93 protein-coding genes are annotated in these 92,693 nt (G+C 27.5%); 28 read left to right on the plus strand and 65 right to left on the minus strand.

What is annotated here, in order from left to right:
• Window positions 1–408 precede the first annotated feature (408 nt).
• From B0174_RS08015 to B0174_RS08025, 3 genes are all read right to left on the minus strand, one after another.
• Complete coding sequence (locus B0174_RS08015) at window positions 409–951, minus strand: c-type cytochrome (protein ID WP_108559475.1); 543 nt, start codon at window positions 949–951, stop codon at window positions 409–411.
• Between the two features lie 94 nt (window positions 952–1,045).
• Window positions 1,046–3,265, minus strand: a complete 2,220-nt coding sequence (gene clpA, locus B0174_RS08020) for an ATP-dependent Clp protease ATP-binding subunit ClpA (protein WP_108559477.1) — start codon at window positions 3,263–3,265, stop codon at window positions 1,046–1,048.
• 4 nt (window positions 3,266–3,269) lie between these two features.
• Window positions 3,270–3,569, minus strand: coding sequence for an ATP-dependent Clp protease adaptor ClpS (locus B0174_RS08025; RefSeq protein ID WP_108559479.1), 300 nt, complete (start codon window positions 3,567–3,569; stop codon window positions 3,270–3,272).
• Between the two features lie 192 nt (window positions 3,570–3,761).
• On the opposite strand from B0174_RS08025, the gene B0174_RS08030 reads away from it, so the two are divergent.
• From B0174_RS08030 to B0174_RS08100, 15 genes are all read left to right on the plus strand, one after another.
• On the plus strand, window positions 3,762–4,709 hold the full coding sequence (locus tag B0174_RS08030) for an AAA family ATPase (RefSeq protein ID WP_108559481.1): 948 nt from the start codon (window positions 3,762–3,764) through the stop codon (window positions 4,707–4,709).
• Window positions 4,710–4,726: 17 nt separating this feature from the next.
• Window positions 4,727–5,557, plus strand: a complete 831-nt coding sequence (locus B0174_RS08035) for a DUF58 domain-containing protein (protein ID WP_108559483.1) — start codon at window positions 4,727–4,729, stop codon at window positions 5,555–5,557.
• Window positions 5,558–5,559: 2 nt separating this feature from the next.
• A complete protein-coding gene (locus tag B0174_RS08040) occupies window positions 5,560–5,937 on the plus strand; it encodes a hypothetical protein (protein WP_108559485.1) in 378 nt (125 codons plus the stop codon).
• A complete protein-coding gene (locus tag B0174_RS08045) occupies window positions 5,934–6,827 on the plus strand; it encodes a vWA domain-containing protein (RefSeq protein ID WP_108559487.1) in 894 nt (297 codons plus the stop codon). Before B0174_RS08040 ends, B0174_RS08045 begins: the two co-directional genes overlap by 4 nt.
• Window positions 6,828–6,829: 2 nt before the next feature.
• On the plus strand, window positions 6,830–7,774 hold the full coding sequence (locus B0174_RS08050; RefSeq protein WP_108559489.1) for a vWA domain-containing protein: 945 nt from the start codon (window positions 6,830–6,832) through the stop codon (window positions 7,772–7,774).
• Window positions 7,771–8,496 carry a tetratricopeptide repeat protein gene (locus tag B0174_RS08055; protein ID WP_108559491.1) on the plus strand — a complete coding sequence of 242 codons (726 nt, stop codon included), beginning with the start codon at window positions 7,771–7,773 and terminating at the stop codon, window positions 8,494–8,496. The genes B0174_RS08050 and B0174_RS08055 overlap by 4 nt, the downstream gene beginning before the upstream one ends.
• Window positions 8,477–9,985 carry a BatD family protein gene (locus tag B0174_RS08060; RefSeq protein WP_108559493.1) on the plus strand — a complete coding sequence of 503 codons (1,509 nt, stop codon included), beginning with the start codon at window positions 8,477–8,479 and terminating at the stop codon, window positions 9,983–9,985. Before B0174_RS08055 ends, B0174_RS08060 begins: the two co-directional genes overlap by 20 nt.
• Before the next feature lie 63 nt (window positions 9,986–10,048).
• Complete coding sequence (locus B0174_RS08065) at window positions 10,049–11,125, plus strand: amidohydrolase family protein (protein ID WP_108559495.1); 1,077 nt, start codon at window positions 10,049–10,051, stop codon at window positions 11,123–11,125.
• A gap of 38 nt (window positions 11,126–11,163) precedes the next feature.
• Window positions 11,164–11,781, plus strand: coding sequence for a dethiobiotin synthase (gene bioD / locus B0174_RS08070; protein ID WP_108559497.1), 618 nt, complete (start codon window positions 11,164–11,166; stop codon window positions 11,779–11,781).
• Window positions 11,782–12,078: 297 nt separating this feature from the next.
• Window positions 12,079–13,209 (plus strand): HpcH/HpaI aldolase/citrate lyase family protein, encoded by a 1,131-nt coding sequence (locus B0174_RS08075; RefSeq protein WP_108559499.1) that lies wholly within the window; start codon window positions 12,079–12,081, stop codon window positions 13,207–13,209.
• A gap of 16 nt (window positions 13,210–13,225) precedes the next feature.
• On the plus strand, window positions 13,226–15,745 hold the full coding sequence (locus tag B0174_RS08080; protein WP_108559501.1) for an aldolase/citrate lyase family protein: 2,520 nt from the start codon (window positions 13,226–13,228) through the stop codon (window positions 15,743–15,745).
• 10 nt (window positions 15,746–15,755) lie between these two features.
• Entirely contained in the window at window positions 15,756–16,829 is a 1,074-nt protein-coding gene (locus tag B0174_RS08085; protein WP_205663512.1) for a MaoC family dehydratase, read from the plus strand.
• 30 nt (window positions 16,830–16,859) lie between these two features.
• Window positions 16,860–17,843, plus strand: a complete 984-nt coding sequence (locus tag B0174_RS08090; protein WP_108559504.1) for an HpcH/HpaI aldolase/citrate lyase family protein — start codon at window positions 16,860–16,862, stop codon at window positions 17,841–17,843.
• Window positions 17,844–18,015: 172 nt separating this feature from the next.
• Entirely contained in the window at window positions 18,016–19,509 is a 1,494-nt protein-coding gene (locus B0174_RS08095; RefSeq protein ID WP_108559506.1) for a fumarate hydratase, read from the plus strand.
• Window positions 19,510–19,681: 172 nt separating this feature from the next.
• Window positions 19,682–20,515: a DUF5718 family protein gene (locus B0174_RS08100; RefSeq protein ID WP_108559508.1), complete on the plus strand. Its 834-nt coding sequence runs from the start codon at window positions 19,682–19,684 to the stop codon at window positions 20,513–20,515.
• Between the two features lie 75 nt (window positions 20,516–20,590).
• On the opposite strand, the gene B0174_RS08105 is transcribed toward B0174_RS08100, so the two are convergent.
• On the minus strand, window positions 20,591–23,506 hold the full coding sequence (locus B0174_RS08105) for a methyl-accepting chemotaxis protein (protein WP_108559510.1): 2,916 nt from the start codon (window positions 23,504–23,506) through the stop codon (window positions 20,591–20,593).
• Window positions 23,507–23,629: 123 nt separating this feature from the next.
• Between B0174_RS08105 and mscL the strand changes: the two genes are divergently transcribed.
• A complete protein-coding gene (gene mscL, locus B0174_RS08110; RefSeq protein WP_108559513.1) occupies window positions 23,630–24,058 on the plus strand; it encodes a large conductance mechanosensitive channel protein MscL in 429 nt (142 codons plus the stop codon).
• Window positions 24,059–24,095: 37 nt separating this feature from the next.
• Here mscL and B0174_RS08115 read toward each other — a convergent pair whose 3' ends face one another.
• The 36 genes from B0174_RS08115 to B0174_RS08290 form a co-directional block, all read right to left on the minus strand.
• Window positions 24,096–24,659 carry a flavin reductase family protein gene (locus tag B0174_RS08115; RefSeq protein ID WP_108559515.1) on the minus strand — a complete coding sequence of 188 codons (564 nt, stop codon included), beginning with the start codon at window positions 24,657–24,659 and terminating at the stop codon, window positions 24,096–24,098.
• A 12-nt stretch (window positions 24,660–24,671) separates the two neighbouring features.
• A complete protein-coding gene (locus tag B0174_RS08120; protein WP_108559516.1) occupies window positions 24,672–24,896 on the minus strand; it encodes a hypothetical protein in 225 nt (74 codons plus the stop codon).
• Window positions 24,887–26,113 (minus strand): MFS transporter, encoded by a 1,227-nt coding sequence (locus tag B0174_RS08125; RefSeq protein WP_108559518.1) that lies wholly within the window; start codon window positions 26,111–26,113, stop codon window positions 24,887–24,889. Before B0174_RS08125 ends, B0174_RS08120 begins: the two co-directional genes overlap by 10 nt.
• Window positions 26,055–27,761: a molybdopterin-dependent oxidoreductase gene (locus B0174_RS08130; protein WP_108559520.1), complete on the minus strand. Its 1,707-nt coding sequence runs from the start codon at window positions 27,759–27,761 to the stop codon at window positions 26,055–26,057. The genes B0174_RS08125 and B0174_RS08130 overlap by 59 nt, the downstream gene beginning before the upstream one ends.
• 48 nt (window positions 27,762–27,809) lie before the next feature.
• Window positions 27,810–29,921, minus strand: coding sequence for a flagellar biosynthesis protein FlhA (flhA, locus tag B0174_RS08135; protein ID WP_108559522.1), 2,112 nt, complete (start codon window positions 29,919–29,921; stop codon window positions 27,810–27,812).
• Between the two features lie 22 nt (window positions 29,922–29,943).
• Complete coding sequence (gene flgL / locus B0174_RS08140; protein WP_108559525.1) at window positions 29,944–31,086, minus strand: flagellar hook-associated protein FlgL; 1,143 nt, start codon at window positions 31,084–31,086, stop codon at window positions 29,944–29,946.
• Complete coding sequence (gene fliI, locus B0174_RS08145; RefSeq protein WP_108559527.1) at window positions 31,083–32,387, minus strand: flagellar protein export ATPase FliI; 1,305 nt, start codon at window positions 32,385–32,387, stop codon at window positions 31,083–31,085. The genes flgL and fliI overlap by 4 nt, the downstream gene beginning before the upstream one ends.
• Window positions 32,387–34,381, minus strand: a complete 1,995-nt coding sequence (locus tag B0174_RS08150; protein WP_108559529.1) for a tetratricopeptide repeat protein — start codon at window positions 34,379–34,381, stop codon at window positions 32,387–32,389. Before B0174_RS08150 ends, fliI begins: the two co-directional genes overlap by 1 nt.
• Window positions 34,382–34,384: 3 nt before the next feature.
• The gene (gene flhB / locus B0174_RS08155; protein ID WP_108559531.1) at window positions 34,385–35,431 is read right to left on the minus strand and encodes a flagellar biosynthesis protein FlhB; all 1,047 of its coding nucleotides are present in this window, start codon (window positions 35,429–35,431) and stop codon (window positions 34,385–34,387) included.
• A 14-nt stretch (window positions 35,432–35,445) separates the two neighbouring features.
• A complete protein-coding gene (locus B0174_RS08160; protein ID WP_108559534.1) occupies window positions 35,446–36,195 on the minus strand; it encodes a flagellar biosynthetic protein FliR in 750 nt (249 codons plus the stop codon).
• Window positions 36,195–38,105 (minus strand): flagellar hook-length control protein FliK, encoded by a 1,911-nt coding sequence (fliK, locus tag B0174_RS08165; RefSeq protein ID WP_108559536.1) that lies wholly within the window; start codon window positions 38,103–38,105, stop codon window positions 36,195–36,197. The genes B0174_RS08160 and fliK overlap by 1 nt, the downstream gene beginning before the upstream one ends.
• 5 nt (window positions 38,106–38,110) lie before the next feature.
• Complete coding sequence (gene flgC, locus B0174_RS08170; protein WP_108559538.1) at window positions 38,111–38,572, minus strand: flagellar basal body rod protein FlgC; 462 nt, start codon at window positions 38,570–38,572, stop codon at window positions 38,111–38,113.
• Between the two features lie 14 nt (window positions 38,573–38,586).
• Entirely contained in the window at window positions 38,587–38,883 is a 297-nt protein-coding gene (fliE, locus tag B0174_RS08175) for a flagellar hook-basal body complex protein FliE (RefSeq protein ID WP_108559540.1), read from the minus strand.
• A 10-nt stretch (window positions 38,884–38,893) separates the two neighbouring features.
• On the minus strand, window positions 38,894–39,229 hold the full coding sequence (locus B0174_RS08180) for a hypothetical protein (protein ID WP_108559542.1): 336 nt from the start codon (window positions 39,227–39,229) through the stop codon (window positions 38,894–38,896).
• A gap of 68 nt (window positions 39,230–39,297) precedes the next feature.
• Window positions 39,298–40,116 carry a P-loop NTPase gene (locus tag B0174_RS08185; RefSeq protein ID WP_108559544.1) on the minus strand — a complete coding sequence of 273 codons (819 nt, stop codon included), beginning with the start codon at window positions 40,114–40,116 and terminating at the stop codon, window positions 39,298–39,300.
• A gap of 3 nt (window positions 40,117–40,119) precedes the next feature.
• Window positions 40,120–41,268 carry a flagellar biosynthesis protein FlhF gene (gene flhF / locus B0174_RS08190; protein ID WP_108559546.1) on the minus strand — a complete coding sequence of 383 codons (1,149 nt, stop codon included), beginning with the start codon at window positions 41,266–41,268 and terminating at the stop codon, window positions 40,120–40,122.
• The gene (locus B0174_RS08195) at window positions 41,265–41,660 is read right to left on the minus strand and encodes a hypothetical protein (protein ID WP_108559548.1); all 396 of its coding nucleotides are present in this window, start codon (window positions 41,658–41,660) and stop codon (window positions 41,265–41,267) included. Before B0174_RS08195 ends, flhF begins: the two co-directional genes overlap by 4 nt.
• Window positions 41,644–42,021 carry a hypothetical protein gene (locus B0174_RS08200; RefSeq protein ID WP_108559550.1) on the minus strand — a complete coding sequence of 126 codons (378 nt, stop codon included), beginning with the start codon at window positions 42,019–42,021 and terminating at the stop codon, window positions 41,644–41,646. Before B0174_RS08200 ends, B0174_RS08195 begins: the two co-directional genes overlap by 17 nt.
• A gap of 8 nt (window positions 42,022–42,029) precedes the next feature.
• On the minus strand, window positions 42,030–42,335 hold the full coding sequence (locus tag B0174_RS08205; protein WP_108559552.1) for a rod-binding protein: 306 nt from the start codon (window positions 42,333–42,335) through the stop codon (window positions 42,030–42,032).
• A complete protein-coding gene (locus B0174_RS08210) occupies window positions 42,335–43,114 on the minus strand; it encodes an OmpA/MotB family protein (RefSeq protein ID WP_108559554.1) in 780 nt (259 codons plus the stop codon). Before B0174_RS08210 ends, B0174_RS08205 begins: the two co-directional genes overlap by 1 nt.
• Before the next feature lie 3 nt (window positions 43,115–43,117).
• Window positions 43,118–43,873 carry a motility protein A gene (locus B0174_RS08215; RefSeq protein ID WP_108559556.1) on the minus strand — a complete coding sequence of 252 codons (756 nt, stop codon included), beginning with the start codon at window positions 43,871–43,873 and terminating at the stop codon, window positions 43,118–43,120.
• 3 nt (window positions 43,874–43,876) lie between these two features.
• Window positions 43,877–44,752, minus strand: a complete 876-nt coding sequence (locus B0174_RS08220; protein ID WP_108559558.1) for a FliM/FliN family flagellar motor switch protein — start codon at window positions 44,750–44,752, stop codon at window positions 43,877–43,879.
• 12 nt (window positions 44,753–44,764) lie between these two features.
• Window positions 44,765–45,076, minus strand: a complete 312-nt coding sequence (locus B0174_RS08225) for a flagellin (RefSeq protein ID WP_108559560.1) — start codon at window positions 45,074–45,076, stop codon at window positions 44,765–44,767.
• A gap of 78 nt (window positions 45,077–45,154) precedes the next feature.
• A complete protein-coding gene (locus tag B0174_RS08230; RefSeq protein WP_108559562.1) occupies window positions 45,155–47,149 on the minus strand; it encodes a tetratricopeptide repeat protein in 1,995 nt (664 codons plus the stop codon).
• A 14-nt stretch (window positions 47,150–47,163) separates the two neighbouring features.
• On the minus strand, window positions 47,164–47,493 hold the full coding sequence (locus B0174_RS08235; protein ID WP_108559564.1) for a hypothetical protein: 330 nt from the start codon (window positions 47,491–47,493) through the stop codon (window positions 47,164–47,166).
• Window positions 47,494–47,545: 52 nt separating this feature from the next.
• Window positions 47,546–49,639 carry a flagellar hook-basal body complex protein gene (locus B0174_RS08240; protein ID WP_108559566.1) on the minus strand — a complete coding sequence of 698 codons (2,094 nt, stop codon included), beginning with the start codon at window positions 49,637–49,639 and terminating at the stop codon, window positions 47,546–47,548.
• Between the two features lie 77 nt (window positions 49,640–49,716).
• The gene (locus tag B0174_RS08245) at window positions 49,717–51,177 is read right to left on the minus strand and encodes a flagellar hook-basal body complex protein (RefSeq protein ID WP_108559568.1); all 1,461 of its coding nucleotides are present in this window, start codon (window positions 51,175–51,177) and stop codon (window positions 49,717–49,719) included.
• A gap of 9 nt (window positions 51,178–51,186) precedes the next feature.
• Window positions 51,187–51,870 (minus strand): flagellar hook assembly protein FlgD, encoded by a 684-nt coding sequence (locus B0174_RS08250; protein ID WP_108559570.1) that lies wholly within the window; start codon window positions 51,868–51,870, stop codon window positions 51,187–51,189.
• A gap of 9 nt (window positions 51,871–51,879) precedes the next feature.
• On the minus strand, window positions 51,880–52,167 hold the full coding sequence (locus B0174_RS08255) for a FliM/FliN family flagellar motor switch protein (RefSeq protein WP_108559573.1): 288 nt from the start codon (window positions 52,165–52,167) through the stop codon (window positions 51,880–51,882).
• 72 nt (window positions 52,168–52,239) lie between these two features.
• Complete coding sequence (locus B0174_RS08260) at window positions 52,240–52,899, minus strand: FliH/SctL family protein (RefSeq protein ID WP_108559575.1); 660 nt, start codon at window positions 52,897–52,899, stop codon at window positions 52,240–52,242.
• Window positions 52,899–53,906, minus strand: coding sequence for a flagellar motor switch protein FliG (fliG, locus tag B0174_RS08265; RefSeq protein ID WP_108559577.1), 1,008 nt, complete (start codon window positions 53,904–53,906; stop codon window positions 52,899–52,901). Before fliG ends, B0174_RS08260 begins: the two co-directional genes overlap by 1 nt.
• 15 nt (window positions 53,907–53,921) lie before the next feature.
• Window positions 53,922–55,640 (minus strand): flagellar basal-body MS-ring/collar protein FliF, encoded by a 1,719-nt coding sequence (gene fliF, locus B0174_RS08270; protein ID WP_108559579.1) that lies wholly within the window; start codon window positions 55,638–55,640, stop codon window positions 53,922–53,924.
• Window positions 55,641–55,656: 16 nt separating this feature from the next.
• A complete protein-coding gene (gene flgB / locus B0174_RS08275; RefSeq protein WP_108559581.1) occupies window positions 55,657–56,061 on the minus strand; it encodes a flagellar basal body rod protein FlgB in 405 nt (134 codons plus the stop codon).
• Complete coding sequence (locus B0174_RS08280) at window positions 56,061–56,780, minus strand: flagellar hook-basal body protein (protein WP_108559583.1); 720 nt, start codon at window positions 56,778–56,780, stop codon at window positions 56,061–56,063. The genes flgB and B0174_RS08280 overlap by 1 nt, the downstream gene beginning before the upstream one ends.
• A 19-nt stretch (window positions 56,781–56,799) precedes the next feature.
• A complete protein-coding gene (locus tag B0174_RS08285; RefSeq protein WP_108559585.1) occupies window positions 56,800–57,771 on the minus strand; it encodes a hypothetical protein in 972 nt (323 codons plus the stop codon).
• A 14-nt stretch (window positions 57,772–57,785) separates the two neighbouring features.
• Window positions 57,786–58,157 carry a response regulator gene (locus B0174_RS08290; RefSeq protein WP_108559587.1) on the minus strand — a complete coding sequence of 124 codons (372 nt, stop codon included), beginning with the start codon at window positions 58,155–58,157 and terminating at the stop codon, window positions 57,786–57,788.
• A 160-nt stretch (window positions 58,158–58,317) separates the two neighbouring features.
• On the opposite strand from B0174_RS08290, the gene flgG reads away from it, so the two are divergent.
• From flgG to B0174_RS08305, 3 genes are read left to right on the plus strand one after another with little or no spacing between them, the layout of a single operon-like run.
• Entirely contained in the window at window positions 58,318–59,106 is a 789-nt protein-coding gene (gene flgG / locus B0174_RS08295; protein WP_108559589.1) for a flagellar basal-body rod protein FlgG, read from the plus strand.
• A gap of 18 nt (window positions 59,107–59,124) precedes the next feature.
• Complete coding sequence (locus B0174_RS08300) at window positions 59,125–59,490, plus strand: hypothetical protein (RefSeq protein ID WP_108559591.1); 366 nt, start codon at window positions 59,125–59,127, stop codon at window positions 59,488–59,490.
• Between the two features lie 12 nt (window positions 59,491–59,502).
• A complete protein-coding gene (locus B0174_RS08305) occupies window positions 59,503–60,537 on the plus strand; it encodes a hypothetical protein (protein ID WP_108559593.1) in 1,035 nt (344 codons plus the stop codon).
• A gap of 1 nt (window position 60,538) precedes the next feature.
• On the opposite strand, the gene rimM is transcribed toward B0174_RS08305, so the two are convergent.
• From rimM to rpsL, 19 genes are all read right to left on the minus strand, one after another.
• Window positions 60,539–61,072, minus strand: coding sequence for a ribosome maturation factor RimM (gene rimM / locus B0174_RS08310; protein ID WP_205663513.1), 534 nt, complete (start codon window positions 61,070–61,072; stop codon window positions 60,539–60,541).
• A gap of 6 nt (window positions 61,073–61,078) precedes the next feature.
• Window positions 61,079–61,318, minus strand: coding sequence for a KH domain-containing protein (locus tag B0174_RS08315; RefSeq protein WP_108559597.1), 240 nt, complete (start codon window positions 61,316–61,318; stop codon window positions 61,079–61,081).
• A gap of 17 nt (window positions 61,319–61,335) precedes the next feature.
• Window positions 61,336–61,563 carry a 30S ribosomal protein S16 gene (rpsP, locus tag B0174_RS08320; RefSeq protein WP_004511333.1) on the minus strand — a complete coding sequence of 76 codons (228 nt, stop codon included), beginning with the start codon at window positions 61,561–61,563 and terminating at the stop codon, window positions 61,336–61,338.
• 87 nt (window positions 61,564–61,650) lie between these two features.
• Window positions 61,651–63,003, minus strand: a complete 1,353-nt coding sequence (gene ffh / locus B0174_RS08325; protein WP_108559599.1) for a signal recognition particle protein — start codon at window positions 63,001–63,003, stop codon at window positions 61,651–61,653.
• Between the two features lie 149 nt (window positions 63,004–63,152).
• Window positions 63,153–63,911, minus strand: coding sequence for a pseudouridine synthase family protein (locus B0174_RS08330; protein WP_108559601.1), 759 nt, complete (start codon window positions 63,909–63,911; stop codon window positions 63,153–63,155).
• Window positions 63,902–65,053, minus strand: coding sequence for a lipid IV(A) 3-deoxy-D-manno-octulosonic acid transferase (waaA, locus tag B0174_RS08335; RefSeq protein ID WP_108559603.1), 1,152 nt, complete (start codon window positions 65,051–65,053; stop codon window positions 63,902–63,904). Before waaA ends, B0174_RS08330 begins: the two co-directional genes overlap by 10 nt.
• Window positions 65,053–65,772, minus strand: coding sequence for a zinc ribbon domain-containing protein (locus tag B0174_RS08340; protein ID WP_108559605.1), 720 nt, complete (start codon window positions 65,770–65,772; stop codon window positions 65,053–65,055). Before B0174_RS08340 ends, waaA begins: the two co-directional genes overlap by 1 nt.
• Window positions 65,765–66,520, minus strand: a complete 756-nt coding sequence (locus B0174_RS08345) for a Nif3-like dinuclear metal center hexameric protein (RefSeq protein ID WP_108559607.1) — start codon at window positions 66,518–66,520, stop codon at window positions 65,765–65,767. The genes B0174_RS08340 and B0174_RS08345 overlap by 8 nt, the downstream gene beginning before the upstream one ends.
• 2 nt (window positions 66,521–66,522) lie before the next feature.
• Entirely contained in the window at window positions 66,523–67,404 is an 882-nt protein-coding gene (glyQ, locus tag B0174_RS08350) for a glycine--tRNA ligase subunit alpha (protein WP_108559609.1), read from the minus strand.
• The gene (locus B0174_RS08355; RefSeq protein WP_108559611.1) at window positions 67,405–67,638 is read right to left on the minus strand and encodes a glutaredoxin family protein; all 234 of its coding nucleotides are present in this window, start codon (window positions 67,636–67,638) and stop codon (window positions 67,405–67,407) included. It abuts the gene before it with no gap.
• Window positions 67,638–68,132 carry a 5-(carboxyamino)imidazole ribonucleotide mutase gene (gene purE / locus B0174_RS08360; RefSeq protein ID WP_108559613.1) on the minus strand — a complete coding sequence of 165 codons (495 nt, stop codon included), beginning with the start codon at window positions 68,130–68,132 and terminating at the stop codon, window positions 67,638–67,640. Before purE ends, B0174_RS08355 begins: the two co-directional genes overlap by 1 nt.
• A gap of 39 nt (window positions 68,133–68,171) precedes the next feature.
• Complete coding sequence (locus tag B0174_RS08365) at window positions 68,172–69,434, minus strand: glycosyltransferase family protein (RefSeq protein ID WP_108559615.1); 1,263 nt, start codon at window positions 69,432–69,434, stop codon at window positions 68,172–68,174.
• 15 nt (window positions 69,435–69,449) lie between these two features.
• Window positions 69,450–70,739: a peptidase U32 family protein gene (locus B0174_RS08370; RefSeq protein WP_108559617.1), complete on the minus strand. Its 1,290-nt coding sequence runs from the start codon at window positions 70,737–70,739 to the stop codon at window positions 69,450–69,452.
• Window positions 70,740–70,861: 122 nt separating this feature from the next.
• The gene (locus B0174_RS08375) at window positions 70,862–73,762 is read right to left on the minus strand and encodes a cache domain-containing protein (protein ID WP_108559619.1); all 2,901 of its coding nucleotides are present in this window, start codon (window positions 73,760–73,762) and stop codon (window positions 70,862–70,864) included.
• A gap of 67 nt (window positions 73,763–73,829) precedes the next feature.
• Window positions 73,830–75,362 carry an AAA family ATPase gene (locus B0174_RS08380; RefSeq protein ID WP_108559621.1) on the minus strand — a complete coding sequence of 511 codons (1,533 nt, stop codon included), beginning with the start codon at window positions 75,360–75,362 and terminating at the stop codon, window positions 73,830–73,832.
• 2 nt (window positions 75,363–75,364) lie between these two features.
• Window positions 75,365–76,231, minus strand: a complete 867-nt coding sequence (locus B0174_RS08385; protein ID WP_108559623.1) for an NAD(+)/NADH kinase — start codon at window positions 76,229–76,231, stop codon at window positions 75,365–75,367.
• Window positions 76,232–76,353: 122 nt separating this feature from the next.
• On the minus strand, window positions 76,354–78,462 hold the full coding sequence (gene fusA, locus B0174_RS08390) for an elongation factor G (protein WP_108559625.1): 2,109 nt from the start codon (window positions 78,460–78,462) through the stop codon (window positions 76,354–76,356).
• A 9-nt stretch (window positions 78,463–78,471) separates the two neighbouring features.
• On the minus strand, window positions 78,472–78,939 hold the full coding sequence (rpsG, locus tag B0174_RS08395) for a 30S ribosomal protein S7 (RefSeq protein ID WP_108559627.1): 468 nt from the start codon (window positions 78,937–78,939) through the stop codon (window positions 78,472–78,474).
• A gap of 11 nt (window positions 78,940–78,950) precedes the next feature.
• Window positions 78,951–79,334, minus strand: a complete 384-nt coding sequence (gene rpsL, locus B0174_RS08400) for a 30S ribosomal protein S12 (RefSeq protein ID WP_108559629.1) — start codon at window positions 79,332–79,334, stop codon at window positions 78,951–78,953.
• Between the two features lie 247 nt (window positions 79,335–79,581).
• Between rpsL and B0174_RS08405 the strand changes: the two genes are divergently transcribed.
• On the plus strand, window positions 79,582–80,727 hold the full coding sequence (locus tag B0174_RS08405; protein ID WP_108559631.1) for an MFS transporter: 1,146 nt from the start codon (window positions 79,582–79,584) through the stop codon (window positions 80,725–80,727).
• An 18-nt stretch (window positions 80,728–80,745) separates the two neighbouring features.
• Here the strand turns inward: B0174_RS08405 and B0174_RS08410 are convergent, their stop codons facing one another.
• Genes B0174_RS08410 through motA form a run of 6 tightly spaced genes read right to left on the minus strand, consistent with a single transcriptional unit; the run spans window position 80,746 to window position 83,891 of the window.
• Window positions 80,746–80,937 carry a YwbE family protein gene (locus B0174_RS08410; RefSeq protein WP_108559633.1) on the minus strand — a complete coding sequence of 64 codons (192 nt, stop codon included), beginning with the start codon at window positions 80,935–80,937 and terminating at the stop codon, window positions 80,746–80,748.
• Window positions 80,937–81,434, minus strand: coding sequence for a hypothetical protein (locus B0174_RS08415; protein ID WP_108559635.1), 498 nt, complete (start codon window positions 81,432–81,434; stop codon window positions 80,937–80,939). The genes B0174_RS08410 and B0174_RS08415 overlap by 1 nt, the downstream gene beginning before the upstream one ends.
• A 57-nt stretch (window positions 81,435–81,491) precedes the next feature.
• A complete protein-coding gene (locus B0174_RS08420) occupies window positions 81,492–81,935 on the minus strand; it encodes a cache domain-containing protein (RefSeq protein ID WP_108559637.1) in 444 nt (147 codons plus the stop codon).
• 10 nt (window positions 81,936–81,945) lie between these two features.
• Window positions 81,946–82,344 (minus strand): hypothetical protein, encoded by a 399-nt coding sequence (locus tag B0174_RS08425; RefSeq protein ID WP_108559639.1) that lies wholly within the window; start codon window positions 82,342–82,344, stop codon window positions 81,946–81,948.
• Window positions 82,341–83,129 (minus strand): flagellar motor protein MotB, encoded by a 789-nt coding sequence (gene motB, locus B0174_RS08430; RefSeq protein ID WP_108559641.1) that lies wholly within the window; start codon window positions 83,127–83,129, stop codon window positions 82,341–82,343. Before motB ends, B0174_RS08425 begins: the two co-directional genes overlap by 4 nt.
• 3 nt (window positions 83,130–83,132) lie before the next feature.
• On the minus strand, window positions 83,133–83,891 hold the full coding sequence (gene motA / locus B0174_RS08435; protein WP_108559643.1) for a flagellar motor stator protein MotA: 759 nt from the start codon (window positions 83,889–83,891) through the stop codon (window positions 83,133–83,135).
• A 183-nt stretch (window positions 83,892–84,074) separates the two neighbouring features.
• Here motA and B0174_RS08440 point away from each other — a divergent pair, with 183 nt between their 5' ends.
• The 8 genes from B0174_RS08440 to B0174_RS08475 all read left to right on the plus strand — a co-directional run bounded on the left by B0174_RS08440 (window position 84,075) and on the right by B0174_RS08475 (window position 92,536).
• Complete coding sequence (locus B0174_RS08440) at window positions 84,075–85,388, plus strand: ammonium transporter (protein ID WP_108559645.1); 1,314 nt, start codon at window positions 84,075–84,077, stop codon at window positions 85,386–85,388.
• A 19-nt stretch (window positions 85,389–85,407) separates the two neighbouring features.
• Window positions 85,408–85,746: a P-II family nitrogen regulator gene (locus B0174_RS08445; protein WP_108559647.1), complete on the plus strand. Its 339-nt coding sequence runs from the start codon at window positions 85,408–85,410 to the stop codon at window positions 85,744–85,746.
• Window positions 85,747–85,915: 169 nt separating this feature from the next.
• Complete coding sequence (locus tag B0174_RS08450; protein ID WP_108559649.1) at window positions 85,916–86,530, plus strand: TetR/AcrR family transcriptional regulator; 615 nt, start codon at window positions 85,916–85,918, stop codon at window positions 86,528–86,530.
• Window positions 86,527–87,750: a TolC family protein gene (locus B0174_RS08455; protein ID WP_165790403.1), complete on the plus strand. Its 1,224-nt coding sequence runs from the start codon at window positions 86,527–86,529 to the stop codon at window positions 87,748–87,750. Before B0174_RS08450 ends, B0174_RS08455 begins: the two co-directional genes overlap by 4 nt.
• A complete protein-coding gene (locus B0174_RS08460; protein WP_108559653.1) occupies window positions 87,747–88,445 on the plus strand; it encodes an efflux RND transporter periplasmic adaptor subunit in 699 nt (232 codons plus the stop codon). Before B0174_RS08455 ends, B0174_RS08460 begins: the two co-directional genes overlap by 4 nt.
• Window positions 88,446–88,448: 3 nt before the next feature.
• Complete coding sequence (locus tag B0174_RS08465; protein WP_108559655.1) at window positions 88,449–91,481, plus strand: efflux RND transporter permease subunit; 3,033 nt, start codon at window positions 88,449–88,451, stop codon at window positions 91,479–91,481.
• Window positions 91,482–91,654: 173 nt separating this feature from the next.
• Window positions 91,655–92,251: a nucleotide-binding protein gene (locus B0174_RS08470; RefSeq protein WP_108559657.1), complete on the plus strand. Its 597-nt coding sequence runs from the start codon at window positions 91,655–91,657 to the stop codon at window positions 92,249–92,251.
• A complete protein-coding gene (locus B0174_RS08475; RefSeq protein WP_108559659.1) occupies window positions 92,252–92,536 on the plus strand; it encodes a hypothetical protein in 285 nt (94 codons plus the stop codon).
• The last annotated feature ends 157 nt before the right edge of the window (window positions 92,537–92,693 follow it).

Below are 92,693 nucleotides of genomic sequence, written 5' to 3' on the forward strand. Positions count from 1 at the left end.
TAACATTTATTCTTATTTTACATCTGTAATAAACAACAGATTATTCTACAAGAATTCTATATTCGGTTTATAAAGATTACTTTATAAATTGTTTATAATTATTTTTAAAGATCATCCAGCTTCAATTGCAACGCTTCTTATCATTCTTTCGTTTGATGCGCTTCAGTCAATTTGGACGGGAATTATAATAGGTTTCCTTCCCTTTGTCAATAGCTTTTGGCTTAAATTTGGCTTAAATTTTTGGATTTGTCTCCTGTTTGTCTTTCTATGGGGTTTTGAGTTTGCTTTTGAGATTTATTTGAGTTTACTTTTGAGAGATTTCTAAGTATTTTTTAAATTTAGGATACATTTGAATGTTTAAAAAATATTTTTATATTAAAAATGGAGAATAACTCCATTTCTGATATTTTACATTTTAGAAATTAAATCTGCTAGTGCTTCTATTTCTGATTCTGTTTTAGTATTTACTTGTCCTGTCATAATGTTTTTCATAACTCCACCATAACTTCCATCTTTATATCCATTTAGTGAATCAATTATTCTTTGCTTATCCCAACCTGCAATAACTTGAGATTTTCCTAAAGCTGATTTTTCACCTTTTTGTCCATGACATGAACCACAATTTGTATATAAAGCAGTTGCATCAATCACTGTTGACTCTTGTGCTGTTTGTTCTGTTATTGCTGCTTCAATTTTTTCAGGAGCAATAACTTTATTTTCTTTATTCTCTTCTACTATTGTTGAAACTGTTTCTTTTGCTTCTTCGATTTTTCTTTCTTCAACTTTACTATTTTCTTTAACTTCTACAGAACTTTTCTCTACAGCAGCTACGGTTTCATCTTTCTTGATTTCTTGTGTTGTTCCAGCAGTTTGCGTAGATTCTTTTTTCTCATCTCCACAACCTGTCAATAATGCAACCGCTACAGCTGAACCTAATAAAAGTTTTCTCATGATTCTTTGTTCCTTTGTTAAATAAAATAATAACTTGTTTGTTTTATAAAAAACAATTTTCGAATTGTATCTAAAGAATTGTATAAAAATTGTGTTACAAAGCTTTAAATTCAAAAATAAATTCTTTTTCGAAATCTATTTTCACAAATCCACCTTTTTTTAGCTTACCAAATAAAATTTCATCTGTTAAAACATTTTTAATTTTATCTGATATTACTCTATTAAGTGGTCTTGCTCCCATAGCTTTATCGTAACCTAATCTTGCAAGTTCATTTTTTGCTTTTGTACTTATTTCAATTTTTATTTTTTTGTCTACTAATTGAGTTTCTAAATCTTCCATAAATTTACCAGCAACTTTTGCAACAACATCCATACTTAATGAATCAAAAGGAACAACAGCATCAAGTCTATTTCTAAACTCTGGTGCAAAGAATTTATTTATTGCTTTATTTTCATTTAGTTTTTCATTTTTTGCAAATCCCATTACATTTGCTTCAGTTGCACCTAAGTTTGAAGTCATTATTAAAACTACATTTTGAAAATCTGCTTTGTTTCCACTATTATCAGTTAATTCTGCATTATCCATAACTTGAAGTAAAATTGACATTAAATCGGGATGTGCTTTTTCTATTTCATCTAGTAATAAAACAGTATGTGGATGCTTTCGGATAGCTTCTGTTAAAAGTCCACCTTGTTCAAATCCTACATAACCAGCAGGTGCGCCAATAAGTCTTGAAATTGTATGAGCTTCCATATATTCACTCATATCAAATCTTTCAAAATGAATTCCTAGTTGAGATGATAACTCTTTGGCTACTTCTGTTTTTCCAACTCCTGTGGGTCCTGTGAATAAAAAACTTCCAATTGGTTTTTTATCAAGTCCAAGTCCAGCTTTGTTTCTTTTTATTGATTGAACAATTACTTTTATTGCGCTATCTTGCCCAAAAACTCTTTTTTGCATATTCTTTTCTAAAGATTTTAAAAGAGTTAAATCAGATTTTGTCGCACTTCGTTCTGGGATATGTGCCATTTTAGCAATAATACTTTCCACATCTTTTGTTGTAATTGTTATATTACTTGTTGTTTTTGTTTTTAGTTCACTTGCTAATAATATTTTTTTAGAAGCTCCAACCTCATCAATTACATCAATTGCACAATCAGGTAAAAATCTATCTGTAATATATTTTTTACTTAATTCAACGGCACTTGTTATTGCACCTTTTGAATATTTTACACCGTGATACTCTTCATATTTTGATTTTAAACCCTCTAAAATAGTAATAGAATCCTCAATTGATGGCTCATTTACATCAACTTTTGCAAATCTTCTGCTAAGCGCTTTGTCTTTTGAAAAATCATTTCTAAATTCACTAAATGTTGTAGCACCTATACATCTTAGTTTTCCATTTGCTAACATTGGTTTTAAGATATTTGAAGCATCCATAGCACTTCCACCAACACTTCCAGCGCCTACAATTGTATGAATTTCATCAATAAATAAAATTGCGTTTGGTATTTTTGCTACTTCTTTTAAAAGAGATTTTAATTTTTTCTCAAAATCTCCTCTGTATTTTGTTCCTGCAATCATTGAACCCATATCAAGTGAAAAAACTTTTGCTTTTAGTAAAAACTCTGGAACTTTTTCTTGTGCTATTTGTAAAGCTAATCCCTCAGCAATTGCCGTTTTACCAACTCCTGGTTCTCCTACTAAAATTGGATTATTCTTTTTTCTTCTACTTAATATTTCTATTACTCTTGAAATTTCGTTTTCTCTTCCAATTACAGGATCTATTTCGCCTTTTTTTGCAACAGCTACTAATTCAGTTGAATTTTTATCTAAAACTTTATTGTCTATATCATTATCATTTTCTAAAGTATTATCTTCATCGTTGTCTTTATGGGCAATCTCTTCTAAAATATCAACTCTTTGAATTCCTAACTTTCTTAATATATATGTAGCATAAGATTTTTCATCTCTTAAAATAGCTACAAACATATCTTCCACATTTGCATTTGCTTTTCCACTTGTTTGTACATGAGAAACCATATATTCTATTGTAGAGGTTAAAGAAATTGTTTCCATTGGTTCATCTATTATATTAACTGGTAATTTTGGTGTATTTTCATCTATATATTGTTTTATATCATTAAATAATTGATTTGTATCTACACCTAAATCTATAAATAAATTTTCTATTGTTTCATCATGAATTAACATTAAAAAAATATGTTCTAATGTTAGATACTCATGTTTACTACTTTTTGCATATCCTACAGCTTGTGTAAAAATGCTTCTTAATTCTTTACTTATCATTTTATTATTCTTCTTCCATTATTGCTTTTAAGGGGAAACCTTGTTCTCTTGCCATACTTTTAACTTGGGCAACTTTTGTTGCTGCAATTTCATAAGTATAAGTTCCACACAACTCTTTTCCTTTATTATGAATATTCAACATTATAGTTGATGCTTCATCAACTGATTTCCTAAATACTCTTACTAAAACATCTATTACAAAATCCATAGTTGAAAAATCATCATTCAGTAAAAAAACTTTATATTTTTTTGGCTCTTGTAAATCTAAATCGTCTTCTAATTCTATTTCTATTTCATTACTCACTTCAAACCTTTGTTATAATAAATTATTAATTATCTTATATTATAATAAAAAAGCAATAATTAAAATAAAATATTTTCTCATATTTATATTAATAAATTGTTAATACAAGATTATCATCTTATTAATGCTTTATTTACTCATCTAAATTATACTTCTAAATATAAAGATAAAATCTAAGTAAAAAGGTATTAAATGAATAATCTAATAAACAATATCAAAAATGAAATGAGAAAAGTTATTGTTGGGCAAGAAGAGTTAATCGACTCTTTAATTATTGGACTTATTGCAAATGGACATATATTAGTAGAAGGGGTTCCAGGACTTGCAAAAACAACTGCTATTAATGCATTAGCACAGGCTTTAGGGATTGATTTTAAAAGGATTCAGTTTACTCCTGATTTATTACCAAGTGATATAACTGGAACTGAAATTTATAATCCTAAAACTGGCGAATTTTCTATCAAAAAAGGACCTGCATTTACAAATCTACTTTTAGTAGATGAGATAAATAGAGCACCAGCAAAAGTTCAAGCTGCACTTTTAGAAGTTATGCAAGAGAGACAAATCACTATTTCTGATACAACTTTTAAATCTCCAAGCCCTTTTTTAGTAATGGCAACAGAAAATCCAGTTGAACAAGAAGGAGCTTATAGACTTCCAGAAGCTCAACTTGATAGATTTATGATGAAAGTTTTAGTTGGATACAACACTTTTGATGAAGAAATGGAAATCGTAAATCGAGTTGCTATAAAAGGATTTGATGCGATTCAAGTCGTTGCAAGTGCTGATGATATTATAAATATGAAAGAATCTTTAAAAGAAATTCATGTTGATACTGCTGTAAAAAATTATATGACAAAACTTATTTTTGCAACAAGAAATCCAAAAGATTATGATTTAGAGGAAATTGCTGAATATATAGAATTTGGTGCAAGTCCTAGAGCTTCTATTGATTTATATAAAGCAAGTGTTGCAACTGCCTTAATTAGAGGAAAAGATTATGTAACTCCTTTAGATATTTCTTATGTTTTAAAAGGTGTGTTAAGACATAGATTAATTCTTAATTTCAAAGCCAGAGCAAATGGAATAACAACAGATTATATAATCGAAAAAATCCTTCAAAAAATAAAAACTCCTTAAGTAAAAGGAGCATTAAAATGTATGATAAAGCAAAAGAGATAATAATAAAAGCTAAAACAAATATTTTTAATTCAAATCTTGGTGGACAATTAACTTCACTAAAAGGTGAAGGTTTAGATTTTAAAGAGATTAAAGAGTATAGCTATGGTGATAATATTAAAAATATTAACTGGAAAGCCACAGCAAAAAGTAACTCTTTAAAAGTAAATGTATTTGATGAGAGTAGACAATTAAATATTATTGTGGCTTTTTTAATAAATGGGAGTTTAGAATTTGGTTCTGTTAATATGAAACAAGATATTGCAGCTGAGATTATCGCCCTACTTGGCTTTTCGTCTATTTATAATCATGATTTACTTTTTCCTATATTTTTTAGTAATAAAAGTGAAATATTTTATGAACCAACTTATGATGAAACTATTATTTATAAATTAATACAAGATGCTTTGGAAATTAAGTGTATTAAAAAAGAAGTAAATTATAAAAATTTTTGTGATTATGTAAATAATACAATGAAACAGCGTTCTGTCATTTTTGTAGTTGGAGATTTTTATGGAGATGTGGATTTAAGCCAAATTGCTTATAAAAATGATGTTTATGCGTTAATAGTTCGAGATAGATTAGAAGAGTATCCTTTATTAAATGGGGAATTTGAACTTGTAAATGCTATAAATCTTAAAAGTAGTGAATTTAATATTACTAAAGATGTGGCAAAAAAATATAAAGAGCTTTTAGATTTACAAGATGAGCAACTCGAAGAGCATTTTCTTAAACACAGAATAAAGCATGGAAAAATATACACAGATGATGATATTTTTCTACGATTATCACAAATCATAAAAGGATAAATGTGGAAGAATTAAAAGATATAAAAGGAATTATTGAAGTTCCTGATTATTCTCTTTGGATTTTACTAAGCATAATTGCTTGTGTAGTATTTTGTTTAATAATTCTAATTTATTTTTTCAAAAACAGAAGGAAAAAAAGAAAAAAACCAACATTAAAACAAATTGCCATGAAAAATTTAAAAGAGATAAATTTTGATGATACAAAAAGTGCAGTTTATACTTTTTGTGAAAATTTCCAATATTTTATAGATGAAAAAAATAAAGAATCTTTTGAAAAGTTACAAAAAGAGTTGGAAATATTTAAATATAAAAAAGAGATAGAAAAACTCTCAGATAAGCAAAGAAATAGAATAAAAAGCATGATAAAGGAGATTAAATGAATTTTTTAAATTATACATTTGAATATCCTTATGCTTTTTTAATTTTAATACTCTTTTTTGTATGTTTAAAATTTTGCAAAACAAAGGGTGTCTCTTTTTATTTTCCAAATATCGCTTTGTTAGAAAAAGCCTCAAAAAATTCTATGCTTTTGATAAATAGTTTGAAGTTTTTAACTGTTTTATTTTTAGTTATAGCTTTGAGTTCTCCTATAAAAGAAGATACTGTAATCATAAAAGATGACAAAGGTTATGAAATTTCACTTATTTTAGATGCCAGTGGTTCAATGATAGAAGCAAATAAGTTTGGTATTGTAAAAGATATAGTGACAGATTTTGTAAATGAAAGAGAACATGACAGATTAGGTTTAAGTATTTTTGCAGATTTTGCTTATGTTGCTATTCCTTTAACTTATGATAAAAATAGTATAAAAAGATTGTTAAGTAAAATCGAAGTGGGAATTGCAGGGCGACAAAGAACAGCTTTAAATGAAGCTTTGTTTTTAAGCTCAAACTTATTTAAAACAAGTAAATCAAAAAATAAAATTGCAATTTTATTAACAGATGGAATGGATAACACAGATACGATTCCTTTGGATGTTGCCATTAAAACTGCAAAAAAATATGGAATAAAAGTTTATACAATTGGTGTTGGAACTCCTGGAGATTTTAATCCAGCTGTGTTACAAGAAATAGCTAATCAAACCGATGCAAAATATTTTTATGCTGACACAATTCAAGGTTTAAAAGATATTTATTCAACAATTAATAAACTAGAAAAAAGTGAAATAAAAGCTGATAAATATGTGAAAAAAACATACTTTTTTCAATACTTTTTAGCTTTTGCAATGCTATTTTTTATGGCATATTTTTATATGTTAAATAAGGAGTAAAAATGTTTTATTTTAAAAATATAGAGTTTTTATATGTACTTCTTTTAATTATTCCTTTAATTTATTTAATAAAACAAAAAAAAGAGTTTATTTTAGGGCAGTTTTCAAGTGAAGTATTTAAAAGAATAGAGTTTAAAAACAATAAATTCTCAAAAAAAACAAGAGCTGTATTACTAATATTCTCTTTTATTTTTATGATTTTTGCATTTGCAAGACCTATAATTGAAAATGGTGAGATAAAAATAAAATCAAGTTTTGTGGATATGTTAGTAGCTGTTGATATTTCAAAATCTATGATGGCAGATGATATTTATCCAAGTAGATTTGAATTTGAAAAAAATAAACTTTTTTCATTTTTAGATGATTTAAAAAATATTAGAGTAGCCCTTGTAGGCTTTAGTTCTCAAACTTTCTTGATTTCACCTTTGACTGAGGATTTTAACTCTTTAAAATTTTTGGTAAAAAATCTAAGATTTGATTATCTGAATCTAAAAGGCACAAATATACAATCTGTTTTAGAAGTCTCAAATGAGCTTTTAAAAGATGAAAAAAATAAAATTCTTCTTCTTTTTACAGATGGTGGAAATGAAGATAATTATGAAAATGAAATATCTTATGCAAAAACCCACAATATTAGTGTTTATGTTTACAATATAGGAACTTCAAAAGGTGGAATTATCAAAGATGATAATGGAAATGCAGTTTTAGTAAAATTAAATGAAAATATCAAGAAATTGGCTTTAAATAGTAATGGTGCATATATGGAACAATCTTTAAATCAAAATGATATTAAACAATTAAGTGAATTAATCAACAATAATTACAAAGCAAATGCTGAAAAAGAAGAAGTAATCAAAGATGAAAAAGAGTTGTTTTATTATCCTTTGATATTAGCAATTATCCTATTTTTTATGGGAATTTTTTCACTTCCAAGGAGACAAAAATGAGAATATTTATAAGTTTATTCTTTATTGGAATATGTTTTTCTTGGGCTTCGGTTTTTGATTTTAAACATTTAGATGATGCAAAAAAAGCTTATGATAGCAAAGATTATGAAAAAGCAGCAGATTCATACTCAAAAGTAAATAGTGACGAATCAAAATTTAATGAAGCAGACTCTTTATATAAAGCAAAAAAATATGATGAAGCTTTAAAAGCTTATTCATCAATTTCAAATAAAGATTTGGAGTTTGACAAACTTTATAATATGGGAAATTCTTATGCAAATTTAAAAGATGATGACAAAGCAATAAAAAGTTATGAAGATGCTTTGAAAATAAAAGATGATGAAGATGCTAAGTATAATTTGGAACTTTTGAAAAAAAAGAAAGAAGATAAAAAAGAAGATAAAAATAAGAACGAACAAAACAAAGAAGATAAAAAACAAGAAAACAATCAAGAAAATAGTCCAAAAGAAGAAAATAAAAACACTCCTGATGATAAAAATAAAGAGGATAAAAATGCACAAGAAAAGCAACAAAATACTCAAGATGAACAAAAAGAGTCTAAATCGCAAGATTTAAAACAAGATGAAAATAGTGATAAAAAAGAACAAGAAATAAGTAATATGGAAGAAAGAAAATGGCAAAAAATGCTAAATGATAGAGAAATAAATACTCTGTTACTTCCATTAACAAAAGGAGATAACAATGAAAAACAACCTTGGTAAAATATTTATAATTTATATTTTTTTTCTAACAGGATTATTTGCAGATGTTAAATTAACAGTTACAAGTCCTACAATTTATGAGGGTGAATTAGCTAGTTTTACAATTACTTCAAATAGTGATGGTGATATTGAATTTCCAAAAATTAATACTATTGATACTTATAATATAGTTGATAGATATTCTTCACAATCAACAACAATTATAAATGGTCATTATTCAAAAGAAATATCAAAAACATACAGTTTTGCTCCAAAAGAAGATGTAGTAATTCCAGCTTTTGAAATAAAACTTGATGGAAAAGTTTATACAACAACTCCTCAAAAAATCTCTGTTATAAAACCAAGTGCCAGTAAAGAAGGTGAGAATTTTATAATCCAAATTAAAGCGGATAAAAGCGAAGTTAAAGTTGGAGAATCAGTTAATTTAACTATTTTATTTAAATATAAACTTGATTCTAAAATTGACCAAATCAGAATGAATGAACCAAAACTTGATAATTTCTGGATAAAAAAAGTTGGTGACGATGAAAAAAGTAGTGAAAAAGATTATATTATTTATACACAAAAATATCTTTTATTTCCACAAAAATCAGGAGAGTATGACTTAAAATCTTTAGAGGCATTAATTGGAAAAGCTGTTAAACAAAAAGTTGCAAATGATTTTTTTAATGACCCATTTTTTGATTCAGTAACAAATAAAATAACTTGGCAAAAAATTTATTCAAATAATTTGCATATTTCAGTAAAACCACTGCCAAATAATCTTGAACTTTTTGGAGATTATACTTTACAAACAAGTGTTGATAAAATGCAAGTGGAAGCAAATCAGCCTGTAAATCTAAGTATAAATATCAATGGTGTTGGAAATATTGATGATATTCAAAAATTTAATTTAAATATAGATAATGTAGTGAGTTATGCAGATGAGCCAAAAATTGATTCTTCTTTTGAAGAAAAAGAGTATAAAGGTAATTTTTCACAAAAAATAGCTTTTGTTGCCCTTGAAGATTATACAATTCCAAAAATCTCTTTAACTTATTTTGATAAAAAAACAAATCAAGTTAAAACAATTTATTCAAATCCAATAGATATAAAAGTTCAAAACAATAATCAAAATGGTAATGCTGTTAAAATTGAAACCGCAAATACTCCAACAAAAGTTTCAAATGAAGAAAAAGTTTCTGAGCTAAAAGAAGATAAAAACATAAATTATATGGTTTTAGCTCTTGTTCTTTTCCTTGTTATTTTAGTGTTACTTTTACTTTTTAGAAATAAAAAAACAGACAAAAAAGCTAAAAAAGATATTGTTTTATTAATCAAAAAAGCCAAAAATGACAAAGATTTATTTGAGCTACTTTTACCTTATAATAAAAAAAATGAACTTATTAAAAATACTCTTATAAAACTTGAAGAGAATCTTTATAAAAAAACAAATCATAAAATTGACAAAAAAGAGTTAATGAACTTCTTCGAAGATGAAATAGTGTGAATTCAAGTCACACTATTTTTATTTCGTTATAATTTTTGTAAATAAATTACAAAAGGAATAACAATGAAATATCTACTATTTTTTGCCTTAATTATGAGTCTTAAAGCTGAAACCTTTACGCCAATACCCTTAAATAATGAACTTTCATCTTATGAAAAAGTTGCTATTCCTTTTGATAACATTACACTTAAGAAAAACTGGAAAACACGAATTGAAGCCATAAAAAATGTAGGAATCATACCTTTGATTGATGTGGAATCTTCTTTTAATCCTAAAGATTTTAATCTTATCAATTATGCTAAGACCATGGATGATGAGGGAATTGCAATGATTGCTTTTTCTGCACAAATTGGAGAAAAAGCTTATGAAAAAGAGTCTAAGTTATGGCATGATTCACCAAGAAATCTTATGAGTGCTGATCCTTCTCGTTATGTGCCAACTTCAACTGCTGGAACATATCCTGCGTGGACTAAAGAGCCAGAAAATTTTATTAAAGAAAGCATCAAACAAGCTACACTTCAACACTATTTGCTCTTGGGTGAATTTGAATTTAGACATTATCTTTCTCCAAGACAATACAAACGAAATGAGTATTATAGAGATGTAAATATTCCCATAGACTCACCAGCATCTCATCTTTTGTTTAAATTTGCCAATGAATTTGGTATTCCTTTTCAAATACACTATGAAATAGAAGATGAATTATTCGAACCTTTAGAAAAAATGCTTCAACTTTACCCAAAAGCAAAAGTTATTTGGTGTCATCTAGCACAAATAAGATATAGCGAAAAAGCAAAAAAATATGACCCAAAACTTGTAAGAGGATTAATTGAGCGTCATCCTAATCTTTATTTTGATTTAGCTTTTGGAGATAAAGACTCAATTTATAAACCAAGTAATGAATTTCAATCAAGAATTTGGGATAGAAACACTGGAAAACTCAAACCTGAATGGGCGAAACTTATAGAAGATTATCCTTATCACTTTTTAACTGCCTTTGATATTGGTGGAGATAGAGAAGATGAATTAAAAAATAAAGCAATATCTTCTCGTGAAGTTTTAAAAAGTTTATCATCTAAAACACAAGAAATTGTGGCATATAAAGCATTTTGGAAACTTATTTTTAATGAAGACTATTAAATGATTCGTTATAATTTTACAAAAAATAAAGAGAAAATATGAAAAAGATTTTATTTGTAAGTGCTACAAATACAGATGTAGGTAAAACTTACGCTTGTGAAAAACTACTTAAACATTATGCAAAAAAAGGCTTCAAAGTAGGATATTTTAAACCTTTTGAAACTGGTGTTATTGATTTTCCCCTTGATGGCACTAAAATGTTAAATTTAGTAAAAACTTTAAATCCCTCTTTTGATGTTTCAATAAATGATTGTGTTCCTTATCAATTTAAACTTCCAGCAGCTCCTTATGTGGCAAAAGAAAACACTATTATAGATATAGAGTTTTTAAAAGAGAAAAAGAAGTATTTATTACAATTTTGTGATGTTCTTATTATTGAGGGTGCTGGTGGATTAATGGTTCCAATTGAAAAAGATTTATTTATTATTGATTTAATAAAAATATTTGAGGCTAATGCAATTTTAATAGCACCATCAAAACTTGGATGTATTAATGACACCCTCCTTTCTGTAAATGCTTTAAAAGCAAAAAACATAGATTTTGAATTATTTATAAATTTATATGAAGATATAAATAGCTTTGAAAAAGTATCAAAACCATTTTTACTTGACTACTTTGGAAAGCTAAATTTCTTAGAAGATTTGGAAAAATCGTAAGATTTTCTAAATTTTCTCAAATTTTTCTTAACTTTTCCATTTTGTAACACTCATTTTTATGTGGTTTTTGTAGATTTTAGTACAATTTTTACTATGAATTTAAGTTTCATCTCCCTTGTTTCTGGGCTTTATTGACCTTTCCTGATTTTAAACTTAAATTTATTTGCTATTTCAAAACACATTAAAACAATTCATTTTAAATGGTGTATAACTTTCTTGTTAGTTTTCAAGTATAATAATTATGATGAAAATAAAGAAACACGAATAAAAATTAATATAAAAGAAAGGTAGATAAGAATGACTTCTGCAATAGATTTATCTAAATTAACAGCAAATGATGATTTAACACCAGTTCTTGGTGGATATTGGCCTGGTATTCAAATATACTACCCACCAATCAAATTTAATCCACTTGATGGAACATATGAAAGTATGGAACAAGCAAAACTTAGACTACAAAAACATGCTTATAAAACAAAAGCACATACAGTGTTATTTGACTTAGAAGATGGTTGTAGACAAAAAGCTATGTCAAGAGAGTTATTAATTCAAGAATTACCAAAATTTCCTGAAAGAACTTTTCAAATAGCAGTAAGACTTAATCCTTTTAGAACTGATGAATATGAAGAAGATTTAAAAATGTTAAAACAAATTCATCAATATATTGATGTTATTGTTCTTGCAAAAGCTGGAGAAGTTTATGGATCTGCAGAAATTAGAGATTTATCTTCTTGGTTAATTTCAATCGGAAGTAAGTTAACAATTCAACCAATTATTGAACATCCAAAATCACTGCAAATTGCGGATAGATTAATGGAACATTCAACTGTTAAACATGTTGTTTTTGGAATTCACGATTTTTCTAAAGCAATGGCTTATAAAATCACTCCTCAAGGATGGATTAATGAGTTAGAAACTTTCTTTAATATGCTTACAATGGAAGCTAGAATTAAAGGTAAAGGTGTTATTGGTGGAGTTGAAGTTATGTTAACACCACATTCATTACCTGATTCTTGTGTGGAGAAAAAAGATATTAGAAGATGGTTAGATTTACATGGTGATGATGCTAGTAGACATGTTTATGCTCATGCAATTAGAGAAAATGCAATGGGATTAACAGGAAAACAAATCATTACTCCAAACCATATTAATATTTGTAAAGTTGCGTTTACGCCATCTCCAAATGAAATTGCAAAAGATGTTGCTATTTTAAAAGAAGCTATCAAAACTGATGCATTATTATCTGGTGCAATTAGATATGAGGGTGAAATGTTAGATCCACCAATGTTTGGTAAATCTTTACAAAATATTTTAAGAGCTTACGCATTAAGATCTTTAGCAAAAGAAGATGAAATATTCGCATTATCTGTATTAAACAGAATGCCAATTCACACATTTAAAGAAAACTGGCCATACGGTCAAATTTAGTAAGGAGATTATAATTATGAGTTCAAATATTAAAATAGAAATACCTGAATTTTTAAACATCGGGTTTGCTTGTACATCTGCTCATGTGGGAACACCTAAAGAGAATAGTGTTGCCATGATTATCGAAGATGATAAATTAGGTACAGATGAAATAACTTATAAAGATTTAGCAACTAAATCTGATCAAGTTTGTAATTTCTTTACTGGAATTGGATTAGAGCCAAGAGATAGAGTTTTAGTTTGTTTAAAAAACTCTCTTGCTTACCCTATTTCGTTTTTTGGAACTATGAAAGCTGGAATCATTGCCGTTCCAACTTCTACACTTTTAAGTGGTAGCGAAGTTAAATATCTTGCAGAAGATTCACAAGCAAGAGCTATTGTATTATCAGCATCTATGTATGAAAATTTACTTCCATACTTAGAAAATCTTGATAACTTAAAAACAATTGTTATTGCTGGAATTGACAGCGTTGAAAATATCAAAAAGCCAAAAGATATTAATGTTTATTCATTAAATGAAATTTTTGCATCTACTGACAAAACTCCAAATCATTATAATTCTAAATCAGGTGAACCTGCATATTTAGTTTATACATCAGGAACAACTGGTTATCCAAAAGGTGTTTTACACTCTCATAGATCACTAGTTGGAAGAACACCTGCAACTAAATTTTGGTTTGATTTTAAAGAAAATGACAGAATCATGCATTCTGGTAAATTTAACTGGACTTATGTTTTAGGATCTGCATTAATGGATCCATTATTTAATGGTCATACTGTTATTGCTTATGAGGGTTCAAATGATGCCTCAACTTGGATTAATTTAATTAAAAAGCACCAATGTACTATATTTATTGGAGTTCCAACAATTTATAGACAAATTATTCAAAAAACAGATTTTACTTTAGCTGATTGCCCAAGCTTAAGATATTGTATGAGTGCTGGGGAGCATTTATCTGATGAAATGCTTGGACTTTGGAGAGAAAAATTCAAACAAGATATTTATGAAGCAATTGGAATGAGTGAATGTTCTTATTATATTTCTCACTCAAAGAATAATCCAATTAGACCAGGAAGTGCGGGATTCGTACAACCAGGACATACTGTAAAACTTTTAGATCCAGATACTTTGGAAGAAGTAGTTGATGGTGAAGAAGGAATGATTTGTATTGGTGAAGATGATCCAGGATTATTCTTAGAGTATTGGCAATTAGAAGAAGAAACTGCAAAATCAAGACATGATGGATATTTTTTCACAGGTGATTATGCTAAAAAAGATGAAGATGGATATATCTGGTTCATTGGTAGAAAAGATGATATTATCAATACTTTTGGATTTAGAGTATCTCCACATGAAATCGAAAGAGTTGTAAAAACTCATGATGCAGTTGCAGATTGTGTTGCTTTTGGTTTAGATATTGGTAAAGATAAAACAATAGTAGCAATTGCAGTTATTGGACATGAAGAATTATCAAAAGAAAAACAAGCAGAAATTTTAGCTTTTGCTCAAGCTAACTTAGCAAAATATAAAGCTCCAAAAGAGATTTTTGCAATGCTTGATTATCCAAGAACTAAAAATGGAAAAGTTTTAAGAAAACAACTTGTTAAACAATTACATGAGCAATATCATGCAATTGAAACAGGAACAAAAGTAGTTGAATATAAAGCAAGAAGATCAATGTTATTTGTACCTGCATATAATAAACATAATGTTGAAAAAGCTCGAACAGTACTTGCAGATGCTGTAATTTTTGACCTTGAAGCAATTTTACAAGAACAAAGAGAAGCTGGAAGAGCTGTAATTAGAGAAGTTTATAAAGAGAGTGGTTCTAAATTTGGTGAATCAGAAAGAGTTCTTAGAATCAATAACTTAGGTTCTGAAGATTTAAGAAAAGATTTAGAACTTGCAAAAGAGATTGAAATTGATGGTTTATTATTTTCTAAAATTCAATCAAAAGAAGATGTTTTAGAAGCAGTTAAATTAACAGAAGAAGTAAATCCTAATATATCTTTAATGATTATGATTGAAACTCCTTTATCTGTTTTAAATATTCATGAAATTTGTGCAGCATCTCCTAAAGTTGAAGTTGTGGTTGTTGGTTCTAATAAACTTGCAAATAGACTTCATATTGATGTTAAAAAAGGTTCAAAAGCGATGTTTAATTACTTATCGCAAATTGCATTAGCATCAAAAGCTTATGGAAAAACTGTAATTGATGGACCACATTTTGATGTTAATGATGAGTTCGCTTGTGAAGATTCAACAAAAGATGCCTTTAATCTAGGATTTGATGGGAAATCACTGATTCATCCTGTTCAAATTGAATATATTAATGATATTTTTACTCCTAAACAATCAGAAGTTGAAGATTATGAGAATATGATTGCAAAATATGAAGAAGCTGTAAAAGAAGGTAAAGAAGTTATTTTACATAATGATAAATTAGTAGATTCTTCAAGAATTAAATGGGCTAAAAAAATGATCACTTTATATGAAACATATAAAGCTTTAGGTCAAAACCTATTTAATAAATAAGGGAGTAAATTTGTCAAAAATAAGCAATAAAATTAATTTTGGTAACTTTTTTGAAGATTTTTCAATCGGACAAAAAATAGTTCATCCACTTCCTAGAACAATAAGTGATGGTGATGTATCTTTATACATCGCTTTTACTGGTTCAAGATTTGCTCTGCACTCTTCTGATACAGTTGCAATTGAAATGGGATATTCTAAAAAACCAATTGATGATATGTTAATGTTTCACCTAACATTTGGAAAATCTGTTCAAGATGTATCTTTAAATGCAATTGCAAACTTAGGTTATGCAGAGATGTCTTTTCCTAATCCAGTTTACGTTGGTGACACAGTTTCTATGACATCAACTGTAATTGGATTAAAAGAGAATTCAAATGGTAAAAGTGGAGTTGTTTATGTTCACTCTATTGGTGTAAATCAAAATTGTGAAGAAGTTTTAAATTTCAAAAGATGGGTTATGGTTCATAAAAAAGATAAAGAGACTTTATCAAATATTAACGAAGTTCCAACTTTTGCAAAAACAACACCAATTGCAGATGTAATAAATATTCCAACAATCAAAACTATAGATACAGATGCAAGTGGTGGAAAATATTTCTTTGAAGATTATGAAGCTGGTGAGAGATTAAATCACCCTGAGGGAATTACTATTGATAATAGTGATCATACATTAGCAACAAAGTTATATCAAAACAATGCAAAAGTACATTTTAATGACCATATGATGAAAAGTTCACCGATGGGTCAAAGACTTATGTATGGTGGAATCATTATTTCAATGGCAAGAGCTCTTTCTTTTAATGGTTTACAAAATGCACAATGGGTTTATGCTATTAATAGTGGAGCTCATGCAAACCCTACATATGCAGGTGATACTATTTATGCATATACAGAAGTTATTGAAACAATAGATGTAAATAGAGAAGATATTGGATTATTAAGACTTAGAACCGTGGCTATTAAAAACCAAGTTTCTAAAGAGATTGAAAATCCAAAAAGTGAAGATGGTAAATATTTACCAAATGTTGTTCTTGATTTGGATTATACAGTTGTAATTCCAAAGAAAAAAACTGAAAAAAAATAATAAAATTTAAATTTAACAAAAGGAAATAATATGACACACCCTAATGAAGCACTATTTGGTTCTGGAGACAACTTACCAATCATTCCATCATGCGAACACTTTGCAGGTAGCGAAAAGCTAATCTTAAAAGGTTTTGAAATGCAAAAAAAACTAGGACCTGTTTTTGATATTACTTGTGATTGTGAAGATGGAGCTGAAACTGGTAAAGAAGTTGCACATGCGCAAATGATTGTAAGAGTTGTAAATTCAGATGCAAACCCTTATGCAATGGCAGGGACAAGAATTCACGATTTTGATCATCCAGATTGGAGACAAGATATTGATATTTTAGTACCAGGTGCTGGAGAAAAATTAGCATATATTACTATTCCAAAATCAACTTCTTACGAAGATGCAAAAACTCAAGTTGAATATATCCAAGAAACTGCAAAAAAAGCTGGTATTAAAAGAGAAATCCCAATCCATGTTTTAATTGAAACTCATGGTGCTTTAAGAGATGTTGAAAAAACTGCAACTTTACCTTGGGTACAAGTTTTAGATTTTGGTTTAATGGACTTTGTTTCAGGTTACCAAGGTGCAATTCCTGCTTCTAATATGAGAAGTCCAGGTCAATTTGAACATAGATTAATTGCTGCTGCTAAAGCTAAAGTTGTTCAAGCGGCACTTTCTAATCATATTATTCCTTGTCATAATGTTACACTTGATTTAAAAAACCCGTACCAAACTTACAAAGATGCAGAAAAAGCAAGAAATGAGTTCGGATTTATGAGAATGTGGTCAATTTACCCAACTCAAGTTCAAGCTATTGTTGATGCAATGAAACCAGATTTTACTGAATTAGAAGCTGCACAAAATATTTTATTAGCAGCTCAAGATGCTGAGTGGGGACCAATTCAATATGACGGTGAATTACACGATAGAGCAACTTACAGATATTTTTGGGAATTAGTTCAAAGAGCAAACTTCTCTGGAACAAAATTACAAGATGAAGTAGTAAAAAGATTCTTCTCTTAATCCTTTTAACTAAAGACCAAATGGTCTTTAGTTATCTTCTACAATTTAAACTTTTTTTAAATGAGAAAAGTTCACACTTATATTAAATAAAATCTCTTTTATTTAATAAAAAAAGATTTTTTTCATCTGTGCATTGGTATAATAATTAAATTTCTAAAGTAAAAGGAAAAAAATGAAAGTAATTAAACAACAAGATATTATAGATAGTATTGCTGATGCCTGTCAGTATATTTCATATTTTCACCCAGAAGATTTCGTAAAAGGAATGGTTGAAGCATATGAAGTAGAAAAAGGTGAAGCTGCTAAAAATGCTATTGGACAAATTCTAATAAACTCTAAAATGTGTGCAATGGGGCATAGACCTTTATGTCAAGATACAGGAAGTGTTAATATTTTTATCAAAGTTGGTTTAAATGCTAAACTTGAATTAACAAAAGAGTTAGCTGATGTATTAAACGAAGGTGTTGCAAAAGGTTATACTAATCCTGATAATACTTTAAGATACTCTGTAGTTTCAGATCCTGCTGGAAAAAGAACAAATACAAAAGATAACACTCCTGCTGTTATTCATGTTACTGTTGATAATTCTGATGAATTAGATATTACAGTTGCTGCAAAAGGTGGTGGAAGTGAAAATAAATCTAAATTTGCAGTATTAAATCCAAGTGATTCAGTTTATGACTGGGTTATGGCAAATGTTAGAGAAATGGGTGCAGGTTGGTGTCCTCCTGGAATTTTAGGAATTGGTATTGGTGGAAATCCAGAAAAAGCAATGTTATTAGCAAAAGAGTCTTTAATGGGTCATGTTGATATTCATGAGCTAAAAGCTAGAGGTCCTCAAAACGCATTAGAAGAATTAAGACTAAGACTTTATGAAGATATTAACAAAGTTGGTATTGGAGCTCAAGGACTTGGTGGATTAACAACTGTTTTAGATGTTAAAATCTTAGATTACCCATGTCATGCGGCATCACTTCCTGTTGCTATGATTCCAAATTGCGCTGCAACTAGACATATTCACTTTAAATTAAAAGGTGGAAATGGTCCAGCTGTATTTGAAAGACCAGATTTAGATTTATGGCCAGATATTGAACTTCCAATGGATACTATTAAAAGAGTAAATATTGCAGATTTAACAAAAGAGAATTTATCTCAATTTAAATCAGGTGATACTTTATTACTTTCTGGAAAAATTTTAACAGCAAGAGATGCAGCTCACAAAAAAATCGTTGAGTACAAAAATGCTGGGAAAGCACTTCCAAATGGTGTTGAATTAAAAGATAGATTTATTTATTACGTAGGACCTGTTGATCCTGTAAGGGATGAAGCTGTTGGACCTGCTGGTCCTACTACATCTACAAGAATGGATAAATTTACAAAAGACATGATGGAAATTGGAATCATGGGAATGATTGGAAAAGCTGAAAGAAAACAACCTACTATTGATTTAATTAAAGAGTATAAATCTATTTATTTAATTGCAACTGGTGGAGCTGCTTATTTAATTTCTCAATCAATCAAATCTGCAAAAGTTTTAGCTTTTGAAGAACTTGGTATGGAAGCAATTTATGAATTTGATGTAAAAGATATGCCTGTTACTGTAGCTGTTGATACGCAAGGTGTTTCAATTCATACAACTGGTCCTGCTAAATGGAGAACAATTTAATTTAAATTGCAAAAGGCTTTTGCCTTTTGTGATTCTGCTTAATTATAACTTTGTATTATCTCTTTTCTAAAATAATTCTTATACTAATAAACTATATTCGATTTTTGACTTTAAGACAATACAATAAATGCTATTCTTCAAGCAATAATATAATACATAGGAAAATAATAAAATGTTATTAGATGATTTAAAAGATTATTTGGGTTTTGCTGTTGCTGGAAATTTTGCTAATCACTTAGGTGAAGCTGGTGAAGCTGATGAATTTGCAGTAATTAAAACCGAAGAAAAAGATGCCCCAAAAGGAATGTTTCCTTTTTATATAAAAGACCATAATAGTTTTTTAGGAACTTATCCAATATGTGATGAAATCATTTTAACACATGGAAGAGAAAATGAAAATCTCCAAGTTGAAGCAGAAGTTGCTTTGATTTGTGATTTTGAATATAAAGATGGAAAAGTAGTTGATATTATTCCCAAATATTTTTCAGCCTTTAATGACTGTTCTATAAGAGTAAATAATGGTGAAAAATTAAGTACTAAAAAAAACTGGGGAACAAATACAAAAGGTATTTCTCAAGATATTATCGAAATTGATAACTTTACTGAAAAAGGAATTTTAAGTAAATATCATATCTCTTCATTTATCAAAAGAGATGGAATTGTTTATGATTATGGAACAACAAGTGCTGTAAAATCATACAGTTATTTCTTTCATCAATTAAAAGATTGGATGATTCATAAATTAAATACTCAAGAAGATTGTGGACCATTAGAAGAGTTAACTCAATTTATGTTTGATGCAAAAAATGCAAAAGGTATTTTAATAGCAGCTGGTGCCACAGCTTATACAGAATTTGGAAAACATAACTTTCTGAAAAAAGGTGATGAGATTTTTGTATATGTTTATAATGCCCATGCACACAGTTTCTTAGATATTATGAATGATATGTGTGGAATGGATATTTATTTAGGACAATGTTCAAAACTTCATCAATATGTTCAATAAAATAAGGCTTTTTGCTTTGTTTTATTGAATATTAAATATATACAGTTATATAGAATTATATAGCAATATATATAACTATATATTTTTCTTAGCTTTTAAAGAATCAATATATAAAATATCATTTAAACTATCAAAAACTTTTATTGTAGAATCTTCAACAAAAGCAGATACTTCTCTTAAAATTTTATTTTCTATCTTTTTGGCATTATTATCCATATAAACTTGAATATTTTGATGTACATCCTCATGATTTTGTTTTAGTATTTCCCACTCTTTTACTTTTGTAAAATCCTTTTTTTCATTCTCGCAACGAGTAATCCATTTTCCCATATCACAAGATTTACAATCTAAAACTGTACAATTTTCAAATGTATCTAAAGTTGAGAAATATCTTTTTTTAAAACTTATATGATCATTTTTATATTTTGAAATTTCTTTCATTAAATCAATATTTTCAACCATTTCATAATATTTCTTATCTATTTTTGCTTGAGCTGTAATTTGCAATAATCTAGTTGATAATTTAGAAACTTCTTTTGATAAAGTATCTATATTCAAAGCAGTTGAAGCATTTTTTTGAGTTGCTGTATCTAATCTCGAGATTGTCTCATTTATTTGAACTATTCCAATTTCTTGCTCTTTACTAAATTGCGTAACACTTTGTATAATATCTTTTGTCTGAGTAATTTTTGAAGTTAAGCTCTCATATCCTATTATCATATCTTGAGCTATTTGTTTACCTTCATTTGATTTAACACTTGCGCTTTGAACTAAATTTTTTATTTCCTTTGCTGCATCTGCACTTCTATTTGCAAGATTTCGCACTTCTGCTGCTACGACTGCAAATCCTTTTCCTGCTTCTCCAGCCGTTGCTGCTTCTACGGCTGCATTTAATGAAAGAATATTTGTTTGAAATGCTATTTGGTCAATTATAGTAATTGCTTCATTTATCGCTTTTACTTTATCGTTTATCTCATCCATAGAAGTTGAAGTTTTAAGAGCAAAGTTACTTCCAATATTTGAAGCTTCGTTTACTTCATTTGCTATTTTCATCATCCGATTCATATTTTCATTATTATTTTTTATATTTGAAGTTATTTGTTCTAAAGCTGCTGAACTTTGCTCCAAAGAACTGGCTTGTTCACTTGAAGATAAAGCAAGTTCATTTGAAGAAATAGTTAAAATATTTGTATTATTTTCAAGTTCCATTCCAGCATTTGTAATCATTGCAATTAATTCAGATGATGAATGTCCTAAAAGTAAAGTTGCTGTACACAATGTGCCAAAATCTCCATACATTCCTCTTTTTTGGACTTCATCTAATTTGAATAAATAGTTTGATTGACTATAACTATTTAATAAAAGATTTATATTGTCAATTTTTAGTTTTGTTCTATTTAACATTTTGTTTATAATAAATCTCAAATCTTCTATATCTTTTGTAACTGCTTTTTGTTTTATAGTATATTCAAAAAATCCATTATTAACTTTTTCCATTACATCTGAAATCTCTAAAACTACCTTTTTATCTTGTTCTTGTATTTGTTCAATTTTTATAATTTGTTTATTCATTTCTTTTGTCATAATAGCAAATTCATCATTTCCTTGAATATCATGCAATATTACATCATCTTTTTCTTTCATTGAATATGCTAAGAATTCATTTAAATTAACTTGAAATTTATTCATTGATAAAACTAGTTTTTTAGTCATCAAAACAATACTAAAGATTATTGTTAAGATTAAGATTGTTATAAAAAGTAATTCATACATTATTTGATTTCTAAAATTTGATATTTCATCATTTACATATAAAATTAGATTATCAAATAGATTATTTTCTTGATTTATCAACATCATTAATTTATTATTTGAGCTTTGTTTCCAATTTAAATCTATTCCATAAATGCTATTTGATAATTTATCAATTGCATTTATTGCTTTTTTATTATCAATTTTTTCTTTAGAAGAAATTTCACTTGTATTTAAAAGAATTAAATCAAAAGTATCTCTTATTTGTTTTAATAACTCTTTTTCTTCGTTACTTGTTGATTCAAATTTCTCATAAGTTTTAATTACTTTTAAAACCAAAGAGTGTTTTGCTTGTATTTTATTTACCAAGTTTTCATCTTTTGTTTCTAAATAATCTTTATAAAAATGAATCAAACCACCATAACCACTAAATTCTTTTATTTTAAGCATAAAATCATTTTTTTGAGTTTTTAGAAATATCACTTTTCTCATATTATCCATCTGTTCAAAATCTTTTGATGAATATATTTTCTTTAAATCTTCTAACTTTTCTTTAAAAATATTCTCTTTTATAATTTCTAAATACAAATTTTGTTTTGAAACAGAACTTATAAAACTATTAAAATCATCTCCTGTAATATTTCCAACATTAAAAATATTTCTAATATATTCTTCTTCATTAAATGATTTTTCAATTAATTTATTAAAAGCAATATATGATTGTGAATATTTTGACAAATTCCCAATATTTGAATAACTAAGTAATTCATCTATAAAATATGTCAAATTGTCTATTTCAGAAGTATAGTTTTTTTCTAAATCTTGTTTACTAATTTGTAAATTTATACTTTTTTGTCTTATTTCAATTATATTTTTAATACTTTTTTCGAAATTAGAAATTCTTTTAGTAAATTCTTCATTTTTTGAAAAAGTGTATCCTTTTAAAAAATTATTTAATTTATTGATTGATTCATCACTTTTAATAATTTGGTTTTTATATTCACTATCAAACTCTTTTGCGTAACTTTCCAAAAAAAGGATTGAGATACTTCTCTCTTTTTGCAAATCATGAATTAAAGATGAAATATTTTTCAAAAAATAAAGATATTCTAAACTCTCATTCATTTCTAAATTTTTTTGATATTTATCATAAACCGAATTAAAAGATAAAATTAATATTGCAGCAATGGGAAGCAACAATATTAAAAATATCTTATTTTGTAGTTTTAAATTACTCATTTTTTACCTTCTAAAAATTTTCAGCAATATATCTTCCTTTTCTTACAATTTGGTTACCAACTCATTATTTTATTATCAATAAAGATATTTTGATTATAATTCAAAAAAACATTAGGAGAAAATATGTTAAAAGAGTTTAGAGACTTTCTTATAAAAGGAAATGTTGTTGATATGGCAGTTGGATTTATTTTTGGAGCTGCATTTGCAACATTAATAAAATCACTTGTGACAAACATAATTATGCCTCCAATTGGATTATTACTTGGAAGAGTTGATTTTTCACAATTATTTATATCATTAGATGGAAATTCTTATGCCACATTAGCTGATTTAGAAAAAGTTGGAGCTCCTGCTATTAAATTTGGTTTATTTGTAAATGATACGATTTCATTTGTAATTTTAGGTTTTGTTATGTTTATGTTTATCAAATCATATAATAAACTAAAAAAGGAAGATATTGTAGTTGCTAAAACAAAAGTTTGTAGTGAATGTGCTATGGAAATTCCAGTTGCTGCAAAAAAATGTGGACATTGTGGAAATACAGCTGTATAAACAGTAAAAATATTAAAAGGCTATTTTAGCCTTTTAATTATAAATCAACTAAAGCTTTAAAAGCAACGCCACATCTTCCGATATTTTCTACATTTATATGATTTCTTTCATTAATTCTATCATCATCAATATATTGGTATTTTAACTCTAAAATAATAGGCGTTATATCTCCTTTTATTTCATAAGTATCATAATATTCACAAAACATTGCACTTTGAGAGCTAGCAATCATAGGAGGAAATCCATCCATAATTTCTTTTACTTCAATTTCGAATTTTTCAATTTCACTTTCATCTTTTTTTAGTTGTATTGCACATTTTTGAACTTGTTCAACATTGTCTTTATTTACAAAACAAATAGTTGCTTTTTTTGTTTTTAAAATATTTGCCAAAGAATCTTTTGGACTTCCATCATCTTTTTGCCCAATTGCTACAAGTAAAAGTGCTGGGTTTGAAGAAATAGGAATAAAATAAGAAAAAGGTGCAGCATTTAAAACACCATTATCATCTGTTACAATCCAAGCAATTGGTCTTGGAATTACAGTTCCTGACATAATTTTATATCTATTTAAATCGTTTATATCTTTGTAATCTAAAATCATTTATTTCCCTTTTTATATCTTAAATTCTTGTTCAACACTTTTTGCCATTACATCACCTTTAAAAGTTAAAAAAGAGTCACCAATAAATTGTTCATTTTTGAGCTTCTTTAGTAGCTTTTTTCCCTCTTTTAAACTGAACAATCCAGTATTTTCTAGTTTTAATACAACATCATTTAAAGACTCATTTTCTTCTTTTTTTAATATTGCAAGTAACAAAACTTTTTCATTTATATCCATTTTAAAATCCTTGTGTAATAAAAAGCAAAAGCAAAAAAACATACTCCCAAAAGAATAGTAATTATATCTACAGAAGTTAAACTTGCCATTAATCCTATAAACAAAGTTGTAAGTACACATGAAAACATAAATAACATATCGTTGTATGAAATAACTCTTCCTATGTATTTTTCATCACAATTATTTTGTAATAAAGCATAAGTAAATGACCATAAAGTCGTAGTACTTAAACCCACAACAAATAAAGCTATCAAAGAAATATAAAAATCATTTTGAACAAATCCCCATAAAATTATTGCAAATCCTTGAAAAATCATTAAATAGTGCAAGTTCTCTTTTGTAACATATTTTGAGATAAATATAGGTCCAAACATTAAAGCAACAGCTCTAGTTGCATTTGATAATCCAATTGCCAAAGGAACAGAAATGATATATTTATATTCATTTTTCGCTAAAATAGTAATAAGTGCATCAAAAGAAGTAAGTCCAACACAAGAGTGCAGAAATATTAAATGTAAAATAATTTTATTGTTTTTAATATAAATAAATCCATCTTTTATAAGTTGAAGAATTTTATCACTTGTAGTACTTGCCTTTACTACAAAATCTATTTTTATAAAAATCATTAAAGCAGTAAAAAATATAAAAGCATCTATTACAAAAGCTGCTTTTATTCCATAAGAATTTACTACAAATCCACTAATTGCCATACCAAAAGCATAAGTAAATGACCAAATTATTGAGTGAATCTCATTTGCCATTTGAAGAGGTTTTCCTCTTAACAGCTTTGCTAAAAGTGACATTTCAGTTGAAAAAAACATAGATGCTGCACTCATTCTAATGAAAATAAAAATCATCAAAAGCCAAAGTTGGCTTTTATCATCTATTGTTAAAAATAAAATTGTCATTAATAATTCTGTAGCCAAAAGAGTAATCATCAAAGGTTTTATCTTTACTCTATCAATAATAGCACCTGAAAATGGAGCAATTAAAATAGCTGGTAAAAAGTGCATTGCAGTTACAACTGAAATTGCCATTTCACTCGAACCAAAATCCACAAGCATAGTATATATAGCAACATTTGAAAACCATGCACCAAAATATGCAATAAATTGCACCAACGATAAATCTCTTATTATTTTATGCTGTAAAAAAAGTTTACGATAATTCAATTTGAACCAACACTTCTTGATACATTGCAGAATTAGAAACTTCATCTTCTAACGCTGGAGTTAGATAGTTTGCATATTTATTTCCCGTAAAGAAAAATGCACAATTTGATTTTATATTATCATCTATTTTTACAATAAAATTTGCATTTCCATATTTTGAAGATACTCTTACTACATCATCATTTTTAAAATTTGTAGATGAATGTAAATAAACAAAATCATCTTTTGCAAATTGTGAATTTAATGAATTTTTACTTTTCCCTGTAATATAGTAAAAATTATCATCTTTTTTTTCTTTATATAATGGTTCTATATCTATATCTTCAATAAATTCAAAAGTATCAAAATCTTTTAAAATCGGTTTATGATTTTCATAATAAGAAATAACTTCATCTTCTGTTTTTAATTTCTCTAAGTTAAACTCTTCTATTAAAAAGCTTGTAATTTCATATTCACTTATTGTATTTTCATCTTTTAATTTAACCACATGTGAAATTGATTTTAACTCATGACCATAAGATAATCTAACATCTTTTTTTGATAAAAACGAACTTGATGGAATTATTAAATCTGCATATTCACAAGTCTCATTTAAAGTTGTTCCAAAATAAACTACAAAACTCTTTTTTAAACCATCTATTACTTTTTGAGTATTTGGAGCTGATACAACAGGATTTGCGCCTTGAATAAAAACCAAATCATAAGAGCCAAAATCAACTGTTGGAATTGAAACTTTTTTATTTGTTCCTTTTGTTTCAAATTGATTTTTATATCCAAAAGCAGAATCACTTAAGTACCAAACTCCACCTGCTTCTTTTTTATGATAACCCATATAAGCAGCAAATGAATCAATACATCTAGTTATTTGAGCACCTTCAAAATATTTTTGAACACCTAGTCCTAACATAATAGCAACACTTTTACCTTCAATCAAATCAAAAAAATCATTTACTAAAGTAAGAGGAACTCCTGTTGTTGATTCATAAGAAACAATAGGTCTATTTCTTGCAACATCAAAAAACCAATCAGCTCCACTTCCAAATTCTTCAATAAATTCATTATCTTCTAAATCTTGCATATATGCAAATCTTGTAAAAAGAAGTGCTAATTCATGGTCGGTTTTTGGATTTATTTGCATATAGATTTTAGATTTTTTTGCAATATCTGTACAAACAGGATCGATTGTCACAAAGGTTTTATCTTTTACAAGATTGTATAAATGAGATGAAGTAACTGAAAAATTTCTTCCCCAAACTACTATAATATCTGCATCAAGGAGTTTTTGAAGAGGAGGATTAACTACATTTCCTCGCCCTATTTCAATTCCTGTTCCTCCACCGCCATCACACAAACTTCCTTTTGTTAAAGTTGAACCATATTGCGTAAAAAAGTTTTTTGTCGCATTTTGCATAACACCAATATTTCCACTTCCTTTATAAAAAAGTGTTTTCTCTGGCTTTGTATTTTTTAATTTATCAACTAATATATCCAAAGACTCTTTTAATGATATTTGCTTTTGCTTAAAAATTGAATTTTTTAGATTTTCTTCTTTTAATAAATTTGCAAAGTTTATACAAAGTTTTCCATTTGTAGTTTCGTGTTCTTTTGAACCTTTTATATTTTCATCTATTATTTCTGCTTGACATGCATCATAACAATCCATGGGACAAGCAACTTTATTATTTAAACTCAATTTTTATAACCTTAAAATATTTTTATATCTTTATTATTTTTATATTCTTTAGAATTCTAAAGTTCCCTCAATTGCGAAGTTTGCTCTTGAATCCAATTCAGCATGTGATAAAACTGAAACTTGTAAACCAAATTTTTCATAAATTTCTGATATTCTTTTTCGTAGAACTGGATCTACAACCATTGTAATTTTAGAAAAACCTTTTGCTTCTATATCATCTAAAAGTTTTTTTGTTTTTGTAACTAAATTATTAATTTCTGCTATTGAAATCATCAGTTGAGAAACTCCATGATGCTCTTGAAGTTTTCCAATAAACTGCTGTTCAAGTTCAGGTTTTATTGTAATAATGTGTAAAATTCCGTCTGTATCTTTATATTTTTGAGTAATAAGTCTATAAAGTTTAGCTCTTACATGTTCAAGTAAAATCTCAGGAGCTTTAGTAAACTCAGCAATATCAGCCACTGCTTCAATAATTGTTAACATATCAATTATTGGAATTTTTTCATGTAATAAATCTTTACAAACTTTTAATAATGAACCATAAGAAGTAACTTTCATAGCTTCATCAATTACAATAGGGAAATCTTTTTTAATTCTTTCAATAATATCTACAATATCTTGTCTTGTAATAATATCTTCTGCATGTTTTTTAATAATTTCAGAGATATGTGTAGAAATAATTGTTGGTGCATCTACAACAGTAAATCCTTTCATTAAGGCTTCTTCTTTTAATTCTGTTGAAATCCAAGTCGCATCAAGATTAAATACAGGTTCTTTTACCTTTAATCCTTCTAGTTTTTCATTTGCTAATCCGCCCATTGCAAGAAGTTTATCTACTTCAACTTTTCCTTTTACAAGTGGAATTCTTTTTAAATATAATTGATACTCATTTGGATTTAAATTTGCATCATCTGAGATTCTTATTTGTGGTATTACAAAACCTAATTCACTAGCTATTGTTTTTCGTATTGCTTTAATTTTATCAAGTAATTCTGAATTTCCTTGAACTAATTGTAATAATCGAATTCCAAGTTTTAGTTCTAAAACTTCTAATTTCATTATATTTTCAATAGTTTGAGATTCATCAGCAACCGACATACTTTTCTTTCTTTCTTTTAATGCATTAACATCATCAACGACTTTTGGTTTAATAGCATCTGTTTTAAAGAATCGAGTAAGTGCATTATCTTTTTTATCATTTATCATAGTTATTACATAACCTGTAAATATCATTAAAAAACCCATTACCATCAAAATACCAGTTGGGAAACCTGGAATAAACCCAAATAAAACTAAGCCAATTCCTAGTAAAATTAATGATTTACTATCTTTTACTAATTGAGAAATAGATTGATTAGCAAAAGTTTCTTCATCCATATTAGACCGGGTAATAATAATAGCAGTTGCAGTTGATAAAATAAGTGCAGGAATTTGAGCTACTAATCCATCTCCAATAGTTAAAATAGTGTAAACTTCTCCAGCTTCATTAATACTCATATCATGTTGAAAAAGACCTATTAATATTCCTCCAACTAAGTTTACCATCGTAATGATAATACCTGCAACTGCATCACCTTTTACGAATTTTGAAGATCCATCCATCGCTCCGTAAAAACTTGCTTCTGAAATTAGGATTCTTCTTCTTTCCTGAGCTTCTTTATCATCAATAAATCCAGCATTTAAATCCGCATCAATAGCCATTTGTTTACCAGGCATAGAATCAAGTGTAAATCTAGCAGTTACCTCAGCAACCCTTGTAGCACCTTTTGTTACAACCATAAAATTAATAAGTACTAAAATAATAAATATAATAATACCAATAACCATATTTCCACCAACAACAAACTCTCCAAACGCAGCAATAATTGAACTTACAGCGTCTACTCCATTATGTCCTTGACTTAAAATAGATCTTGTTGTAGCAATATTTAAAGACAGCCTAAAAAGTGCAAATATTAAAATAAGTGTTGGAAAAGTTGTTAAGTCTGAGGGTTTTTGAATATATAAAGATATTAACAAAATAAGTATAGAAATTGATAGAGATATTACCAAAAAGAAATCTAGGATTTCTTTTGGTAAAGGTACTATTATAATTAATAATATTGCAACAAATAGTGCAACAACTATTAAATCTTTTGAAAATATCTTTTTTATGTTCATTTATTAATTATATTGTTGCTAGTTATTTTAAAAAATTAACTAGTGACAATTGATTTGTTTTACTAATTGTTGAATAAAGTGCTGTATATGTTAACTCTAAAGCTTTTGATTCAATCGCAACTTGTGCTAAATCAGCACTACCTAAATTACGAGATAAAATATCAAATTGAGTCAATTTAGAACTAACTCTTTCTAAAGAAATCTCAAATATTTTATTTTTTCCACCTAAATTAGCATGTGCAATATTAACAGAATCATAAGCTTTATCAACTTCTCCTTGATAATTAGCAACTAATGATTTTGCATTTTCTGCAGAAATTGGATTACCATTACTATCAACTTTTTTTAATGCATTTACAGTAGCATCAACTAAATCAAAAATACTTGTTTTTGCTTCAAATTTTGTACCATCAACATTTGGCATTGATGCACTATATGTAGGTGGAGTTAAAGCATCACTTGTAACAGGATTTATAGTATCAGTTGTAGCATTTCCATTTAAATCATATTTTGTTAATGTATCATTTGTTGGAGAATTTAATTTCCATTCATTACCATCTTGATCAATAATTCTATCAGTTTCTTTAAAAGTTAAAGTTCCACCTTTATATGCAGTTGAAGAGGGATATGTCATCATATCAAAGCCATTAATTCCTCTTTCTCTATATGAACCTTCTTCAATAGCTACTTTTTTCAATTGACTATTACCAACATAAGTTATTTTTCCATTAACATCTTTTTCAAACGGTTTTATTGAGGAATCTGAACCAGCAAATACATATTCATTTTCAACTTGTGTATTAGCTAATTGAAAAAGATTTTCTTTTAATCCTGCCAGACTTGAAGCAATTGCAGTAATTCCATCATCAGTAGTTGTTGCTGTATTTGCTTTTACTAATTGTTCTTTTATATTCTCTAAAATCTTTTTAATCTCTGCCATACTTGAATCAGCCATATTATTTTGAACTTGAGTTTTTTGAATTTGAGTTTTTAAACCCTCAAAAGTTCTAACTTTTTCATCAACAAGAATTAATCTTGAGTACAACATAGAATCATCACTTCCATCTTGAAGTTTTTCTTGTGTACTTGTTTGATAAGTTAACCTTTGTTGTTGAGTATTTAAAAGGCTCAATCTATAAGTCATTTGTTCTGTTTGAGTAATCATTGTAAAACCTTTCTAAACATTGTTACTATCTCATTAAATCCAAAGATTTTTTGAGTATCTTGAGTTAGAAATTCTCTTATTTGTTCTTTCTTTGACATTGCATTGTCAAGTTCTGGATCCATTCCAGCTTTATAAGCACCAACTCTAACCAACACTTCATTCTCTTTTATTAATGATAATACTCTTTTTAACTTTAAAAAATCATTATAATGTTCTTTATCAACGACCTTATCCATAACCCTTGAGGCTGATTTTAGTAAATTTATTGGAGGATAAAAACCTTGTTCTGTTAACTCTCTTGTTAAAACAATATGCCCATCAAGAATTGACCTACTTTGGTCTGCTATTGGATCATTCATATCATCTCCATCAACTAAAACTGTGAAAAATGCAGTAATAGACCCTTTTTTATTATTTCCAGCTCTTTCCATTAGCTGTGGAAGAAGTGCAAATACTGAGGGTGGATAACCACGACTTACAGGAGGTTCACCAGTACTAAGACCTATTTCCCTTTGTGCCATAGCAAATCTTGTTACTGAATCCATCATTAGTAAAACATCATGACCTTTATCCCTAAAAAACTCAGCAATAGCCATAGCTGTAAATGCTCCATATTTTCTCATTAAGGCAGATTCATCAGAAGTTGCTGCAACTATTACAGTATTTTCTAAATTATTATCCAAATTATAATGAATAAATTCGGGAATTTCCCTACCCCTTTCACCAATTAGTGCAACTACTTTTATTTGAGCTTCACAACCTTTTACAATCATACCCATAAGAGTAGATTTTCCAACTCCTGAACCTGCAAAAATACCGATTTTCTGACCTTTTCCACTTGTTAACATAGAATCAATTGCTTTTACACCTGTTGCAAATTTTTGATCAATTATTCCTCTTTCTAATGGTGGCATAGAGAGTTTATTAATTGCAGCATTTTCTTCTAAATCTGTAATTTTTCCCAAATTATCAATCGGTTCACCCAAAGCATTTATCACTCTACCAAGTAGCCCATAACCACATTTAACTGTTAATCCATCTTTTTGAATATAAACTTTATCTTGTATTCTAAAACCATCAATAAATGAAAAAGGAACAATGGTAAAAGATGTATCATCAATTGAAGCAACCATTCCTAAAACTGTTGATAAATGTAAAACAGATTCTATTTTTACTATGTCTCCTACTGCTACTTCTAAACCTGTTGCAGTCAAAGTTGTAGATGAAATATTTTTAATTCTTCCAAAAGGTATTGATAAATTTGTTGAGTCAATTCTATTTAATATATCTTCAATATTCATTACATCTCATCGCACATTTTTTTATATAAACTATCCACACTATCTTTTACTTCTTTACATTTTAAAATATATTCATTTTTTTTAGCTTTATTTCCCATATTATCGTATAAATTTAATATATCATAATAAACTTTTACTTCATCATCAGGTCTTATTTTTCTTGTATTTTGCAAAGATTCTAGTAATAAATCTATTGATTTTTGATTCTTTTTTGATTCTTTAGCAATCCTTGCTAATTCTGTTTCAACAAAAGGTGAATATACAAAAGCTTTTAAATCTTTTTGTTTATTATATAAACTATTTAATATTTCATTTGCTAAAACTTCATTTTTTCCTTTTAATAAATTTAAATAATAATCATAATAAAAGTCAATAATTATTGGATTATTTTCATTTGCTTTAATATACTTAGGATTTTGATTTGTATATGTAAAAAACCTTTCCATTGCTATTGGTTCTGATTTTTGTTTTATTATTTGGTATCTATATAAAAATTCATTCGATAAAACCACTGGATCATCAACCATTTCAACTTTTGTTGAAAAATCTGAAGCTTCATCCATTAAACCTAAATTATAAGCCATTTTTTCCAAATATAAATAAATATTTGCATCTCTTGTTTTATTAAAAGTTTCTTTAATTTGTAAGTAAGCTTTTTCATATGGAGATTCAACTAAACACTCAAAAAAAGCATACTTAATACTCTCATCTTCTATTAATTTAACCAAAGTTTCATTTCTTGAAGTTTTTAAAACCTCATTTAATTCTGTACATTTCCCTTGTGCTAAATAATCTTTTATTATATCAATATTAATTTCATCATAAATTTCACTAATACTTCCATAACCAAATCTTTTTACTATTTCGGGAGCTACTTTACTGTAAACTTTTTCAGCCCTTAAAATAAGATCATATTTTTTATCGTTTTTATCATTCATTAATTCTTGTAAAAGAGCTTTTTGTTGCATTGCTTCATCCTCTGGATACTTAGAAGCAACAACTGCTGGACTTAAAAATCCTTGTCTCATTAAAATCTCATCTATATAAGCTTTTGAATCTTTTGCATAAATACTTTGAGGATAATCATTAATAATATCTTTATATAACTCTTTTGCTTTTTCTAAATAATAATTAGTTCTATCATACATAATCATATAAGTATTTGCAAGTTTAAATTTAAAATCTTCTATTACATCTTCTTTTGTTGTTCTTTTTAATAACTCTTTTAAAATTTCAGAAGCATGTTCTGGCATACCGGCTTTTATTAATTTACTAACTTTTTTATTTGCTAAATATGAATCATTTGCATAAAAATCAATATTAGTTTTTAAAACTTGAGTAATTAATTCATTTGCTTTATCATATTTTTCATCTAAAATATATACATCAAACAATTCATCAGCAACTACAGTAGCAACTTTTTTATCACTTGTAACTGTTAATATTTCATACAAATATTTAGTAGCTTTTGCATAATCTTTTTGATATTTATATACTTTAGCAAGAGAAATTTTTCCATAAGTTTTAGTTAATTCATCATCAAAATTATCTATTATAATTTGAGCAAAATATTTTGCATCTTCAATTTTATTTATTTCTAGTTTTAATTCAACCAAAATCATATATGCTTTTGCCAAATCATATTGATTAATTTTTGAAGAATTTATTGCCATTTCTAACTCAGTAGAAGCATCTAAAATCAATCTCTTTGATTGTTTTTTTAAAGCCAATTCTGAATATAAAATTATGCTATCAGAAGTTAAAATATTAAGTTTATTTTTTTCTTTAAAATCTTTTACTTGAGTATAGGCTTCATCAATTTTTCCATCTTTTGCAAGAATTCTTACGTTTTGCAAAATATCAAATCCATCATTTATCGATTGTTTTCTTTGCTCAGAAATTTGGACACCTGAAGAATCAATAAAACCATAATAAAAATCTTTTTTAGCATTTAAAATGTTTAACATTAAAAATATAATCATTAATACTTTCAATTTTTACCTTTTTCTTTTTAATTCATAAATATATGAAAATATTTCAGCCATTGCTTTATAAAATTCACCTGGTATTTCTCTATCAATTTCTATTTGGTCATATAAAGACCTTGCTAGAGATGGATTTTCAATAATTGGTATATTATGATCTTTCGCAATATCTTTTATTTTAATTGCTAAAAAATCTATTCCCTTCGCTACAATTTTCGGTGCAGAATTCACTTTATTATCATATTTCAAAGCTACAGCATAATGTGTTGGATTTGTAATAACTACATCCGCTTCAGGAACTGAACTCATCATCCGTTGTTGAGCCATCTTCATCTGAATTCTTCTAATACGCCCTTTTACTTGAGGATCTCCCTCCATGTTTTTATATTCATCTTTAATCTCTTGTTTACTCATCTTTAAAGATTGCATATAATAATGTTTTGTAAAAAAGAAATCTATTATAGCAAAAATAAAAATAATAAAAAGAATAGCTGAAATAAAATAAAGTGTTAATTCAAGCATCGTGGCAATAGTATCTACTATCTCTTGATTCATCATTGCTAAAAACTTTTGATAAGTTAATGAAAAAAGAATAAACATTACGAGCATAATCAACATTAATTTTGCCGTTAATTTTAAAGCTTCAATAAGCTTTTTAACTGCAAAAACATTTTTTATTCCTTTGATTGGATCTAATTTCTGAAGATCAAATTTTAATGGTATAGTTAAAAAACCAAATTGTGCTAAATTACTAGCAAATACCAATAATAATACCAATGCAAATAATGGTGCTAAAGCTTTTAAAAGAGTTACAACAACATGATATGTAATTGCATAATATAATGGTCCATCTAACTCTTGACCAATAAAACTATAGGAGAATAGCATTAACTTCTTTATTTCAAGTAAGGAATAAGATGAGAAAAAAAGTAAATATGCAGTTCCAAATGATAAAATTGCTACTCCAGAAATTTCTGCTGATTTAGCTACATTTCCCTCTTCTCTGGCATCACTAATTTTCTTATCGGTGGGTTCTTCTGTTTTATCATCATCAGCCATATTAAACCCTTAAGTTATTGAAATTTTGAAATAAAATATTCGGTAAATGCTTCTGTAAACATTTCCATTCCAAGTATCAAAAATACAAATATTAAAGCATATTTCAATTGGAATGTAACTACAAATGGAGAAAAAGATGGCATAGATTTTGTTCCATAACCATAATAAACATCAAGAATAAATCCTATAAAAAATAAAGGTAAAGCAAATGCAAATGCAAATGCAAACATTCTTTTAATTTCATCAATAGCCATTTGTACACCATTGTATGAAAAAACATCAAAGTTTCCTAAATGTATCATAGAAAAACTTTTTACTAAAATAACTAAAGTCATTTCATACATTCCTGTTTGAAAAAACAACATTAAAGCAATCCAAAAAAGTAATTTTGAAACTATTCCTTGTTGTCCTCCTGTAGAGGGATCAAACATAGCAGCCATTGAAAGAGCAGTTGAATATTCAACAAATTCTCCAATTATTTTAACAGCTGAGAATATAATATTAATTAACATTGAAGCTATTAGTCCTAATGTTAATTCAGATATTAAACTTATTAAAAAATTATCTTGAGTAATATTTGATGTTATATCGACCAAAGGAAAAATAAAAATTGTTATGTAAAAAGCAAAAGCAATTCTAATAGTTGGGCTGATTGCAGCGTGTCCAAAAACAGGCATAAATGCAACAAAAGATAATATCCTTGCAAGGAGTAGAAGAAATTGATATAAAGTTTCTTCATTAAGTAAAGATAAAAGAGCTTCCATTACATATAGTCTATGCTTTTTTCTTCTATATCTCTATTTTCTTCTTTTAATTGTAATACTGATTGAGTATCCATTTGTTGCTCAAATCTTCGATTATTACCTTGACCTTCATTTGCATTTGATGATTGATTACTACTATTTTGGTTTGAAGAACTAAAATCTAGATTAAAGTTAGTACCTTCATCAAATGTTTTATTTAATGAATTTTTTAACATATTTTGATTTTCTATTAAAGTATTTAATGTTACATTATTAGTAACATTCATACTAATTGTTAAGCCATTATTTCTATCATTTTTCATTAAAATTGCAATAGAACCTAACTCTGTAGGATTTATATTTATTCTAAAGGCAGTCATAGGAGGCTTGTAATTCTCATACATTTGCTTAGCAATATCAGACATCATTATAGACATTTGTTGTTTTGCACCAATTATTTTTGATTGAATATTAAAAGATAAAGGGGAATTAACAGTAATCGTTGCATCATCTGCTAAATTTAGACTATTATCCAATAAAGCACTACTTGCTTCAACAGATTGTGTAATTAAATTTCTTACTTCTTCACTTTTTACATTTTTATCTAGAAATAAATTATCAATTTGATTTTTTCTAGTTAATGCTTGAATATCAGATTTTTTTACTTCTATCTTATCAACATCAATATCAACATTTTGTTCAATACTCATATCTTCTAAACCTAATTCTAATATTTCAGCACTAGTTTTAACCGCTTGGATCGAGTTACCATCTTTTAAAAGATTCACAGCTTCATTTCTGTTAAACAATACCTGGCTATTTATTTTATTTTTTTGAGAACCTAGATAGATACTAGAAATTAAATCTTTTGCAACAACATCTTTTAAAGGAGCTGGAATAGTACTATCGATAGTATCAAAAGTTAATTTTTCATTATTTTTCGAAATTAACTGATCCATTAATGATAACTTTTCTTCTTTTTTTATAACTAAACTTTCCTGTTTTACACCATTTTCTTCAACAACTTCTGTTGTTGTAATAGGTAAAGTTAAAAGTGAACTTTCTTTAACATTAGAAAGATTATCAGTATTTAAATCCGTTTCTGCAATAACCTTAATATCACTACTTACAACTTCTTGTGTACTTATTCCATTTTGAGTTTTTGTTACTATTTGTTCTAACAAAATATCAGTTGAATTTACTTTTTGTTCTTTAGTTTTTATCTCTAAATTACTTGAATTACTATTCTTTTTTGGAATTATTAAAGTATCTAGATTTTGTTTTATTTCTTCAGAAATTATTATTTTAGGAATATTTTCTTTAGGAATTATAGGAGTATCTAAGTCTTGTTTTATTTCAGGTGGAATTACAATATCTATAATATCTTTTATTCCTAAATTATTTGTAACAATATTTTCTTTAGGGATTATAAAATTGTCTTTATTATTTTCTAAACTATTTTCTTTTGTTGTTATAGGAATATCAGAATTTTGCTTCATTTCTTCTGGAACTATTATATCTTTAACATTTTTTTTAGCTTCAATAATCAATCTATCTAATAAAGAAGTTGTTGAAGTTGGTTTTTGTTCTTCAATTTTTCCAGTTTTAGTTTTCTCTGGTTCAACTTTCTCTGTTTTAACTTTTTCTGGTTCAATTTCTATATTTTTTAATAATAAATTATCTACTTTTATTTCTGGATTTATTTCTAAATTCTCAGCGGTAAGTTTTTCTTCAATTTTCACTTCCTTTACAGGAGTTGTGATAGCAGTTGCTTTAGCCGTTATATTTTCTTCTTTTGTTGCTGTATTATTTGATAATAACGAATCAAATAAAGAAGGTTTATCTTTTACCGTTTGTTCAGAAGTTGAACTTGTAATATTAGTATTTGTTGTTGTTTCACTCGAAAGTAAATTATTTATTATATTTGGCATTTTGATTACACATTTAATATTTCTAAAGTTTTAGAATCGATGTTTTTATGAGTATTAAATGAAGCTAAATTTGATTCATAAGATCTCATAGCTTCAATTAAATCAACCATTTCAACAACAGGATTAATATCAGGATATGCCACATAACCTTTTTCATCAGCATCAGGATGTGCTGGTTCATATCGCATAACAGGTTTTGCATCAGATTGAACTATTGATTTAACACCAACACCTCTTAATGAAATATCTGAATTTTTATTATTTGTAGTTTCAACTTCATTTGAATTAGTTTTTTTACTATTTGCTAAAAGAATATCTTGAAATACTACTTGCTGTTTTTTATAAGGACCACCTTCTAAAGTATGAGTAGTTTTAGCATTTGCAATATTCGCACTCACAACATTAATTCTTGTTCTTTGAGCACTCATACCAGAAGTTGATACATTATATCCATCAAAAAAACCCATCTTAAATCCTTTTCTTAAACTTGCATTCTCATAATTTCTTTATACGCAGTTAAAGCTTTATTTTTAACTTCTAATGCCAATTTCATAGACAACTCAGCTTCTTCAATTTTTTGTACTGCTTCTTGTAAATTTGTAACTTTTCCAGTTGCAATACCTTCCATAGAATTATAACCTTCAACTTGTTCATCATTTACATCAGTAATAGCATCATTTAACATATTTTGAAACGATTTATCTTGGCTTGGCAATACTTTATTCGTTGTATTTAATCCTAAAGAACCTATTGAGTCTGATATTGAAGATATATTCATAATTTACCTTTTATTTTGTTTTTTTCTGGTCTTTATTATTCGCGTCAGAAATATCTTTTACTGTTAATTCATTTAACATAAGTTGAATTTTTTCTTCATTATATTTGAAATTAAACTCATTTCTTTTATTTTCAAGACTGAAAAGACTTATGATTAATGAAAGCATCATATTACTAACACCTTTTAAAACTATTGTTATTAGAATTATACCTAAAATCATCTCCATAGGAGTAAATAAATCAGCATTTATTATAAAAAATATTAGTGTTGCAAAAAATCCAGTGGCAATATAAAATCTAAATACCCCACTATTTATTACAGTTTGTGAGAATCTCTCAATTACCATGATTCTGTACTTTTTCTAACAATATTAAAAGAATTTATTGAACTTAGTTTTTGCACTTAGAACAAACCTTAATGAATATTTTTTAGTAACTTATCGATAATCACTTGTAACTGTTTTGTTGTTTCATCAGATGAAAATTCATTGGCAAATAATTTTCTAAGTCTTCCTGTCGTAGAAATATTTGCAGAAGTTGAAACGTTTCCTATATATTCTACCATAAAATCTGTATTTAAACTATTTTTCTTTCCCAAATTTATTAAAGAATTAGCTATCGTTTCGCCTATTTGATAATTTCTTGTATGATTAAAACTCAACATTAATTTACTTTTTTCAAGAGAAAGCATTTTCATTAAAGAATATACATCAGTTAATGCACTAGGATCTGTAGTTGTAATTGCTAAAACATTATCTGAAATTGATAAAAACTCTTTTACATACTCATTTAATCCAGCACCTGTATCAACAAGTAAAATATCAAAATTATTTAATGAAATTATATCTTTTACTATTCTAGAAAAAACAAAAGTATTTTTATTTGTACTATATTGATAACCACTTCTTCCAGCAATTAAATACACATTTGGATATATTGTTGAACTAATTACCTCATCTAAAGTTTTGGTTCCATCTATATATTCAAAAAGCGTATTTTGAGGTTTAATATCAAATAGAACTTGCATATTTGCTAAACCTATATCTGCATCTAAAACAGCAACTTTAAAGCCTCTTTTTGACAATAGAAATGCCATATTTGCAGTAAAAGTAGATTTTCCAACTCCACCTTTTCCTGAAGTTATTGTTATAAGTTTAGTTTTAGAATAATTTTTTTTTACTCTATTAGTAAGTTTAACTAATTTACTAGCTTGAGAAGAAATTGCATCAAACAATTCTTATCTCCTAACGCATTGTTTATTCATAAAACAATCTATTAAAAAAGTTGAATCAGAAACAATTAAATCATCTGGTACATTTTGTCCAATAGAAAAATATGTAATAGATTTTTTTGTTTTATGTGCAAAAGATATAAGATTCCCAAAACTTCTTGTTTCGTCTAATTTTGTAAAAGTTAAATAGTCAATAGAAAGTCTTGAGTAGTTCTTATAAATTTCTAGTAAATCACTATGTTTAACATTCGCTGGAAGTACTAATATTTTTTCAATTGGTAATTCTTCAACTCTTTTTTGATACTCATTTATAAGCTCAATTTTATCAATATCATATTGACTTGAACCTGCTGTATCAATAAAAATATAATTACAATCTTTTAATCTTAAAAGTGCTTCTGCTAATCCCTCAGGTTTTTTCACTATTTCCAAAGGTAATCTCATAATATTTGTATAAGCTTGTAATTGCTCAATTGCTCCAACTCTAAATGAGTCAAGAGTAACAATTCCAACTTTATAGTTCTGTCCCAATTTATAAGCATATCTTGCTGCTAATTTTGAAATAGTTGTAGTTTTTCCAACACCTGTGGGTCCTACCATCATAATTATTTTTCTTTGATGTTTTCGTAAAGGAACTTCGTGTTTTATTGGAATTACTCTTCTCAAAATTAATTTAAAAAAGTCATTTACTTTTTTTGGATTTGATTTTAATGCAATTGGTAATTGTTTAATAGTTTTTTTCATGATAGTATAAGTCATCTCTTGATCAAACTCATTTTGTTCAAAAGTATTATACATTGATGCAAATTCTGGAGGAATAGTTAAATCATATAATTGACTTTTTGGATTCCAAATAGATTTTTGAACTTGTTCTAAAACGCTTTGCATTTTAAGAATCTCTTCTTTAAAATCATATACTTGTGTTTTCATTGCTTCTGAATTCGCAGTTGCTTTACTAATTGCAGTTTTTGTATATTGTAAATTTTTCTTTTTATGTTGATCTTCAATTGCTACAACAACTTCATACATACTCTTACCATTTTGTTGTGTAGATATTTTCTTTGTAGATATTACAATAGCTTCTTCACCACACTCCTCTTGAGCTTGTCTTAATGCTATTGTTGGTGTTTCTCCTAAAAAAGATAACATTGTCATTTTGTTCTTCCATCTTTATATATTTGTTCAATTGTTCCATCAATATTTTTTATACGAATAAAATCATTATTTTCATAAATAACTTTACCTTTTTTTTCTATTTTTACGCCACCAAAATTAAATATTACAGACTCATTTTCATATTTTTTAACATCTTTTATACAAATTATTGTATTTCTATTTATATAATGTGTTGTAGTATACTCTATATTTTGTAGCTGACTTAAAGTCAAAGGTGTGCAAGATTTATTTATCTCATTTACATTTCGTGCAACAACTTTTGAACTATCAAGTTTTTCTTCAAAATTTATAGCAACTTTCGAAACTAAAACACTAATCGCAAAAAGGTTAACATTTAATAAAAAAACTAAAAAACTAAGCTTTAATATCAAAAAATTTTCCTCCATTTGCAGCAGTAATCTCAGAAACTAAATCTTTATACAATTGCTGAACTGGTAATACAATTGATGCTAATCTTTTATTTAATTCATAAAGATCTTTTAACTCTACCTCTAACAAATCAACACTTTGTCTATAAATATTAACATCAACACCCTCTTGAATTTTAGACATAAGTTCTTCATTTAATTTAGTTTTTAATAAAGTGATTTCATCTATCATTATATGTTTTTCATCATTTCTCTTTAGAAGTTCTTCATGTTTTGCAGCTTTTATATCTACAATATCCTGTTCTATAGAGCTTTTTAATTTTATTATTAAATCTGACATATTTTTTATAGTGTTTTCAATCATAAGAATCCTTATTTATTATTTTGTGTTAAAAATTCATATAGCATATTACTAATTCCCAAACCACCCGTAGCACTATCAGCAATAGACTGTGTATACATTCCTTTTATTATATCAGAACCCGCACCCTCTCCTGCAATATTTGTTGACCTTAAAGATACATCCATAATTTGATTTAAGAAAAATGACTCAAAATCGTTACAAACTTTTTTTAATTGCTCAGAATCTTTGTCTTTTAAATTTTCTTGTTTTACATTATCAAATTTATTTACTTGTAAAATATCTTTATTTAATAAATTATTACTACTTATTTCCATTATTGCAACCTATCAAAGAAATTTTCTTCATTTAAAATATCTTGCTGACTATTCTCAGAAAAGAATCTTATTTCAACTCTTCTATTATCAGCAGGAACATCGCTTTTTTGATGATATGAAGCAAATGCTGAAACCTTTAATATTGAGGGATCTATTTTATTTTTTATCAACTCTTTTACAACTGAGATAGATCTTAATGCTGAAATATCCCATGCATCTCTAGGAATTGTAGAACTTAAAACTCTATTTGTATCAGTATGTCCTATAATTTCAATATTAAAAGTTTGAGGCATTGTTCTTATAATCCTTGCTATTTTAGAAATAAATATTTTAGAACTTTCATTAGATAATTCATACGCGCCATCTTCAAACATTATACTAGAAGGAATATCTAAAGTAAATTCATTTTTTCCTTTTTCAATCTTAATTTCTTTATTTTCTATATTTTGACTCGAATTTATCTCTTGAACAACTTGAGATATATCTTGAACTGTACTATTAATTGAACTTTCATTCGTTGAAGAATCATTTTCTTCAGAACTAGAACTACTTTCTTTTGTAGAATACGAATCACTTTGAGTTTGTACATCAGTTGATGCATCAATAAATCCCATTGCTTTTTTCATAATATCAAAATATTCTTCAACTTTTGTCTTATCCATAACAGCCATAGATAATAAAAGAATAAAAAAAGTAAGTAATAATGACATTAAATCACCAAATTGTACAAGCCAACCGGGTAAGCATTTAGGACACTCTGGACATTTATTTTTTGCCATTATTTACTCTGAAGCATCAACTAAAATTGCATTTAACTGCATTTTAATATTTCCTATAGACTCTTCAGCTGCTATCATAGTTGCACCTAAAATTATAACTTCACATGCAGTAACTTCTTTTGAATGTTTTTGAGAAAGTTTACTCTCAAATACACCAGCAAAAAGGGTACCTGTTAATGCCCCATATAATGTTGTTAATAATGCAACTGCCATCGCAGGTCCAACGGCAGCTGGATCAGAAAGATTTGCAAGCATAGCAACAAGTCCGACAAGTGTTCCAATCATCCCCATAGCACCAGCTGTTCCACCAATATTTCCAAAAATAGATATCATAGAAGAATGTCTTTTCTCCATATGTTCTAATTTTAATTCCATCAAAGGCTGAATAACATCAGATTTAGCTCCATCAACTAATAGCTGAAAAGCTTCTTTAAAATAAGGATTAGTTTCTTGTAAAACTTTTTGTTCAATTTGCATTACACCATGCTTTTTTATTTCAGTAGCATAAAATATAATTTTTTCAATTAGCTCAGGCAAAGGTTCAACTTTTACTTCATTTAAAGCAACTTTCATTGCTGGCGCAATTCTTTTTAAATCAGAAGTTTCAAACTGAGCAGTAGTTACGGCGATTGTTCCACCAAAAACGATTACTACAGAAGGTATATCTATGTAAGGAGTAAAACCAACTCCTCCTAGCACAATGGCTAAAACCATCAATGCCCATCCTGCTCCAAACCCTCCAATAGTACTTTTATCCATAAACTATAACCCTATATGATTTAATCTAAATTCTTCATTTCCAATTTTCTTTATTTTTAATCCAAATTTTCCATCAACAATAACAGCTTCACCAACTCCAATTTTTACGCCATTTACTAAAACCTCAAGAGGTTCATTTACCATTTGTTCAAGTTCTATAATTTCACCAACATCCCATCTTAGAATGTCTTTTAGTAAAACAACTTTCGTTCCTAATCGAACACTTAATTTTAGTTTTATATGATATAAAAGTTCAAGATTTTTTGGTGTTTGAAAAGTTGGTGCAGGTTGATAGTTATAATAATTATTATTAGAAGTATTTGTAGATATTTCATTATCTTTTGAATCATTTCCTCCTTCAACTCCTGTAATTGAAGAGAAAAATGGTGAAATAATTTCATCAAAATATAAAATAACTGGTAATTTTTCTTCATCTAAAGATAGAATTATTTCAAAAATATTTGTTTTATTTTCTAAAGAAGAACCCTCAACAATTGTTGAACTCTTTACTTCTGATTTTATAGATCCAATATCAGGTAATCCTTGAGCATTTACAGATGTACAAAAGCTTCCACAGATATTTGAGATAATTTCATTTACAGCATCAGTAATTTCATCATCAATATGCTCTTTTAAATCACCCATTCCACCAAGCATCAAATATTCAAATTTAGTTGCACTTAGCGTTGGTATAAAAAAAGTTAATTTTGCAGAAATACCTTTAAAATCAAATTTAACTACACATTCAACAAGTTGTGTAGAATCAAAATTATCACTTACTAAAGCAACAATTGACTCAACTTGAGAGCTTTTTGATAACAATTGTTCCAAAGTATTTGAAAGTTCTTCTTTTAATATATTTGATAAATCTGATGCCAATTAAAACTACCTTTATTTATTTTGAGATTCTAATTCTTGTAATATATAGGCTTTAACTTTCATTATATCCTCAGTTGGATATTTATATTCAGCCTCACCTCTTGTTATTTTTACAAAAAAGTCTTTTGAACTTTTGTTATATCCAAATTTTACATTGTCTAAGATTATTTCATTTTTGTCAGCAATATTCTCTGATCCTAATGCTTTTTTATATTTATCTTCTTGTATTACTTTATTCTTTTCGTCAACATTAACAACTTTTTCAGTTTTCTCTGAATTATTAACTTTTGAATTTTCTATTTGTGCAATTCTACCAATTTCCATAGTATCCTCCTTAAAAAAGTAACAATTTTAAGTTATTATAGCAGAATTAAATTAAATTATTTAAGTTTGCTTCTGAAACTATAAAGATTCTAAATACTCGTCAAATCCTATTAATTTAAAATCTATTAAAGAATCTAAATACGGTTGAAGCAAAAATTGCTTAGCACTTGAAATTTTCAAATCTTGTATTAGCTGAATAGCTGTTAAAAAATCTGCATCTGGATCATTTAAGATAACTTTAATTAATGATATTTGAATAGAAGCATCATTATATCTTCCTGCTTCAAGTAATGCAGCAACCATTAAATACATACTATATTTATCTTCTAATTTATACTCTGATTGTAAATATTCAAGCGTTTTAATTGCTTCATCAGGTGAATTAAAATGTAAATCTCTTAAAGCTTTTGTTCTTAAATAAGAAGGTGTTTTTTTACCTGAGATATTCATATCAGCCTTTGAAAAAATACCTAATCCTTTTAAAATATCTACATAAAATCTTGTTATTATCAAAGATCCTTCTAAAAATTGATTATTCAAACTCAGAGGAATAGAATCTTGTAATCTTGAATAATAAGTGTAATCTGTCTCACCTTTTCTTCTTTGTACCATTTTTATTAGAAATGTTAAAGGATCTTTAAAATGCTCATCAAGTAAAGTATGATCTTCATTTACTTTTCCACTTTTCATTGCTTTTAAGAAATCCAATGCTTTATAAAATATTGTATTCTCATACTCTAATGGCTTATCTACTGAAGTAAACTGAGGATTTATAAATAATTTATAAATTTCTTTTGAGAAATAATTATACAAACCATTATTACTTTTTATGTTACCCTCAATATACTCTTTGTCTCTAATTTTGATATTTAATCTATCAGCTGTTATTAAATACATAATGGAATAAAGCTTATTCCCTGGATTTAATTTATATGCTCTTTCAAAATATTTAAAGGCATTATTAAAATCATTTATTTGAGCACATGATAATGCTAAATTATAAAAGATATATGATTTTGTATCTTTTGTTAACATTTTTTCTAATTCTACAACTCTAATAATTGGATCTTCTTTCACAATTTTTAGAAATTTAGCATTATATTCAACCATCTCCTCAAGATTAAGAATGCTCTCTTTTTGATTGTAAATAAAACCTTTTAAACTATCATAAATAATCTCTTGCGAATCTGAAAAAATAAATGGTGCAAAATAAAAAATAAAATCTATTTTTCTATTATCATCAAAATTTATAACTGAATTTAAGTATTGTTTTGATGTAAATTTATTTTGATTGAAAAAAATCTCCAAAGGCAATTCTGTATTTGCTTTAAAAGTATTTTTTCTTTCATTTATTAAATCTAATGTCTCTTTTAACTGTTCAATATTATTCATTTTAAGATTTGTAAAACTTGTAAACCATAAGATTTTATCAATAGTGTTTGGATTTACATTTTGTTCTTTTGCTTTTTTTAGTAATAAATTTGCTTTTTCATAATCTTTTAATTTTATATAAATTAATGCTTTTTTTAAATCCATAGCATAATCCATAGTATTTAAAACCTCTAAAGCATTTTCATACTCTTTTAATATTATGTAGGTATCTGAAAGCATTCTTTTTGAGTGTTCAGATAAATTTTTATACTTTTTTGAAGTTTTAACAATCGTATCAAGATATTTATTATCTTTTGAAATTTGATATAAGTAATAACAAGCCGCCATATAAGGGTATGTATGAATATTTGCATTTTCTGGTTTTGCATAAACTTTATTCAAATATACTATTGCATTATCAACAGAACCTAATTTGTAATAGGCAATTCCCATATTTAAATATGATGGTACTTCTAATATTTTCGAAGTTTTTTCAAAAAGTTTAATAGCTTCTTCATATTCATTTTTACTCAAATGTAATACTGCTTTATTAAAATCAATTTGTAAAGATAAATTTTCTTGAGATTTTACTAGTCTTTCAAACTGAAATATTATTTCTGGTTGTGATTCGATTAAATCATCTGTAGCATATAAAATACTATTGAAAAATATTGCTAATAATATTTTATATACTAGTTTCATTGATTTACTAAAGCCTAAACCATTGCATTAACTTGAGCATAAAGCTCTTCGTTTCTTTTTTGGAATTCATCTAACTTATTTTTTAAATTAATATTTTCAATACGCAATTCTTGTAAATCATCTCTTGCAACTTGTAAATTTCCTTGGTTTGATTTTAATGTATTAGAACTTATTTTTACTTGTTTTTCATATCTTTCAATTAGTGACTCAAACTTAGTAATCTCTTCTTGTAAAATATTTTTTTCTTCATTTACTTTCTTGTATAAAGATTTGTAAACATTTGCACTTGAAAAAAAGTAGAGTAATAAAACTCCAAGCACTACAATTAATAAAAAATTTTCCAAATTTATCCTATTTAAGTATAAATAGAGTAGATTTTCTACTCTATTTAAAAAATTATCTTTTTAAACCAATCAAGGTAGTTAGAAGTTCATCCGCCGTAGTAATTGATTTTGCATTAGCCTCAAAAGCTCTTTGAAATACCATTAAATTTACCAAACTCTCTGATAAATCTGCAGTACTTAATTCTAGCGTTTTTGATTTTATCTCTGCCGTTTTATTATTATTTATATTATATACAGGATCACCTGATTCATTTGTTTTTGCTAATAAATTATTCCCTATTGGATTTAATCCTCTATTATTATTAAAAACTGCAACGGCTACTTGCCCTATTGCAAATTCAGCGCCATCTTGTTTCATTGTAATCAATCCTGTACTATCTACAGAAAATTCTCCAAATGCTGAATCAGAAATCCCTAAAGTATCTAGTCTTAATTGTAAACTTCCTTTTGATGCTGTTTGGTCAACTTTATTTATTATTTCTATAAATTCAGCTCCTGCTCCTTTTCGTCCTGAGTAGTTTGCATTTACATCAAGAGGTTCAAATGTTCCAACAATTGTTGGATCACCTTTCATACTTCCAGTAAATTCAACATCATAATTTGAATCTAATGTATTTATTACTAAATTACCATTTACATTTCTAGCATTTACATATTTTGATAATGAAGGATCTATATTTATTCCAGCAACAATATCATCAATGCTAGCAACTGGAGTAATACTAATAGGTGCCATAACAGGAGGATTAGCACCATTATTTGGAACAGGAATATTTTTTCCTAACTCTTTATCATAAATATTTATTCCATACTCAAAAGTTGTTGTTGTTCCTATTTTTAAATCAGCAGCAGTATAAACATCTTGTTGTTTTCCTGTTATTAATTTACTTAAAGCTTCTTTTGATGTTGCTAATCCTGTTGTCCCTGAAACTGTTGATGCTTCTGCTTTTGTTTGGAAATTTCCTTGCAATGTTGTTCCGCTTGCAACTTCACCTATTTCTGAAATTCTAAATGCTTGTCCAGGTATCAAAGATTTTATTTGAATAATACCTTTTAGCACATCTGCATTTTTTGTAGAATTTGTATATGTCTCTGATAAACTCAAGTTATCTACATGTCCTGAATCTATTGCCATTGTTGCAACTAAACCTGGTATAGTAGAAATATTATCTGCTAGTGCTTTATATGTCGCTATTTTTCCTGCTAATTTATCATATGCAGCATTTTGAGCCGGTGTTAATGCAATTGGAACAGCAACTGTTCCTGGGTCTACTAATCCATAATCTGTTATTTCTGATGCACTTAATGAAGTGAACAATTCAGTTTTTAATGCTTGACTTGCTGTTGATACTATAAAGTTTTGAGATTTCTTCTCACCATTTATATAAGCATATATTTGGTCTCCATCAGTTCCTATTATAGAATCTGTTCCTGATTTAAAGTTTATTTGTGAAATTTGAGCACTTGTAGTATCAAACAAACCATCTGGTTGATCTTTTAATTTTTGTAACCAACTCGTATAATCTTTTATTGCTTCTTCAATATCTGATATTTTTGCTGATTTTGTTTTTGCTCCATCTCCACTAAATACAGTTGTTGAATCAGATTTTGCTGTTAGTGTATAATCAGTTGCTTTTGCTGTAACTGTTTCTACATAAGTATCATGTCTAATTATTTTTGAACCTAATAATTTTGTATAATCATTAGTAAAAACACTTGTATTTGGATTTGTACTTGTAACATCATTTTGACTATCAATTGCAGTCATCATCCAACCTTGTACTTCATTTCCAGCTGAATCTTGAAGGGTCCCATTATCACCCATTCTAAAGTTACCAGCTCGTGTATAAAAGGTTTCTGCTGTTCCTAAAGTATTTTTATTTATTACGGTAAAAAATCCATCCCCATATAATGCCATATCATAATTTACACCTGTTAATTTTGTACCACCTTGTGTATACAATTTCTCTGCATCAAGTACCGTTGAACCTTTTCCGATTCTATCTTGGTATATTTGATCTGCAAACGAAATTCTTGAGGCTTTATACCCTATTGTATTTACATTGGCAATATTATTCGATTCATTATCTAAAGCTTTTTGTTGTGACGCTAATCCTGAGATTCCTGTCCAAAGTGCTCCTATCATGACTGATCCTTTTATTATTAAGGTTATGAACTTAATGTTCATATATTAATTCTAAAAATAGAACTAATATAAAAACACTATTTTTTTAATTCAATGGCTGTTTTTAGCATTTCATCAGAAGTAGTTATAGATTTAGAGTTTGCTTCAAAAGCTTTTTGATATACAAGTAAATTTGTCAAACTATTTCCCAAATTTGATGTACTTAACTCCAATGAACTACTTACTAATTTATTTAATTTCCCTGCATAAAATGCTCTTCCTGACTCTGCAGTAGTTTGGTAAATATTATCACCTTGAGGATCAAGCCCTTGTTCATTTGTAAAATGTGCTGTTTGTAATTTTCCTACAATAAATTTATTATCGCCATCTTTTAAAAAGATCACTCCATCATTTATTTCAATTGTACCAAAAGTATTTTTTGATAAATTTAAATTTGCCAATTTTAATTGGATTTCATTAACAGATAAAGATTCTTGACCAACCAAAGATAAAGTACTTGTAATATCCAACAATTCAGCATTTGAAAACTCTAAAGCACTTTTTAAAGCCTCTCTTGAACTATTAACCAATCCAATTCCTGAACCTAACTTAGCCTCTTGTAAATTTGTTGTTGATAAATAATTTTCATTTATCTGAGCATCTTTTATCAAAACTTCTTTTGCTGGAATTAAAGAATTAATAGTTAGCATTCCTGTTGTTGTATTAATAGATGAACTTAATCCTTTAATATCTGAAATTTTATCAGAGAGTTTTTTTAATGTTGTTTCAATATTTGTATCAAAAAACTGTATTACATCTTCATTATTTATTTTAATTTTAATAAAATCATTTTCACCAACTAATTGATTCATAGATGTTGACATATCTATATTTGTAATCTGTGAAGTTGAGGGTGATGGTATTGCTGTTGAAGTTGATGAATACAAATCAATCTTACTCTTATAATCAGCAATTAAAGCTTCTATATCTGCGATTTGCGCTGATTTTGTTTTATAACCCTCTCCACTAAGACCTTTATTAACTGCTGTTGTATTATAATTAGTTGCTCTTGCATTTATTGTTTGTAAAAAATTATCATTACTTATAGTTTTAGATACTACACTATTTGTAAGTGTTTCATCAAATTGAGTTTTTGCAGAATTTGATGAAACAACACTATTTGATTGAGGTGTTAATCCTAGAACTTTCATACCATTTTGACTTTGCAATAGACCATCTTCTGCCATATAAAAATTACCAGCTCGTGTATAAAAAGTTTCATTAGTTTTTCTATCTGAAACCATAAAGTAACCTTTTCCCTCGATTGCAACATCATAAGTATTATTAGTTAATTTAAGATTTCCTTGGGTCATAACTTTACTAATACTATCAATATTAGTTCCCATTCCATATCCATACTGATACATCATATCTTCAAAACGAATATCATCAGCTTTGTGTCCAATTGTATTAACATTAGTAGAATTATTTGATTCAACATTTAACGCTTTTTCAAAAGCATTTAAACCTGAATATCCATTCCATAATGCGCTAATCATATTAAAACCTTAGAATATTTTAGTAATATTTGAAAATGGTAAATTAGTTAACTGGTCAGAATATACAGCGGCAGAAACTCCTGCTAAAGTATATTTATGATCAGTAACTATTTTATTATTTTCATCCAATATTGTTAATTTACCATCACTTATAACTGGTTGACCAGGCTTTGATAAAACAATTTTATTTCCTGTTTTTAGACCTTTGTCATCAAGAATTTCTCCAGCAACATTATAATTAACTACTTGATTTTTTGTAGGATCTGTTGAATCAGGAACAATAACTCTATCTTCTAGATATAAAATTTGTTGAGCTTTTACTTGTATTACACCATCTACATTTTCAACTGATCTTACAGTATAAGCTTTACTAACTCCATCTGCTCCAGCATTTCCATCTTCAATATTTTTTCCAATTATTCCAGAAGCATTAGATAAAGATGATTGAGTAAAGGCTGTTTGCATTCCTTGCATAGCTTTTATCATTTGTTGATTTGTATCAATAGCTGACATTTGCATTTGACTAGAAAGCATTTGAGCTGAATCCATTGGTTTTGTTGGATCTTGTAATTTTAATTGCTGAATCATTATTTTCAAGAAATCCTCATTAGTTAACTTATCATTACTAATTGCCGTTGTATAGCTATTTCCATCAATACCAACACTTGAATTTACTTCTATATTACTAGCCATTTTAATCTCCTATATCATATGTTCTTCAAAGAAATATTGAACTACATTATCAGAATCCATTGCATCTTGAACTCTAACTGCTAACTTATCATCCATTACGATTATATCACCAGTTCCTATTATTCTTGTATTTACATAAATTTCACCACCAGTTCCAGCAGCTTTATGTAAAGAAATAATATCACCATCACTTAATTTTAGAAATTCTGAAACTGTAATATTAGTACTTCCTAGCATTACATCTACAACTATTTCCGTATCAACTAATAAATCGTAATCTCTTTCACTAATTTCCATTTAAATACTTTACTTGTTATTTTGATAAATTATATCATAAAGTTATAATATTTAATGAATGATTTTATTTTACTATATAATCAAATCCAAAGAATCTAACATTGTTGAAACTTTTGATTCAATATTTCCATCAAAATTCCCAAGATCACTAGCAATTACAACACCACCTGCTGTAACATTTGCATCACTTTTTAATTCAATAAAAGGCTCTAAATCCAACTGTCCTTTTAAAATTTCATAATCTTTTGGGTTAAGATGAATTTGTACTTTTGATGCTGTTTTTATTTTGTCTAAAAGATGATTTATTGTCTGTTTCGCAATTTTTGATGAATTTTCCCCAACTTCTATGCTAATAATTTTTTGTGCAATTGAAATAGAAGTTTTTAATAACTTTGTTTCCATTTGAAAAGTTGCTTGTTCAAAAAATGCTGCATAATGTTTTAAATCTCTTATTGCTTGAATAACCTGTGCATCTATATCTTTACCTTTGATTCCATCACTTTCAATACTATCAACTTTTTGTGATATTTCATTTAATTTAGCAGTTAAATTTCTAACTTCAATTAGAACAGGATCCACTCGTCCATTTATTTCTCTATCATATAAAACTGAATTTGAATTTGTAACAAGATTATTATCAACTGAAGAATTAATAAAATTGCCTAATTCATATTTTTCTACTTCTGTGTTTTTAGTTAAAATTTTTGCGCTAGAATATACATTATCAGCCATTAGTTATTCTCTCTATCAATGATTCCATCTTCTATCATTTTTTGCGTTACATCTAACATTTTTCTTTGAGCAGCCTCAATATCTTTAATTTTAACTTTATTTGACATCTCAAATTCTTCTTTAAATCTATCTCGTCCTCTTTGAGACATAGCAGATGTAACTTTTTCCATATCTTCTTCTGTTGCATTTTTCATTGCAATTACAACATCACCTGTATCAACATTTTGTAAAATTCTCATCATATATTCAGCATCTAAATTTAATAAATCTTCAAATACAAACATATTTTCTTTTATTTTTGTAGCTAATGAAGTATCAATCCCATTAATATTTTTTAAAATATCTTGTGCTTTTGGACCTAACTTATTAAGCATATCAGCCACAACTTTTACTCCCCCAACATCTACAATTGAAGAAAATAAAGATTCTAGTTTTTTCTCGAGAACCAAAGATATTGTTCTTACTACATCAGGAGAAACATCTTTTATTGTAGCAATTTGAATAGTTACTTTTACTCTTATTTCTTCATCTAATTGCATTAAAACTTCTGAGGATTTATTTGGATCCATGTGAGATAATATTACTGCAATTGTATGTGGAGATTCATCTTTGATAAAATCACTTAATTGTTTTGGATTTATTCCATCTAAATATGAAAAAGCTTGTGATGCTAGTTTCATTCTAGATAATTTTGCTAATACTTCATCTGCTTCATTTTTACCAAGTGATTTGTATAAAATTTCTCTTGCAAAATCATAACCACCAGAACTTATAAAACTTTTTGATCTTGTATATAAATGAAATTCTTCTAAAACAGCTAAAGAAACCTCTTTATTTATTGAAGTAATTTGTGTAATAGCAGTAGATATTGCCTCAACTGTATCTTTTTGAAGATGTTGAAATATTTTTACTGTAGATTCTTCACCAATTAATACAAAAAATCTAGCGACTTTTTCCATCATTGACATTCCTCTTAGAATATCATTTTCTTTTGAACTTTCAGCCATTGTTTAACACCTTTTTTATTTAAAAGTACCACTACCTTCATTTAATAATAATTCAATCATTCTTGCTATTTCAAGTGGACTATTATTTATTTCTCTATCCAGCTCTTCAATAAATACTTCATATCTTGCTGCTGATTCTTCATCTAAACCATCTATATTATTAAGAATTTGGCTTTTAACTTTTGATTTCAATCTTCCTTGTGCGGTACTAGAATCAAACTCATTTTCATAATCAGATAACATATCTTTAACTAAAGTTTCATCATATCTATCTACATTCTTTTTAATACCATCACCAATAATAACTACTTCATTATTTGCAATAAATTTTTTATAGAAAATTAAAAGTAAAATTGCTGCAATTATATATTGTATATATTCACTAAAGTCTTTAAGAATTGATTTTATCATAGATACAGTATCAGTTGATTCTTCAGATATAATAACTGCATTTCCATTCTCATCAACAGTTTGAGCGACTTGATCAATGGGTTTTACACCAATAAACTTAAAGTCCCTAACAGTAATTTTATCGCCTCTTACTTTATCATAACCAATTGTATCTTGAACCACTGATTCCAATGAACTAATGAATTCATCTTTATTCTGAATATCTTTTAATACAGATGAATCAAATGTTACAGCTGCCGTTATACGCTTAATATTTGTATAATTATTATCTTTTTGAGAAATTATTTTTTTAGAAATCTCATAATTTGTAACGGTATTTGTTCCTTCATTATTTGAAGCAATATTACTACTTCCATTTCCGGTACTTGGGGTTTGAATATTACTATCAACTCCAGCAACTCCACCATTATTTGAAGGCATACCTTGAGATTTAGAACTATTTTCAATAACTTGCTGAGATCTTATACTTCCCTCTGGATTATAGATTTCTTCTTCAACATCTTTTTTCACAAAATCTAAAGAAACTGTAACCTTTGCTACAACTCTTCCAACTCCAACAAAAGGTTCCAAAAGTGCAACTACTTTTTTAGAATAATCTTCTTCTAATCCTTCTTTATATTTATTTTGAGTTGTTGATTGTTGATTATTTATATCATCTGCGGATTGTTGAAGTAAACTTCCATCTTGGTCAATAAGCTGAATATTTTCATGTTTTAAATCAGGCACAGCTGAAGCAATAAAATTTTTGATTCCATCTATTTGTTTTTGAGTTAAAAATACACCTGGCTTTAATGATAACATTGCAGATGCAGTTGTATCACTTTTCTTTTCTGTAAAAATTGTATCTTTTGGAATTGCAATTTTTACATTAGCTCGTAAAACACCAGTTAATGACTCTAAAGACCTAGATAATTCACCTTCTAATGCTCTTAAATATTTAACTTTATTTTCAAAGTTTGTAGTACCCAAAGATGATTTTTCAAAGATTTCCCAACCAACATGTTTACTTGTTGCTGCTTCACTTGTAACTAATTTAATTTTTGCGATATTTATAAAATCTTTTGATGTTTTTAATGTAAGACTATTTCCAGTACCACTAACTGCAAATATTATCCCTGAAGCTTCAAGTTCATCACTTGCCAACATAACTTGTGATTTAGTTAAATTTGAAGCGATCGTATAATTCAATTTTTTATCTTCAGCTTTAATACTTGAATAAACTAATAAACCAACTAACAATATAAATAATAAAGAGAACCCTCCTATTATTACAGCTCTTTGAGCTGTGTTTAAATTATTAATAAACTTTAAAAGTTGATCCATAAATTACTTATCCTAATTAATTTTTTGCTGAAGATTCAATAACTGATCTAAATAATTTAGAATCTCGTTTTATAGAGGATTGAATAGCATCGAATAATATCTTGTTTTTAGACATTTCACTCATTTGAGTATCTAAATTAACATTATTACCATCATTTTGTTCTTCTAAACCTTTTACATCAACTAATTTAGGATTAGTATTAGATAAATTAGTTCCTAATGATGACATATGTTTAGAACTTGTTAATTTCATTTTTAAAGTACTATCTAAATTATTATTTAATTCATCTTCAAAAATCAAATCTTTTGTTTTATAAGCAGGCGTGTTAATATTAGCAATATTACTTGAAATAACTTTTTGTTTTTCACCTCTAAAATTTAACTGTTCAAAAAGTTTATTACTTATGCTACTTGCTTCCATTATTTAGTGTTACTTCCAATTTTTTCTATTAATGAAGCATTTAAACTATCTATTGAACTAATAGCTTTTTGTGATTGATCAAATCTTCTATGAGCATCAATTAATTCAACCATTGAACTAACTGAATTTACATTTGATTTTTCAATCGCTCCACTAACTAATAAATTATCATTATTTTCAAATATTTCTAGTTCATTTGGATTTTTCAGCTTATATGTATTATCACCAATTTTTTCTAAATTTGTATAAGGAATTTTTGTTACTCCAATTTGTGACGCAAAATTATCTTCCACAACTATAGGTTCGTTATCTGCATTTAATACATTATTTCCATTTCCATCTACTAAAAAATTATCTAAATTTTTAAACGCGCCATCTCTTGTATATACAATATCACCATTTGTATTTTGTACTTTAAAAAATGTATCAGGATTATTTAATGCAAAATCTAATGCATTTCCAGTCATAGCAATTGGTCCCATTTCTGAATTTATAAATTTTGAATCAATTTTTGGGATATTATTTGTTACTGTATTTATTTTGCTAGGTGCACTATTTTGTTCTTGCATCCTTTGTAAATAATAATTAAAAGTAGTCTCAGTAGTTCCTTCTTGTTTAAAACCATTTGTATTTATATTTGCCAAATTATTACTAATTTGATCCAATCTATTAAATTGATTTATCATTGATGCAGCAAGAGGATAAGTACCTTGATTCATAAAAACACTCCTTTAATTATTATTGATTTGAAAATTCAGCAATTAATTTATCTAAATCATCACCTATTAAGTCATCTGTATCATCACCATGAATATGTCGTGCAACAGCAACATCTTTTGTTGTACTATTATCTTCGAATAAATTATTTAAATAAAGAGATAATTTTCTTATCACAGACATAACTCTTTCAATTTTTTGTCTATTAATATCATTAAATTGCATTAATTCCATTGCTTGAAAAATTTCTGTATCTCCAGAATTTATCAATTTATGTAAATCTTTTAAAGAACTTGTTACTTTATTTGCATTTGCCAAATGTTCATCAAATATTTTTATATTTGGAAATTTAGTATTTAAAGAAATAAGTAAATCTGATTGTGCTTTTGTAAAAACTTCAAAATCTTTTATATAACTTCTAACTTCATTATTATTATCAAGAGTTAAACTTAATACATCAAATATTTGAGAAACTTTCTCTTCTGAATCATTTGCAACTTGACTTAATTGATTAACAACCTTAGTATCTTTTTCAGCTGGCAATGGGAAAATCCCTTCATTTATTTTAGAAGAAGTCCAATCTTGAACTATTTCATCTTCGCTTCTAGTGTCTTTTTTTTCAGCTATTTCAACATTAGTTTTTGTATCTTCAAATGCACTTAAATCAAAAGGCATCTCTTCTTCATCTAAAATTGAATCTTTTGTATTAGAACTTTCATTTACACTTTCTATTTCACTTAATAATTTTTCAATATCACTATTACTAACACTATTTATGTTAGATTTTAAACTATTTTTATCTTCTATCTCATCTATCTTTATTTCTTCTGTCTCGAATTTAATATCTTCTTTTAATTCTTCAGTTTGAGATAATAATTCCTCAATTTCTTGAGTATTGACTTTCACATTTTCTGTAATTTCTTCAGAACTGACATCATCTTCAATATCAAGACCATTCATTAAAGCTTCAATTTCTTCTTGGCTCATACTCATGATAATACCTTATATTATTTTTTCAATACCCCATCAAGCTTTTCTTTTAAAACTTCAGCATTAAAAGGCTTAACTATATAATTATTAACACCGGCTTTTAGTGCAATAATAACTTCACCTTTTCCACCTTCAGTTGTAATCATGATTATAGGTGTTTTTTGATGTATCCCTTCGCTTCTAACTTTTTTAACAAGTTCTAAACCATTCATATTAGGCATATTCCAATCTGTCAATATAACATCATAACGACTTTCACTAAGTAGTTTCCAAGCTTTAACACCATCTTCAGCTTCATCAAAACTATCTTTAGTAAATCCTAATTGCATAACTACATTTCCAATGATTCTTCTCATCGTAGAGCTATCATCAACTATTAGAATTCTCATTAACTATCCCTTTATTTTACAAATATTTTCAATTATACTGCATTATATATAATTTGTTTTAAATTTATACTTAATGTATACAAAAAATAACTCTTCAAATTTATCTATATTTAATTATTCTTAAAATATAATAAATATATGTAATTTTAAAGGATATATCGTGATTAGAGGACTTTATACAGCAGCAACAGGTATGAATTCAATGCAACATCAAATTGATGTAACATCAAATAATATAGCCAATGTTAATACAACAGGATTTAAGCAAGATAGAGCTGAATTTCAAGACTTAATGTATGAATCACTAAATTATACAGCAGGGAAAACAACTCAAACAACTATAAATCCCACGGGAATAGATGTTGGATTAGGAGTTAGAGTTTCAGGAGTTCAAAAAAACTTTTCTGAAGGTGATTTAAAATTAACATCAAATACCCTAGATTTAGCAATAAAAGGTAAAGGATTTTTTCAAATTACACTTCCTAGTGGAGAAACTGCTTACTCAAGAAATGGTGCTTTTAAATTAAATGAAGAAGGTTCTATCGTAAATGGAAGTGGTTATGCACTTACACCAGAAATCGTTGTTCCTGATAATGTAACAAAACTTACAATAGGAACAGATGGAATTGTAACAGCGACAGATCCACAGACAGGTGATATAGTTAATTTAGGACAAATTACTATCGCAGATTTTATAAATCCAGCTGGTCTTACTCCATTAGGTGATTCGTTATTTATGAAAAGTGCCGCATCTGGTGATGTTTTAGAAGGGAATCCAACAGAAGAACAATTTGGAGCAATTCAACAAGGAATGATTGAATTATCTAATGTAAAATTAGTTAATGAAATGGTTGATTTAATTACTGCACAAAGAGCTTACGAAGCAAATTCAAAAGCAATTACAACAACAGATAGTATGTTAGATACAGTTAATAGACTAAAAAACTAAAGTAAATAAATAAGATTTATGAAATTAGAAGAATTAAAAAAACTTCGTGAAGAAAAGTTTTTAGCACATAAAAAAAAGAAAAGAGAATATTATTTAAATAAAAAAGAAGTAAAAAAAGTTTATGACTATGATGAAGAGCTTAATAATGAAAACTTTGCATCTAAAATAAAAGAAATTATAAAAGCTCAAAAAAATTATTTAGATAATAGAAAAGATATAATAATATCAAAATTAAATGACTACAAAAATAAGAAAAAAGAATATTATGAACTAAATAAAGAAAAAAGACTTGAATATGATAAAGAATATAGGGAAAAGAAAAAAGAAGAACTTAAAGAGTATAGAAAAGAGTATTATAAAAAGTTAAAAGAAAATAAAAGTTAAAAAGAGTAAATAATGGCAGATGATTATAGACAAGTAGATCCTAATGATATAAATTATACTACAAATACTTATGGTAGTTCAAATGATACTGAAGACAATTCAAGTGAAGAGGTTGAAGAGAATACGACGAATGAACCTTTAGTTGAAGTAAAAGAGGAATTTGTTAAACCTAAAAAAAATCTTCTTCATAAAATATTATTTGGTATTGTCGCTTTTTTACTTTTACTTCTAATAATTGGAGGTGTTCTATATTTTACTGGTTTTTTCGATCCTAAAGAAGTAAAAAAAGTTGAAATTCCACTTGTTGAACAAACTGTTGAAAAAGTTGAAGCACCTGAAAATAATTATAAATTCGACATCAAAGATATTAATTCAAAAAAATTAAACGAACAATTAGCTGCGTTAACAAGTAAAAATTTAAATGATGAAAAGATTGAAGAATTAGAAAAAAAAGATAATGAAAAAAGATTAATTGATGAGCAAAAAAGAAAAGAAGATGAATTATTAAAAAAACAAGAAGATGAATTACTAAATCAAAGATCTCAATTAGAACAAAAGAAATTGGAATTAGAAAGAGAAAAAATTCACCTTGAAACTATGAAACAACAAGCTTTACAATTAAAAGAAGAATTACACATAGAGAATCATGACAAAAGTACAGAAACAATATCTGCTTTAGATTCAGAAAAACAAAAAGTTATTGAAACAATGAATAACACTATTCCTAAAAAAGCATTAGAAGAGAAAAAAGAAGAAATAGTAAATAATACTGAAAAGGCTAAAGATAATAATGGTTTTTTATTATTCATAAATGTAGCAAAAGTAAAAGATGTTTTGTATAAAAAATATCTTGATAAGATTGTTGCTATAAATTCAAATATAAAGCTATGTAGAGATGATAAAAATAGAATAGAAATATATTATGGTCCATTTGACAATAGTGAAGACAGAAGCAAATTGTTAAATAAATTACTTGAAAATAAATTTAATGAAGCATATGAATTAGAGTTTACACAAGAAGAATTTGATAAAAGATGTAACTATTAATTTAAGAGTTTTCTAAAATAATTAGTGAATCTTTTACTTGAATCTTTTTATTAGTAATATCTATATTTAAAACATACTTATCAAAGATATGAGGTATTAAAAATACTTTTGGATGACCTTTTCCAATAAGTTCATTAGAAGTTTGGATTTCTAAATAATCATTTAAAGGGTATCTTTGAATTTCTTTTACTTTTCCTAGAAATAAATCATTTTCATAAACATCGCAAGAAATTAAATCAAACCAAAAAAATTCATTCTTTTTTAATTTACAGTTCTCTTTTGTTTTCTCAATAGTAGAATAAAGTTCTTGATTAGTTAGTATTTTAGAAGTTTCGAGATCATCAAAATTTTCAAATTTTATTAGTTCTCGAGAAGAATTGTATTCAGCTACTTTTAGTTCTAATTTTTTATTAGTTTTAAAAAAAGCACCTTTTTTAAACTGTTCAGGAAAATCTGTATCCATAAAAAGTCGTAAATGACCTTGTAATCCAACAGCTTTTCCTAACTTAGCTACAAAAATTTCATCATTATTCATAGACAACTATTTCACCACTACTTGTATTTTATAAGAAACACCATCTTTTGCTTTACAACCATTTGCCATAGTTTTTAAAGCATTAATCATATTTCCATTTTTACCAATAAGTTTACCAATATCAACACTATTTACACTAATAACAATTTCAGCGAAATTATCATCAATTAATTCTTTTGTAATACTAACATCCTCAGGTACACTTACAATTAGTTTTGCATAGTTTTCTATAAATTTAATTATCATATTATTTTCTGTATTAATTATTTAGAAGCTAGTTTTTTAACTTTTTCTGATGGTTTAGCACCAACACTTAGCCAATAGTTATATCTTTCTTCATCAATTTTTAATACTTTTGGCTCAACAACTGGGTTGAAATAACCAATAGATTCAATCCAACCTGAATCTCTTCTTTTTCTTGAATCTGTTACAACGATTCTATAAAATGGTTTTTTGTTTCTTCCCATTCTTGTTAATCTAATTACTGTCATGTTTTCTTTCCTTTTTTTGATTATAGTATTGAATTCTGAACTCCAAAACAAAAGTTAAAAGTTCACAGCTCAACACTATTTATTTTTTTATCTAGGGATTTTAGGCATCCCATTTGGTCCCATTTGAGACAACATATTTTGTAAACCTTTCATTCCGCCTTTAGAAGAAAGTTGTTTTGCCATTTTTGAAGCATTTTTAAACTGCTTTAAAATTTTATTAATTTGAACTTCAGAAAGTCCTGAACCAACAGAAATTCTCTTTTTTCTACTAGAATTCATTAAATCTGGATTTTCTCTTTCTTTTAAAGTCATAGAGCCAATAAGTGCTTTAATTCTTTTAATTTCACTAGAGTTTTCAAAATCCATATCTTTTAGTGGTCCAGCAACCTGAGAAAGACCTGGAATCATTCCAATAATCGATTTCATTGAACCTAATTTACTCATCATAGAAAGTTGGTCTAAAAAGTCATTAAAATTAAATTCACCTTTTTTAATCTTTTTACTAACTTCTTTTGCTTTTTTTTCATCAATAATGGCAGATGTTCTTTCCGCTAATCCCTCGATGTCTCCAAGACCTAATAATCTTGAAACAATTCTATCAGGAATAAATACTTCTAAGTCTGGCATTTTCTCACCAGTTCCTATAAATCTTAAAGGAACTTCTACTTGATTAGCAATTGAAAGTGCAACTCCACCTTTTGTATCACCATCATATTTTGATAAAATTACACCATCAATTCCAATTTTTTCTTTAAAAGTTGTTGCTGTTTTTGTAGCATCATGACCAGTTAGCGCATCTGCCACATAAAAAATTTCACTAGGATTTATAGCATCTTTTACATTTTTTAGTTGAAGCATTAACTCTTCATCAATAGCTAGTCGTCCAGCTGTATCTATTAATAAAACATCATAATGCTCTTTTATAGCTTTTTCTTTTGCGGCAAGTGCAAGTTTAATTGGATCTTTTTCATTATCATCAAAATAAATATCAACTTCAATTTGAGCTGCAATTTGTTTTAATTGTTCAACTGCTGCAAGTCTTTGTAAATCACAAGCTGCAACTAAAACTTTTTTCTTTCTTATTTTTAAATAGTTTGCCAATTTTCCAGTTGTAGTTGTTTTTCCAGAACCTTGAAGTCCTGTCATTAAAATTGTTGTTGGAGGAGTTGAAGAGAAAACGAAACCTTGATTTCCAGAAGTTGTTAAAAGGTTTGTTAATTCACTTTTTAAAGCTCGTAAAAAAGAATCTTGTCCAATACCAGAATTTTTTGTTTGTAATTCGATAGAAGCAATTAATTCTTTTGTAGTTTTATGATGAACATCGGCTTTTAATAAAGCTTTTTTTAGTTCTGCTGTTGCTTTTGTTAAAGCTGCAACATCGTCTTGATGTCTTATTTTGTTAACTGCATTTCGAATTGAGCCGGTTATTGAATCAAACAAAGTAAATCTCCACAATTTTTAAATTGTGGAATTATACTCTAGAAATTCTTTATTTTAGATTAAAAAAATATATGATTTTAAGGTAATATTTATATTTTGATTTTCTTCAAATCACTATTTATAGGGATTAGTGTTTAAACAAACCTTAATTATGAATTAAAGTCATACACTCTAAATTCTTTTGGTTCAGGTGATTCAAAAACATAATTAAAAATTTTAGTAACTTTAGAATGTAATAAAACTCTATTTATATTTGAAGCTGTTCTTCCATAAATAGCATCACCAATTATTGGTAATCCCACAGAATTTAGATGAACTCTAATTTGATGAGTTCTTCCTGATTCTATAACTATCTTAATTTTTGATTTATTTCCCTCAACTAATACTGGATAAACTGTACTTTTTGCAGGTTTTCCTCTTTTTAAATCAATTTTAGATTTTGCCATTCCCCTATCTTTTGTTGTTAGAATTGGTTTATCAATTTCTATTTCATCAACAACTTTTCCTTCAACAATAGCTACATACTCTTTATAAACTCTATTTTGTGCAAACTCTGTAATTGCTTTTTTTTGAAAGTCTTCATTTTTTGCAAACATCATTACACCACTTGTTTCTTTATCAAGTCTATTTAATAAAATTGCTTTTTCATATTTTTTTGCAACATCATCAGCAGTTAAAAATGCTGGTTTATCAACAACTAAAATATCCTTATCTTCAAATATTACTCTAATTTTTCCAATTTCTTTAATATTAAATTTAGTATCACTTCTAATTTCACCTCGTGCAATTAAAACTTTTTGTTCACCAACTTTTACAACACCTCTATCAATTAACTCTTTTGCTTTTGAGTTTGATATATTTTCTTGTAATGCTAATAGTTTATATGCTTTATCATAAGTTACAGCCATCTGTTTATCTCCTTTATTATTGGTTCTATCGAACCTGCTTTTGTTAGAATTGGCTTCTCTAAATCTTCTAAATTATTTAGATATTCACCTAATTCATCATTTTGAATTAAATAGTAATTTTTCATACAATCAAAAAGAGATTTTTGATTAAATATATTTTTGCCACTAATAATCTTACAATTAAAAAAAGCGGGTTCAATCGGGTTATGTCCGCCTATTTTTTCAAATGCACCACCTAGAATAACTACATCTGATATTGCATAAATATCATTTAGTATTCCCATTTTATCAACCAATATTATATCAGATTTAAAATCTTCTTTTATCGAATATCTCTGATATGAAATATCTTTATCTTTTACAAACTCTTTAATAAGTAAATCAACTTTTTCAAATCTTTCTGGATGTCTAGGAACTATTATTAATTTACCTTGCTCTTTTTTGTAAGCATTTAAAATTAGTTTTTCCTCATTTTCATGGGTACTTGCAGCTGTTATTACAACTTGAGTTGGTTTTTCTAACTCGAAATTTACTTTTGGTAACTGTGCTAATTTTATATTTCCAATAACTTCAATATTTGAAGCACCCAATTCTTCCAACCTTTGTTTATCAACTTCGCTTTGTGCAAAAACTTTATCAATATTTTTAAATATCTTTTTATAAAAAAAAGAAAATCTTTTGTATGATTTATAAGATTTATCTGAAATTCTTGCATTAATTAATAAAGTTTTCGCACCTTTTTTCTTTGCTAATAAAAAAAGCAGATACCAAAGTTCAGCTTCCATAACAACTAAAACTTTTTGTTTAGTTATCCAAAATGGTAAAAATATTTCAAAAGGTAAATATCTAACATTTGAAGAAATTTTTTTAGCCTCTTCAAATCCTGTATTTGTAATAACAGAAATATTTGCATTTTTTAAATAATTCTCAATTAAAGGTTTAATAGCTTTTGTTTCACCCATTGAACATGAATGAAACCAAACGCCATTTTCTTTAAATGGAATATTATCTTTTAAAAAAAATTTTGCTGGAATTGCTTGTCTATACTTAGAGTTTCTTGACTTAAATATCAAATAAGGAATTGCTAGTATATAAATAAAACTTAGTAATAAGTAATAAAATATACTAAAAAGGCTCAAGATTAAGCCTCTTCTATTTCATCTTCTTTATAAAGGATTCTTCCACAATGTGGACAATTAACAATCTCTTCTGCTTTAATAACCTCAGCATAAGTTTTATCATTAATTTTCATATAACATCCATAACATGCTTGTTTTTTTACAGGAACAACAGCTGAGTCTTTTGCCCATCTTTTGATTTTTTCATAAAAAGTTAAAATTTTATTATCAAATTTTTCTAATAATTCGCTTCTATCTTGATATACAACATTTCTTTCTTTACTTATTTCTTCGATTGCATTATCAACTGCAACTTGAATTTCTTTAATATCTTCTTCTTCAACAGCTAATTTTTCTTGTAACTCTTTTAAAGTTAACTCTTTATTTTTAGTAATGTTATCTAATCTTTCGATTTCTTCATTTGCAAATGAGATTTGTTCTTTTGCAATTTCTTCTTCTAATTGTAAAGCTTTTAGTTCTTTTTCATTACTAATATCTTTATTTTTTTTAGCGATATTTTCTAACTTAGTTTTTAATTCTGCTAAGTGAATATTATTTTTTGTTCTTTTTGATTTTACATCATCTATTTCTAAATAAATAGAATTAATTGATGCTTTGATTGATGCTGCTGTTTCAACAAATGTTGCTAACTTTGCTTTTTCATTCTCAATCTTTGGCTCAAACATACTAATTGCTGTATCAAATTTTGATAATTTGATTAAATCCTGTAAATACTTATTCAACCGTTTCTCCTTCTATAAAAAACTCAAATGGATTTTTTGAAGCTGTTATTATAGCTTTTAATTTATTTTTTTTCAAATATTCTGAAAGAAGCCCCTCTAATAAGGTATTAAAGCCTCTTTCACTCTCATAGTGTCTTATGTCAATAAGCGATAAACCTCTTGCTTTTGCTTCCATTGCATCATGATATTTTATATCGCCAGTTAGAAAACAATCAGCTTTTATTTCATCAATTAATGACATTCCTGAGCCTGTAACAATTGCAATTTTTTTAATAAAATCATTACATCTAACTGATTTTGTAGTTTTTAAACCTAATTTTGAAGATACATATTTTACAAGTTCATCAAAACTCATATTCACTTCACAATAAGAGACAAACTCTCTTGAATTTTCTATTTTAAATCCAAGAATCTCTTCACTAACATATTTATTTAGATGTGTTTTATCAATATTCGTATGCATTGAAATTAATGCAATATCTTTTTTGATTAGCTCTTTTAATAATTTTGTACTATAAGTATCATAATTAATTCTTTTTAAACCTGAAAAAATTAAAGGATGATGTGTAATTATTAAAGAGTTTTCTTTCGCATTTTTTACTAATTCTTCATCCAAATCAATACTAATATAAATATCACTTATTTCATCATCAAAAGAACCTATAAGAAGTCCAGCATTATCCCATTTTTCTTGTAATTCAAAAGGGGAAATTTCATTTAAAACATCATAAATTTCTTGAAGTTTCAAATTTATCTTCCAATTCTTTTTAATCTTTCTGGTTCTTGTTCTTTATATAATAAAGCACAACCTTGAGCCAATTCTCGCACTTTTAAAATATAATTTTGTCGCTCAGTTACAGATATTGCTTTTCTAGCATCTAAAGTGTTAAACGCATGAGAAGCTATCATACACTGATCATAAGCAGGAAGTGGAAGTTGGGCTTCTAAACATACTTTACACTCATTAAAAGCATCATCAAAGTGTCTAAATAACATATCTGTATTTGCTATTTCAAAGTTATATTTCGAGAATTCATATTCTCCTTCTTTGTGAACATCTGCATAAGTTGTTTTTCCAAATTTATTTTCATTCCATACAATATCATAAACAGAATCAACACCTTGCAAATACATTGCAAGTCTTTCTGTTCCATAAGTTATTTCAACAGCAACTGGATTACAAGGAATTCCACCAACTTGTTGGAAATATGTAAACTGAGTAACTTCCATACCATCAAGCCAAACTTCCCATCCAAGTCCCCATGCTCCAAGAGTTGGAGATTCCCAATTATCTTCAACAAATCTTATATCATGTCTTGAAACATCTAATCCTAAGAATTCTAAAGATTGTAAATACAAATCTTGAATATTATCAGGACTTGGTTTTATTAATACTTGAAATTGGTAATAAGCACCCAATCTATTTGGGTTTTCACCATATCTTCCATCAGTTGGTCTTCTGCTTGGTGCCACATAAGCTGTACTCCATGGAGTTGAATCTAAACTTCTTAAAAGTGTAGCTGGATGAAAAGTTCCAGCACCTGCTGGAATATCATAAGGTTGAACAATATTACAACCTTGATTTGCCCAAAATTCTTGCAATTTTAATAGAATTTGTGAAAATGTAACCATCTATTTAATTCCTAACTCTTTATTTATTTTATCTTTATCAAAACCACAAATCCATACATTGCCTATGAGAATAACAGGTGCTCCCGTACATTTGTGCTTTTGACAATCTTTTAATGCTTCTTTATTTTTTGATAAATCTACAATATTGTATTTTATCTTTTTAGTTTTTAAATAAGAACTAGCCTCTTTGCACCATTTACAATTTGGTAGTGTAAATAGTGCAACAGGTTTCATTATAAAATTACTTCTATTTCTTTTGAATCACTTTCAACAGCTTTTGCTTTTACGATTCTGTCTTCTTTTAATTTAATTGAAAGTTCTTTATCTGTAACAGCTAAAATTTGCATTGCTAAATAAGCTGCATTAATTGCTCCTGATTTTCCAAGGGCAACAGTAGCAACAGGCATACCTGCTGGCATTTGAACAGTTGAAAGCATTGCATCCATACCGTCCATTGCTCCACCTTTCATTGGAACTCCAATAATTGGTTTAGTTGTAGTTGCTGCTAATGCACCAGCTAAATGTGCTGCCATTCCAGCAGCTGCTATAAATACAACAGCACCTTTTTCTTCTGCTTCTTTTACATAATCTTTTGTTCGCTCAGGTGATCTGTGAGCTGAAGATATAATCATTTCATACTTAACATTAAATTTTTCAAATGTATCAGCACAATTTTTCATTATTTCATAATCTGATTTACTACCCATAATAATTGATATAAAATTCATTTTAATCCTTTTTTTTATTTTTAAAAGTCAAAGATTATATCAAAAACTATCTAATAGTTTTATAATCTTATTTACTTTTAACTTATTCCAAGACTCAAATTTATTTATAGTTAAACTATCATTTTCATAAACAAATTGTGAGAGATTTTTTGATTTATCTTCTACAAAAATTGCTTTTGTATATTTGAAATATTTTATTTTATTTTGATAATCACTTTGTGTAAAAATCACAAGAGTTGGTATCATAAAAGCATCACTTATATGAAAAGTTGAAGTATCAGCCGTAATGATTTTATCCATTGTTGAAATGATATAAATAAAATCATTTACATTTTTTGACTCTTTTGACAAGTCTATAAATTTATCATCTTTAATTTTCGAATCAATTAAAAGTGTTGAAATAATTACATAATCATCATCTTTTAATAAAAGTTCTTTAAGAATATCAATAGCAATATTTTGAGGAATTGATTTGTTTACATTTGCAGAATATGGATGAAATAAAAGTAATTTACCTTTTGATTTTAATTCAGTAAGTTTATCTTTTAAAGTATCTGCTACTTTATAATTTGAAATGTTTAATTCATTATATTTTTCATTTTCACTTATTTTTTTATAATCTATTCCAAATCTAAAAAGCCAAGCATCTACATAATTTAAAGAATTTAGTTCCAAAAACTTTATTGACAAACTATTATCTATAAAATAATCATATTCACATAATTTTTGTGAAGTAATACTCAAAGGAAAAATATTATTTATATAATCTTGAGTTTCATATATTTGTTTATCTCTTGAATAAAAACTATTATTTGAAGCGTTGAGATAAATATCAAATTTTATATTTTTATGAATTTCTTTTAATTTTTTATAAAGTATTCTAAGAGCTGTGCAAGAAGAGACTATTTCACTAATACTAAGTCCCACTCCACCAATTAGAGCTATTGAAACTTCATCTTTTTTTATATTTTTTAATTGTTTGTAAATATCTACTTTTTTAATATCTAAAAAAGTTTTTTCTTTTGAATCTTCTCGATAATCATATTCATTAGGATTTAAAATACCCAATTCCGTAGGAAAGTTTTCAAGAACTCTAACTTTATCTTCAACAAATACTTTTGTGAAATATCTCTCTTTATCAACTTTTTCAAATATTTTTTTTAAATCTACAAAATCATCATATGTCGTAATATACATAGTTGAATTTTCTAAATCAGATGGACCTTTAAATTTTAAATAATTAACCAAAGTTCCATCTGTAGTCTTAATATTAATATTTTGTGTAACTCTAAAAAATATCATTAAGCTTATCTGTTGTTATTCAACAATTGTTCCATCAACATTTTCAATTCTAAACATTGTCAAATATGGAAGAGTTCCTGGAAGTTTTATTTTATTTACATTTCCACTATGAACTGATTCTAATTCTTTGTTTGTTTCAGTTAAAATCTTTTTAAAATTAATATAATAAATTCCATCTTTTTTGAAGATTTTTCCTATTTCATTTTCACACTCAACTAATTTTTCACCCATTGGAGTAAATATTTCAATATCTTCATTTGGATAAACTTTATATTTACATAAGAAATGTTCTTCATCCTCTGTAACAAGTCCTGTTACTTCGTAAGAGCCTTTACTTAAAGCATAATCATGGTTTTGTGAATCTGTTTTTTCAAATGGTCTATGAATTAAATATGCATCCGTAAAACCTCTATTTTTTGTAGTATAAAGTTCTCTTTGATATTTAGTTGCGTCAAATTTACCATCATAATAATCATCAATTGCACTTCTATAAGCTTTTGCAGTTACTGCGGCATAATAAGGTGATTTTGTTCTTCCTTCGATTTTAAGTGAATCAACAGCACCTGAATCTAAAATTTCTTTTATATGTGAAGCCAAGTTCATATCTTTTGAATTAAAAATATAAGTTCCAACACCTGGTTCTTCTTCAAGTCTAAATAATGTACTATGGTCTTCATTTGCGGCATATAATGTATATTCAAATCTACAATCATTTGCACAAGATCCTCTATTTGGAACTCTTCCCATTTGAACAGCACTTACTAAACATCTTCCTGAATATGCAAAACACATAGAACCATGAACAAAAATTTCTATTTCCATATCTGGTAAATGTTTTTTAATTTCAACAACATCTTTTAATGAAATTTCTCTAGCAACTACAATTCTTGTAACTCCCATATCCCAAAATACTTGAGCATCAAGATAGTTTAAAACATTTGCTTGAGTTGATAAGTGAATATCAATTTGTGGAGCAATTTCTCTACATAATTTCACAACTCCAGGAGCTGCTACGATAAAACCATCAGGTTCAAGTGAAGCCATAGTTTCAATGTGTTTTTTTAATAACTCTATTTGAGAGTTAAAAGGAAATCCATTTATTGTTGCATATACTTTTTTACCTCTTGCATGTGCATAGTCAATTCCTTCTTTAAAAGTTTCAAATGTAAACTCTTTTCCTGCTCTAATTCTTAAACTAAAGTGACTTACCCCTGCATATACAGCATCTGCGCCATATTTAATAGCTATTTTTAATTTCTCTAAATTTCCAGCAGGTGATAATAACTCTACTTTTTTATTATTCATATAATTCCTTTAAACACTTTATACTATTATTTTTATTTTTTGATTGGCATTATATCTATTTTTAAATAAATATAAAAGAAGATAGTTTTACTCTTATTTTAAGTAGATTTATTTAGGAAAGCTTAAAAGCTTTCCCATTCATCATCTTCTTTTTTTTGTGAGATTATTTGTTTACTTGCAGGAGCAGGAGCTGTTTCATATTTATGTTGAACAAAACTTTTCGGAGTTTCAGTTTTTACTGTTAATTGAGCTTTAGTTGAAGTATTTACTTCAGGAGTACTCTTTTTAAAAACATTATCTTTTTTAATTTGATCTAAATATTTAAATACATTTATTGTTGAACTATCTAATGTTTGAGATAAAGTATTTAAAATATCTTTATTTGATAAATCTTTACAATCTTCATTTATATAATCTTGAACACTATTATGAACTAAATCATGATTAGATTTTAATAATTTCCAATTTTCTGTTTTTGTAAATGATTTTCCTAAATTTTCTTCTTCAACTAACCATTTTCCTAAATCACATTCTGTTGGTTTACTAACAGTCCATGCAACTTTTGTTTTACCAACTTTCTCAAAGTTTACTAATTTAAATCTTATGTGATCATTTTTTAATTTAGAAATTTTGAATACTAAATCAATATCTTCAATTTCTTCTTTTGTAGCTTCTTTAAATTTTGCTCTATCTGCAATTTTCAGTAAATTCTCTGATAATACTGTAACTTCATTTGCTAATTCACTTATTATTGTTGCTGAATTTGCATTAACTTGAGTAGCCTGATCGAGTTTATTAATAGTATCATTTATTTGGATAATTCCTTTTTCTTCTTCTCTACTACCTTGTGAGACATCTTCTATTAAACTTATTGTTTCATTTATTTTAGAGTTTAGAGTTGCATATCCACCAATCATTTCATTTGCAATTGATTTTCCTTCATTTGCTTTTGATGTTGCAATTTGAACAATATTTTTAATCTCTTTTGCTGCATCTGCACTTCTATTTGCAAGATTTCGCACCTCTGCTGCAACTACTGCAAATCCTTTTCCTGCTTCTCCTGCAGTTGCTGCTTCAACAGCTGCATTTAATGAAAGAATATTTGTTTGAAATGCTATTTGATCAATTACTGTAATTGCATCATTGATTGATCTAACTTGATTATCTATATCATCCATAGCGCTTGTAGTTTTAGAAGCTAATATCTCACCCTCTTTTGAAGAGACTTGAAGTTGTGTCGCTAAAGATGACATTTGATGTACTTTTTGTACACTTGATTTTACAATTGAAGTTATTTCTTCTACAGCTGCTGCTGTTTCTTCTAAAGATGCTGCTTGTTCATTTGCTGATGCTGATAATTTATTTGCAGCATTTGATAATACATTTGTATCATCATTTAATTTTCTACCACTTGTAATAATCATTGATAAAAATTCTGAAACTGTAACTCCAATTAACTGAGTACTTGCAGCTAATGAAGATATAATTCCGTTAACTTTTGATGTTTCTATTTTTGAATTAGTAACATTAAAATTAGAATTTCCATATTCAATTAAAACATTATTTAAATTTACTAAATTTTCATTAGTTCTATCAATCATTGAATTAATAGAGTCTCGTAATTTTCTAATTTGTGGATTTGAAGATGTTTTTTCAATTTTATATACATAGAATCCATTAATTACTTTTTCAATTACTTCATCAACATTTTCAATTACTTTTGAATCTTCATCATATCCAACTCTTAATTTATGGATATATCCATTAAAACTATCAACTAATTTACCAATTTCATCATTTGATTTCTTTTCGATTCTATCAGCTTGATTTGTTCCCTCACTTATATCGATAATCGCATTATTTAGGTTTTCTAAAGGTCTTATAATCGCCTGTTTTATAAAATAGTTATAAACTAGATAAACAATAATTATTGCAATTAACGAGAAAATTAAAATGCTAATCACAATTTTAGAAATCTCTTCATTAATATTTGTTTCCATTAATGCAACTTCATTTTCTATATCATCAACATAAGCACCTGTTCCAATTATCCAATCCCATGGTTCAAATTTTTGAACATAAGAGAATTTTTCTTTTGGATCATTTTTCTTTCCTGGTTTGTCCCACCAATATTTAACTAAACCACCAGCTTTATTTTCATTTGAAATTTTCGCCATTTCAACAAATAGTTTTTTTCCCTTAGCATCTGCATTTGTAGATAAATCTTTACCATCTAACTGTTTGCTAACTGGATGCATAATCATTTTTGGAGTTGAATCATTTATCCAAAAATAATCATTATTTGCATATCTCATTTCACTAATTGTTTTTAAAGCTTCTGCTTGCATTTTTGAAGTTACATCATCAACATATTCACCTGTTCCAATAACCCAATTATATGGTTTAAATAATTTTACAAATGATACTTTTAATTGTGGTGCTTCAAATCCAGGTTTTGGCCAAACATAATCAACAAAACCTTCACCATTATTTTTTGCAACAACAGCAAACTCTTTAAATATTTGTTTGCCACCTTTGTCTTTATAATCAACTAGATTTTTCCCATTTAATTCAGGTTTAATAGGATGGATAATCATAACAGCTTCTGTGTCATTTATCCAAAAATATCCTGTACTTCCATATCTTGTTGAATCAACAATTGATTTTAATCTATTTTTTAATGCCTCTTCTGATAAAGAACCTTTTGATTTTTCATATTCAGCTTCTAAAATAGAAAAAAGAAAATTTGTTTGATTTTTTAATTGGTCTTGAACTTCAACTTTTATTTTATCAATTGAAGTCCTATTGTGATATGCTTCAACTGTTTTAACGGCTAAAGATACATAATTTTTAAGCTCAAGCTCTTTTTTTGCATAAGCTTCATTCTTAAAATTTTCAATATTTTTAGCTGAAAAACTTTTAATTGAATAAATAGAATCAACAGCGATTGCAACTGATACAATTATAATTGTAATCAAAGAAAGAAGTAAAATCTTACCTTTAATAGATATCTCTTTGAACATAATAATCCGCTCCTAAGCTTTATAGATTCTTATATAATATCCTTTGTAATATTAATTTGTCAAGGATTTATGATTTTAAAAGGTTCTTTGCAAAATCTAAAGCTTCAGGAGTTACTTTCTCACCACTTATCATTCTTGCAATTTCACTAATTCTTTCTTTATTATTTAATTCTTTTACTAAAGATTTTCCATTTATTTTATCTACTAAAAAGTGCTGATCTGCACTTGAAGTTAATTGTGGTTGGTGAGAAATCGCAAATATTTGATAAGAATTGCTTAATTTTTTTAAAACTTTTGAAATTGCATCACTCTCTTTTCCACTTAAATTAGCATCTATTTCATCTAAAAAAAGTATCCCATTATCAACAATATCAAATTCACTCATAGATGTTAAAAGTGCAAGTCTTAGCCTATTGTATTCTCCTGAACTAATAGTGTCTAATTCTACACCATTTAATTCAAAAATTACTTCATCAAAACCAGAAAAATCAAGAACTTTTTCTTTTATTACTATTTTTGCATTACTTAAGTATAAGAACTTTAAATATTCATTTATTTTTTTTTCTAAAACCAATGAACTCTCTTTTCTATAAGTAGAAATTTCTTCTGCCAAAAGTAATAATTTTGTATTTAATTCTTCAAACTCTTTTTCTAATTTTTCTTTTTGGAAAAAAATATTTTCATAAGATGATAATTCAACTCTTTTTTGCTCTTTATATTTTAAACATTCTTCAATAGAACCAAATCTTTTTTGTAATGCTGATAGTTTTTCTATTCTATCAAGAACATTTTCTATATTTATATCATCAAGTTCATGTAATGAGTCATTAAATCTTTCAAAAATATTGTTTAATTCATTCATTGTTTCATCAAAAAAACTCGAATCAACTTCCATTAATTCTAATGCCGCTGTAACATTTTGATTAAATTCCATAATTCCAGATGCTTTTTTAATTGCAACTTCAACTTTTTCTTTTTTAGCTAATCTTTTTTTAATCAAATTTAGCTCTTCATATTCATCAATGTTTGGATTTATTTGTTCAATTTTATCTATTTCAAATCTTGCAAACTCTTTTAAATCTTCTAATTTACTCTCATCATCTAATATTTTTTGTAACTCTTTTTTTGTATATACTAGTTTTTTATAAGATATACTAAAATCTTCTTTTATTTTTTTAAACTCTTTCATTTTCTGTAATGTTAATTTATCCAAAAAATCCAAAAGTTTAAAACTATCAAATTCTGATGTATCTTTTAAATTTAAATGTTTTATTAAGTTCATTGAAAAATCATTAAGATTCTTTTTTGATACAGATTGATTATTTAAAAAATATCTTACTTTATCTTTTTTTATACTTTTAATAATAATATCATCATCAATAGATAAATCATAAATTTCATCACTAATGTTTGAGTTATTTAACAATACTTCACCCATATTTGCCTTTACATCTGTTAGCGCAAATAATGATAAAATTGCCTGCATTAATATAGATTTTCCTGCTCCACTTGGACCTGTAAAAATATTCAATCCATTTTTAAACTCTAAATCTACCTCTTCAAAAGATAAACAATCTTTTAAGTATACTCTTGCTATCAATGTTAGTTACCCCATCTTAATTTTTCATTTAATACTTCAAAATAATTTCTTTGAATTCTATGTATCATTTTTGCTTTTTTATTTGCAATTTTTATTTTTATTGATTGATTTTGTTCCACTTCATAAATATCTTGACCATCAACAATAACAACCGCTCCTTGATTATCAATAATTTTAAACTCTATTTCAAAATCAGCTGGCATTACAAGAGGTCTTTGAGTTAAAGAATGTGGAGCAACAGGAGTTACAATAAAAGCTTCAGTTAAAGGATAAACTATTGGTCCACCAACTGACAAATTATAGGCAGTTGAACCCGTAGGAGTTGAGATAATCACCCCATCACCATAATATGAATTAAAATGCTTTCCATCTATCTTTCCATCTATTTTAATCATAGACGAAATTGATTTTCTCGAAATTACAATATCATTAAAAGCAACAAATTTATTTAAATTTACACTCCCCTCAACCATCATTCTATTGTCAATTTTATAAATATTATTCTTTAAATCTTCAATAAATTGTGGTAATTGTTCCATCGAAATGTCTGTTAGAAATCCTAATGTTCCTAAATTTATTCCCAAAACTGCCTTATCAAACTTAAAAGATTTTCTAACAACAGAAAGTAAAGTTCCATCTCCACCAACTGAAATTAAAAAATCTACTTTTTGGCATAATTCTTCTAGTGAATATCCCTTTAAAGAAATCATATTTGCTGAATTATCTTCTAAGTAAATATTAATATTAGCTTCTTCAAAAAGAGCCTTTATCTCTAAATATATATCTTTTAATTCAGGACTTGAAGGCTTTAAAATAATTCCTGCACTTTTAATATTTGTTAATAATTCAATATTTTTTTCTATTCTCAAAGTTATTCCAATTTTAATTTTATGTAAATTATTCTAGCTGATTATTATAATAACTTAAATAAATCTAAAACAAAAAAAAAGGGATATGCAAAAGCACATCCCTTTTAATAAAAAATTAAATATTAACCATTTCTTTTTTTAATAATTTCTTCAGAAACATTTTTTGGTACTTCAGAGTAGTTATCGAAAATCATAGAATATGTAGCTCTTCCTTGAGACATAGATCTTAAGTCTGTAGAATAACCGAACATTTCAGATAATGGAATCATTGCAACAACTAGTTTTATACCAGCTCTATCATCCATTGATTGAACTTGTCCTCTTCTTTTATTACAATCACCAATAACATCTCCCATATAATCTTCAGGAGTTTCAATTTCAACTTTCATAATTGGTTCTAAGATTACAGCATGAGCAGCAGCAGATCTACAACCTTGTTTGAATCCCATTGAAGCAGCTAATTTAAACGCCATTTCAGATGAATCTACATCATGGTAAGAACCATCATATAAATCTACAGAAATATTAACTAATGGGTAACCAGCTAAAATACCACCTTGCATTGCTTCAAAACAACCTTTTTCAACAGCAGGTACATATTCTTTTGGAACTGTTCCACCTTTAATAGAGTTTGTAAAGATAAAGTTTTCTTCACTATCAGATGGTAATGGAGTAATAGTTAAATATACATGACCATATTGACCTTTTCCACCTGATTGTTTAGCATATTTATACTCTTGTTTAACAGAGTTTTTAATTGTTTCTCTGTATGCAACTTGAGGAGCACCAACTTCAGCTTCAACTTTAAATTCTCTTTTCATTCTATCTACAAGAATTTCAAGGTGTAATTCACCCATTCCTGAAATAATAGTTTGTCCAGATTCTTCATCAGTAGTAACTCTGAATGATGGATCTTCTTCAGCAAGTTTTCCTAAAGCAATACCCATTTTTTCTTGGTCAGCTTTAGTTTTTGGTTCAACTGCAACAGAAATAACAGGTTCTGGGAATTCCATTCTTTCTAAGATAACAGGATCTTTTTCAGATGCAAGAGTATCTCCAGTAATTGTATATTTTAAACCAACAACAGCACCGATTTCTCCAGCATAAAGCTCTTTGATTTCTTCTCTATTATTAGCGTGCATTTTAAGTAATCTTCCGATTCTTTCTTTTTTCATTTTTGTAGAGTTATATACATAAGTTCCAGATTCTAGAATCCCTCTATATACTCTTGTAAATGTTAACTGTCCAACGAATGGGTCAGTCATAATTTTAAATGCTAATGCTGCAACTTCACCATCATCAGTTGATGGAACAATAACAGCTTCACCATCTTGAGTTTCACCTTTAATATCTTCAACTTCAGTTGGAGCTGGTAAATACATTGCAACTGCATCTAATAAAGTTTGAACACCTTTATTTTTAAATGAAGTTCCACAAGTCATAGGAGTAATTGCCATTGCTAAACAACCAGCTTTTAATCCAGCAGTGATTTCTTCTTCTGTTAAGTCAATACCTTCAAGGTATTTTTCCATTAACTCTTCAATTTGTTCAGCTGCCGCTTCAACCATTTTTTCTCTATATTCAGTTGCTTGGTCTAATAAATCAGCAGGAATTTCTTCAACATGGTAATTAGAACCCATTGCAGCATCTTCATCCCAAACGATAGCTTTCATTTGTACTAAATCTACTACACCTTTAAAATTCTCTTCTGAACCAATTGGAATTTGAATAGGTACAGGATTTGCTTTTAATCTATCATTTACTTGTTTTTCAACACTAAAAAAATCTGCACCTGTTCTATCCATTTTATTAACGAATATCATTCTTGGTACTCTATATTTATTAGCTTGTCTCCAAACAGTTTCAGATTGTGGTTGAACACCACCTACTGAACAAAATACTGCAACAGCTCCATCAAGAACCCTCATAGATCTTTCAACTTCAATAGTAAAGTCAACGTGACCTGGAGTGTCAATGATATTAATCATTAAGTCATCACCAGTTTTTGGATGTTTCCAGTGACAAGTAGTCGCAGCAGAAGTAATTGTAATACCTCTTTCTTGCTCTTGTTCCATCCAGTCCATTGTTGCAGCACCTTCATGAACTTCACCAATTTTGTGTGAAACACCTGTGTAGAATAATATTCTTTCAGTAGTTGTTGTTTTTCCAGCATCAATGTGAGCTGCAATACCAATATTTCTAACTCTGTTAAGTGGTGTTTTTCTAGCCATTTATATTTCCTACCATCTATAGTGTGCAAATGCTTTATTAGCTTCTGCCATTCTATGAATATCTTCTTTTTTCTTGAATGAAGTTCCTCTTTCGTTAGCAGCTTCGAATAATTCGTTAGCTAATCTTTCTACCATAGTTCTTTCATTTCTTTTTCTAGCGTATTCAACTAACCATCTTAATGCTAAAGTTTGTCTTCTTACAGGTCTTACTTCAACAGGAACTTGGTATGTTGCACCACCAACTCTTCTTGATCTTACTTCTAAAAGTGGTTTAACATTTTCAACTGCTCTTTCGAATAAGTCAATACCTTTTTCTTCACCTCTTGCATCAAGGTTAGCAATTGCACCATACATAATTTTTTCAGCAGTAGATTTTTTACCATCTTGCATAACTGTATTAACGAATTTTGTGATCACTTTACTATTGTAGATAGGATCAGCCATTATTTCTCTAACTGGAGCTTTTCTTCTTCTCATTTTTTATCCTTCTACTTTTTCTTAGCTTTAGCTTTTTTAGTACCATATTTAGATCTTGCAACAGTTCTGTTAGCAACACCAGCAGTATCTAAAGCACCTCTTACGATGTGGTATTTAACCCCAGGTAAATCTTTAACTCTTCCACCTCTTACAAGTACAATTGAATGCTCTTGTAGATTATGACCTTCTCCACCGATGTATGAAATAACTTCAAAACCTGTAGTTAATCTAACTTTTGCAACTTTTCTTAAAGCCGAGTTAGGTTTTTTTGGTGTTGTAGTATATACTCTTGTACATACTCCTCTTCTTTGTGGACATTCTTTTAATGCTGGCGATTTAGATTTTTTAATTACTTTCTTTCGCTCATTTCTTACAAGCTGATTGATTGTAGGCATTTCTTTCCTTTATATAAATTGGTTTGGGTAATTATAGCCTTACCCATGCTTCTCGTGCAAATCAACACTTAGTTGAAACGATACTCCCATTCTAGGAAACTTAATTGTTTTAGTTTTCTAAAAAAGTACGGGATTATACTTAATTTACTCTTAATTATTCTTTATACTAATTTATACTTTAAGTTAACAATAAAAAATTCCTACTAAAATTCCAAAATATTTAAAATTCAATATAAAGTTTCTTCAAATGACAAAACAATTATTTCCTCTAGCCTTAGGTGGTTTAGCAATTGGAACAACTGAATTTGTAATAATGGGATTACTCCCTGATGTTTCAAATTCTTTAGATGTTTCTATTCCAATAGCTGGACATTTAATTTCTGCTTATGCATTAGGTGTTGTAATCGGAGCTCCCATTTTAGTGGCGCTTAGTGCTAAGTTCCCTCCTAAATATATTTTAATTTCATTAATGATTTTATTTACAATATTTAATGCCTTTTCTATAATAGCACCTGATTATAATACTCTTTTGATGTCAAGATTTTTTGCAGGACTTCCACATGGTGCTTTTTTTGGAGTAGGAACAGTTGTTGCAGCAAAATTAGCAAAAAAGGGAAAGGAAGCACAGGCAATTGCATCAATGTTTACAGGATTAACCATAGCAATTCTAGCAATGGTTCCATTTGTTACTTTTCTAGGACATCATCTTCATTGGAGATATGCTTTTGGTGTAGTTTCATTATTAGGATTATTAACTATTTTATTTTTGTATCTTTGGTTACCTCATCTAAAACCATTAAGAAGTGTTACTCTAAAAGAAGAATTAGAATTCTTTAAAACTATAAAAGCTTGGCATATATTAATTATTGTTGCTGTAGGTTTTGGTGGATTATTTGCTTGGTTTAGTTATATTGCTCCACTTTTAATTAATGTATCAGGTTTTGATATAGCTGATATATCTTACTTAATGATAGTTGCAGGTGCGGGAATGGTTGTTGGAAATATTTCAGGTGGATATTTAGCTGATAAAAAAGATCCAGTAATTGCTTCTATAATTTTATTATCATTAATGGTAATTTCACTTATTTTAGTATTTTTCTTTTCTGATAATAAAACTATCTCAATTATACTTACTTTTATTTGTGGAGCTTTAGCTATGTCTATTGGATCGCCTATAAATATGGTAATGTTAAGAAATGCTAAACATTCTGAAATGCTAGGAGCAGCTTTTATTCAAGCAGCTTTTAATGTGGCAAATGCTTTAGGAGCTTTTTTTGGTGGTATTCCACTATTATTTGGATTAGCTTTTAATTATCCATCATTAGTAGGCGCAGCAATGGCACTTTTTGGAATGATTTTGTGTTTAGCATTTTATAAGAAATATGAAAGATAAACTCTTTCATATCTAAATTTATAAAATCTCTTGAACTCGACCAACTTGTCCATCTTGAAGTCTTACTTTTATTCCATGTGGATGAGTTGGGGAATTTGTTAAAATATCTTTTACAATACCTTGCGTTAATTTACCACTTCTTTGATCTTCTTTTAAAACAATATTCACTTTTAAACCTTGTTTTACATTAAATCTTTTTTTACCATCCATTAGTTTTCTTCACTTCCGTAACTTAAAGCATCTTTTGCAAAATCAACATGATAAAAAAATATCATTTTGTAAAATAAATCTACTTTTGTTTTTTTCTCAACACTTGTATCTAAAATAGGAAAAGAGAAACTTCTTGGTTCTTCAACTTTTTTTGGTGTTACAGTTATCATAAGAGGTTTGATTGTTCTCATCATATTCATAGTTTCTTTATACTCTTTTGGTAAAAGACCATTTAACATATCACCATCTTTTTCCTCTTTTCTCATAGCTGTAAATAAAAGATCAGTACTTTCTTTAAAAATTTGTTTATTCCAATTTAATTTACCTTTTGAAAAGTGAAATACACAACTTTTATTTAATAAAGCATGAGGTTTTTCAGCTTTTATATCTTCTATCATTTGAAGAAAAAAATTAACTCCACCTAAATTTTCTGCAAGTTCTATTGCTTTTGAATGTAATTGTTTTTTTTGTTCTTCATTTAATTGATTAAAATTCATAATTCTCCGATTAATTTACTTTTTGCAAGTATAGCTAAATAATTAAGACTACTTATATTATTTATAAACACCTGCACCAATTAATTGGTCTTTTCCAATACCAATTACAAAAGAAGTTTTCAAAGTTTGTTCACCATTTGTTGGATGTTCCCAAACATAATCAACCCAACCTGAGCCTTGAGTTTTTACTTTTTCAATACAATTTTTGAATAATTGATTTCCTGCTTTGTCTTTATATCTGTATAAATTTTTACCTTTTAATGGTTTTTTTGGATGAGCTGTTATTATTCCATCAAAATCATTTGCCCAAATATATAAATCATCTTTTACAAATTTACTTTCTGGTTTGTTGAACTCTTCAACACAAGCTTCAACTCCAACTTTTTTACAAAATTCAACACCTTTTTCAACTAATTCTTTAGCCTGAGCGGGAGTACTTTCTGCATTTAAAAAAGTTATATTTAATAATAGAATAATCATAAATTTAAATAAATTACTCATTATTTTCTCCTTACTTTATTAATAACATAAAAACAAGATATGCACCTAAAAGACTTATAGGAGCAAAAATATAGTTAAATAAACCTATTTGAGATAACCAATAAGCAAAAAAGTTTAAAACTAACACAAAAATCAAAACTTTTAAAATAATATTTAAATATGGTTGAATTTTTTCAAAGCTAATAAATTCAGTTTTAACAAGAACAGCAAATAGAAAAAACCCATTTACAAAAAAAGAAAACAATGATGTATAAAAATTATATCCAATAGATAAATTATAAATCTGTAATAAAAATATACTTAATATAGCTAGTAAAGAACCGTATTTAGATATAAAATCTATATCTAAATACTTTTTCAAACAGCATTTTGATGCAGGGGCAAGTAAATCTCGTTTCTTTTTTTTCATTTTTTTAACTCTTCAAAAATAGACTCAATTCCAGGTTCATTTTCACTACTTCTTGTAGTTTTTACTTCAAATTCAACTTTTCTATTACTATTTGTTTTATCACCGATTTGTTTTTGATAAGGATTTACTTTTTTAGAACCATATCCACTTGAAAACAACCTATCTTTTGATACTTTATATCTTATCAATTCTCTTAATACATTGTTTGCCCTAGCAGTAGAAAGCTCTAATGCATCTTGATATTTTGAGTTTTTAGTAATCTCTTGATCTTCTGCAAAACCTTTAATGTTAACTTCCGTATCAGCTGGCATCATAGATATAATTTTTGCAATTCTACTTAAAAATAAAGATCCATATTCTCCAGTAATTTCAGCTTTTCCTGATTCAAATAATAAATTTGCAGGGAGTGTCATCATCACTCCATCGCTGACTTCTGCTAAATTACCATCTTTTGTATTTTTATTTTCTAATTCACTTAATTCTTCCATTGCTTTATCAAAATTAGTATCTTTTCCTTGCTCTTTTTTGGGTGTATCTTTATCAGTTTCTTTATCAATAGTAGAGGCTGGTTCATCTTCTTGAGGTTCGGCTAGAGTTTGAGAAAGAGTATTAAAACTGTAAATCTTTACAAACTCTTCTTTTAATGCTTTTTGTTTTTCGATATTAACAGAAGCTAATGCATACAAAGCAATAAATAAAGCAAGTAGTAAACTAAGAAAGTCAGCAAATGGAACAGCCCATTTCTCACCTGCTGGACATTCACATTTTGGGCATTTTTTAGCCATTTTTTAACCTTTTGTAGGCATTGCAGTTATCATATTAGTTAGCTGAATTTTTAATTCACCAGGAGTATCTCCTCTTGATATACCTTTTACACCTTCTAAAATAAGTTGTTTTTCTTTTATTAAAAGGTGTGCTTTACCTTTCATTTTATTTCCCCAAGGTCCCAAAAACATATAAGCACCAGCAATTCCTGTAACCGTTGCTGTAAATGCCCCTGCAATACCAGCTGCCATTTCAGCAGGATTATCAAGTTTTTGTAAAGCCAAAATTAATCCTAAAACCGCTCCAATTAATCCCATAACAGGACAAGTTTCACCCGCTAATAACCAATAATGAGAAGCCCCATGATAATAATGTTCTGTTTCTTCAATAATAGGTTCTAAGAATTTTTCTATTTGTTCTTCTTTTGAACCATCAACAACCATCCCTAATGCTTCTTTGAAAAAGGCATCTTCAATTAATTGAACATCTTTTTCAAGTGCTAAAACACCATTCTTTTTTACCATAATTGCATAATCTATTATTTGGTCTATTCTTTCTTCAAAATTTATTGGTGATTTTTTAAATACCATTTTCAATTCTTTGAAAGCAGCAGAAAGAGCATGAGATTCAGTAGCAGTAGCAGCAGAAAACATTGCGGTTGGAATAACAATAATCAATGATGTGATATGAATTATATGGGCTGGATTACCGCCCTCCATTAAATCCCCTGTGGCAATTGATATTAATCCACCAATCATACCAATTATTACTGTTAAATCCATTTATTATCCTAGGCTGTAAAGATTAAATTGTTGCATTGTAATAGAACTTAGCTTTCTACTCCTTTAATTAAGCTTAGTTAATTATAAATAGATTTATTGGTTATTTTTTAGACAGGATAATTTTTTTCTACTTAAAATTTAATACTATAATTTTTTGTATAAATACTATTCAAAGGAGAATAAATGAAAAAGTGGTTTTTAACTTCACTTCTTGGCACTTTTGCATTAGCAGAAGAAACAGCACCAGTACTTAACTCAGGTGATACTGCTTGGATGATGATTTCAACAGCATTAGTTATGTTGATGACACCTATTGGACTAGCTTTATTTTATGCTGGGATGACAAGAACTAAAAATGTTTTAAATACTTACACAATGGTTTTTGGAGCATTTACAATTGCATTTATTGCATGGATTATTGCAGGTTTTTCTATTGCATTTGGAACGATTGACGGTTCAATGAATCAATTTATGGGAGGATTCGCCCATGTAATGTTAGAAGGTATTAACTGGAAAGATTTAGCAAGTATTGAATTAGGACAACTTTATCCTAAATTTATTTTTATAGTTTTTCAAGGTACTTTTGCTGCAATTACGGTAGCTATCGTATCTGGTGCAGTTATTGAAAGAATGAAATTTTCTACTTGGATGATTTTTGCCGGAGTTTGGACAATTGTTGTTTATGCTCCTATTGCTCACATGGTTTGGGGAGGAGGATACCTTTTCAACGAAGGAGCTCTCGATTTTGCTGGAGGAACTGTTGTACATATGAATGGTGGTTTAGCCGGTCTTGTTCTTGCTGTACTTGTAGGTAAAAGAGCTGGTTATTCAAAAGTTGCAATGAAGCCTGTTAGTATTATTTTAACAGCTGTTGGTGCTGGTTTATTATGGTTTGGTTGGTATGGATTTAATGCAGGTTCTGCATTTGGTGCAAATGCAATAGCAGGTGTTGCATTTCTTACAACAACAATAGCAGCATCAGTTGCTACAATTACATGGTTAGCAATAGAAGCTTTAATATTTAAAAAACCCACTCTTTTAGGTGCTGCATCAGGAGCTATTGCTGGATTAGTTGCTATTACTCCAGCTGCTGGTTTTGTAAGCGTTTTAGGAGCATTTATTATTGGGATTGTTGGAGCAATAATTGCTTTCTTTGGAGTTGCTACTCTTAAGAAAAAACTTGGTTACGATGATAGTTTGGATGCATTTGGGATTCACTTCCTTGCTGGTTTATGGGGAGCAATTGCAACTGGTATTTTTGCTTTAAATGATAAAGAACTTTTATGGACGGGTCCACTAAAAGATGCAGATGATAGAGTAGGACAAATTTTTGTTCAATTTGAATCTGCTTTAATTGTTGGTGTTTATACATTAATAGGAACAGTTGTTGTTTATTATATTGCATCTGCACTTACAGGTGGAGCTAGAGTAAATGAAGAAAAAGAGAGTCAAGGGTTAGATGAATCAATACATGGTGAGCGTGGATTTAACCTATAAAAATAGATAAGGAGAAAAAATGAAAAAGATAGAAGTAATAATAAAACCATTTAAACTAGAAGATGTAAAAGATGCATTGGTTGAAGTTGGAATAACAGGGATGAGTGTTTATGATGTAAAAGGATATGGAAGACAACAAGGACATAGTGAGCTTTACAGAGGTGCTGAATATGTAGTGGATTTTTTACCAAAAATCAAAATAGATGTGGTAGTAAAAGATGAAATGGTTGAAGCCGTGATAAATGCAATAGTAAATTCAGCAAAAACTGGAAAAATTGGTGATGGGAAAATATTTGTTTCATCTTTAGACGAGGTTATTAGAATAAGAACTCAAGAACGAGGTAGTGAAGCCGTTTAATTATTCACAAAAAGTAAAAGGATTTTTCCTTTTACTCTTTTTTTATTTCACTACTTAATTTCTTCAAAAAAATCTTCAGAAAATTATATTTATATTCTTGACATTCTTTTCTAAAAGTTATATTATTTCATAAATGACTGACGGTCATTCATTATTTAAAAGGTATTTTATGGCTAGAATAATAGATAAAGATGAAAAGAGATGTGATATCGCATTGGCTTCCATTAAACTTTTTTGTGAAAAAGGAATTCAGCAAACAAGTATTGATGAAATAGCGAAAAGTGCAGGTGTTGCAAAAGGAACAATATATCTTTATTTTAAAAATAAAGAAGAGATAGTTTTTACTATTTGGGATATTATAAGTCAACAACACCACGAAGCTTTTCAACAACGAATTACAGAAAATATGAGTACAAAAGAAAAAATTTTAGAATATTTTAACTTTAGTGAATGTCAAGAAGAGTTTGATAAAGAGCAAATACTAATACTTTTTCAACATTTTGTAAGTTCAATGCTTATTGATAAAACTCAACTTTACACGGATTATTTTGAAAGTTTTTTTCAAAAGGATTATGATTTTATTTCTAATTGTTTACTTGAGGGTACTCAAAAAAGTGAATTCTCTATTGACAATATAGATATGTTAACAAATACAATAATTATGTTTTTAAAAGGTTTATTAGTTAAATCAAAAGCCTCAAATATGGGATTTTATGAGACTCAAATTAATCTTAATAAACATATTACTTATTTACTTGAACAATGTACAAAGGAAAAACTATGAAAAAACTACTATTTTTTTATCTTTTTTCACTTTTTAGTTTTGCTGGAAATTTAGATCAACTTTTAAATTTTGCAGAACAAAATAAAAAAGTGGAAGCATCTCGTTATACTTTAGAAGCATCAAAAGAAAAAGAGTATGGCACAAAAAGTGGATATTTACCAAATTTAAGTTTAGGTGCTAATCAAACTTTTAATCAAGAAAAAAATATCTCAACTCCTGAAAAAAGCACAACTGGTTTTGCCTCACTTTCATTTACAGTTTATGATGGAGGGAAAAGAGAAGCATCTTTTGAACAACAACAAGCACTTGTAAAATCTGCAACTTTTTCATTGGCTTCAATACAAAATAATATTTCATTAGATGTGGTTTATTACTATTACAATTATTTAAGCACTTTCTCAAGTAAAGAATCAACTCTTCAAAAAATGGAACAACTTGAAGCGCAACGCTATCGTTTAGAAAAGTTTTTATCAGTAGGAACTATCACGGCTGATGAATTGCAAAAAATTGTATCTTCAATTGAACAAACAAAAGTTGATTTATTAACATTAGATAACACCCTAAACAATATTTCTAATACTTTAGAATATTTAACCGGACAAGAAGTACTCGTAGAAAAAGGTTCTACTTTAGTTTTTAAAGAAACAAAAAATGAAGAAACAAAGCGTTTTGATATTTTAGCACTTGAACAAAGTACTCAAAGTAGTAAAGCTGAATCAAAGATAGCAAAAGCACCAAACAAACCTACAATATTAATCCAAGATACATATTCTCAGTATGACTTTGATTATCCAGTTGCTACAAATAATTTGGATCATCAAAATAGTATTCAACTTTCATTAGAGTGGAAAATTTTTGATTTTGGTTCTACATCTGCCAATGCACAAGCTGCTTATTTAAACTATTTATCTAAAAATAGTGAATTAGAATATGAAAAATATAAAGCAAAAGCTAGTTTTAAAAGTGCTCAAAATAGCTATAAAACTTCAATAGCTAAAATAGAAGCTGCAAAAGCAAAACTTCAAGCTTCTGAAATGACTTATGAATTAATCAAAAAGAAATTCCAACAAGGAATTGTGGACAATGTTAGTTATCTTGATGCATTAAGTGATAAATTTAACTCAAATTCTCAACTACAAACAGCCCTAAATGAAGTTGAATACCAAAAAGCAGTATTACTTTATGAAATGGGCGAAAATATTAAAGGAGCTATCCAATGAAAAAAATTCTTATACTTACACTATTTATATTTCAAGCCTTATTTGCAGAAGAAATTTATGCAACATTTGATGTAGTTAGTGAAAAAAAATCAGAACTAGGTCTTTCTGTATCAGGTATTATTTCAACATTAAATGTAAATGTTGGAGATAAAGTTAAAAAAGGTGATTTACTTCTTTCTTTAAATAATTCTCAAGAAAAAGTTGAATATGAAACTGCTCGAAAAAATGCTGAACACTCGGCTAAAATCTATGAAAGATACGCAAAAATATCAGATGTTATAGATAAAGAAAAGATGGAAAACTATCTTTATGATAGAGATATTACTCAATTAAATGCCCAAAATAAAGAAATAGTTTTGAGAAAAACAGAACTAAGAGCGCCTTATGATTTAGTTGTTAGTAAAAAAAATATAGATTTAGGTTCAATTGTTTTAGCTTCTCAAACAAAACTTATTGATGTTATTGCTTTAGATGATGTAAAACTTGTTTTAAAATTTGATGAAAAATATTGGCAAAAACTAAAAATCGGGCAACTTTTTACTTATAAAGTTGATGGTAGTGATAAAATTTATGAAGGCAAAATCTCAAAAATTTATCCAACAATTTTAAACGAAACTAGAGAAATGCAAGCAGAAGTTAAAACAAAAGATCTTATGCCAGGCCTTTTTGGTAATGGCACAATTAAAGCAGAGTAAATTATGTATAAATTAGCTATTAATCGCCCAATCACAACTTTGATGGGTGTTTTGACATTTATTGTTTTTGGATTGATGTCATATAACACTATGCCTATTAATCTTTTCCCAAATGTCGATTTTCCTGTTGTTACCATACAAACTACATATAAAGGTGCTGATCCATCTACTGTTGAAACAAAAGTTACAGATAAAATTGAAGAAGCTGTTTCAGGAGTTGATGGAATTGATAAACTTATGTCAACAAGTTACGAAGGTTTTAGTGTTGTAACTGTTCAATTTAAACTTACAAAAAATTTAGATGAAGCAACAAATGATGTAAGAGATAAAATTGGTGCAATAAATCTTCCAACAGAAGTTGATAAACCAATAGTAAAAAAACTAGGAGCAACAGGAGCTGTTATTAGTCTTTTTATTGCTTCAAGTGGTGAAGATACAACTGCTTTAATGAGACTTGCAGATGAAAAACTCAAACCTCAATTACAAAGAATAAAAGGTGTTGGTGAAGTTAATATTTTAGGATACCAAGATAGAGAAATTCGTATTTTTATAGATCCTTTTTTACTTAATAAATATAATCTAACATCTGCTGATGTAAGTAGTATTATTCAAAAACAAAACATAAAACAAGGTGTTGGAAAACTTGTTAATCAAAACCAAGAAATAATTATTAAAGCTCAAGGTGATGCTCAAAACATTGAAGAAGTTGGTGAATTATTGGTAAAACCAGGTGTTAGATTAAAAGATATTGCAACAATAAAAGATGGCTTAAGTGATGCAAAAAGTTTTTCTTCTTTTAATAAACAACAAGGTGTAACTTTAGAAGTAAAAAAAATAGCAGGTGAAAATGTTTTAAGTATTATTCAAGGAGTTAAAAAAGTACTTCCAAAACTTCAAATATTAGCTGGTGAAAAAACAGAAATTAAAATATTACAAGATCAATCTGAAAAAATCATGGTAAATATTAACAATGTACGATTTGACCTTATTTTTGGTGCATTTTTAGCTGTTCTTATTGTTTTTCTTTTTTTACGAAATGTAACTGCAACTATTGTATCAGCTTTAGCAATTCCAACTTCAGTTATTGGAACTTTTGCAATTATTGATGCTTTAGGATATGACTTAAATCGTTTAACTCTTATTGGACTTACCCTTGCTATTGGGATATTTATTGATGATGCGATTGTTGTTATTGAAAATATTACAAAAAAGATGGAACAAGGAATGGAGCCATTTAAGGCTTCTTTTGAGGGAGTAAAAGAAGTTGCCTTTTCTATTTTAGCAATCTCTTCTGTTTTATTGGCGGTTTTTATTCCTGTTGCATTTATGGATGGAATTGTTGGAATGTTTTTTAACTCATTTGCAATGACTGTTGCTTCTGGTATTGTGATTTCATATCTTGTGGCAATTATGTTTATTCCAAGTATTGCAGCACGAGTTTTAACTGCAAAAGAAACCCGTTTTTATCATGCAACGGAACCTATTTTAAAAGCAATTGATAAAGCTTATGTTTGGATACTTAAACCTTTAATAAAATATAAAACTTTAACTATTATCTTTACAATTGCTCTGTTAGTTGCTTCAACTACTTTAAAAGTTGGGATGTCATTTTTACCAATGCAAGATAATGCAGAGTTTCAAATCACTATAAAAGCACCCGTTGGAATTAATTTAGAAGCTATGAAAAATATTATTACACCATTAGATGATATGTTAAAAGAGGATAAAGATATTTTATATTCTATTGCATCAATTGGTTATAACTCAGCACAAGAGTTACATAAAGGAAGAATTTATGTGAAACTAAAAGCATTGGGTGAAAGAAAACAAACACAAGAAACGATTATTCAATATTATAGAGATAAACTTTCTTCAATAAAAGATATGATAATCTCAGTAGAAAAAGTGGATGATTTTAACACAGGAAGCACAACAGCACCTGTTCAAGTAGTAATTACAGGTGATAAACTTGAAGAACTTGATATTGCATCTACTAAATTAATGTCATTACTAAAAGAAACTCCTGGTATTGTAGATGTAGATAGAGATTTTGAAAATGGAAAACCAGAAATTAAAATTGGAATCTTAAGAGAAAATGCTCAAAGAGTAGGAGTTAGTGTTGAACAAATTGCTTCAATTTTAGGAACAGCATATTCAAGTGATAGTGCAGTTTCATATTACGAAGATAACGGAAGACAATTTGATATTACAGTTCGTTTAAAAGATGATTTTAGAAGTTCTTTGGATGATTTGAAAAAATTACAAGTTCGTAATTCAAATGGTCAGTTTGTTGCCCTTGAGGGATTACTTGAAATAAAAGAGAGTTTTGGAAATGCGTCAATAAATAGATTTGATAGGGAAAGAAAAGTACTTGTAACTGCAAATATTTTTAATACTTCTCTTGATAAAATTGTTGAAGTTATCAACTCAAAAATGGGTGAGATTTTGCCTAAAGGATATAATTATAGATTCACAGGTGATGTTGAAAATATGCAAGATACAAGTAAAGCTTTTGGTGCAGCTATTCTTTTAGCTGTAATTTTGATTTATCTTATTTTAGCAGCATTATATGAATCAATTATTCAACCTTTTATAATTATGATTTCAATGCCTTTATCTTTTACAGGTGTTATGGTTGCTTTATATTTAACTGGAAATTCTTTTAGTTTATTTGTAATGATTGGTATTATCTTACTTCTTGGAATGGTTGGGAAAAATGCAATTTTAGTTGTAGATTTTGCAAATCGAGCAATAAAAGATGGAAAAAGTATTGATGATGCGCTTTTAGAAGCAGGAGAAAAACGACTAAGACCTATTTTAATGACAACATTTGCCATGATAGGAGCAATGATTCCACTAGCTTTTGGAAGTGGAGCAGGACATGAAAGTAATGCACCAATGGCATTGGCAATTATTGGAGGACTTATTAGTTCAACTATTTTGACACTATTAGTTGTTCCTGCTATTTATAAATTTATGTATCCTCTTGATGCATGGCTTAGAAAATGGTATGAAAAAGGCAAAATTCAAGACTAAACTTTTTAATAAAGGAGTATTTAATTACTCCTTTATCCTTTAAAAATTCCGTAATTTCTTATATAATCTAATATATTAATAATATATATCATATATAAATAAATAATTTGATATAATTCAAATCTATAAAATATATTATTATATAGAAATATATAGAAAAAATAGGATAATTCATGTCATTAGTTGTTTATAGTATAAAAGGCGGTGTTGGAAAAACCACTTTATCAGTTCAAATCTCTCAAATGTTAGATTTTACTTATGTCACAAATGATTCTCACTCTTCAGCACATAATTTAATGCCTGAGGAAAAAGGATTTTTAGTATCATATGAAGAGTATGAAGAAATACCTTATGATGAAAAAGTTGTTTACGATTTTGGTGGATTTAAAGATACGAGAATAAATGATATTATAAAAAAATCAAATAAAATACTTATACCGACACTTACCTCAATTGTTGATGTTCAAGCAACAATTGCAACATTAAAAGATATTATAGAAATAAATAAAAATATAATTATTGTTATTAATAGAGCAAAAAACAATAATAAATCAACTGACTTAAAAGAATATTTATTAGAAGAAATAGAAAAATTATATGGGGAAGTTGATATACCAATAATTTTTGTAAGAGAATCTTCAGTTCTTGAAGATTCTTTATTTGATTGTGAATATGTAGAAACAAAAGCTGGAAATAATAGATTTAAAAGACATATTTATAGAAATGCCATTGAAGATATGATTGAACTAAGAAAGATATTGGAGAAATAAATGGGATATGCAGATAAATTAAAACAAAATTCTTCAAAGATTCAAACTGATGAAAAGGTTTTAGAAGAAAAAGTTATCAAAAAAAAGATACTAGGAAGACCAGTAAAAGCTAAAAATGAAGTAAGAAATACAGCAATCCCAATCGCATTAAATCAATTAGAAAAAAAATGGATAGAAAATCAAGCATCTATAATGTCAAAAGAAATTGGACTTAAAATTACTACATCAGCATGGATGAGAATGACTTTATTGAAAAATATGAATAGTGAAAGTGACTATTTATAGTTTGAGTAGAATAAAAAGAGATTAATGGGAGGGATCGTTCAAAATTTTGTGTCAAACAGGTAAAATAAACAATACCAAAGGACACAAAGATGAAGATAGAAATAGATGTAGAGCAATTTGCTCGTGATATAAAAGCTGGTAAAAGTATCGGTGGAGC

Origin of the sequence: Arcobacter caeni, from assembly GCF_003063245.1 — a bacterium.
Classification (GTDB): Bacteria; Campylobacterota; Campylobacteria; order Campylobacterales; family Arcobacteraceae; genus Aliarcobacter; species Aliarcobacter caeni.

Bases quoted from the DNA above. Each gene is read 5' to 3' on its own strand.
- B0174_RS08015 (WP_108559475.1), bottom strand. From the start codon at position 951: ATGAGAAAACTTTTATTAGGTTCAGCTGTAGCGGTTGCATTATTGACA.
- clpA (WP_108559477.1), bottom strand. From the start codon at position 3,265: ATGATAAGTAAAGAATTAAGAAGCATTTTTACACAAGCTGTAGGATAT.
- B0174_RS08030 (WP_108559481.1), top strand. From the start codon at position 3,762: ATGAATAATCTAATAAACAATATCAAAAATGAAATGAGAAAAGTTATT.
- B0174_RS08035 (WP_108559483.1), top strand. From the start codon at position 4,727: ATGTATGATAAAGCAAAAGAGATAATAATAAAAGCTAAAACAAATATT.
- B0174_RS08045 (WP_108559487.1), top strand. From the start codon at position 5,934: ATGAATTTTTTAAATTATACATTTGAATATCCTTATGCTTTTTTAATT.
- B0174_RS08050 (WP_108559489.1), top strand. From the start codon at position 6,830: ATGTTTTATTTTAAAAATATAGAGTTTTTATATGTACTTCTTTTAATT.
- B0174_RS08055 (WP_108559491.1), top strand. From the start codon at position 7,771: ATGAGAATATTTATAAGTTTATTCTTTATTGGAATATGTTTTTCTTGG.
- B0174_RS08060 (WP_108559493.1), top strand. From the start codon at position 8,477: ATGAAAAACAACCTTGGTAAAATATTTATAATTTATATTTTTTTTCTA.
- B0174_RS08065 (WP_108559495.1), top strand. From the start codon at position 10,049: ATGAAATATCTACTATTTTTTGCCTTAATTATGAGTCTTAAAGCTGAA.
- bioD (WP_108559497.1), top strand. From the start codon at position 11,164: ATGAAAAAGATTTTATTTGTAAGTGCTACAAATACAGATGTAGGTAAA.
- B0174_RS08075 (WP_108559499.1), top strand. From the start codon at position 12,079: ATGACTTCTGCAATAGATTTATCTAAATTAACAGCAAATGATGATTTA.
- B0174_RS08080 (WP_108559501.1), top strand. From the start codon at position 13,226: ATGAGTTCAAATATTAAAATAGAAATACCTGAATTTTTAAACATCGGG.
- B0174_RS08090 (WP_108559504.1), top strand. From the start codon at position 16,860: ATGACACACCCTAATGAAGCACTATTTGGTTCTGGAGACAACTTACCA.
- B0174_RS08095 (WP_108559506.1), top strand. From the start codon at position 18,016: ATGAAAGTAATTAAACAACAAGATATTATAGATAGTATTGCTGATGCC.
- B0174_RS08100 (WP_108559508.1), top strand. From the start codon at position 19,682: ATGTTATTAGATGATTTAAAAGATTATTTGGGTTTTGCTGTTGCTGGA.
- B0174_RS08105 (WP_108559510.1), bottom strand. From the start codon at position 23,506: ATGAGTAATTTAAAACTACAAAATAAGATATTTTTAATATTGTTGCTT.
- mscL (WP_108559513.1), top strand. From the start codon at position 23,630: ATGTTAAAAGAGTTTAGAGACTTTCTTATAAAAGGAAATGTTGTTGAT.
- B0174_RS08115 (WP_108559515.1), bottom strand. From the start codon at position 24,659: ATGATTTTAGATTACAAAGATATAAACGATTTAAATAGATATAAAATT.
- B0174_RS08120 (WP_108559516.1), bottom strand. From the start codon at position 24,896: ATGGATATAAATGAAAAAGTTTTGTTACTTGCAATATTAAAAAAAGAA.
- B0174_RS08125 (WP_108559518.1), bottom strand. From the start codon at position 26,113: ATGAAGTTTCTAATTCTGCAATGTATCAAGAAGTGTTGGTTCAAATTG.
- flhA (WP_108559522.1), bottom strand. From the start codon at position 29,921: ATGAACATAAAAAAGATATTTTCAAAAGATTTAATAGTTGTTGCACTA.
- flgL (WP_108559525.1), bottom strand. From the start codon at position 31,086: ATGATTACTCAAACAGAACAAATGACTTATAGATTGAGCCTTTTAAAT.
- fliI (WP_108559527.1), bottom strand. From the start codon at position 32,387: ATGAATATTGAAGATATATTAAATAGAATTGACTCAACAAATTTATCA.
- flhB (WP_108559531.1), bottom strand. From the start codon at position 35,431: ATGGCTGATGATGATAAAACAGAAGAACCCACCGATAAGAAAATTAGT.
- B0174_RS08160 (WP_108559534.1), bottom strand. From the start codon at position 36,195: ATGGAAGCTCTTTTATCTTTACTTAATGAAGAAACTTTATATCAATTT.
- fliK (WP_108559536.1), bottom strand. From the start codon at position 38,105: ATGCCAAATATAATAAATAATTTACTTTCGAGTGAAACAACAACAAAT.
- flgC (WP_108559538.1), bottom strand. From the start codon at position 38,572: ATGGGTTTTTTTGATGGATATAATGTATCAACTTCTGGTATGAGTGCT.
- fliE (WP_108559540.1), bottom strand. From the start codon at position 38,883: ATGAATATATCTTCAATATCAGACTCAATAGGTTCTTTAGGATTAAAT.
- B0174_RS08180 (WP_108559542.1), bottom strand. From the start codon at position 39,229: ATGGTAATTGAGAGATTCTCACAAACTGTAATAAATAGTGGGGTATTT.
- flhF (WP_108559546.1), bottom strand. From the start codon at position 41,268: ATGACAATGTTATCTTTTTTAGGAGAAACACCAACAATAGCATTAAGA.
- B0174_RS08200 (WP_108559550.1), bottom strand. From the start codon at position 42,021: ATGATTGAAAACACTATAAAAAATATGTCAGATTTAATAATAAAATTA.
- B0174_RS08205 (WP_108559552.1), bottom strand. From the start codon at position 42,335: ATGGAAATAAGTAGTAATAATTTATTAAATAAAGATATTTTACAAGTA.
- B0174_RS08210 (WP_108559554.1), bottom strand. From the start codon at position 43,114: ATGGCAAAAAATAAATGTCCAGAGTGTCCTAAATGCTTACCCGGTTGG.
- B0174_RS08215 (WP_108559556.1), bottom strand. From the start codon at position 43,873: ATGGATAAAAGTACTATTGGAGGGTTTGGAGCAGGATGGGCATTGATG.
- B0174_RS08225 (WP_108559560.1), bottom strand. From the start codon at position 45,076: ATGGAAATTGGTAGAATTGCACAAATAGAAAATTCAAAAGTTAATAAT.
- B0174_RS08230 (WP_108559562.1), bottom strand. From the start codon at position 47,149: ATGAAACTAGTATATAAAATATTATTAGCAATATTTTTCAATAGTATT.
- B0174_RS08240 (WP_108559566.1), bottom strand. From the start codon at position 49,639: ATGATAGGAGCACTTTGGACAGGAATCTCAGGATTAGCGTCACAACAA.
- B0174_RS08245 (WP_108559568.1), bottom strand. From the start codon at position 51,177: ATGATTAGCGCATTATGGAATGGATATTCAGGTTTAAATGCTTTTGAA.
- B0174_RS08250 (WP_108559570.1), bottom strand. From the start codon at position 51,870: ATGGCTAGTAATATAGAAGTAAATTCAAGTGTTGGTATTGATGGAAAT.
- B0174_RS08255 (WP_108559573.1), bottom strand. From the start codon at position 52,167: ATGGAAATTAGTGAAAGAGATTACGATTTATTAGTTGATACGGAAATA.
- B0174_RS08260 (WP_108559575.1), bottom strand. From the start codon at position 52,899: ATGGCTGATAATGTATATTCTAGCGCAAAAATTTTAACTAAAAACACA.
- fliG (WP_108559577.1), bottom strand. From the start codon at position 53,906: ATGGCTGAAAGTTCAAAAGAAAATGATATTCTAAGAGGAATGTCAATG.
- fliF (WP_108559579.1), bottom strand. From the start codon at position 55,640: ATGGATCAACTTTTAAAGTTTATTAATAATTTAAACACAGCTCAAAGA.
- flgB (WP_108559581.1), bottom strand. From the start codon at position 56,061: ATGGAAGCAAGTAGCATAAGTAATAAACTTTTTGAACAGTTAAATTTT.
- B0174_RS08280 (WP_108559583.1), bottom strand. From the start codon at position 56,780: ATGAATCAAGGTACTTATCCTCTTGCTGCATCAATGATAAATCAATTT.
- B0174_RS08285 (WP_108559585.1), bottom strand. From the start codon at position 57,771: ATGAGTATGAGCCAAGAAGAAATTGAAGCTTTAATGAATGGTCTTGAT.
- B0174_RS08290 (WP_108559587.1), bottom strand. From the start codon at position 58,157: ATGAGAATTCTAATAGTTGATGATAGCTCTACGATGAGAAGAATCATT.
- B0174_RS08300 (WP_108559591.1), top strand. From the start codon at position 59,125: ATGAAATTAGAAGAATTAAAAAAACTTCGTGAAGAAAAGTTTTTAGCA.
- B0174_RS08305 (WP_108559593.1), top strand. From the start codon at position 59,503: ATGGCAGATGATTATAGACAAGTAGATCCTAATGATATAAATTATACT.
- rimM (WP_205663513.1), bottom strand. From the start codon at position 61,072: ATGAATAATGATGAAATTTTTGTAGCTAAGTTAGGAAAAGCTGTTGGA.
- B0174_RS08315 (WP_108559597.1), bottom strand. From the start codon at position 61,318: ATGATAATTAAATTTATAGAAAACTATGCAAAACTAATTGTAAGTGTA.
- rpsP (WP_004511333.1), bottom strand. From the start codon at position 61,563: ATGACAGTAATTAGATTAACAAGAATGGGAAGAAACAAAAAACCATTT.
- B0174_RS08330 (WP_108559601.1), bottom strand. From the start codon at position 63,911: ATGGCTGTAACTTATGATAAAGCATATAAACTATTAGCATTACAAGAA.
- glyQ (WP_108559609.1), bottom strand. From the start codon at position 67,404: ATGGTTACATTTTCACAAATTCTATTAAAATTGCAAGAATTTTGGGCA.
- B0174_RS08355 (WP_108559611.1), bottom strand. From the start codon at position 67,638: ATGAAACCTGTTGCACTATTTACACTACCAAATTGTAAATGGTGCAAA.
- purE (WP_108559613.1), bottom strand. From the start codon at position 68,132: ATGAATTTTATATCAATTATTATGGGTAGTAAATCAGATTATGAAATA.
- B0174_RS08365 (WP_108559615.1), bottom strand. From the start codon at position 69,434: ATGATATTTTTTAGAGTTACACAAAATATTAATATTAAGACTACAGAT.
- B0174_RS08370 (WP_108559617.1), bottom strand. From the start codon at position 70,739: ATGAATAATAAAAAAGTAGAGTTATTATCACCTGCTGGAAATTTAGAG.
- B0174_RS08375 (WP_108559619.1), bottom strand. From the start codon at position 73,762: ATGTTCAAAGAGATATCTATTAAAGGTAAGATTTTACTTCTTTCTTTG.
- fusA (WP_108559625.1), bottom strand. From the start codon at position 78,462: ATGGCTAGAAAAACACCACTTAACAGAGTTAGAAATATTGGTATTGCA.
- rpsG (WP_108559627.1), bottom strand. From the start codon at position 78,939: ATGAGAAGAAGAAAAGCTCCAGTTAGAGAAATAATGGCTGATCCTATC.
- rpsL (WP_108559629.1), bottom strand. From the start codon at position 79,334: ATGCCTACAATCAATCAGCTTGTAAGAAATGAGCGAAAGAAAGTAATT.
- B0174_RS08405 (WP_108559631.1), top strand. From the start codon at position 79,582: ATGACAAAACAATTATTTCCTCTAGCCTTAGGTGGTTTAGCAATTGGA.
- B0174_RS08410 (WP_108559633.1), bottom strand. From the start codon at position 80,937: ATGGATGGTAAAAAAAGATTTAATGTAAAACAAGGTTTAAAAGTGAAT.
- B0174_RS08415 (WP_108559635.1), bottom strand. From the start codon at position 81,434: ATGAATTTTAATCAATTAAATGAAGAACAAAAAAAACAATTACATTCA.
- B0174_RS08420 (WP_108559637.1), bottom strand. From the start codon at position 81,935: ATGAGTAATTTATTTAAATTTATGATTATTCTATTATTAAATATAACT.
- B0174_RS08425 (WP_108559639.1), bottom strand. From the start codon at position 82,344: ATGAAAAAAAAGAAACGAGATTTACTTGCCCCTGCATCAAAATGCTGT.
- motB (WP_108559641.1), bottom strand. From the start codon at position 83,129: ATGGCTAAAAAATGCCCAAAATGTGAATGTCCAGCAGGTGAGAAATGG.
- motA (WP_108559643.1), bottom strand. From the start codon at position 83,891: ATGGATTTAACAGTAATAATTGGTATGATTGGTGGATTAATATCAATT.
- B0174_RS08440 (WP_108559645.1), top strand. From the start codon at position 84,075: ATGAAAAAGTGGTTTTTAACTTCACTTCTTGGCACTTTTGCATTAGCA.
- B0174_RS08445 (WP_108559647.1), top strand. From the start codon at position 85,408: ATGAAAAAGATAGAAGTAATAATAAAACCATTTAAACTAGAAGATGTA.
- B0174_RS08450 (WP_108559649.1), top strand. From the start codon at position 85,916: ATGGCTAGAATAATAGATAAAGATGAAAAGAGATGTGATATCGCATTG.
- B0174_RS08455 (WP_165790403.1), top strand. From the start codon at position 86,527: ATGAAAAAACTACTATTTTTTTATCTTTTTTCACTTTTTAGTTTTGCT.
- B0174_RS08460 (WP_108559653.1), top strand. From the start codon at position 87,747: ATGAAAAAAATTCTTATACTTACACTATTTATATTTCAAGCCTTATTT.
- B0174_RS08465 (WP_108559655.1), top strand. From the start codon at position 88,449: ATGTATAAATTAGCTATTAATCGCCCAATCACAACTTTGATGGGTGTT.
- B0174_RS08470 (WP_108559657.1), top strand. From the start codon at position 91,655: ATGTCATTAGTTGTTTATAGTATAAAAGGCGGTGTTGGAAAAACCACT.
- B0174_RS08475 (WP_108559659.1), top strand. From the start codon at position 92,252: ATGGGATATGCAGATAAATTAAAACAAAATTCTTCAAAGATTCAAACT.